115 protein-coding genes, 1 tRNA gene and 1 pseudogene (1 of these 117 only partly in view) are annotated in these 110,130 nt (G+C 66.4%); 61 read left to right on the top strand and 56 right to left on the bottom strand.

All coding sequences use genetic code 11. The annotated features are described in order from the left end of the window. Positions 1–152: 152 nt before the first annotated feature. Complete coding sequence (locus tag D3D02_RS04275) at positions 153–731, top strand: carboxymuconolactone decarboxylase family protein (protein WP_158599316.1); 579 nt, start codon at positions 153–155, stop codon at positions 729–731. 28 nt (positions 732–759) lie between these two features. Here D3D02_RS04275 and D3D02_RS04270 read toward each other — a convergent pair whose 3' ends face one another. The 3 genes from D3D02_RS04270 to D3D02_RS04260 form a co-directional block, all read right to left on the bottom strand. Further along, entirely contained in the window at positions 760–1,131 is a 372-nt protein-coding gene (locus tag D3D02_RS04270) for a hypothetical protein (RefSeq protein WP_121568735.1), read from the bottom strand. Positions 1,132–1,209: 78 nt separating this feature from the next. Then, positions 1,210–2,415 carry a homoserine O-acetyltransferase gene (gene metX, locus D3D02_RS04265; RefSeq protein WP_121568734.1) on the bottom strand — a complete coding sequence of 402 codons (1,206 nt, stop codon included), beginning with the start codon at positions 2,413–2,415 and terminating at the stop codon, positions 1,210–1,212. After that, a complete protein-coding gene (locus D3D02_RS04260) occupies positions 2,412–3,749 on the bottom strand; it encodes an O-acetylhomoserine aminocarboxypropyltransferase/cysteine synthase family protein (protein ID WP_121568733.1) in 1,338 nt (445 codons plus the stop codon). Before D3D02_RS04260 ends, metX begins: the two co-directional genes overlap by 4 nt. Positions 3,750–3,870: 121 nt before the next feature. Here D3D02_RS04260 and ligA point away from each other — a divergent pair, with 121 nt between their 5' ends. Then, on the top strand, positions 3,871–6,003 hold the full coding sequence (ligA, locus tag D3D02_RS04255) for an NAD-dependent DNA ligase LigA (RefSeq protein ID WP_121568732.1): 2,133 nt from the start codon (positions 3,871–3,873) through the stop codon (positions 6,001–6,003). A 34-nt stretch (positions 6,004–6,037) separates the two neighbouring features. Here the strand turns inward: ligA and D3D02_RS04250 are convergent, their stop codons facing one another. The 3 genes from D3D02_RS04250 to D3D02_RS04240 form a co-directional block, all read right to left on the bottom strand. Then, on the bottom strand, positions 6,038–6,955 hold the full coding sequence (locus D3D02_RS04250) for an ABC transporter permease (RefSeq protein WP_121568731.1): 918 nt from the start codon (positions 6,953–6,955) through the stop codon (positions 6,038–6,040). Beyond that, complete coding sequence (locus tag D3D02_RS04245; protein WP_121568730.1) at positions 6,952–7,944, bottom strand: ABC transporter ATP-binding protein; 993 nt, start codon at positions 7,942–7,944, stop codon at positions 6,952–6,954. The genes D3D02_RS04250 and D3D02_RS04245 overlap by 4 nt, the downstream gene beginning before the upstream one ends. A gap of 108 nt (positions 7,945–8,052) precedes the next feature. Beyond that, positions 8,053–8,343: a hypothetical protein gene (locus tag D3D02_RS04240; protein ID WP_121568729.1), complete on the bottom strand. Its 291-nt coding sequence runs from the start codon at positions 8,341–8,343 to the stop codon at positions 8,053–8,055. A gap of 98 nt (positions 8,344–8,441) precedes the next feature. Here D3D02_RS04240 and D3D02_RS04235 point away from each other — a divergent pair, with 98 nt between their 5' ends. The 4 genes from D3D02_RS04235 (at position 8,442) to D3D02_RS04220 (ending at position 12,634) form a co-directional block, all read left to right on the top strand. Next, entirely contained in the window at positions 8,442–8,837 is a 396-nt protein-coding gene (locus tag D3D02_RS04235) for a hypothetical protein (RefSeq protein WP_121568728.1), read from the top strand. A 70-nt stretch (positions 8,838–8,907) separates the two neighbouring features. Next, positions 8,908–10,641 carry an excinuclease ABC subunit C gene (locus tag D3D02_RS04230; protein WP_121568727.1) on the top strand — a complete coding sequence of 578 codons (1,734 nt, stop codon included), beginning with the start codon at positions 8,908–8,910 and terminating at the stop codon, positions 10,639–10,641. A 262-nt stretch (positions 10,642–10,903) separates the two neighbouring features. Then, positions 10,904–11,302: a CBS domain-containing protein gene (locus D3D02_RS04225; protein WP_121568726.1), complete on the top strand. Its 399-nt coding sequence runs from the start codon at positions 10,904–10,906 to the stop codon at positions 11,300–11,302. Positions 11,303–11,365: 63 nt separating this feature from the next. Next, positions 11,366–12,634 (top strand): hypothetical protein, encoded by a 1,269-nt coding sequence (locus D3D02_RS04220; RefSeq protein ID WP_121568725.1) that lies wholly within the window; start codon positions 11,366–11,368, stop codon positions 12,632–12,634. A gap of 59 nt (positions 12,635–12,693) precedes the next feature. Here the strand turns inward: D3D02_RS04220 and mdh are convergent, their stop codons facing one another. After that, on the bottom strand, positions 12,694–13,608 hold the full coding sequence (mdh, locus tag D3D02_RS04215) for a malate dehydrogenase (protein ID WP_121568724.1): 915 nt from the start codon (positions 13,606–13,608) through the stop codon (positions 12,694–12,696). Positions 13,609–13,852: 244 nt separating this feature from the next. Next, positions 13,853–13,926 (bottom strand) — tRNA-Arg (locus D3D02_RS04205). Positions 13,927–14,031: 105 nt separating this feature from the next. On the opposite strand from D3D02_RS04205, the gene D3D02_RS04200 reads away from it, so the two are divergent. Next, positions 14,032–14,676 carry an AAA family ATPase gene (locus D3D02_RS04200; protein ID WP_121568722.1) on the top strand — a complete coding sequence of 215 codons (645 nt, stop codon included), beginning with the start codon at positions 14,032–14,034 and terminating at the stop codon, positions 14,674–14,676. After that, entirely contained in the window at positions 14,673–15,092 is a 420-nt protein-coding gene (locus tag D3D02_RS04195) for an RNA-binding domain-containing protein (RefSeq protein ID WP_121568721.1), read from the top strand. Before D3D02_RS04200 ends, D3D02_RS04195 begins: the two co-directional genes overlap by 4 nt. A gap of 45 nt (positions 15,093–15,137) precedes the next feature. On the opposite strand, the gene D3D02_RS04190 is transcribed toward D3D02_RS04195, so the two are convergent. From D3D02_RS04190 to D3D02_RS04175, 4 genes are all read right to left on the bottom strand, one after another. Further along, positions 15,138–16,184, bottom strand: a complete 1,047-nt coding sequence (locus D3D02_RS04190; RefSeq protein WP_121568720.1) for a nucleoside recognition protein — start codon at positions 16,182–16,184, stop codon at positions 15,138–15,140. 76 nt (positions 16,185–16,260) lie between these two features. After that, complete coding sequence (locus D3D02_RS04185) at positions 16,261–16,818, bottom strand: magnesium transporter (RefSeq protein WP_121568719.1); 558 nt, start codon at positions 16,816–16,818, stop codon at positions 16,261–16,263. Further along, a complete protein-coding gene (locus D3D02_RS04180; protein WP_121568718.1) occupies positions 16,819–17,400 on the bottom strand; it encodes a magnesium transporter in 582 nt (193 codons plus the stop codon). It abuts the gene before it with no gap. 83 nt (positions 17,401–17,483) lie between these two features. Next, complete coding sequence (locus tag D3D02_RS04175) at positions 17,484–18,893, bottom strand: signal recognition particle protein Srp54 (RefSeq protein WP_121568717.1); 1,410 nt, start codon at positions 18,891–18,893, stop codon at positions 17,484–17,486. Positions 18,894–18,956: 63 nt separating this feature from the next. On the opposite strand from D3D02_RS04175, the gene D3D02_RS04170 reads away from it, so the two are divergent. Together D3D02_RS04170 and D3D02_RS04165 are read left to right on the top strand one after the other, a co-directional pair. Beyond that, positions 18,957–19,604 carry a LysE family translocator gene (locus D3D02_RS04170; RefSeq protein ID WP_121568716.1) on the top strand — a complete coding sequence of 216 codons (648 nt, stop codon included), beginning with the start codon at positions 18,957–18,959 and terminating at the stop codon, positions 19,602–19,604. 200 nt (positions 19,605–19,804) lie between these two features. Continuing rightward, a complete protein-coding gene (locus D3D02_RS04165) occupies positions 19,805–19,987 on the top strand; it encodes a hypothetical protein (protein WP_199723003.1) in 183 nt (60 codons plus the stop codon). Between the two features lie 43 nt (positions 19,988–20,030). Here D3D02_RS04165 and ftsY read toward each other — a convergent pair whose 3' ends face one another. The 6 genes from ftsY to D3D02_RS04135 all read right to left on the bottom strand — a co-directional run bounded on the left by ftsY (position 20,031) and on the right by D3D02_RS04135 (position 23,378). Continuing rightward, positions 20,031–21,365: a signal recognition particle-docking protein FtsY gene (gene ftsY / locus D3D02_RS04160; RefSeq protein WP_121568715.1), complete on the bottom strand. Its 1,335-nt coding sequence runs from the start codon at positions 21,363–21,365 to the stop codon at positions 20,031–20,033. A 91-nt stretch (positions 21,366–21,456) separates the two neighbouring features. Further along, the gene (pfdA, locus tag D3D02_RS04155; RefSeq protein WP_121568714.1) at positions 21,457–21,921 is read right to left on the bottom strand and encodes a prefoldin subunit alpha; all 465 of its coding nucleotides are present in this window, start codon (positions 21,919–21,921) and stop codon (positions 21,457–21,459) included. Then, complete coding sequence (rpl18a, locus tag D3D02_RS04150) at positions 21,918–22,103, bottom strand: 50S ribosomal protein L18Ae (protein WP_121568713.1); 186 nt, start codon at positions 22,101–22,103, stop codon at positions 21,918–21,920. The genes pfdA and rpl18a overlap by 4 nt, the downstream gene beginning before the upstream one ends. Before the next feature lie 174 nt (positions 22,104–22,277). Continuing rightward, a complete protein-coding gene (locus tag D3D02_RS04145) occupies positions 22,278–22,943 on the bottom strand; it encodes a translation initiation factor IF-6 (protein ID WP_121568712.1) in 666 nt (221 codons plus the stop codon). A 1-nt stretch (position 22,944) separates the two neighbouring features. After that, positions 22,945–23,223 (bottom strand): 50S ribosomal protein L31e, encoded by a 279-nt coding sequence (locus D3D02_RS04140; protein ID WP_121568711.1) that lies wholly within the window; start codon positions 23,221–23,223, stop codon positions 22,945–22,947. Positions 23,224–23,225: 2 nt separating this feature from the next. Next, positions 23,226–23,378, bottom strand: a complete 153-nt coding sequence (locus D3D02_RS04135) for a 50S ribosomal protein L39e (protein ID WP_049985609.1) — start codon at positions 23,376–23,378, stop codon at positions 23,226–23,228. 173 nt (positions 23,379–23,551) lie between these two features. Here D3D02_RS04135 and D3D02_RS04130 point away from each other — a divergent pair, with 173 nt between their 5' ends. After that, positions 23,552–24,487, top strand: coding sequence for a DMT family transporter (locus D3D02_RS04130; RefSeq protein ID WP_121568710.1), 936 nt, complete (start codon positions 23,552–23,554; stop codon positions 24,485–24,487). 57 nt (positions 24,488–24,544) lie between these two features. Here D3D02_RS04130 and thpR read toward each other — a convergent pair whose 3' ends face one another. After that, positions 24,545–25,105, bottom strand: a complete 561-nt coding sequence (gene thpR, locus D3D02_RS04125) for an RNA 2',3'-cyclic phosphodiesterase (RefSeq protein WP_121568709.1) — start codon at positions 25,103–25,105, stop codon at positions 24,545–24,547. A 164-nt stretch (positions 25,106–25,269) separates the two neighbouring features. On the opposite strand from thpR, the gene acs (D3D02_RS04120) reads away from it, so the two are divergent. From acs (D3D02_RS04120) to D3D02_RS04085, 8 genes are all read left to right on the top strand, one after another. Continuing rightward, positions 25,270–27,198, top strand: a complete 1,929-nt coding sequence (acs, locus tag D3D02_RS04120; RefSeq protein WP_121568708.1) for an acetate--CoA ligase — start codon at positions 25,270–25,272, stop codon at positions 27,196–27,198. A gap of 149 nt (positions 27,199–27,347) precedes the next feature. Next, positions 27,348–29,015: a bacterio-opsin activator domain-containing protein gene (locus tag D3D02_RS04115; RefSeq protein ID WP_121568707.1), complete on the top strand. Its 1,668-nt coding sequence runs from the start codon at positions 27,348–27,350 to the stop codon at positions 29,013–29,015. Positions 29,016–29,114: 99 nt separating this feature from the next. Then, complete coding sequence (acs, locus tag D3D02_RS04110; protein ID WP_121568706.1) at positions 29,115–31,109, top strand: acetate--CoA ligase; 1,995 nt, start codon at positions 29,115–29,117, stop codon at positions 31,107–31,109. 34 nt (positions 31,110–31,143) lie between these two features. After that, positions 31,144–31,602, top strand: a complete 459-nt coding sequence (locus D3D02_RS04105) for a DUF4212 domain-containing protein (protein ID WP_121568705.1) — start codon at positions 31,144–31,146, stop codon at positions 31,600–31,602. After that, entirely contained in the window at positions 31,599–33,251 is a 1,653-nt protein-coding gene (locus tag D3D02_RS04100; protein WP_121568704.1) for a VC_2705 family sodium/solute symporter, read from the top strand. The genes D3D02_RS04105 and D3D02_RS04100 overlap by 4 nt, the downstream gene beginning before the upstream one ends. Beyond that, a complete protein-coding gene (locus D3D02_RS04095; protein WP_121568703.1) occupies positions 33,251–33,712 on the top strand; it encodes a universal stress protein in 462 nt (153 codons plus the stop codon). Before D3D02_RS04100 ends, D3D02_RS04095 begins: the two co-directional genes overlap by 1 nt. A 139-nt stretch (positions 33,713–33,851) precedes the next feature. Further along, positions 33,852–34,604: a tetratricopeptide repeat protein gene (locus tag D3D02_RS04090; RefSeq protein WP_121568702.1), complete on the top strand. Its 753-nt coding sequence runs from the start codon at positions 33,852–33,854 to the stop codon at positions 34,602–34,604. Then, on the top strand, positions 34,604–34,903 hold the full coding sequence (locus tag D3D02_RS04085; protein WP_121568701.1) for a DUF424 domain-containing protein: 300 nt from the start codon (positions 34,604–34,606) through the stop codon (positions 34,901–34,903). The genes D3D02_RS04090 and D3D02_RS04085 overlap by 1 nt, the downstream gene beginning before the upstream one ends. A gap of 10 nt (positions 34,904–34,913) precedes the next feature. On the opposite strand, the gene D3D02_RS04080 is transcribed toward D3D02_RS04085, so the two are convergent. Continuing rightward, positions 34,914–37,016, bottom strand: a complete 2,103-nt coding sequence (locus tag D3D02_RS04080) for a PAS domain S-box protein (RefSeq protein WP_121568700.1) — start codon at positions 37,014–37,016, stop codon at positions 34,914–34,916. Positions 37,017–37,310: 294 nt separating this feature from the next. Here D3D02_RS04080 and D3D02_RS04075 point away from each other — a divergent pair, with 294 nt between their 5' ends. Next, a complete protein-coding gene (locus D3D02_RS04075) occupies positions 37,311–37,754 on the top strand; it encodes a universal stress protein (protein ID WP_121568699.1) in 444 nt (147 codons plus the stop codon). Positions 37,755–38,003: 249 nt separating this feature from the next. Here D3D02_RS04075 and D3D02_RS04070 read toward each other — a convergent pair whose 3' ends face one another. Continuing rightward, complete coding sequence (locus D3D02_RS04070) at positions 38,004–38,207, bottom strand: hypothetical protein (RefSeq protein ID WP_121568698.1); 204 nt, start codon at positions 38,205–38,207, stop codon at positions 38,004–38,006. A 356-nt stretch (positions 38,208–38,563) separates the two neighbouring features. Between D3D02_RS04070 and sufS the strand changes: the two genes are divergently transcribed. From sufS to sufU, 3 genes are all read left to right on the top strand, one after another. Beyond that, complete coding sequence (gene sufS, locus D3D02_RS04065; protein WP_121568697.1) at positions 38,564–39,841, top strand: bifunctional cysteine desulfurase/selenocysteine lyase SufS; 1,278 nt, start codon at positions 38,564–38,566, stop codon at positions 39,839–39,841. A gap of 126 nt (positions 39,842–39,967) precedes the next feature. Further along, the gene (locus D3D02_RS04060; protein WP_121568696.1) at positions 39,968–40,531 is read left to right on the top strand and encodes a mechanosensitive ion channel family protein; all 564 of its coding nucleotides are present in this window, start codon (positions 39,968–39,970) and stop codon (positions 40,529–40,531) included. 116 nt (positions 40,532–40,647) lie between these two features. Then, positions 40,648–41,070 carry a Fe-S cluster assembly sulfur transfer protein SufU gene (gene sufU, locus D3D02_RS04055; RefSeq protein WP_121568695.1) on the top strand — a complete coding sequence of 141 codons (423 nt, stop codon included), beginning with the start codon at positions 40,648–40,650 and terminating at the stop codon, positions 41,068–41,070. A 60-nt stretch (positions 41,071–41,130) separates the two neighbouring features. Here the strand turns inward: sufU and radA are convergent, their stop codons facing one another. From radA to htpX, 5 genes are all read right to left on the bottom strand, one after another. Then, on the bottom strand, positions 41,131–42,162 hold the full coding sequence (radA, locus tag D3D02_RS04050) for a DNA repair and recombination protein RadA (protein ID WP_121568694.1): 1,032 nt from the start codon (positions 42,160–42,162) through the stop codon (positions 41,131–41,133). Positions 42,163–42,318: 156 nt separating this feature from the next. Further along, on the bottom strand, positions 42,319–43,665 hold the full coding sequence (locus tag D3D02_RS04045) for a hypothetical protein (protein WP_147435570.1): 1,347 nt from the start codon (positions 43,663–43,665) through the stop codon (positions 42,319–42,321). Further along, positions 43,662–44,327, bottom strand: coding sequence for a hypothetical protein (locus tag D3D02_RS04040; RefSeq protein ID WP_147435569.1), 666 nt, complete (start codon positions 44,325–44,327; stop codon positions 43,662–43,664). The genes D3D02_RS04045 and D3D02_RS04040 overlap by 4 nt, the downstream gene beginning before the upstream one ends. Before the next feature lie 63 nt (positions 44,328–44,390). Continuing rightward, a complete protein-coding gene (locus D3D02_RS04035) occupies positions 44,391–45,005 on the bottom strand; it encodes a hypothetical protein (RefSeq protein ID WP_121568691.1) in 615 nt (204 codons plus the stop codon). 51 nt (positions 45,006–45,056) lie between these two features. Further along, entirely contained in the window at positions 45,057–45,929 is an 873-nt protein-coding gene (gene htpX / locus D3D02_RS04030; protein ID WP_121568690.1) for a zinc metalloprotease HtpX, read from the bottom strand. Between the two features lie 140 nt (positions 45,930–46,069). Here htpX and D3D02_RS04025 point away from each other — a divergent pair, with 140 nt between their 5' ends. Next, positions 46,070–47,194, top strand: a complete 1,125-nt coding sequence (locus tag D3D02_RS04025; RefSeq protein ID WP_199723010.1) for a 60S ribosomal export protein NMD3 — start codon at positions 46,070–46,072, stop codon at positions 47,192–47,194. 293 nt (positions 47,195–47,487) lie between these two features. On the opposite strand, the gene D3D02_RS04020 is transcribed toward D3D02_RS04025, so the two are convergent. Both D3D02_RS04020 and D3D02_RS04015 read right to left on the bottom strand, forming a co-directional pair. Further along, positions 47,488–47,649, bottom strand: coding sequence for a hypothetical protein (locus D3D02_RS04020; RefSeq protein WP_394337708.1), 162 nt, complete (start codon positions 47,647–47,649; stop codon positions 47,488–47,490). A 427-nt stretch (positions 47,650–48,076) separates the two neighbouring features. Next, positions 48,077–49,927 carry an ATP-dependent DNA helicase gene (locus D3D02_RS04015; protein ID WP_121568687.1) on the bottom strand — a complete coding sequence of 617 codons (1,851 nt, stop codon included), beginning with the start codon at positions 49,925–49,927 and terminating at the stop codon, positions 48,077–48,079. 217 nt (positions 49,928–50,144) lie between these two features. On the opposite strand from D3D02_RS04015, the gene D3D02_RS04010 reads away from it, so the two are divergent. Continuing rightward, positions 50,145–50,567: a CBS domain-containing protein gene (locus tag D3D02_RS04010; protein WP_121568686.1), complete on the top strand. Its 423-nt coding sequence runs from the start codon at positions 50,145–50,147 to the stop codon at positions 50,565–50,567. A 128-nt stretch (positions 50,568–50,695) separates the two neighbouring features. Here the strand turns inward: D3D02_RS04010 and D3D02_RS04005 are convergent, their stop codons facing one another. Then, entirely contained in the window at positions 50,696–50,899 is a 204-nt protein-coding gene (locus D3D02_RS04005) for a hypothetical protein (protein WP_121568685.1), read from the bottom strand. 145 nt (positions 50,900–51,044) lie between these two features. Here D3D02_RS04005 and D3D02_RS04000 point away from each other — a divergent pair, with 145 nt between their 5' ends. The 5 genes from D3D02_RS04000 (at position 51,045) to D3D02_RS03980 (ending at position 56,011) form a co-directional block, all read left to right on the top strand. Next, on the top strand, positions 51,045–52,481 hold the full coding sequence (locus tag D3D02_RS04000) for an APC family permease (RefSeq protein WP_121568684.1): 1,437 nt from the start codon (positions 51,045–51,047) through the stop codon (positions 52,479–52,481). Then, positions 52,482–53,318, top strand: coding sequence for a universal stress protein (locus D3D02_RS03995; RefSeq protein WP_121568683.1), 837 nt, complete (start codon positions 52,482–52,484; stop codon positions 53,316–53,318). 6 nt (positions 53,319–53,324) lie between these two features. Beyond that, positions 53,325–54,206 (top strand): YkgJ family cysteine cluster protein, encoded by an 882-nt coding sequence (locus tag D3D02_RS03990; protein ID WP_121568682.1) that lies wholly within the window; start codon positions 53,325–53,327, stop codon positions 54,204–54,206. Between the two features lie 72 nt (positions 54,207–54,278). Beyond that, on the top strand, positions 54,279–55,271 hold the full coding sequence (locus D3D02_RS03985) for an NAD(P)H-binding protein (RefSeq protein ID WP_121568681.1): 993 nt from the start codon (positions 54,279–54,281) through the stop codon (positions 55,269–55,271). Beyond that, positions 55,271–56,011 carry a hypothetical protein gene (locus tag D3D02_RS03980; RefSeq protein WP_121568680.1) on the top strand — a complete coding sequence of 247 codons (741 nt, stop codon included), beginning with the start codon at positions 55,271–55,273 and terminating at the stop codon, positions 56,009–56,011. The genes D3D02_RS03985 and D3D02_RS03980 overlap by 1 nt, the downstream gene beginning before the upstream one ends. A gap of 64 nt (positions 56,012–56,075) precedes the next feature. Here the strand turns inward: D3D02_RS03980 and D3D02_RS20830 are convergent, their stop codons facing one another. After that, complete coding sequence (locus D3D02_RS20830) at positions 56,076–56,249, bottom strand: DUF5786 family protein (RefSeq protein ID WP_199723002.1); 174 nt, start codon at positions 56,247–56,249, stop codon at positions 56,076–56,078. A 137-nt stretch (positions 56,250–56,386) separates the two neighbouring features. On the opposite strand from D3D02_RS20830, the gene D3D02_RS03975 reads away from it, so the two are divergent. Next, on the top strand, positions 56,387–57,376 hold the full coding sequence (locus D3D02_RS03975; protein WP_121568679.1) for a DUF5784 family protein: 990 nt from the start codon (positions 56,387–56,389) through the stop codon (positions 57,374–57,376). Positions 57,377–57,517: 141 nt separating this feature from the next. Here D3D02_RS03975 and D3D02_RS03970 read toward each other — a convergent pair whose 3' ends face one another. After that, positions 57,518–57,802: a DUF2795 domain-containing protein gene (locus D3D02_RS03970; RefSeq protein ID WP_121568678.1), complete on the bottom strand. Its 285-nt coding sequence runs from the start codon at positions 57,800–57,802 to the stop codon at positions 57,518–57,520. 186 nt (positions 57,803–57,988) lie between these two features. Between D3D02_RS03970 and D3D02_RS03965 the strand changes: the two genes are divergently transcribed. Together D3D02_RS03965 and D3D02_RS20825 are read left to right on the top strand one after the other, a co-directional pair. After that, complete coding sequence (locus D3D02_RS03965; protein ID WP_121568677.1) at positions 57,989–58,846, top strand: PHP domain-containing protein; 858 nt, start codon at positions 57,989–57,991, stop codon at positions 58,844–58,846. Positions 58,847–58,911: 65 nt separating this feature from the next. Continuing rightward, complete coding sequence (locus tag D3D02_RS20825; RefSeq protein ID WP_175454563.1) at positions 58,912–59,076, top strand: DUF6757 family protein; 165 nt, start codon at positions 58,912–58,914, stop codon at positions 59,074–59,076. Between the two features lie 289 nt (positions 59,077–59,365). Here the strand turns inward: D3D02_RS20825 and thsA are convergent, their stop codons facing one another. Continuing rightward, positions 59,366–61,015: a thermosome subunit alpha gene (gene thsA, locus D3D02_RS03960; RefSeq protein ID WP_121568676.1), complete on the bottom strand. Its 1,650-nt coding sequence runs from the start codon at positions 61,013–61,015 to the stop codon at positions 59,366–59,368. A gap of 202 nt (positions 61,016–61,217) precedes the next feature. Here thsA and D3D02_RS03955 point away from each other — a divergent pair, with 202 nt between their 5' ends. Beyond that, a complete protein-coding gene (locus D3D02_RS03955; protein WP_121568675.1) occupies positions 61,218–61,991 on the top strand; it encodes a DICT sensory domain-containing protein in 774 nt (257 codons plus the stop codon). A 224-nt stretch (positions 61,992–62,215) separates the two neighbouring features. Here D3D02_RS03955 and D3D02_RS03950 read toward each other — a convergent pair whose 3' ends face one another. Further along, the gene (locus tag D3D02_RS03950; RefSeq protein WP_121568674.1) at positions 62,216–62,758 is read right to left on the bottom strand and encodes a KH domain-containing protein; all 543 of its coding nucleotides are present in this window, start codon (positions 62,756–62,758) and stop codon (positions 62,216–62,218) included. Here D3D02_RS03950 and D3D02_RS21620 point away from each other — a divergent pair. Further along, positions 62,655–62,903: a hypothetical protein gene (locus tag D3D02_RS21620; protein ID WP_394337707.1), complete on the top strand. Its 249-nt coding sequence runs from the start codon at positions 62,655–62,657 to the stop codon at positions 62,901–62,903. The genes D3D02_RS03950 and D3D02_RS21620 overlap by 104 nt on opposite strands. A gap of 10 nt (positions 62,904–62,913) precedes the next feature. On the opposite strand, the gene rio1 is transcribed toward D3D02_RS21620, so the two are convergent. Then, positions 62,914–63,822: a serine/threonine-protein kinase Rio1 gene (rio1, locus tag D3D02_RS03945; protein ID WP_121568673.1), complete on the bottom strand. Its 909-nt coding sequence runs from the start codon at positions 63,820–63,822 to the stop codon at positions 62,914–62,916. 121 nt (positions 63,823–63,943) lie between these two features. After that, the gene (gene eif1A / locus D3D02_RS03940) at positions 63,944–64,234 is read right to left on the bottom strand and encodes a translation initiation factor eIF-1A (protein WP_049985645.1); all 291 of its coding nucleotides are present in this window, start codon (positions 64,232–64,234) and stop codon (positions 63,944–63,946) included. A 189-nt stretch (positions 64,235–64,423) separates the two neighbouring features. Between eif1A and D3D02_RS03935 the strand changes: the two genes are divergently transcribed. Further along, entirely contained in the window at positions 64,424–65,731 is a 1,308-nt protein-coding gene (locus tag D3D02_RS03935) for an amidohydrolase (RefSeq protein WP_121568672.1), read from the top strand. On the opposite strand, the gene D3D02_RS03930 is transcribed toward D3D02_RS03935, so the two are convergent. After that, on the bottom strand, positions 65,732–66,067 hold the full coding sequence (locus D3D02_RS03930; RefSeq protein ID WP_121568671.1) for a winged helix-turn-helix domain-containing protein: 336 nt from the start codon (positions 66,065–66,067) through the stop codon (positions 65,732–65,734). Positions 66,068–66,315: 248 nt separating this feature from the next. Between D3D02_RS03930 and D3D02_RS03925 the strand changes: the two genes are divergently transcribed. Next, on the top strand, positions 66,316–67,599 hold the full coding sequence (locus D3D02_RS03925; RefSeq protein ID WP_121568670.1) for an adenosylhomocysteinase: 1,284 nt from the start codon (positions 66,316–66,318) through the stop codon (positions 67,597–67,599). Between the two features lie 39 nt (positions 67,600–67,638). Here the strand turns inward: D3D02_RS03925 and D3D02_RS03920 are convergent, their stop codons facing one another. Then, the gene (locus D3D02_RS03920; RefSeq protein WP_121568669.1) at positions 67,639–68,064 is read right to left on the bottom strand and encodes a GtrA family protein; all 426 of its coding nucleotides are present in this window, start codon (positions 68,062–68,064) and stop codon (positions 67,639–67,641) included. Position 68,065: 1 nt separating this feature from the next. Next, positions 68,066–69,568: a sulfatase gene (locus D3D02_RS03915; RefSeq protein ID WP_121568668.1), complete on the bottom strand. Its 1,503-nt coding sequence runs from the start codon at positions 69,566–69,568 to the stop codon at positions 68,066–68,068. A 209-nt stretch (positions 69,569–69,777) separates the two neighbouring features. Between D3D02_RS03915 and hjc the strand changes: the two genes are divergently transcribed. After that, positions 69,778–70,251 (top strand): Holliday junction resolvase Hjc, encoded by a 474-nt coding sequence (hjc, locus tag D3D02_RS03910; protein WP_121568667.1) that lies wholly within the window; start codon positions 69,778–69,780, stop codon positions 70,249–70,251. 27 nt (positions 70,252–70,278) lie between these two features. On the opposite strand, the gene D3D02_RS20820 is transcribed toward hjc, so the two are convergent. Further along, positions 70,279–71,085, bottom strand: coding sequence for an SWIM zinc finger family protein (locus tag D3D02_RS20820; protein ID WP_199723001.1), 807 nt, complete (start codon positions 71,083–71,085; stop codon positions 70,279–70,281). A 139-nt stretch (positions 71,086–71,224) separates the two neighbouring features. On the opposite strand from D3D02_RS20820, the gene D3D02_RS03900 reads away from it, so the two are divergent. Then, complete coding sequence (locus tag D3D02_RS03900; RefSeq protein ID WP_121568666.1) at positions 71,225–71,419, top strand: hypothetical protein; 195 nt, start codon at positions 71,225–71,227, stop codon at positions 71,417–71,419. A gap of 156 nt (positions 71,420–71,575) precedes the next feature. Here the strand turns inward: D3D02_RS03900 and D3D02_RS03895 are convergent, their stop codons facing one another. Continuing rightward, positions 71,576–72,730: a DNA primase large subunit PriL gene (locus D3D02_RS03895; protein ID WP_121568823.1), complete on the bottom strand. Its 1,155-nt coding sequence runs from the start codon at positions 72,728–72,730 to the stop codon at positions 71,576–71,578. A 170-nt stretch (positions 72,731–72,900) separates the two neighbouring features. Between D3D02_RS03895 and D3D02_RS03890 the strand changes: the two genes are divergently transcribed. Then, positions 72,901–73,491 carry a hypothetical protein gene (locus tag D3D02_RS03890; protein WP_121568665.1) on the top strand — a complete coding sequence of 197 codons (591 nt, stop codon included), beginning with the start codon at positions 72,901–72,903 and terminating at the stop codon, positions 73,489–73,491. Between the two features lie 45 nt (positions 73,492–73,536). On the opposite strand, the gene D3D02_RS03885 is transcribed toward D3D02_RS03890, so the two are convergent. The 4 genes from D3D02_RS03885 to D3D02_RS03870 form a co-directional block, all read right to left on the bottom strand. Then, positions 73,537–74,280: a DNA polymerase sliding clamp gene (locus D3D02_RS03885; RefSeq protein ID WP_121568664.1), complete on the bottom strand. Its 744-nt coding sequence runs from the start codon at positions 74,278–74,280 to the stop codon at positions 73,537–73,539. A 131-nt stretch (positions 74,281–74,411) separates the two neighbouring features. Further along, positions 74,412–75,674, bottom strand: a complete 1,263-nt coding sequence (locus tag D3D02_RS03880) for a carboxypeptidase-like regulatory domain-containing protein (RefSeq protein WP_121568663.1) — start codon at positions 75,672–75,674, stop codon at positions 74,412–74,414. Continuing rightward, positions 75,674–78,118: a cytochrome c biogenesis protein CcsA gene (gene ccsA / locus D3D02_RS03875; RefSeq protein ID WP_121568662.1), complete on the bottom strand. Its 2,445-nt coding sequence runs from the start codon at positions 78,116–78,118 to the stop codon at positions 75,674–75,676. Before ccsA (D3D02_RS03875) ends, D3D02_RS03880 begins: the two co-directional genes overlap by 1 nt. Next, entirely contained in the window at positions 78,115–78,654 is a 540-nt protein-coding gene (locus D3D02_RS03870) for a thioredoxin family protein (RefSeq protein WP_199723000.1), read from the bottom strand. The genes ccsA (D3D02_RS03875) and D3D02_RS03870 overlap by 4 nt, the downstream gene beginning before the upstream one ends. A 241-nt stretch (positions 78,655–78,895) precedes the next feature. Here D3D02_RS03870 and D3D02_RS03865 point away from each other — a divergent pair, with 241 nt between their 5' ends. The 5 genes from D3D02_RS03865 to D3D02_RS03845 all read left to right on the top strand — a co-directional run bounded on the left by D3D02_RS03865 (position 78,896) and on the right by D3D02_RS03845 (position 82,686). Further along, positions 78,896–80,260, top strand: coding sequence for a c-type cytochrome (locus tag D3D02_RS03865; RefSeq protein ID WP_199722999.1), 1,365 nt, complete (start codon positions 78,896–78,898; stop codon positions 80,258–80,260). Positions 80,261–80,284: 24 nt separating this feature from the next. Beyond that, a complete protein-coding gene (locus tag D3D02_RS03860; protein ID WP_121568661.1) occupies positions 80,285–80,977 on the top strand; it encodes a cytochrome c biogenesis CcdA family protein in 693 nt (230 codons plus the stop codon). Between the two features lie 3 nt (positions 80,978–80,980). Next, entirely contained in the window at positions 80,981–81,754 is a 774-nt protein-coding gene (gene ccsA, locus D3D02_RS03855) for a cytochrome c biogenesis protein CcsA (RefSeq protein WP_121568660.1), read from the top strand. Between the two features lie 2 nt (positions 81,755–81,756). Further along, a complete protein-coding gene (locus tag D3D02_RS03850; RefSeq protein WP_121568659.1) occupies positions 81,757–81,876 on the top strand; it encodes a CcmD family protein in 120 nt (39 codons plus the stop codon). Positions 81,877–81,939: 63 nt separating this feature from the next. After that, a complete protein-coding gene (locus D3D02_RS03845; protein WP_121568658.1) occupies positions 81,940–82,686 on the top strand; it encodes a halocyanin domain-containing protein in 747 nt (248 codons plus the stop codon). A gap of 159 nt (positions 82,687–82,845) precedes the next feature. Here the strand turns inward: D3D02_RS03845 and D3D02_RS03840 are convergent, their stop codons facing one another. Genes D3D02_RS03840 through D3D02_RS03830 form a run of 3 tightly spaced genes read right to left on the bottom strand, consistent with a single transcriptional unit; the run spans position 82,846 to position 84,661 of the window. Further along, positions 82,846–83,520 carry a heme exporter protein CcmB gene (locus D3D02_RS03840; RefSeq protein ID WP_121568657.1) on the bottom strand — a complete coding sequence of 225 codons (675 nt, stop codon included), beginning with the start codon at positions 83,518–83,520 and terminating at the stop codon, positions 82,846–82,848. Next, positions 83,517–84,284: a heme ABC exporter ATP-binding protein CcmA gene (ccmA, locus tag D3D02_RS03835; protein ID WP_121568656.1), complete on the bottom strand. Its 768-nt coding sequence runs from the start codon at positions 84,282–84,284 to the stop codon at positions 83,517–83,519. Before ccmA ends, D3D02_RS03840 begins: the two co-directional genes overlap by 4 nt. Next, positions 84,281–84,661 (bottom strand): cytochrome c maturation protein CcmE, encoded by a 381-nt coding sequence (locus D3D02_RS03830; protein WP_121568655.1) that lies wholly within the window; start codon positions 84,659–84,661, stop codon positions 84,281–84,283. Before D3D02_RS03830 ends, ccmA begins: the two co-directional genes overlap by 4 nt. A gap of 308 nt (positions 84,662–84,969) precedes the next feature. On the opposite strand from D3D02_RS03830, the gene D3D02_RS03825 reads away from it, so the two are divergent. Beyond that, a complete protein-coding gene (locus tag D3D02_RS03825; RefSeq protein WP_121568654.1) occupies positions 84,970–85,743 on the top strand; it encodes a 23S rRNA (uridine(2552)-2'-O)-methyltransferase in 774 nt (257 codons plus the stop codon). Positions 85,744–85,796: 53 nt separating this feature from the next. Here D3D02_RS03825 and D3D02_RS03820 read toward each other — a convergent pair whose 3' ends face one another. From D3D02_RS03820 to D3D02_RS03810, 3 genes are all read right to left on the bottom strand, one after another. Next, positions 85,797–86,510: a queuosine precursor transporter gene (locus tag D3D02_RS03820; RefSeq protein WP_121568653.1), complete on the bottom strand. Its 714-nt coding sequence runs from the start codon at positions 86,508–86,510 to the stop codon at positions 85,797–85,799. Further along, positions 86,503–86,676, bottom strand: coding sequence for a ribbon-helix-helix domain-containing protein (locus tag D3D02_RS03815; RefSeq protein WP_121568652.1), 174 nt, complete (start codon positions 86,674–86,676; stop codon positions 86,503–86,505). Before D3D02_RS03815 ends, D3D02_RS03820 begins: the two co-directional genes overlap by 8 nt. A 103-nt stretch (positions 86,677–86,779) precedes the next feature. Then, positions 86,780–89,020, bottom strand: a complete 2,241-nt coding sequence (locus D3D02_RS03810) for a twin-arginine translocase subunit TatC (protein WP_121568651.1) — start codon at positions 89,018–89,020, stop codon at positions 86,780–86,782. Between the two features lie 163 nt (positions 89,021–89,183). Between D3D02_RS03810 and D3D02_RS03805 the strand changes: the two are divergent. Next, positions 89,184–90,698, top strand: a pseudogene (locus D3D02_RS03805) (twin-arginine translocase subunit TatC); the annotation flags it as partial. Positions 90,699–91,249: 551 nt separating this feature from the next. Here the strand turns inward: D3D02_RS03805 and larE are convergent. Then, positions 91,250–92,224 (bottom strand): ATP-dependent sacrificial sulfur transferase LarE, encoded by a 975-nt coding sequence (larE, locus tag D3D02_RS03800; protein ID WP_121568650.1) that lies wholly within the window; start codon positions 92,222–92,224, stop codon positions 91,250–91,252. 122 nt (positions 92,225–92,346) lie between these two features. Here larE and D3D02_RS03795 point away from each other — a divergent pair, with 122 nt between their 5' ends. From D3D02_RS03795 to rpiA, 4 genes are all read left to right on the top strand, one after another. After that, complete coding sequence (locus tag D3D02_RS03795) at positions 92,347–94,374, top strand: endonuclease MutS2 (RefSeq protein ID WP_121568649.1); 2,028 nt, start codon at positions 92,347–92,349, stop codon at positions 94,372–94,374. Between the two features lie 53 nt (positions 94,375–94,427). Then, the gene (locus tag D3D02_RS03790; RefSeq protein WP_121568648.1) at positions 94,428–94,727 is read left to right on the top strand and encodes a hypothetical protein; all 300 of its coding nucleotides are present in this window, start codon (positions 94,428–94,430) and stop codon (positions 94,725–94,727) included. Between the two features lie 159 nt (positions 94,728–94,886). After that, positions 94,887–96,011: an ORC1-type DNA replication protein gene (locus tag D3D02_RS03785; protein ID WP_121568647.1), complete on the top strand. Its 1,125-nt coding sequence runs from the start codon at positions 94,887–94,889 to the stop codon at positions 96,009–96,011. Positions 96,012–96,090: 79 nt separating this feature from the next. Next, a complete protein-coding gene (gene rpiA, locus D3D02_RS03780; protein WP_121568820.1) occupies positions 96,091–96,783 on the top strand; it encodes a ribose-5-phosphate isomerase RpiA in 693 nt (230 codons plus the stop codon). Between the two features lie 144 nt (positions 96,784–96,927). Here rpiA and D3D02_RS03775 read toward each other — a convergent pair whose 3' ends face one another. Then, the gene (locus D3D02_RS03775) at positions 96,928–97,095 is read right to left on the bottom strand and encodes a DUF1931 family protein (protein ID WP_121568646.1); all 168 of its coding nucleotides are present in this window, start codon (positions 97,093–97,095) and stop codon (positions 96,928–96,930) included. Between the two features lie 341 nt (positions 97,096–97,436). Between D3D02_RS03775 and larB the strand changes: the two genes are divergently transcribed. From larB to D3D02_RS03760, 3 genes are all read left to right on the top strand, one after another. Continuing rightward, a complete protein-coding gene (larB, locus tag D3D02_RS03770; protein WP_121568645.1) occupies positions 97,437–98,195 on the top strand; it encodes a nickel pincer cofactor biosynthesis protein LarB in 759 nt (252 codons plus the stop codon). 495 nt (positions 98,196–98,690) lie between these two features. Further along, positions 98,691–99,542 carry a 5'/3'-nucleotidase SurE gene (gene surE, locus D3D02_RS03765; protein WP_121568644.1) on the top strand — a complete coding sequence of 284 codons (852 nt, stop codon included), beginning with the start codon at positions 98,691–98,693 and terminating at the stop codon, positions 99,540–99,542. Between the two features lie 43 nt (positions 99,543–99,585). After that, entirely contained in the window at positions 99,586–99,837 is a 252-nt protein-coding gene (locus D3D02_RS03760) for a GIY-YIG nuclease family protein (protein ID WP_121568643.1), read from the top strand. Between the two features lie 44 nt (positions 99,838–99,881). Here D3D02_RS03760 and D3D02_RS03755 read toward each other — a convergent pair whose 3' ends face one another. Beyond that, a complete protein-coding gene (locus D3D02_RS03755; RefSeq protein ID WP_121568642.1) occupies positions 99,882–100,427 on the bottom strand; it encodes an NADPH-dependent FMN reductase in 546 nt (181 codons plus the stop codon). Positions 100,428–100,559: 132 nt separating this feature from the next. Between D3D02_RS03755 and D3D02_RS03750 the strand changes: the two genes are divergently transcribed. Next, positions 100,560–101,933: a phosphoglucomutase/phosphomannomutase family protein gene (locus tag D3D02_RS03750; RefSeq protein WP_121568641.1), complete on the top strand. Its 1,374-nt coding sequence runs from the start codon at positions 100,560–100,562 to the stop codon at positions 101,931–101,933. Here D3D02_RS03750 and D3D02_RS03745 read toward each other — a convergent pair. Together D3D02_RS03745 and D3D02_RS03740 are read right to left on the bottom strand one after the other, a co-directional pair. Further along, positions 101,926–102,555 (bottom strand): GNAT family N-acetyltransferase, encoded by a 630-nt coding sequence (locus D3D02_RS03745; protein WP_233560575.1) that lies wholly within the window; start codon positions 102,553–102,555, stop codon positions 101,926–101,928. The two genes, D3D02_RS03750 and D3D02_RS03745, sit on opposite strands and share 8 nt — an antisense overlap. A gap of 66 nt (positions 102,556–102,621) precedes the next feature. Then, positions 102,622–102,822: a ubiquitin-like small modifier protein 2 gene (locus D3D02_RS03740; RefSeq protein ID WP_121568640.1), complete on the bottom strand. Its 201-nt coding sequence runs from the start codon at positions 102,820–102,822 to the stop codon at positions 102,622–102,624. 125 nt (positions 102,823–102,947) lie between these two features. Between D3D02_RS03740 and D3D02_RS03735 the strand changes: the two genes are divergently transcribed. From D3D02_RS03735 to D3D02_RS03715, 5 genes are all read left to right on the top strand, one after another. After that, the gene (locus D3D02_RS03735; RefSeq protein WP_121568639.1) at positions 102,948–103,928 is read left to right on the top strand and encodes a replication factor C small subunit; all 981 of its coding nucleotides are present in this window, start codon (positions 102,948–102,950) and stop codon (positions 103,926–103,928) included. 103 nt (positions 103,929–104,031) lie between these two features. Then, complete coding sequence (gene alaS / locus D3D02_RS03730) at positions 104,032–106,800, top strand: alanine--tRNA ligase (protein WP_121568638.1); 2,769 nt, start codon at positions 104,032–104,034, stop codon at positions 106,798–106,800. 83 nt (positions 106,801–106,883) lie between these two features. Next, the gene (locus D3D02_RS03725) at positions 106,884–107,471 is read left to right on the top strand and encodes a hypothetical protein (RefSeq protein WP_121568637.1); all 588 of its coding nucleotides are present in this window, start codon (positions 106,884–106,886) and stop codon (positions 107,469–107,471) included. 89 nt (positions 107,472–107,560) lie between these two features. Next, entirely contained in the window at positions 107,561–108,331 is a 771-nt protein-coding gene (locus D3D02_RS03720; protein ID WP_121568636.1) for an alpha/beta fold hydrolase, read from the top strand. A 192-nt stretch (positions 108,332–108,523) separates the two neighbouring features. Further along, a complete protein-coding gene (locus D3D02_RS03715; RefSeq protein WP_121568818.1) occupies positions 108,524–109,237 on the top strand; it encodes a type 1 glutamine amidotransferase in 714 nt (237 codons plus the stop codon). Positions 109,238–109,242: 5 nt separating this feature from the next. Here the strand turns inward: D3D02_RS03715 and D3D02_RS03710 are convergent, their stop codons facing one another. Then, complete coding sequence (locus D3D02_RS03710) at positions 109,243–109,728, bottom strand: cupin domain-containing protein (RefSeq protein WP_121568635.1); 486 nt, start codon at positions 109,726–109,728, stop codon at positions 109,243–109,245. A 96-nt stretch (positions 109,729–109,824) separates the two neighbouring features. On the opposite strand from D3D02_RS03710, the gene D3D02_RS03705 reads away from it, so the two are divergent. After that, positions 109,825–110,130, top strand: the 5' portion of a protein-coding gene (locus tag D3D02_RS03705) for a ferredoxin family protein (protein ID WP_121568634.1). 15 nt of this gene lie beyond the right edge of the window; only the first 306 of its 321 coding nucleotides appear in the window; its start codon is at positions 109,825–109,827; its stop codon lies beyond the right edge, outside the window.

The following is a 110,130-nucleotide window of genomic DNA, read 5'->3' as shown; positions in this document are numbered from 1 at the left end:
ACTGACGATTGTGTGATATGGACCATTCTGGATAGCGCCCCGTCGCCGGCCAAGTTACGGAACAACGTCACCCTCGTGATCCGTCCCGTCACCCTATGGACGTCTGCGATCATCGAAACGGTATTGTAACGGTGCAGAATATGAGGTTAGAGATGACAGACGAGACCGAAGATACGCCGGGGAGATTTACGAAAAAGCGATTCACGCCGCGTTCTCTCCTGACTGGTACTGCAAAGTTCGTGCACAACCTCCCGGATCTGGTGCGCGCAAAACGAGCAGACAGAGTCAGCGACCAGTTCGCAGAGAAGATTATGCTCGCGGTCACCGCCGTCAACGAGTGCCAGTACTGCACTCGCTACCACACCGACCTCGCCCAGGAGACTGGCGTCGACCAGGCCACCATCGACCGAATCCTCGAAAACGACGTCGACGGGGCTGTAAACGACGAGGAACGGACCGCGCTCCTGTTCGCACAGGCGTACGCCGAGGCCGACGAGGATCCGAGTCCGGACGCCGTCGCCGAGTTACGCGAGACCTACGGACCCGAGACGGCCGCCGACGTGCTGGCGTTCGTTCGCGCGATCTACTTCGGCAATCTGCTCGGAAACTCCTACGACGCGCTCAAGTTCGGCGTCCGACGACGGACGCGTCGCGCTCGCCGCTGTCTCCGCCGCGGGGCCGAGAGCGCACAGCGTGCGGTCGAGCGCCTGCGAGAGCGCTGTCCGGTCTGAATCGCAGGGGCACCCGCTCCGGCTGGCCTCACGCCGCTGCGCCACTTCCGACCGACGACCCCGCGAGCAGGAGTACCAGCGCCACGAGGCCGACGCCGAGCACGCTCTGCGTCGAATTCGTCCCGACGGCGAGTAGGGCGACGGCAGCGACGAGGACGATTCCGCCGACGCTGACCGCGAGCGCACGGCCGCGATCGACGAGCACAGCGAGTCCGGCGAGGAGGAAGGCGACGCCGGCGGCTCCCCCGGCGACGACGACGTTCAGGATCGCGCCGCGAGCGAGCAGCGCGATGCCGGGCGCGCCCGCGGTTGGCACGAAGAAGCCGCCCAGGACGAGGACGCCGCCGACAACGGCGACGAGGAGGCCAGCGAGTCGTGCGAGGAGATCTGCCGGAGACATACCGTCGGACACAGCGCGCAGCGAAAAGTGCGTTCGGGTTCAGCGGGACCGTTCTTGACTCACTGGGGCGGCGCGGGCTCACCGACTAAACAGCGACGCGTGAACGGGCGCGAAGTCGCCGCCGGTGTTGGGTTCGGCTTCGACGGTGTCGTGGACGGAGCGCCCGTTGACGCCCTCCGCGAGGAAATCGCGGAGCGGCGGTCCGACCTTCTCGGGTTCGACGAGGAACGCGTCGTGGCCGTGGTCGGAGTCGATGACGTGGTGAGACACCGGCACGCCCGTCTCGCGGAACGCCTCGGCGACGGTCTCCGATTGCTCGGTGGTGAAGTGCCAATCGCCCGTGAACGAGAGCAACAGCGCCTCGCCCTCGAAGGCGGCGAGCGCGCGCGAGTCGTTCTCGTAGCCCTCCGAGAGGTCGTAGTCGTCCATCGCCCGCGTGAGATACAGATAGGAGTTGGCGTCGAAGCGGTCGACGAACTTCTCGGCCTGGTAGTCGAGGTAGGACTCCACGTCGCGGTAGGGGAAGAACGCCGCGGCGGGATCGGCGGGGAAGGAGTCCCGGCGCGCGTCGCGGCCGGCGGCGCGCCGCCCGAACTTCTGCTCCATCGACGACTTCGAGAGGTACATCACGTGGCCGATCTGACGGGCGAGCGCGAGCCCGTCGGTCGGCTGTTCGTCGTTTCCGTAGTAGTCGCCGCCGTTCCAGTGCGGATCGGTCGTGATCGCCCGGCGGGCGATGGCGTCGAGCGCGAGACACTGGGCGTCGAGGCGTGCCGCCGCGGCGACGGAAACGACGTACCGGGCGTCGTCGGGGTAGCGCTTCGCCCAGTCGAGGGCGTTCATCCCGCCGACGCTCCCGCCGACGACCGCGTGCAGGCGGCCGACGCCGAGCTCGTCGAGCAATAGGCGCTGCGAGCGCGTCCAGTCGCCGATCGTGACCGGCGGGAAGTCGGTGCCGTACACCTCGCCCTCGGGATCGGTCGACGCGGGGCCGGAGGTGCCGTAGCACGACCCGGGGATGTTCGCGGAGACGACGTAGTACTCGTTGGTGTCGATCGCTTTGCCGGGGCCGACGATGTCGTTCCACCACGCGCGGGCCTGGCCCGCGGTCTCGGAGCCGTAGCCGGCGACGTTCTGGCTGCCGGTGAGGGCGTGACAGACGAGCACCGCGTTGTCGCCGTCGAACTCGCCGTAGGTCTCGTAGGCGACTTCGAGGTTCTCGATCTCGTCGCCGGAGGCGAAGTCGAACCGCCCGAGGTCGACGGTTCCGCTGTCTGTTTTCATCGTGTTTCCTCCCCCTCGGAGTCCGAGGCCGAAACGCCTTGCGTTGCGGCGCGGATCGCCCGGTCCAGGTCGGCGATGACGTCGGCGGCGTCTTCGATGCCGACCGAGAGGCGGACCATCTCGGGGCTGAGCCCCGCGGCCTTCTGTTCCTCCTCGCTCAACTGCGCGTGCGTCGTCGAGGCCGGGTGGATCACGAGCGTCTTCGCGTCGCCGATGTTCGCGAGGAACGACGCGAGGTCGGCCTCCTCGCAGGTTCGCTTGGCCGCCTCGAAGCCGGCTTCGAGGCCGAAGGTGACCATTCCGCCGTACTCGAACTCGCCGTCGCCGTTCTCTGCGGACCCCAGATACCGGGTCGCGTTCTCGTGGGTCGGGTGGTCCTCGAACCCCGGATACGACACCCACGCGACGTCCTCGTGCTCCCGGAGGAAGGTCGCGACCTCGCGGGCGTTCTCGCAGTGGCGGGCCATCCGAAGCGGGAGCGTCTCCAGCCCCTGGATCGTCTGCCAGGCGTCGAACGGCGACTGCTGATTTCCGAGCGTGCGGAGCGCGCGCTGGCGGGTCGCGTTGGCGAACGCGGCCTCGCCGTAGCGCTCGACGAAGTCGATGCCGAACGCCGGGTTGGTGCCAGAGAGTTCGTCGTAGTCGGCGTGTTCCCACGGGAAAGTGCCGCCGTCGACGAGGACGCCGCCGACGGTCGTTCCGGAGCCGTGGAGCCACTTCGTCGTCGACTCCCAGACGATGTCGGCGCCGTGTTCGAGCGGCCGGCAGAGGTACGGCGTCGCGAAGGTGTTGTCGACGACGAGCGGCGCGGCCGCCTCGTGGGCAATGTCTGCGAGGCGCTCGAAGTCGGGCGTCTTCAGCGAGGGGTTCGCGATGGTCTCGACGTGGACGAACGCGGTGTCCTCGTCGATCCGGTCTGCGAAGGCGTCGTAGTCGAGGGTGTCCACGACCCGGATGTCGACGCCGCGGCGCGTCGCCATCTTCGTCAGGTAGGTCGCCGTCCCGCCGTACATATCCGCGCTCGCGACGACGTTGTCGCCGGCGTTGGCGAGCATACTGGTGATCGAATCGAGCGCAGCCATTCCCGAGGCGGTCGCGACCGCGGCGACGCCGCCTTCGAGGGCCGCGAGTCGCTCTTCGAGGATCCGCGTCGTCGGATTCGAGATCCGCGAGTAGACGTCGCCGTCGGCCGAAAGCGCGTAGAGGTCGGCGGCGTGGTCGGCGTCCTCGAAGGCGTAGGAGGTCGTCTGATAGAGCGGCGGTGCGCGAGCGCCCGTCGCCTCGTCCGGCTCCTGACCGGCGTGTAGACTCCGGGTGTGGAACCCATCGACCATACTATGTGTAGTATGCATATTCCTACACAAACTTATAACCAGCGGTTACGTGACACGGGTCCCAGTTGTGGGAGCGGTGCGACGAAGCACCTAACTCGGGGCCGTCCGATCCGTCGATACGATGAGCGACGAGGCGTCGTCGGAGGAGGCCAGCGGGGACAGTGCGGGAGAGGCGTTCGAGCCGGCGTACGCCGATCCGGAAAACCCGTACCTTCGCGATCCGGACACGGACTTCGCGCCGGCCGAGCAACTGACCCGCGAGGAGGCGCAGGCGGAGGCAGCGTTGCTGCGGGAGGCGATCCGCGAGCACGACCACCGCTACTACGTCGAGGCCGACCCACTCATCTCCGATCGCGCGTACGACGAGCTGTTCGCCCGGTTGCAGCGCCTCGAAGCCGAGTTCGACCTCGAACGCGGGACCAGTCCGACCCGCCGCGTCGGCGGCGAACCGCTCGACGAACTCGAAACCGTCGCGCACGCCGCGCCGATGCTCTCGATCGAGCAGTCGACGGCGGCCGAGGAGGTCCGCGAGTTCGATCGCCGCGTCCGCGACGCCGTCGGCGACGTCGACTACGCCTGTGAACCCAAGTTCGACGGCCTCTCGGTCGAAGTCGTCTACGAGGACGGCGAGTACGTCCGCGCGGCGACGCGGGGCGACGGTCGGCACGGCGACGACGTCACCCGACAGGTGCGGACGATCCGGTCGATCCCGCTCGAACTCGGCGGCGACGTGCCGGAGTTCCTCGCCGTTCGCGGCGAGGTGTTTATGCCGCGAGACGCGTTCCGCGAGCACAACCGCGAGCGCGTCGAGCGCGGCGACGACCCGTTCGCGAACCCCCGGAACGCCGCCGCCGGGACGCTCCGGCAACTCGACCCCGCGGTCGTCGCCGACCGGCCGCTCGATTGCTTCTTCTACGACGTGTTGGACGCCAGCGAGGTTCCGGACAGCCAGCGGGAGACGTTCGACGCCCTCCGCGAGTGGGGCTTCCACGTGAACGACCGCGTCGAGGCCGTCCCCTCGATCGACGAGGCGATCGACTACCGCGACGCCCTGCTCGACGCCCGCGAGGACCTGAACTACGAGATCGACGGCACCGTGATCAAAGTCGACGACCGCGAGGCCCGCGAGACGCTGGGGGCGACGAGCCGAGCCGTCCGGTGGGCCTTCGCCTACAAATTCCCGCCGCGCGCGGAGGTGACACACGTCACCGACATCGTCGTCCAGGTGGGCCGCACCGGTCGGCTCACGCCCGTCGCTCTCTTGGACCCGGTCGACGTCGGCGGCGTCACCGTCTCGCGAGCATCACTCCACAACCCCGACGAGATCGAACGCCTCGGCGTCGACGTCGGCGACGAGGTGCGCGTCCGCCGCGCGGGCGACGTCATCCCGGAAGTCGCGGAGGTGACCGAAAAGCGCGCTGCGGGAACCTACGACTTCCCCGAAACGTGCCCGGTCTGCGACAGCCCCGTCGAGCGCGACGGCCCGCTGGCGTTCTGTACCGGCGGTCTCACCTGCGACGCCCAGCTCGTGCGGACGATCGTCCACTACGGGAGCCGACAGGCGCTCGACATCGACGGCCTCGGCGAGGAGCGCGTCGAACAGCTCGTCGATACGGGCGTGCTGTCGACGCTACCGGACCTCTATCGGCTTTCCGTCGGCGATGTCGCCGATCTGGAGGGCTGGGGCGAGACGAGCGCGCAGAACCTCGTCGACGCCGTCGCGGCGACGACGTCGCCGCCGCTCTCGGACTTCCTCGTCGCGCTCGGGATCCCCGAAGTCGGCGAGAGCACGGCGCGAAACCTCGCCGCGACGTTCGGCGACCTCGACGCCGTGATGGACGCCTCCGAGGCGGATCTGCGAGCAGTCGACGACGTCGGTCCGACCGTCGCAGCGCGCATCCACGACTTCTTCGCGAACGAGCAGAACCGCGCGGTCGTCACGGGACTGCGCGAACTGGGCGTCGAGCCCGAATCCGTCGCGTCGACAGGTGGCGACGAACTCGACGGGCTGACGTTCGTGTTCACGGGCTCGCTCTCGGTGACGCGCGCGGACGCCCAAGAGGTCGTCGAGCGTCACGGCGGCACGGCCACCGGGAGCGTCTCCGGGAATACGGATTACCTCGTCGTCGGCGAGAACCCGGGCCAGACGAAGCGCGACGACGCCGCGGACAACGAGGTGCCGACGCTCGGCGAAGACGAGTTCGCGGCGCTCCTCGAAGAGCACGGGATCGAGTATCCGCCGGAAACTGAGTGACCGACCGATCTGGATCGACGTGACCGAGCAGCGGTCAGAGGTCCTCGCGCTCGAACGCCCAGTAGCCGACGGCAGCCGGCACAGCGATCCACGCGAGCAAGAGCAAAAAGAGGAACCAGTCTGTGAAGTAGAACGGCATCGACTCCTGCAGGGTCGATCCGAGGACCGCTCGCTCCCCGAACGTGGTGCTGAGGAGCCGCGCTCGCGCCGGCTCGTAGTACAGCCCGGCCGCGAGCGTCTCGTAGGCCTTCAGCGGGTTCACGTACTTCAGGAACACGCCGAGCTGGACGCGGGTGAGCGCTCCGACGCTCATCCCGACCTGCTCTCCGGCGTAGTTCAGGAGCTTCGGGATACCCTCCGCGATCGATCCCCAGAGGACCGCGAAGACGAAGTACAGCCCCATCGTCGCGAGCGTCGCCTCGCGGTTCGAGTCCGCGAGCGCGGAGAGACTCAGTCCGATCGAGACGAAAGCGACGCCGAGAATCGCCGTGAGCGCGACCTGCGGCACGAACGCGCCGAGCTGCAGTCGCGTCCCGGTCGCAACGAGGGCTACGAACGTCGCGAGGAACCCGACGAGCAGCGCGGCCACGACGACCGTCGACCGGCCGAGGAGCTTCCCGACGACGACGTCGAGACGCGAGTTCGGCAGCGACAGCAGGAGCTTGATCGATCCTGTCTCGCGTTCCTCGGTGATCGATCCGTACGACGTCGAGAGCGCGATGAAGCCGAGCACGAGCGCGAGTAGCGCCGGGAACGAGAAGCTGAACACGCCGAGGTTCGCGAAGAACCCGAAGAGGTTCGACACCTGTCGGTTCGCCGGCGGCAGCAGGACGCCGAAGAACAGTGCGCTGGCTCCGCCGAGGAACAGCGCGAAAAACAGCGTCGAGCCGTGGAGCCACCGCGAACGGATCGCGTCGCGGAACTCCTTGCGGGCGACGGCCTGCCAGCTCATTGTCGCACCTCCACGTCGTCGGCGGTCGACTCGGGCGATCCACTGTCAGCCGTCTCGATGGCGTCGGCCTCGGCAACGCCTCCGCCCTCGGTGTACGCGAGGAACAGGTCTTCGAGGGACGCCTCCTCGGTCGTGAAGTCGGTGACGGCGACGCCGCGGTCTTCCAGTTCCGTGACGACTCGGGTCTTTGCGTCGCTGTCGCAGGCGACCCGGAGTGCACCGTCGCCGTCGCGGTCGACGCTCTGGACCCCGTCGAGGTTGCCGACGGCGGCGAGGGTCTCGTCGCCGACCGGGTCGCCGACGGAGACAGAGAGCGTGGCGTCGGCGTCGGTTGCCTCTCGGAGGCCGTCGATGGAGTCGACGGCGACGAGTTCGCCGTCGCGGAGGATTCCGACCCGGTCGCAGACGGCCTCGACCTGTTCGAGGATGTGACTGGAGAAGAAGACGGTCGTGCCTCGTTCGGCCTCCTCGAGTACGATCTCGCGCATCTCCTTCGCGCCAGCCGGGTCGAGCCCCGAGGACGGCTCGTCGAGGACCAGGAGGTCGGGGTCGCCGACGAGCGCCATCGCGAGCGCGAGGCGCTGGCGCATCCCCTTCGAGTACCCACCGGCCTGTCTGTCCGCAGCGTCGGCGAGCCCGACGCGCTCTAATACGGCGTCGGGGTCGTCGTCGACCTCCTTGGAGTCGATCGCGAATTCGACGTGGGCACGGCCGGTCAGCCGATCGTAGACGTCGAATCCCTCCGGGAGGACGCCGGTTCGCTCGCGGACGGCGACGCTCTCCGCGCGGGCGTCGTGACCGAGTACGGTCACAGCCCCCGCGGTGGGGCGGACGAAATCGAGGAGGACGTTGATCGTCGTCGACTTCCCCGCGCCGTTCGGGCCGAGAAAGCCGAACACCTCCCCCTCCTCGACAGTCAACGAGAGGTCCGAGACGGCGGTGACGTCCTCGAACCGCTTTGTCACCCCGTCGAGTTCGATGGCGGCCATAGGCGAGGGTTGTCAGGTCCGTGCATAAAGCGTTTGGTGGCAGAATCAGCTCTGAGATTCGTTCAGGACGAGGCTCGCCGCGTCTGCGTCGCGTTCTCCTCGGATGAACTACACTTCGTCGTCGGGCTCGTACTGTTCACGCATCCGTTCGACTTCCGCAGCGTAGCGCTCTCGGACTTCGTCGTCGACCGGTTCGAGGTCGTCACGGTCGACGTCCACGGCGGCCGTCGTCCCGACCCCGCGCTGTCGCATAATCGTCGTCGACACCTGCTTTCGACGGAGCTGTGACCCGTCGGGCGTCGCGTACACCATATCGACGAGTCCGCGGTCGGTGTACGTCCGTTCGACGAGCCAGCAGCGAACCGTGTCGTCGTCGGTGGAATCGTCGCCGTCGTCCATACTCCGAGGATCGGCGAGGAGCGGTTTGTAGCTACCGTCTCGGTGGCTCGACGGCTGCGCGGTCAACTTTCTTACTGTCGTTCGGCGTATCTCCCACTATGCCCTCCACACGACCCGCCGCCGTTTATCGGTGGCTCACCGCACAGCGACAGCTCACGATATTCACCGCCATCGCGCTCGCGCTCCCCACGGCCTACGCGTTCCAGTCGCGCGTCGGAACGGATACAGGCGGCTTCCTGCTCCTGTTGCTCCTCGGTGTCGGCGTGCCGACGGCGTACGACGAGTACTGGCCGCCCTACGATCGGGCGTGGCAGGCGATCCTCTGGACCGTCCTCGTGGGAGCGGTGGCAGCAGCAGAGTTCACGGCGTTCTATCTCATCGGCACGGACGTCCTGGGGCTCGCTCCTCGTTCGAGCACCGCCGGCGCGTTCCTCCTCACGGGTCTCCAGAATCTCGCGTTCCTCACTGTCCGCCGCCGAGCGGCGCAATCGTAACTCCCCTCGGTCACATCGCCACCCGCGGATCACGTCACTCTCAAGCCCGTTCGCCCGCTACACCGACTCGATGGAGCGCAGCGAACTTCGCGACCGCGCCGCGGAGTTACCGACCGACCCCGGCGTCTATCAGTTTCTCGACGGCGAGGACGTCCTCTACGTCGGCAAGGCCGTCGACGTCCGAGATCGCGTCCGCTCGTACGCCGATCCGCGCGGCGAGCGCATCCGGCAGATGGTCGAGCGCGCTCGGTCTATCGACGTCGCCGTCACCGACACCGAGACGCAGGCGCTGCTTCTCGAAGCGAATCTGATAAAGCGGCATCAGCCGCGGTACAACGTCCGGTTGAAGGACGACAAGTCCTATCCATTGGTCCAGCTCACCGACCATCCAATCTCACGGATCGAGGTCACGAGAGATCCCGACCCCGGTGCGACCGTTTTCGGCCCGTTCACCGACAAAGGCCGAGTCGAGACCGTGGTGAAAGCGCTCAGAGAGACTTACGGCCTCCGTGGCTGCTCGGATCACAAGTACGCGAACCGCGACCGCCCGTGTCTGGACTACGAGATGGGCCTGTGTAGCGCGCCCTGTACCGACGAGATCGACGCCGACGCCTACCGGGAGGACGCCGCGTCGGTGGTCCGCTTCTTCGAGGGCGAGACCGGCGTCCTCGCCGATCCACTCCGGCGTGCGATGGAACACGCGGCGGAGGCCGAACAGTTCGAGCGCGCGGCGAACCTCCGCGACCGACTCGATGCGGTCGAATCGTTCCACGGCGCGGGCGAGGAGGCCGTCTCAGCGCAGTCCGACGAACGAGCGGTCGACGTTCTCGGCGTGTCGGTCGAAGGCGACACCGCAACCGTCGCACGACTCCACAGCGAACGCGGCCAGCTAGTCGACCGCTCGCGGCACCGCCTCGACGCGCCCGAGGGCGGCGAGCGGGCCGCCGCCGTCCTCACGGCGTTCCTCACGCAGTACTACGCCGAGCGCGATTTCCCAGATGCGATCCTCTGCTCGGAGCGTCCGGACGACGGCGACGTGACGGCGTGGCTCAACGCCGAGGGCGTCGACGTCCGCGTGCCTGGCGCGGGACGCGAGGCGAAGCTCGTCGACCTCGCGCTCAAGAACGCCCGGAGCGGGCCGGACCGCGGCGACGAACTCGGGGCACTCGCGAACGCGCTTGGGCTGTCGACCGTCGACCGGATCGAGGCGTTCGACGTGAGCCACGCCGGCGGGAAAGCCGTCGTCGGCAGCGACGTCTGTTTCGTCGACGGCTCCGCCGAGAAGTCTGACTACCGGCGGAAGCGACTCCCCGACGGCAACGACGACTACGCGAGTATGCGCGCACTCGTCCGCTGGCGGGCCGACCGGGCGGTCGAGGGACGAGACGATCGACCCGATCCCGACCTCCTGTTGATCGACGGCGGCGACGGCCAACTCGGGGCCGCGCAGGCCGCACTCTCCGAGACCGGCTGGGACGTGCCAGTCGTCGCGCTCGCGAAGGAAGACGAACTCGTCGTCACCCCTGATCGGGTTTACGACTGGGCGGACGACGACCCCGCGTTGCACGTCCTCCAGCGCGTCCGCGACGAGGCGCACCGCTTCGCGGTCCAGTACCACCAGACGCTCCGCGACGACGTCCGGACGGTGCTCGAAGACGTCCCGGGCGTCGGCGCCGAGACGCGGCGGGCGCTCCTCAGGCGGTTCGGGAGCGTCGAGAACGTCCGGGCGGCGTCGACTGCGGATCTGATCGACGTCCCGGGCGTCGGCGAGAAGACGGCGCAGTCGATACGCGAACGGCTGTGACGCGCCTGTGAGGTCCTGCGACCGCACGAATATGGCCTGCTGGGGCGAACAGTCGGCACACGTCCCTGCTCCCGCGCCGACGTGCCGAGCGATCGCTGCCCGGCGCGGGACCTCGGTCAGGTCACGCCGGGGCTGGCCCTGGCATCGGATATAAACGCTCGGTCGGAGACCGATCGCGCCTCCGCTCTGCAATGCAGTTCGCAGTGTAGTTTGGTACCACTAGGCAGAATCCTTAATAGTCCTTCCTGCACCAGGTCGAGGTATGGACGACATCTTCGTCGCACGGGTAATGTCCTCACCAGTACACACCGTCTCGCCGGACACGCTCGTCGAGGAGGCCGCACAGAAGATGCTGGACGCAGAGATCGGCTCCGTCGTCGTCGTCGACGACGGCCAACTCGTCGGGATCTTGACCAACACCGACTTCGTGAAGATCGTCGCCGAGCGGAAGCCGAAGGACCAGACGCCCGTCTCCGCGTACATGTCCGACGCCGACGTCACGACGACGGCGCAGGTCCCGATCGCCGACGTCGCCGACTCGATGATCGAACACGGCATCCACCACGTGCCCGTCGTCGACGCCGACGACGCGGTCATCGGGATGGTCACGACGACCGACCTGGCGTCGTACATCTCGCATCTCGAAGCCGCGAAGGCGTAGCCGGACCGAACGACTGTCGCGCCGACGAAAAGACGTATTAGCGTCACTTTCGAAGCGCGTGGCGTGACTGGTCCCTCCCTCTCACGCCGTTCCCTCCTCCGCGGTGGCGCCGCCGCGGGCCTCGCCGCGCTCGCTGGCTGCGGCGCCGTGGCCGCCGCGGGGCCGTGGGCCGTCCCCGTGCCCGACGGGGGCTCTCACCAGGACGTCGCCGTCGTGCGCCCGCCACACCGGGATCTCGCGATCGAGCACCTCCGCGACCTCCTCGAGCGTGCCGAACCGATCGTCGAACGCGCGCGCTCGGCTGGCGTCTTCGAGGGCGAACGGTTTCTCGGCTACGAAGGCAGCGTCGCGTCCGCGCGAGCGTTCGTCGACGGCTCGCACGCGGCCTCGTTCGATACGATCAGTGAAGCCCGGTACCACGTCCGGTACGTCGCCGAGACGTTCGGCGTTGCCGCCGCCGGTCTCGACGACGTGTCTATCGGGCCGTCCGGTGCGGCACAGACTGGCCCGGCCGCGGGCATCGATGACCTTCGCGGGACGCTCAGTTACGAGAGCGACGCGCCCGCGGAGACGATGGTCTGGATCGACCTCGTGGAGTCGTGGCTCCACGCGGCGATGATCGCCGGCAAGAACGCCGAAGTCGACCGCGAAGAACTCGCAGAGAAGCCCGAACGCGTCCGCAAGAAGGCGCTGGCTCGGGCCGTCCGAAACCACGAGCGGTCCGTCCGGTTTCTGAGCGACGCCCGCCAGTTCTATCGGACGTTCCGCGCTCGGCAGTCCGCTCCCGCGCCGATCGGACTCACAGCGGCCCGCGAGACGTACCGCGAGCGTGCGCAGGCGTCGTCGCACGACAACGAGTGGTACCACGAGCGCCACACCGACGAGGAGACGCCGCGCGACACCGCGTGGAATCGACTCTTGACGCTCCATCCGGGTGAAAACAGCCTCGACGACGCCGAGTGGGCGCGTCGAGACGGGCTCTCCGGGTTCGAAACGGTCCAACTCGCGGAAGCGGCCGTCGAATTCCAGGGCTTTTCGACCGGTCGTGACGCCGTCGAGCAGCTGCACGGTCGCCAGTCGGTTCCGAAGCGACTGCTGCTCGACGCGAAACGGCGGGCCGTCGACGGCGCGTATCGCATTGCCGCCGCAGGCGACGCCTTCGAGAAGTGGCTCCTCCGTCGGGCGGCGATGTATCTCTCGAAGGGCGACGACTTCCTCACCGACGGCGAGATCCTCGACAACTATCCGCGAGCGCACGCGCTGGCCTGCTACGGGGTTGCGGTCGGCGTCGTGGACGCGATTCCGTCGGTCGCGAGCGTCGTGACGGACTGAGGCGCGTCCGAACGGCGAAAAAGCAGGTGCAGGGAAGGTACCGGCTGCTCCGTTCGAGTCTACGCGATCTTCTCGTACTGCTCTGCGAGTTTGTCCGCGGCGTCGTCCATCAGGTCCGCCTCGTAGTCGTCGAGCTCCCACTCGACGACCTCCTCGACGCCGTCGGAGCCGAGTTTGACGGGGACGCCGAAGGCGGTGTCTTCGTAGCCGAATTCGCCGTCGAGCGCGATCGAACCCGGGAGAACCGCGCCGGTGTCGCGGAGGATGGCCTCGACCATATGTGCGACGCCGGTCGCGGGGCCCCACTGGGTCGCGCCCTTCCGTTCGATAACGTCCATCGCGGACTCCTGAAGGTCGCCGAGGATCTCCTCGCGCTCGTCGGCGGAGAACTCGGGGTCCATACCGTCGACGCGGACCTTCGAGAAGACGGGGACCTGCGCGTCGCCGTGTTCGCCGAGGATGGTCGCCTCGACGTTCCTCACGGGCACGTCGAAGCGCTGGCTGAGCACGTAGCGGAAGCGCGCGGAGTCGAGGCGGCCGCCGAAGCCGATCACCTTGTGGCGGTCGCGGTCGCCGGACTCGTAGAGGTGGCGGTTCAGCAGGTCGACCGGATTCGAGGTCGTTACGGACACGAAGTCGTCGTTGTGCTCGGCGAGCGAGGAGCCGATATCGGCCATAATCGGCGCGTTGTCGCCCGCGAGGTCGATTCGCGTCTGTCCGGGCTGGCGGGGGATCCCGGCGGTGATGACGACGACGTCCGAGCCCGCGGTGTCCTCGTAGGTGCCCTGTACGACTTCGGTGTTCGAGTCGTAAGCGATCCCGTGGTTCGTGTCCGCGGCCTGTCCGACCGTCTCGTCTTCCTTGTCGGGGATGTCGACGAAGACGAGTTCGTCTACGACGTCACGAAGCGCGAGGTTGTACCCGGCGGCGGCACCGACCGTACCGGCGGCACCGACTACACTGACTTTCGTCATATCAGCCGAAACAGGGTTCGGAATTCGATTAAACGCTTCGGCTTCGCGGGTCGTCGGATCGCGGTGAAACAGGTGGACGTGAACTGAACTCAATTACAGTCCGGACGGATCTTGAGCGCTGTGCCGACGTCGCGTGACTGTCTGATGAGGCTCGACTCACGGCGGTACCGACAGTCATCGGCTTTCGTGGTTCGAATCCCTTGCGGTACGGTTCGACACGCCTCGCTTCGCTCGGCGGTCGCAACGAGCGCGACGGGATTCGAACCCGCGACCATCGGATTAGAAGTCCGACGCTCTGTCCAACTGAGCTACGCGCCCTCGTGGGTAGGCACTCGGTGGGCAGTAAAAAGGGATGTGGCTTTCGTCGCCGGCGCGCCCGCGCGAGCGGAACTCGTAAGGTCGGGTGCCGTGAATCGACGCGTAATGAAGGTCATCGGTACCGTCGGACTGCCCGGAAGCGGCAAGGGCGAGGCCGCCGCGGTCGCCCGCGAGGCTGACGTTCCGGTCGTCACGATGGGCGACGTCATCCGCGAGGCCTGCCGCGAGCGCGGCTTCGACCCCGCAGAGCACCACGGCGAGATGGCGCGAACGCTCCGCGAGGAGGACGGCCCCGCGGCGATCGCCGAACGCTCGCTGCCACTGATCGAAGCCGAACTGGAAACCCACGACACCGTCCTCGTCGACGGCCTGCGCTCGGAGGTCGAACTCGATCGCTTCCGCGAGGCGTTCGGCGAGGAGTTCCTGCTCGTGAGCATCGAAGCACCGTTCGAGACCCGCGCCGAGCGACTGCTCGACCGCGCTCGCGACGACTCCGACATCGACAGAGAGGCGCTCCGCGACCGCGAGGAGCGCGAACTCGGATTCGGGATGGGCGAGGTGATGGACCGCGCCGACGTCGTCGTCGAGAATACCGATACCCTCGACGCGTTCCGCGAGCGCATCCGCGCGATCCTCGACCGCGACCTCGCGAGCGTCGACGACGACGAGTCCGTCCAGGTCGCGTCCGACGTCCTCGACCCGTCGGCATCGGACCCGACACCTGAAGCGAACGCGGGTGATCACCGATGATCTACCGCGTGAAGGCCCGGATCGTCGCGCCGGTCCGCGATACGGAAGTGACCGCCCGCGTCGAAGACGCTGTCCGGAATCTCTTCCCGAACGTCGAGTTCGAGCACGAAACGGGCGAAATAGTCGGTGAGACGCACTCGCTGGAGCGATTCTCCGAGCGACTCCACGAACAGGAGATCCTCGACACGGCCCGCCGAGAGTTCTTCAAGCGAGCGGACGAGGACGGCTTCTCCTTCGCGCTGAAGAAGCAGGCGGCGTTCAAAGGCGTGATCAACTTCGCCGTCGGCAACCCCGACGAACTCGGCGACATCCAGGTCCACGTCACCGTACACGAACCCGACGTCGAGGCGTACATCGACCACGTCGCGCCGCCGACCGAGGACGGCCGTCCGGTCGACGTCGACGACCGCGACTGAACTGCGGCCCCAGGCCGTCCGTGCGGACCGCGTCGACTCGGACGCTCAGACCGGCGCGAGCAGTATCGCCAACGCGGCGGCGATGAAGACGATTTTCAGCGCCGTGTTGACGGCGATGACTTTCGATCCGAAGCGCGGTCCCCAGATCCCGTACTGGAACGGGATCGAGCGCTTGAACGTCGAAACCGCGAAGGAGATGATCCCGCCCAGGAGCATCGTCGCCACCGCGGTCCGCGGCGTGAACGTCGACCCCACCATCGGCGCGATCGTCGCGGCTCCGGTCGTCGTGTCGAACGCGAAGACGCCAACCACCAGCAGCGACGCCGCCGGCAGTCCGAGCAGCGACGTCAGTGGCTCTGCGACGCTCGTGATCGACTGGACGTCCTGCGTCTGCACGAGCAACGTCACGAGTACGTAGACGATCGCGAGCCGCGGGACGATCCGCCGAATTTTCGGCCAGGTCTTCCCGGCCGCGGTGTGGAGTACGTCGGGGACCGACTCCGACTCCGACTCGTCGTCGGCGTGGTCTGCCGTCGCTGCGTGCCCGCCGTCGCCCACTGGGCTCTCTGCGCCGCCGTCGGTCGTCGCCGAGTCGTCCTGTCGATCCACCTCTGTCCCTCCCCGCGGGAGCAATACCGCGCCGGCGAGGACGCCGGCGATCGTAATCCCGAGCGCGATCGCGGCGCGGGAACCGACGTAGAGCACTCCGACTTCGAGACCGAGAATCGGGATCAACACCGGCGCGTAGAAGGTGAAGATGTGCTGGACGAAGCCGAAGAACGTGTTCATCGTGACCGCGATGAGCGTCTCGGCGTCGTCGAGCCGTCCCGACTCGCGGAAGTCCGCGAGCATTCCATAGCCCGCCGTCGTCGAGGCGGCGGTCGTGACGATCGCAGTTCCGACCTCGTCTGGGAGGTTCGCGGGTCGCGTGAGGTACTTCGAGAACGTGGCGATCTTCTCGACGAGGCCGAAGCCGACGGCGACGTTGGCGAGAAAGACGCCGCCGGCGATGAAGACCGCGATGCGGGCGACTCGCGGCGCTACCTCGACGAGCACGGGCCAGACGGTGTCGACGGCCGCTCCCGGTTGCACGTCTCACCCTCGGAACCCGGCGGACTAATCGGCGTCGGTTCACGGAGTCGGGATGGCGGAGCAGCGCCGGCCCCGCTCACAGGAGCAACTGCACGGTCGCGAAGAGGACCACCACCCCGAGGACGTCACAGGTGTTGGTCACGATCGGAATCACGACGTCGTCGGGATCCAGTCGGAAGCGGTAGGCCACGTAAGTCACGGCGACCGTCACCGCGATCGCGAGAACCGCCAGCGCGATGCCGGACGCGAGCGAAATCGCGACGACAGTCTGTGGTTCCAACTGCGCGCCGCTCACGAGCGCTGTGAGCCCCCACGCGCCGACGCCGACAATCGGGAAGATCGAGACCGCGAGCGCGAACGTCGCGAGCGCGTTTCCGGCGAGGTTCTCGTCGCGGGGGTCGAACGAGAGCGTTCCGAGGTGGAACGCCGTCGAGAGCCGGGCGGCGAGGATGCTTCCGAGGTTTCCGGCCGTCCCGATCGTCACGGGAACGAGCGCGAGCAGTGTCGGATACTGGAGCAACTGGGTCTCGAAGCGGCCGAGCACGAGGCCGCTCCCGACCTCGACGAGCGTCAGGACGAGCAGGATCGGCAGCATCGCCCGCGTGATCGCCCGAACGGTCCACTCGGTCGACACTTAGATCACCTCTGCGAGCGCGAGGACGATCCTGACCGCCGCGAGCAGGAAGAACACGCCGAAGACGTCGCCGGTCGTCGTCACGAGCGGTCCGACGAGCGTGTCGGGGTCGCGACCGCGTCGGTAGCCGGCGAACACCGCGGTGACGACGACCGCAGAGAGCGCGACGCCGGAGAGCAGCCCCGCGAGCAGCGCGATCGCGACCAGTACGGGGAGCGGCGCGACCGAGCTCCCGAGCAGCGAGAGAATCGTGTAGACGGCGACGGCGGCGAACGCCGACGCCAGGAGGCCGTTCGCGAGCGCGGCTGCCACTGCCGACCGGAGCCGTTCGTCGCCGCCGCGAACTCGCGGCTCGACGAGCCCCTGGTGGAGCGCGGTCGAGATCCGTGCTCCGAGCGAGCCGTAGACGTTGCCGCGGGTCGCAAGTAGTGCAGGCACGAGCACGAGGAGTCCCGAGACGTCGCGCAGTTCTGCGCGCATCCCGCTGAGTACGACGCCGGCGATGAGGCCGCCGACGAGGCTCGCGGCGAGCGCCGGGAGCGCCTCGCGGTAAGCCTCGCGTGCGGCGTCCCGGACGGTCATACGGGAGTCGAGAACGCGGGGGGTAAAAAATCGGGCGTGTCCTGGATGCGGACGCCGCCACAGCCGTTACGTTCGAGTTGGAGTTAGCCGAACGGGCCGAGACCGCCGCCACCGCCGCCGCCGAGGCCGCCCATTCCGCCGCCTCCGCCCTGATTCTGGAGCTTCTTCATCATCCGCTGCATATCGCCGTCGCCCATCCCCTGGAACTGCTGGATGGTCTGCTCCATCATCTTGTGCTGTTCGAGGAGTTCCTGGACCGTTTCTTCGTCCTTCCCGGAGCCGCGGGCGATCCGGCGGACGCGGGAGGCACCGATCGAACGCGGATTCTCCAGTTCGTTCTCGGTCATCGAGTCCATGATGACGTCGAACGAGTGCATCCGGTCCTGGGTGACGTCCATCGCGTCGTCGGGTAGTTGATCCTTGAAACCGCCGCCGAGGCCCGGGATCATATCGAGGACCTGATCGAGCGGGCCCATCCGGTTCATCGCCTCCATCTGCTTTTGCATATCCTTGAGGGTGAACGAGCCCTCCATGATGTCCTCGGGGTCCCAGTCGTCGTCCTCCTCCTGGGTCTCGGCCATCGCGCGCTCGACGCGCTCGGAGAGCTGTTTCAGGTCGCCCATCCCGAGCAGCCGGGAGATGAAGCCGTTGGGCTCGAAGCGCTCGATGTCCTGGACGGTCTCGCCCGTCCCGAGGAAGGCGATCGAGGAGCCGGTCTCGTTGACGGCCGTCAGCGCGCCGCCACCTTTCGCCGTCCCGTCGAGTTTGGTGACGACGACGCCGCCGATGCCGATGGCGTCGTCGAACTCACGGGCCTGCTCTTTCGCACCCTGCCCGATCGCAGCGTCCAGCACCAGGAGCGAGCGGTCCGGTTCGACGACGTCTTCGATCTCCTCGATCTCGGCGATGAGGTCGTCCTCGAGCGCGTGTCGCCCGGCGGTGTCGACGATGTGAACGTCGGCGTCCGCGGTCGCTTCGAGGCCCTCGCGGGCGATCTTGACGGGGTCGGACTCGTCGGGGTCGCCGTAGAACGACACCTCGGCGCGCTCGCACATCTGCTTGGCCTGGTCGTACGCGCCGGGGCGGAAGGTGTCCGTCTGGATGACGGCGGGACGGAGTCCCTTCTTCGAGAACCACCACGCCATCTTCGCGGCGCTCGTGGTCTTCCCCGACCCCTGGAGGCCAGCGAGGAGAATCGTCTGCGACTCCAGCGGTAGCTCGGTGGATTCGCCGACGAGGTCGACGAGTTCCTCGTAGACGATCTTGAGGACGTGGTCCCGCGCGGAGGTGCCGGCGGGCGGTTCTTCTTCTGTCGCGCGTTCTTCGATGGACGAGGAGAGGTCCATCACGAGGCTGACGTCGACGTCTGCAGAGAGCAGCGAGCGCTGGATCTCCTTGACGATCTCCTCGACGTCCTCCTCGTCGAGGCGGGATTTCCCCTGCAGCTTATCCAGACTGCTGCGGAGGGAACTCCCGAGATTGTCGAGTACCATTACCACCTCCTACGCCGCCACGCGGGTAAAGGCTTTTTCTGCGCCGCGGACGACGCTGCGGTGATGGCGGTCCTTCCCGACCTCTCGACGTATCTCGCGTTCTATGCGGCCGCAGTCGCGCTCATTCTCACGCCGGGGCCGGACACGATGTACGTCCTCACGCGGGGGATCCAGAGCCGCGACGCCGGCGTGCGCTCTGCGCTCGGGATCGCGACGGGCGTGCTCGTTCACACTGCCGCGGCGTCGCTCGGCCTCGCCGCCCTCCTCCGCGCCGCGCCCGCGGCCTATCAGGTCGTGAAATACGCCGGCGCGGCGTATCTGCTCTACCTCGGCGTACAGGCGATCCGCAACGACGAGTTCGGGTCTTCGACGGGGTCCGACTCGGGAACGGAGACGGACGGAGACACAGCGGCCGCAACCGCGACCGGAAGCTTCCGCCGGGGCGTTCTCGTCAACGCGCTCAACCCGAAAGTCGCGCTGTTCTTCCTCGCCTTCCTCCCCGGTTTCGCCGGGTCAGGACCGGACGCCGCGCCGCGGATGCTCCTCCTCGGGGCGACGTACGCCGCCTTGACGGCGGTGTACCTCGGCGGTATCGGCGTCGCGTCCGGGCGGGTCGGGCGGGCGCTGTCCTCCTCGGCGACGACCTCCCGGCTGAGTTGGCTCGGCGGCGGCGCGATGATCTCGCTCGGGCTGGCGCTGGCGATCGAATAGCTCTCCCGAGCATATCTCAGCCCCGTTCGCACGGTGTTCGCCTCACGACGGCACACACTCCGATGAGGTGGGTCCCAAAAACATCATATATATTTATTATATTTTCGAACGTACTAGAGGCGATTATGACAGAATCGATAAGGCTCAACAGAATCGGTACGGTCTTTTCCGGGCTCTCGTTCCCCGTGTCTCCGTCCCGTGTGACCAGCGAGTACGGAGATCTGACGGTCCGACTGGCCGACGGTTCGGTCACCGTGGGCGAGGTGATCCAGCAGTCTGACAGCGATCGCTTCACTTCGAGCGACGACCTCGAACTGGAGTTTCTAAACCTTCTGCCCAGATCGGCAGTCGGCGAACCGTTCCAGTCCGACGGCGACGCGTAGGCGGCGGAGTTACCGAAAAGCGGCTACGGCTATCGAAGAACGGCTACGGTTCCTCGCCCACCAGGCGTTCGACCATCCGCTCGGGGTCGAACCGCTCGATGTCGTCGTAGCCCTGTCCGACGCCGAGGAACAGGATCGGCTTGCCCGTGACGTACGCGATGGAGATGGCCGCGCCGCCGTTGGAGTCGGCGTCGGCCTTCGTGAGGATCGCGCCGTCGATCTCGGCGGCGTCGTTGAACGTCTTCGCGCGCTCGACGGCGTCTTGGCCGGCGACCGCCTCGTCGACGAACAGCGTCATATCGGGGTCGACGACGCGGTCGATCTTCTCCAGTTGGGACATCAGGTCGTTCGAGGTGTGGAGCCGACCCGCGGTGTCGCCGAGGACGACGTCGATGTCGTGCGCCTCGGCGTACTCGACGGCGTCGTAGAGCACGGCGGCGGGGTCGCCACCCTGCTCGTGAGCGATGAGTTTCGTGTCGAGGTTGTCCGCGTGCTTTTGGATCTGCTCGTTCGCGCCGGCGCGGTAGGTGTCGCCGTTCGCGAGGACGACCGAGAGCCCGCGGTTCTCGAAGTAGCGGGCCAACTTCGCGATGCTCGTCGTCTTCCCGACGCCGTTGACGCCGGTGAAGACGATCGTGACCGGCTTCTCCGCGGACTCGACGCGCGCGTCGAAGTCGAACTGCCCCACGCTGATGACTTCGTAGAGCGCGTCGTGGAGCGCGGTCTCGACGAGTTCGCCCGTGGTTTCGACCTGCGCGCGCGTCTCGCCGATCATCTTCTCGCGGACGGTGTCGAGGATCTCCTCGGCGACGTTCATCTCGACGTCGCTTTCGAGGAGCGCCATTTCGAGCTCCCAGAGGGGGTCTTCGAGGTCTTCTTCCTCGATGATGACCTTCCCCGTGGCGAACGCTGCGGCGCGCTTGAGCCGACCGGGGCCGGAGTCGTCGTCCCCGTCTTCGTCCTGCAGCGCGGCTGCGGCCTCCTCGGAGGCGAGCGAGGCGGGCTGTTCGTCCGCACCGTCTGCCTCGGCCGCTGCGGTCTCACCACTGCTTTCCGCTGCGGCTTCCTCGCCGGTGTCCGCCGCGGTCTCGGCCGCCGCGTGGTCTCTCTCAGCGGTCGCAGCTTCCGCGCTCTCGTCGCCGGCTTCGGCTGTCTCCGCGGCGACGGTGTCTGGTTCGGTGCTCTCGTCACCTTCCGGCGTCGTTGCGGTCTCCCCTTCGGCGGGTGCTTCCGTTTCGACTCCGCCGCCGGCGCCGGTGTCCGCCGTTTCGGCCTCGGATTCGTCGAGGTCAGCCGCTGATTCCTCTGCTTTCTCTTCGGCCGTCTCCTCGACGTCTTCGCGGAAACTGTTGAGCTTCTTTTTCAGTCCGTCGAACATAGTTGTCTGCCGCTGTTACGTGGTCGTCTACCGTCTGGGTGCCGCTTCTACGGTGGCGCACCCGTAAATCGAAATCGAGTCCGCGGTTGCGTTATTCGCCGTCGTCTTCCTGCATCTGCTGCATCTGCTGCATCTGCTGTTGCTGCATCTGCTGTTGCATCTGCTGGGCCTGCTGTTCGAGCTCGGAGCTCTCGTCTTCGAGTTCGTCGATGTCCTCTCGGACCTCGTCGATGCGGTCGTCGAGAGCGTCCTGCTTCGTCTGCAGCGCGCTGACGGCGTCGTCTGCGGGCTGCTCGGCCGCGAAGTCGCCGCCGAGGTCGACGATGACTTCGTCGATGTTCTGGATCTCCGCGCGGAGGTACGCGCCGCCGCCGAGGGGAACCTGCACGGTCGATCCCGTCTCGAGGGTCTCGATCGCTTCGATCGCTTCGTCGATCTCCGTCTGCTCGGACTGGAGGTCGTCGATCTCGGATTCCAGCGTCTCGATTTCCTCGTCGATCGCCTGCAGTTCCTGGGAGAGCTGCTGGAGTTGCTGCTGACCGCCGCCGCCCATCATGCTGCGGCCTCCGTTGCGACCTCGTCGATCTCGATCTGCGTCCGCTTCAGACCGTGCTGACTCCCGACGTTCGCGTAGACGCGCTCGCGAGCGACGTTCTCGTTCGGAGCCTCGACGACTGTGTTGAACTCGCTGAATCCGTCGCGGCTCTGGAACCGGCCGCTCACTGCGAACTTACTCATACCGTTCGATTCCCGAGCGAGCGGGAAGTATCTTCCTACTCGGACTCCCGAAAACGGGCGCGAGTCGCGCCGTGAGAGCGGCTCTCAGAAACGCCATTCGGAGCAAAAGTCGGAGGCGGCGATCGTACTGGACGCTCCTTTGCAGACGGTGATACCGACGGGGAGAACGCGAGGTTACTCGAGGTAGCCGAGGGCGTCCTCGATCCGGCTCAGTTCCGGGCCGGTGGTGTCCTCGCCGGCGACGTAGCTCGCCTCGTTGGCGACGAGCCCGGAGCCGACGAGCGGTGCGCCGTAGTTGACGGTCCCGATGTCCGCGCGAACGTCGAGGTGCGCTTCGAGCGCTTCGAGTTCGGGCTCGCGGGACTTCGGGTGACACAGCGCGCCCTCGTTGGTCGCGACGGCGGCCGTCCCGACGGTCTGGACGTCCGCGAGGTCGCCGCGCTCGGCGGGGACGCCGAGCGCCGCTTCGACGGCGTCGACGGCCTCCTCGGAGAGGTCGGGGTGGACGTACGCCCCGTAGTCGTTCGCGAGAACGACGTTCCCGGCGGCGTTGATGTGTCCGGGAAGTTCTGCGACGGGGACGCCCGCGGCGGATTCGATGGCCTCCTTCTCGCGCTCGGTCGCCTGGCTCGTCACCAGGATTCCGTTCTCGTTGCCGGTCGCGAGCGCGCCGACGGTTCCGGAGCCGCCGACGGTCGTCGTCACGGCCGGAACGTCGAGTTCGTCGGCCATCGCGTCGACGACGTCGTCTTCGGCGTCCGAGCGAACGATGAGTACGTCGTCCGTCGCACGGGCGAACACGCCGACGTAGGGCGACCCGGCGAAGGAGGCGCGGAGCACGTTATTCTGCCGGCTCCGCTTCGACGATGGACTCGCCGTCCTCGTCGAATCGGGCGGCGCGGACGCGGAGCTTGCTCGGGGGCTTCTGCTTGCCGCGTGCCCACACCGTCTCGTTGAGCGAGGGGTCCAGACGGACGTCGTCTTCCTCGACCGAGAAGTGCTTCGCGAGGTGCTCTCGGATCAGAGACATCGCTCGACCCGCGCGCTCGTGGGCGGGGACGACGCTGACGTCTCGGAGCGGTACCGTGATGACGCGCTCTTCGAAGTCGCTGGCGCTCATTCTTACTCGTCCGTGTCACTCCGCCGCCAGTTGCGACGCTTGGGGTTTCGCGTGACTTCCATGTCCGTCTTCATCATCACCCAGGCCGGAACGCGCGTGTTCTGGCGTTCCAGTTTGGCCAGACGCTTCTTCTTGGCCTTCGACTTCTTGCTCATAGTGCTCGTCTGTTTCCCCGGATCGCATAAAATCTTGTTCCTTCGACGCCGCTCGCGTGCGAGCGCCTCACAGCCCCGAACGATGCTGTTTCACTCCGGTCTGCCCCGTGCCGAGGTGTCGCTGCCGCGCCGTTTCGAGATATTCAACACCGCCGGTGTCGTCTCTCACGTCAATGCGTAATCTGACTGCCTTCGTCTTCCTGCTCGCGGCCGCCATCTGGGGCACCGCGTTTATGGTGACGAAGGCCGGCCTCGCGTGGATCCCGCCCGCTCTCTTTGCTGCGCTTCGCTTCGACCTGGCTGCGATCGTGCTCTTCGCGCTCGCGACGTGGCGCGGCGATCGGATCCGTCCCCACGGTGCGGAGTGGCGGCCGATTCTGACCGGCGGCGTTCTCCTCATCGGAATCCACCACGCGTTCTTGTTCTCCGGACAGGTGTACGTCACGAGCGCCGTCGCGGCCGTCCTGCTCGGTCTCATCCCCGTCATCACGCCGACGCTGACGCGACTGTCGTCGACGCGAGAGCGACTCACGCCGATCGGCGTTGTCGGGGTCGCGCTCGGCTTCGTCGGCGTCGTCACCATCGCGAATCCGGATCCGGCCAACCTCGTCGGTGCGGACCTCCTCGGAGTGGCGCTCGTGCTCGGTTCGGCGGTCACCTTCGCCGTCGGCGCGGTGCTCACGCACGACGCCGCCGACACGATGCCGATGCTGGCCGAACAGGCGTGGATGATGTTCGTCGGCGCGGTCGTCCTCCACGTCACGAGCGTCGCGCTGCCGTGGGAGTCGGCGGCTGACGTCGTCTGGTCGCTCGAAGCGGTCGTCTCGCTCGGCTACCTCGCCGTCGTCGCGGGCGCGGGCGGATTCGGCCTGTACTTCTGGCTGCTTCGTCGCGTCGGCCCCGTGGAGGTCAGTCTCTTAGAGTACGTCATCCCGATCTTCGCCGCCATCTCGGGGTGGGTCGCGCTCGAGGAGCGACTCGCACCGACGACCGTGCTGGGCTTTGCGATCATCTTCGTCGGGTTCGTACTCGTCAAGCGGACGACGATCCGGAACGAACTCCGGCGGTGGCGAGACGGATCGACGCCGCAGGCGCAGCAGGCCGATTGAGCGCCGGTGATCGCCCAGCCCAGCAGCCGGTGATCGCTCGGCTGCACAACGTCTCTCTCACAACGGGAATGCTGCGACCGTCTCGTACACCGGACCGTCGGAGCGCAGCGTGCTCTTTTTCAATCTGAGCTCGTCGACGCGGAACGAGCCGATGTCCGGGTCTGTCTCGCGGACGACCCGCTGCACGAGGTCTTTCCCGCGCGCGTCGTCCATCCGCGCGATGGTGATGTGCGGCGTGAAGTCGTGATCGTCGCCCTCGAACCCGAGGTCGGCCAGTTCGCGCTCGACGGCGCTCTGGAGACGTCTCGTCTCCGCACCGCCGACACCCTCGCGGACGCCCGCCCAGACCACGCTGATGTAACTCTGTGACGGAAAGACGCCGAAGCCGCCGACCTGAAACTCGAAGGGGTCGACGTCGGCGTCGGCGACCGCGCGCTCCAGTGCCGATTCGATCTCCTCGAGACGATCTGCATCCGTCTCGCCGAGGAACTGGAGCGTCAGGTGGGCCTGCTCGGGGTCGACGAAGCGGAGCCCCTCGGCGTCTGCGAACCGTTCTTGGGCGTCCGCGACAGCCGCCGCGAGCCGATCGGGAAGGTCGATGCTGACGAAGAGGCGCATACCACGGCGTACGCGCTCGGCGATGAAAACGCTCCGCCCGCGAGTGAGATCACGGTGCGTTCCCCCGATTTTTTGTTCAGATAGCGGACCGGGCCGCGAATTTCGCCCGCTTCGACCGCCGCGAGCGGGAAACTTATGCCCGTACCGCCATCGAGAGAGACACGATGACAGGCGAGGGCTCGGGACGGACCCGAACCGACCGGACGGCACACGACCCACCGGAGTGGTTCCGCCAGCAGGCAGTCCTCTCTGATCCCGATATCTACGAGACCTTCGCCGACGAGTGGCCCGACTGCTGGCGTCGGGCGGGCGAGTTACTCGACTGGGACGACCCCCCCGAGGAAGTCTTCCGCGGCGGGGAGACGCCCCCGTTCGAGTGGTTCCCCGGCGGGACGCTCAACGCCTCGGTCAACTGCGTCGACCGCCACCTCCCCGAGCGCAAGAACCAGCGCGCGCTCGTCTGGGAGGGCCACCTCGGCGACTCCCGGAGTTACACCTACCTCGAACTCCACCGCGAGGTCAACGCCGCGGCGGCGGCCCTGCGCGAACTGGGCGTCGAGGCCGACGACGTCGTGACGCTGTATCTGCCGATGGTCCCCGAGCTTCCGGTGACGATGCTCGCGTGTGCGCGCCTCGGCGCGATTCACAACGTCGTCTTCGCGGGCTTTTCGGCCGACGCGCTCGCCGAGCGGATGGCCCGCTCGGACTCTGCGTACCTCCTCACCTGCGACGGCTACTACCGCCGCGGCGACGCCATCGCGCAGAAGAACAAAGCCGACAACGCCCGCCTCGCGCTCGATCACGACGTCGATGTCGTAGTCCTCGATCACCTCGGCCAGGGCGTGCATCTCGGCCCGGGCTATCACGACTACGGTGAGCTGATCGACGCCCACCGTGGCGACGACGTCGAGCCAGTTCCGCGGGCGGCCTCGGACCCGCTCTTTCAGATCTACACGTCGGGGACGACCGGCGAACCGCGCGGCGTCACGCACACGACCGGCGGCTATCTCGCGCACGTCGCCTGGACTGCGCGCTCCGTGCTCGACATCCGGCCGGAGGACACCCACTGGTGTTCGGCCGACATCGGCTGGATCACGGGCCACTCCTACATCGTCTACGGGCCGCTCGCGCTCGGCACCACGACGATGCTGTACGGCGGCACCGCCGACCACCCGGAGAAGGACCGCCTCTGGGAACTGGTCGACCGCCACGCAGTCGACGTGTTCTACACCGCGCCGACGGCGATTCGCGCGTTTATGAAGTGGGGCGCGGAGTATCCCGACCGCCACGACCTCTCCAGTCTCAGGCTTCTCGGCAGCGTGGGCGAGCCCATCGACGAACCCACCTGGCGCTGGTACCACGAGCACATCGGCGGCGGCGAGTGCCCCGTCGTCGACACCTGGTGGCAGACCGAGACCGGCGCGATCCTCGTCTCGACGCTCCCTGGCGTCGACGCGATGAAACCCGGCGCGGCGGGCAAACCTCTCCCCGGCATCGACGCGGCGGTCGTCGACGGCCGCGGCGAACCAGTCGAACCCGACGAGTCGGGCGAACTCGCGATCACTCGCCCCTGGCCGGGGATGCCGCGCGCCCTCGCGACCGGCACTGACTGGGGGGCACACGACGGCGGCCCCTGGCGTTACTACCCGGAAGACGGCGCTCGCCAGGACGCGGACGGGTACATCACGTTCCTGGGACGCATCGACGAGGCGGTCAACGTCGCCGGCCGCCGGTTCAGCACGATGGAACTGGAGTCGACAATCGTCAGCGTCGCGGGCGTCGCCGAGGCAGCCGTCGTCGGGGCCGACCACGACACCACCGGGACGGCGATCTACGCCTACGTCGCGCCCGAACGCGACGCCGCCGAGTCCGACCTGCGCGGGCGGATCCGGGCGGCGGTCGAGGACGCCATCGGCGGCGTCGCCACCCCCGAGGAGATCGTCTTCACGCCGGATCTCCCCAAGACCCGTTCCGGAAAGGTGATGCGCCGACTCCTGCGGGCGGTCGCGAACGACGAGACGCTCGGTGACACCTCCGCGCTTCGCAACCCCGAGATTCTCGGTGAGATCCGGTCCCGAACGCGGGAGCGATGACGCTTCGCCTATTCAGATAAAAACGAAACCGCTGCTTCGGCGCTATCTGCTGACTAGGGACAGCGAGACCGCTTCCCTTCACGAGTTCCGAGATACTGCCCGGAAAATCCACATCTTTATTTCGCTTTCTTTGAATACGTCGAAACAGAATGTCGCCCCTCGACGCCCGCGAGTACGAGCGCCTCCGTCGGGCCACCCGAACACATCGTGAGGATCTCGTGCTTCGGCTCGGTGGCGAGGTCGGTCTCCGTCCGGCGGAGATGGTCCGGGTCCGCCTGGGCGACGTCGAATCGCAGGACGGCCACCACTTCCTCGCGGTGCGGAACGGGGACGCAATCACACGCGAGGCGTACCTCCCGACGGACGTCGAGCACGATCTCCGCAAGTACGCTGGCAGCGTCGGCGTCGGCGACGACGACCCCTTACTGACGGTCTCGCCGCGGCGACTCCAGATGCTCGTCGGCGAGGTCTCCGCGCGCGTCGAAGGTGTCGACGCCTCCTCGCGGGATCTCCGCTGGCACTTCGCGGCCGACCTGCTCGACGCCGGCGTTCCACCGCACGTCGTCTGCGCGATCGGGGGCTGGGACCGCTTGGACAGCCTCGAACCGCTGCTCACCGACCCCGACCGCGAGGACGTCGCGGCCGCGCTGGCCGACGAAGACGGGTCCGACGTCTCGGCGGAACTCCGCCAGGACGTCGAACTCGCGGCCGACCTCGGAACCGCACTGGTCGGCGCCGCGACGGGGAGCGAAGTCGCCCAGACGGCGTGTGAGCGTCTGGCGGCGGCCGACGGCGTCCGATTCGCGTGGCTCGCCGAACGGACGGGAAACGGGTTCACGTTTCGCGGAGCCGGCGGCATCGACGAGGCCGCTGTCGAGCACGCACTCGACGAGCACGAAGCGGCCGCCATCGACGCCGTCGAGACGTCGACAGTCGGGGTCGAACAGACCGCTGACGGGCCGCTCGCACTCGTTCCAGTCGTGCGCGAGGGGGCCGCGGCGGGCGTGCTCGCGGCCGGGACCACCGACGCGGTGCGCGAGGACCGTCGGGACGCGCTGGCGGTCCTCGGAACTCAGGTCGGCCACGCCCTCGCGGCCGTCGAGCGAAAGCGCCTCCTGCTCGCAGACACCGTCGTCGAACTCGATTTCCGGTGTCCGACCGAGTCGTCGTTCGTCGCCGACCTCTCGGGGGGGCTCGAGTGCCACGTGGAACTCTCCGGGATGGTCCCCGTCGGCGGCGGGTCGCTCCTGTACTACCTCGTCGTCGAGGGCGCGGGCGCGGATCCGGTGCTCTCGCACGCTTCGGCGGCCGACGCCGTCGCCGACGCCCGTCTCATCGAGGACTACGGCGACGGAGCCTCTGTCGAGGTCGTCGTGGACGCCTCACCCGCTCTCGCGGCCGTCGAGAGCGGGGCTCGCGTTCGATCGTTGCGGGCCGATGGCGGCGATGCGACGGTCACGGTCGAACTGCCCGGCGAGGCCGACGTCCGCGCGGTCGTCGACGCCGTCACCGACGCGCATCCCTCGGTGTCGCTGGCGGCGAAACACCAGGCCGATCGCTCTGTCGAAACCGACCAGGGATTCCGCGAACGCCTGGCTGATCGGCTCTCTGATCGCCAGGCGACGGTTCTCCGGGCGGCGTACCACAGCGGCTACTTCGAGTGGCCTCGCGGCTCGACCGCCGAGGAACTGGCTGATTCGCTCGACGTCTCCTCACCGACGCTTCACAACCACCTCAGAAAGGCCCAGCAGAAGCTTTTGACGGCCTTCTTCGACGAGACGCCAGCCTCGCCGTCGACCGCCGATCGTCGCCGCTGAGTGACGTGTATTCGTGGCAGCAGACTGACTCTAACAGTAATAATTGGTATAATTAGAGCCTCCGCTTATGTAGGGGTGACCGATTGTGAGTGATAGACTATGGGAAATGATGACGTAGAACTCGAAGCGCGGCTGGCCGAACAGGACGTCTTCGAGCCACCGGCGGAGTTCACCGGTCAGGCCAACGTCTCCGACGAGGGCATCTACGAGGAGTTCGAGGAGAACTGGCCCGAGTGCTGGGAAACTGCGGCGGATCTGCTCGAGTGGGAGACCGAGTACGACACCGTCTTAGACGATTCGAATCCGCCGTTCTACGAGTGGTTCACCGGCGGCGAACTCAACGCCTCGGCGAACTGCCTCGATCGGCATCTCGCAGACCGCGGTGACGAGGCCGCCATCGAGTGGGTCGGCGAACCCGTCGACGAGGAGAATCGTACCTACACCTACGAGGAACTCCACCGGGAGGTCAACGAGTTCGCGGCTTCCCTCCGCGACCTCGGCGTCGGCGAGGACGACGTCGTCACGATGTATATGCCGATGGTGCCGGAGCTGCCGATCGCGATGCTGGCGTGTGCGCGGATCGGCGCGCCGCACTCGGTCGTCTTCGCCGGCTTCTCGGCGGACGCGCTCGCAACCCGGATGAACGCTGCGGACTCGGAGTATCTCGTCACCTGCGACGGCTACTACCGCCGCGGCGACCCCCTCGACCACCTCCAGAAAGCCAATCAGGGCCTCGGTTCGGTCGAACATCCGGTCTCGGACGTCGTGGTCGTCGACCGTCTCGGCCCGAACGGCGACGGCTTCGGCCACGACCTCGCCGACAACCAGCACGACTACGACGACCTCGTCGCCGCCCACGAGGGGGCAGCGGTCGATCCCGTCGCCCGCGACGCCGAGGATATGCTGTTCCTGATGTACACCTCGGGAACGACGGGCCAGCCGAAAGGCGTCAAGCACACGACCGGCGGTTACCTCGCGTGGTCGGCCTGGACCTCGCAGGCCGTCCTCGACATCGAACCGGATGACACCTACTTCTGCTCGGCCGACATCGGCTGGATCACGGGCCACTCCTACATCGTCTACGGGCCGCTCGCGCTCGGTACCACGACGATGATGTACGAGGGGACGCCGGACCACCCCGAGCGCGACCGTCTGTGGCAGATCATCGAGGACTACGAGGCGACGCAACTGTACACTGCGCCGACGGCGATTCGCGCGTTTATGAAGTGGGGCACGGAGTACCCCGACCGCCACGACCTGTCGAGTCTGCGTCTCCTGGGGACGGTCGGCGAGCCGATCAACCCCCGCGCCTGGAAGTGGTACTACCAGCACATCGGCGACGGCGAGTGCCCCGTCGTCGACACGTGGTGGCAGACCGAAACCGGCGGGATGATGGTCACGACCCTGCCCGGCATCAAGGATATGAAACCCGGTTCTGCGGGGCCGCCGCTGCCGGGCCTCGACGTACAGATCGTCGATACCAACGGCGACGAGATCGACGCGGGCCGCGCGGGCTACCTGACGGTGCAGAAACCGTGGCCCGGGATGCTTCGGACCCTGTATAAGAACGACGAGCGATACATCGAGGAGTACTGGGCAGAGTACTCCGACACTGACAGCGACGACCCCGACGACTGGGTGTACTTCCCGGAGGACGGCGCGAAGATCGACGATGACGGCTACATCACCGTACTGGGCCGCGTCGACGACGTGATCAACGTCTCCGGGCATCGACTCGGAACGATGGAGATCGAGTCCGCCATCGTCGGTGTCGAGGGCGTCGCCGAAGCCGCGGTCGTCGGCGGCGACCACGAGGTGAAAGGCGAGGCCGTCTACGCCTACGTCATCACCGAGGAGAGCCACGAAGGCGATGCGGACCTGCGCGAGCGGATCATCGCGGGCGTCGAAGACGCAATCGGACCGATCGCGCGCCCCGAAGAAGTGATTTTCACGCCCGAACTCCCGAAGACTCGCTCGGGGAAGATTATGCGGCGACTGCTGGAAGACATCGCCAACGGTGAGGAACTCGGCGACACCTCGACCCTTCGGAACCCCGAGATCGTCGAGGAGATTCGCGCGAGCGTCCAGGACTGAGCACGATGAGCCACGCTATATTTCGAAGCCACCTATGATAGACAATTCCGGACACGAACAGGACGAGACCCGATCCGACGACGCGGACGGACGCATCGCAACCGACGGCGGGGTCGACACCGACGCCGACGTCGACTATCTGGAGGCCGAAGTCAATCTCCTGAAGCCGAGCACGCCCTTTATGCGCGACCACCTCAAGCAGGTCTGGGCGGGCTTTATCGCCTGGGTGATCCTCACCTGGGGGCCGGTGACGGCGACGTATCTGGCGCCCGAGGTGATGACGCAGCCGATTCCGGTCCTCAACTTCCCGGCGCACTACTTCTCGGTGGCGTTCCTCGCGCCGACGAGTTCGCTGGTGCTGGCGTACCTCTACTCCCGGAGCCGGGACAAACTCGACGAGAAGTACGGTATCGACCACTCCACCGCGGCGGTCGAGTCACAGGACGACGTCGACGCCGACGCGGCGGCGACCGACGGAGGTGAATCCCGATGAGTTCGCTTCTGGGACTCGCGCTGCAGTCGGGCGATCTGCTCCCCGAGGCGCTCGACATCTCGTTCAAGCCGATTCCGGCCGTGATGGTCGTCGCGATGCTTGCGCTGTTCCTCGTGGTCGGCTACCTGTTCAAGGTCGCCGACACCGAGGGGATGTGGGTCGCCGGCCGCTCGATCGGGAACATCGAGAACGGGATGGCGATCGGCGCGAACTGGATGTCTGCGGCGTCGTTCCTCGGCTTGGCCGGGTTGGTGGCGCTGTCGGGCTTCTACGGCCTCGCGTTCATCATCGGCTGGACGGCCGGCTACTTCGTGCTCCTCATCTTCCTCGCGGCGCAGATGCGTCGCTTCGGGAAGTACACCGCGCCCGACTTCGTCGGCGACCGCTTCAACTCCGACACCGCACGCGCCCTCGGCGCGGCGACGACGATCCTCATCGGCTTCGTCTACTCGGTCGGTCAGGCGCGCGGGATGGGTCTCGTCGGCCTCTACGTCTTCGGGACCGACTACGTGACGATGGTCGTCGTGATGATGGGCATCACGGTCGCGTACCTGACCCTCTCGGGGATGATGGGCGCGACGAAGAATATGGCCGTCCAGTACGTCATCCTCATCGTCGCGTTCCTCGTGGCGGTCTACGTCGTCGGCATCGTCAACGGCTACTCGACGTTCCTGCCGCAGATCGAGTACGGGGCGCTCATCAACGACCTCAACACCGAGTTCTCCGAACCCTTCGTGAACGCCTCGTTCTTCCTGTGGATCGCGACCGCGTTCTCGCTGGTCTTCGGGACCTGCGGCTTGCCACACGTCCTCGTGCGCTTCTACACGGTCGAAAACGAGCGGACCGCTCGCCACTCCACCGTCTGGGGACTGTTCTTCATTATGCTGCTGTACTGGGGCGCGCCGGCGCTTGCGGCCTTCGGCGTCGACCTCTACGACGCCTCCCAGTACGGCCCGACGTACGCCGCTTCGGGCGGAATGTCCGGCGGCGAGGGTGACCTCATCGTCGTGCTCGCGGCGCAGCTCTCGAACCTCCCGACCTGGTTCGTCGGCCTCGTCGCCGCCGGCGGCATCGCCGCCGCGATCGCGACGACCGCCGGACTGTTCATCACGGCGTCCTCTGCGGTTTCACACGACATCTACACCAACATCATCAACCCCGACGCGACCCAGCGCGAGCAGGTGCTGGTCGGCCGCGGCACGATCGTGCTCCTCGGTATCATCGTCACGATCACGGCGCTTGACCCGCCGGCGCTCATCGGACAGCTCGTCGCGCTGGCGTTCTCGCTGGCGGCGATCGTTCTCTTCCCGATGTTCTTCCTCGGGCTCTGGTGGGAGAACACCAACCGCGCGGGCGCGCTCGCCGGGATGAGCTTCGGCCTACTGCTGTGGATCGCGGCCGTCGTCAACGACCTCATCCTCCCCTTCAGCCAGGCCTTCGGCGACGTCGTCCCCGCGATCGGCGCGGCGCTGGTCGGCACGCCGCTGGTCTTCGCGATCACGATCGTGGTCTCGCTCCTCACCGAGGAGCCGCCGGAGTCCACGAAGCGGCTGGTCCGGCAGTGTCACAGCCCGAAACCGATGTCTCGCACCGAGAGCGCAGAAGACGTTGCGGCGACCGACGGGGGCCAGACCCCCGCTGATGACTGATGTACGACAACATTCTCGTTCCGACCGACGGAAGCGACACCGCCGAGGTCGCGGTCGCCCACGCGATCGACCTCGCTGAGAAGTACGACGCCACGGTGCACGCGCTCTACGTCATCGACGTCGACGCCACGAGCTACTCGCTGGGGACCGAACAGGTCGACCGGCTCCGACAGGGCCACCTCGACGAGATGCCGGAAGTGAAAGCGAGCGCCGACGCCGCGACCGGCCACGTCGCTGAGGCGGCCGCCGAACGCGGGATCTCCGTCGAGGAACACGTCCGGGCCGGGCAGCCCGCGCGGGCGATCCGAAAGTTCGTCGACGAGAACGAGATCGGCCTCGTCGTGATGGGATCACACGGCCGTTCGGGTCTCTCGCGGGCGCTGCTCGGCAGCGTCGCCGAGAAGGTCCTGCGTGAGACGCAGGTCCCCGTGTTAGTCGTCGACGAGCACGGCGAGGACTGAGCGGTAGCCTCACGCGCGACGTCGTTCTTCCTCGTTCGTCCACCTACTGTTCGTCCGCTCGCTGATTCTGTGTGCATACCGTTCCCCACCGCAACCCCGTGACGCAGTCCTTAACCGTCCTGACCGCAAATTAGGCGGTATGACAAACGGCGAGCGAGACGACCACGAGTTCTCCTCGGGCCAGGGGTTCGACGAGGACTACGAGGAGTTCACCCTCGACCCGCCGGAGCTGAAGGTCGATCCGACGAAGGTCGATCCCGTGGACAGCCGCGTCGTCACGGACGAACTCGACCGGCGAAACATCGCCTCCGATCAGGTCGACGTCGAACAGCTCGTCGACGTCGGGCTCTCGTATATGCAGATCAACCGCTTCGAGGAGGCGACCGAGACGTTCGAGCGCGCGGCGCGCTTCGGCGACGAGGACTCTCTCGAAGCCCAGGAGGCGTGGGTGAACAAGGGCGCAGCGCACGCCGAACTGGAGGAGTGGGACGAGGCGATCGGCTCCTACCGCGAGGCGCTCCGCATCGACGACGACTCCGAACACGCGGCCTCCGCCGAGACGAACCTCGCGTACGCGCTCTGGAACGCCGGCGAGATCGAAGAGGCACTGCGCCACGCCGAGCGCGCGGTCGAGATCGACCCGCGCTTCCCGCAGGCGTGGTACAACCGCGGCTTCTTCCTCCGCGAACGCGGCCTGAACGAGGAGGCCGTCAACGCCTTCGACAACGCGATCCGACTGGGAATGCGCACTGCCGACGTGCTCGAAGAGAAGGCGGCCGCGCTCGAAGAACTCGGGCAGGACGAAGAGGCCGAACAGGCCCAACAGCAGGCCGACGAACTGCGGCAGGAACGCGAACAAGAGATGCTGCAACAGCAACAACAGAACCGGTGATGCTCCTTCGCGAACGACAGACACCGGAAGGACTGCTCGTCTCCGTCTGCGACCCGGAGTGTCTGGGCGAGACCTACACCGAAGGCGACATTTCTCTGGAGGTAACGGAGGCGTTCTACGGCGGCGACGAGGCCGCCGAGGCCGACGAAGCCACTGTCGTCGATAGTCTCACGCGGGCCAGCGTGGCCAACATCGTCGGCGAGCGCGCGGTCTCCGTCGCTGTCGAGGCCGGCATCGTCGACGAGGAGCGCGTACTCGACGTCGACGGGACGCTTCACGCGCAACTCCTCTGGATGTGACGCGGCGCGGCTAATCCGCCGCTCCCGGCCGGGGGAACGCTATCGTGACGACGCTGCCTCTCGGCTCGTTCTCGTCGAAGCGGAGTGTTCCGTCGGCGCGTCCGACGATGAGTTTCACGAGCCACAGTCCGAGGCCGCTGCCGTGGAGCAGTGGTTCGATCTCCGACTCGCCGGTCAGGACCGCGCGCTCCATCTCCGGAATGCCCGGGCCGTCGTCGGCCACTTGCACCTGAACCGCGTCCGGGAGGTTCCGGACCCGGACCTCGATAGCCGGCCGCTCCCGATCGGAGTGGGTCACTGCGTTCTGTAATAGCTCCTTGAGCGCACGCCCCACCGCGCCGACGACGACCGCCACGCGCTGTTCTGGTAACTCGGTCGTGATAGTTGCCGCCGGATGCGACTTCCGCACCGACGACGTGATCTGCTGTGCCACTGTGGCGAGGTCGACCGCTTCCATCGCGGGCGGGTCCGAAAGCACCTTGGTGATCGCCCGTTCTTTCGACGCCATCTGTGTCAACTGATCGCTGTTCGCGCGGATCTTGGCCGCCGCCTCTTGGATAAAGGAATCTGTCGTCCGATCCTGGATCGACTCGGCGTACCCGCCGACGATGTTCATTTTGTTGTTGAGGTTGTGTCTGAGGACCCGATCGAGCACCTGTAACTGCTGTTCTCGCTCTTTCAGTTCGCTTATGTCCCGGATCAACGCGACGACGCCGATGACTGTTCCGTCGTCGTCTTCGAGCGGGAAGACGACGCTCCGAACCGGGCGTCGTTCTCCGTTGGAAGTCGTCTGATGCTCGAATTCGACTCGCTCGCCGGCGAGCGCTCGCTCCATCTGCGGGACGATTTCCGTCGCTACGGACTCCTCGAGCGCCTCCGAGAGCGGCGTTCCGCGTGCGTCGCCGTCGAGGCCGTGAAACGATCGAAACCCGCTGTTCGCGAAGAGGACTCGGTGGTCCGTGTCGACGGCGACGATCCAGTCCGTCGAACTCTCGACCGCGTATTCGTACTGCTTGAGCTTTCGGCGCCGCTCCTTGCGCTCGGTGATGTCGCGCATCGTCGCCACGATACCGACGACCTCGCCGTAGTCGGACCTGAGCGGATAATACCGGATGTCGAAGTGGTGGTCGTCGCCGTCGGGGTCCTGGCGGACCATCTCGTACTGGTGCGTCGTACCCTCGAATACGGCGTCGAGTCGCGGTTCGATCTCCGCGAACTGTTCGGGTCCGAGAACTTCTTTCAGCGTGGTGGTGCCGATATCGTCGTCGCTGAGGCCGTGAAACTCGCGGTAGCGCTTGTTCGCGAAGAGGAGTCGGTGGTCTGTGTCCGCCGCGGCCAGGAGGTCCGTCGCCTGTTCGACGGCGCGCTCGTACTGTTTGAGCGTCCGCTCTCGCTCCTTGCGTTCGGTGATGTCACGCTGATTGACGATGATCCCCCCGACGTTGGGGTCGGCGAGGCGGTTCGTCCCGTAGCTTTCGATCCAGACCCACTCCCCGTCGGCGTCCCGTATCCGGAACTCGGCGCGTGGCCCTCTTCCCGTCGTCGTCAGTACCCTCTCGAGTTGATCGGCAACGCGTTCGCGGTCCCGCGGATGAATGTACTCGAGCGGATTTTCACCGATCAGTTCGTCCTGGCTGTATCCGAGAATGTCTTCCACTGCCGGGCTGTTGTACTGGATCCGCCCGTGCTCGTCGAGGAGGGTGATGAGATCAGAAGACTGCTCGGTGAACGCTTTGAACCGTTCGAGCTCCCGTTCGTACCGCTTCTTCTCGCTGACGTCTTGGACGTACGCGACGAACCGGTCGTCGCCGAGCGACATCGTATCGAGGAGGACGTCGATCCGCCGCCCGTCCGCGTGCACCAACTGATGCTCGCCCCGGGCGCGTCCCGTTTCTTTGACCTTCGCGAGCGACGACGGGATCGCGGCCCCTTCGGGAAGGTCAGTAACGTCTTCGATCGATAGTGAGAGCAGTTCTTCCCGTTCGCGTCCCACCATCTCGCAGGCTACCGGGTTGGCGTCGACGAACTCACCGGCGGCGTCGGTCACGAACACCCCGATCGGGGACTCCTCGAAGTAGGCTCGGTACGGCTCTCCCTCCCCGTCGGTGTTCATATCCCGTCTTTCATCTGTGCGTATAAATTAAATTGGCCCTGTCCCTCATACTGTCGGACAGAACTGTGTGAAACGTATCGGCACCCCGTGGGTGACAACATCATTCACGAACGTCTGTCCGACAGTATCAGAGAATTACAGGTTCGCCCGATGGTGTGACCGAATGCAAGCCCTCCCGAAGTCGCCTTCGACGTATCGACACGTCTTGTCGTAGCATCCTTGTCGTGGGAGATTGGTCCCAGATCGTGATAGCCGAAGTATCAATTAATTAACCGTGATACCGTATCGGTTCGTATGAGCGAAACAACAGAAACCGAGGTTCACGACATTCTCGTCCCGACCGACGGGAGCAAGGCGGCGATGAAGGCCGCGAGGCAAGCGATCGACCTGGCGAAGAAGAACGACGCCACGGTCCACACGATGTACGTGATGGATATGGGTGACGCCGACTTCGTGGCGGTTCCGAGCGACATCGCGCAAACGCGGAAGCGACTGGAAAAGAAGGGACGAGGCTTCACGGACGACATCTCGGAGCTGGCCGCCGAGGCGGGCGTCGACTGCGTCACCGTCGTGAAGTCGGGCATCCCGGAGGACGAGATCATCGAGTACGCCGAAGACGAGGGCGTCGACCTCATCGTCATCGGAAAGCGCGGTCGCTCGGACCCGGACAAGCCCCTCGTCGGGTCGACGACGAACCGCGTTCTCGGCCGGACGGAGGTCCCCGTCCGCGTCGTCTAACCGAGCCGCGGGCAGCGAGCCGTCGACTCATCTATAGTAGCGTTTGCAAGTCTTCACGCACCGAATCGCACGCAGTCGTGCGATTGGCTGTGTACTCAGTTGCAAACGCTACTATACTTAAACGCACAGAACCGCTAATCGCGTTCTCGACGGGGCCATCAGATGGGGTGCTCGCACACTCGCGACGGCTGTAAGCCGGCGTACGACCCCGGTGGGTGGACGTTCACGCTGGGTGGCCCCGACTCGGAGTCACTGGAGATAACCGAGGTCGCTGAGCCGTTCTTCGAGGTCGCCGTCGCTCTCGGCAGCCTCTTGCAGCTGATCGATGTCGTTCTTGTACACGTCGAGCAACTGTAGCGCCGTTCGGAGCTTGTAGTGCACTTCGGTGTCGTCAGTGTTCTCCAACGCTCCGCGGAGAAGCGTCCGGACGGTCTCGATCGTCTCGTCGGTCATCGTGCAGAACCGACGAACACACGATAATAAGTATTATCTTTTTGAGCTATTCTCCCGATGTCTAGACGCCCACGCACCGCAGTTTCTGAATATCCGACAGAGCAGAACGTAAACACCCATTTTGTGGTCGAACGTTTATTCTAGTACACGTCCGAAACGGACTCTTCTGCCGCATCGTCCGCAACGATAGTTGCGTTTGAGAGTCTTCACGCACCGAATCGCACGCGGTCGTGCGATTGGCTGTGTACTCAGTTGCAAACGCTACTATAGCGGAGCGAATCGTCTCCGAACGCATCTCGTGGCACCGACCGCCCGGACCGAAGCCGTGTTAGTGCTGGGACGCTAACGGGTCTTCAATGGGAACGCAGGAAACGTATCCAGTCGACGTCGCGTCGATTCGCGAGGACTTCCCCATCCTCGACCGGAAGGTCGGCGGCGACATCGAGACGCCGGGTGAGGGTCCAGACGACACCCGTCCGCTCGTCTACCTCGACAACGCGGCGACGAGTCAGACGCCGAAATCCGTCGTCGAGAGTATCGTCGATTACTACTACGGCTACAACTCGAACGTCCACCGCGGGATTCACCACCTGAGTCAGGAGGCCTCGGTGGCCTACGAGAACGCCCACGACCGCGTCGCGGAGTTCATCGGCGCCGCGGGACGAGAAGAGATCGTCTTCACGAAGAACACCACCGAATCGATGAACCTCGTCGCCTACGCGTGGGGACTCGCCGAACTCGGGCCGGGCGACACGATCGTCCTGACCGAGATGGAACATCACGCCTCGCTCGTCACCTGGCAACAGATCGCCAAGAAGACGGGCGCGAGCGTCGAGTACATCCGCGTCGACGACGCCGGCCGATTGGATATGGACCACGCGGCCGAACTGATCGACGACTCGACCGCGATGGTCTCCGTCGTGCACGTCTCGAACACGCTCGGGACGGTCACGCCGGTCGCCGAACTGGCCGATCTGGCCCACGACCACGGCGGGTACATCTTCGTCGACGGCGCGCAGTCCGTCCCGACGCGACCCGTCGACGTCGGAGATATCGACGCCGACTTCTTCGCCTTCTCGGGGCACAAGATGCTCGGGCCGACAGGGATCGGCGTCCTCTACGGGAAAGAACACATCCTCGAAGAGATGCAGCCGTACCTCTACGGCGGCGAGATGATCCGAAGCGTCACTTACGAGGACTCGACGTGGGAGGACCTCCCCTGGAAGTTCGAGGCGGGGACACCCGTCATCGCCCAGGGTATCGGCCTCCACGCCGCGATCGACTACCTCGACGACATCGGAATGGAACGCGTCCAGGCCCACGAGGAACTGCTCGCGGAGTACGCCTACGACGAACTGTCGGCGTTCGACGACGTCGAGATTTACGGCCCGCCGGGCGACGAGCGCGGCGGTCTCGTCGCGTTCAACCTCGAGAACGTCCACGCACACGACCTCTCCAGCATCCTCAACGACCACGGCGTCGCGATCCGCGCCGGCGACCACTGCACGCAGCCGCTGCACGACAAACTCGGCGTTCCGGCCTCGACTCGCGCGTCCTTCTACATCTACAACACGAAAGAGGAGATCGACGCGCTCGTCGACGCCGTCGACGACGCCCGACAGCTCTTCGCCTGACGTCGCGTTTCGTCTGCGCTCTCCCCGCTCGCTTCTCCCGGGCTCCGTATTCCGCTCGAACTCGCTGTCTCAGCTCGAATCTACCCCTCCAGAAACACTTTGTGACTGAGTCGCAATGCACCGGCACTGATGTCCACCGTCGCCCGATTCCTCGTCGACACGATCCGGCAGACGCTCTTCGAGTTCGCCGACGGACTTCGGCAGGCCGCGCCGAAGGTCCTGACGGGGCTCGTGTTCCTCGCAATCGCGTACGTCGGGATCCGGGTGCTCACCGGCGTCCTCCGCCGCACGCTCGACGCCGTCTATCCGGACGACCAGCGCCTCGTCGTCGACCTCGGCGTGACCGTCGTGAGTGTGTTCCTGTGGTTCGGAGCGGCGTTGACGCTGCTGAAAATCTTCGGGATGGGCGAGATCGCCGCGAGTCTCGGCACTGCCGCCGGCTTCGTCGCACTTGGCGTCTCCTACGCGCTCTCGAATATGATCGCCGACACCGTCGCCGGCGTCTATCTCCTCAGAGATCCGGACTTCACCCCCGGCGACGAGGTGCAGTCAGACCCCGTCACGGGGACGGTGGAAGCCATCGAACTGCGGAAGACCCGGTTCCGGAACGACGACGGCGACACCGTCGTCGTGGCGAACCGCGACGTCGAAAAGAAGTGGACGCGCCGCACCGCTTCTGCGGACGAGTGATACCCAGGCGACCACGAGGACCGTGGGACACGAATATTGCGACGGCAGCGACGGGCGGCGAGACATTCGTCCCCGGCGGAACCCTTTTGCGCTGCACTGCCCTACTGCCGCCAACAATGGGAATGGGCTCGGATATGTATCGGCAGCAGATTCTGGATCACTACAAGAACCCCCGGAACAAGGGCGAGATGTCCGATCCGGACTTCTCTCACACCGGAGAGAACCCCTCCTGCGGCGATACGATCACGATGAACGTCAGGCTCGAAGACGACGGCGAGACCATCGAGTACGTGTCGTTCACCGGGAACGGCTGTGCGATCAGCCAGGCCTCCGCGAGTATGCTCTCGGAGAAGCTCCGCGGGATGACGCTCGAAGAACTCGAAGCGATGGGCACCGACGACGTCACCGAAATGCTCGGCGTCGACATCTCGCCGATGCGGATCAAGTGCGCCGTCCTCGCGCGACAGGTGGCCCAAGACGGGGCTGCCATCCACGAAGGCGACGTCGACATCGAGGAGACGACGACCGAGGACGACTAACCTCCGTTTTGCTGACTCGGGTGCGCTTCGCGCACCGCTTCGTTGCAACACTGGGTCGTTTTATTCGGGCTTGAGACCGCCGTCTTGGACGCGCATCACGGCCTCGCCGTCGGCGAGGTTCGGCGCGTCGACGAGGCGGACGATACGCTTGTCGCCCTTCGATTTCCGGAGGTAGATACGGAACGTCGAGGTGTGGCCGAGGATGTTGCCACCGATCGGCTGGGTCGGGTCGCCGAAGTACGAGTCGGGGTTCGAGGCGACCTGGTTCGTCACCAGCACGGACGTGTTGTAGAGGTCGCCGATGCGCATCAGGTCGTGCAGGTGCTTGTTGAGTTTCTGCTGTCGCTCGGCGAGTTCGCCACGACCGACGTACTCCGCGCGGAAGTGCGCGGTGAGCGAGTCGACACAGAGCAGGCGGACGGGGAACTCCGCCTCCTCGTTGTCGCGGGCGAGCTCCTTGGCTTTCTCCGCCAGGAGGATCTGGTGGTTGGAGTTGAACGCCTTCGCGACGTGGATGTGATCGAGGAAGCTATCGAGCAGGTCCGCCATCGTCTCGTCGTCGCCGGGCGAGCCCTCGATCTCGCGCCGTTCGAGGAGGTCGGCGATGATCTCGTCGTCGAGGCCACGAACCATATCGTCGATCCGCTCGGGACGGAACGTGTCCTCGGAGTCGATGAAGATGCACGATCCGCCGAGACCGCCGTGCTCGGGCGGCAGTTGGACGTTGACGGCCATCTGGTGGGTCACCTGCGATTTCCCGGCCCCGAACTCGCCGTACACCTCTGTGATGGACTGCGTCTCGATCCCTCCGCCGAGCAGGTCGTCGACCTCGGGGATCCCCCACGAGAGCTTCCCGATCTGCTCGCGCCGTTCGAGCACGGCCGCTCCCGTCTCGAAGCCGCCGATGTCGGCGGCCTCGCGGGCCGCGTTGATGATGTCGGCCGCGGTCGACTCGCCCACGTCGGCCGTGTTCGACATCTCGCCCGGACTCGCGACGGCGATCGCCTGATAGCTCTCGAATCCCGCTTCAGTCAGTTTGTCTGCCGTCGCCGGCCCCACTCCAGGAAGGCTCTCGAGATCGTCTTCTGGCATCGTATCCGGTTCTGGGTCCCACTTGCACATAAACCCTCGTTAACACCAAAGTGAAAGTAAAAACGCAATACTGCGGCGACCCCTAGTGCTCGCGTGGGAGAGGATTCATACCGGAAGAACAGCGCTCGTGACGATTTCGGCTGTGTCGTCGCCCGCCTACGACTCCCGAAGCACAGTCGCCACGTCGGCGCTCGCCGACGGCAGCGCGCGGCAGAGCTCGGCGACGACGACGTAGTCGACGGCGTCGTACGTCACCGACTCCGCAGAGACCGATCCAGAGAGATCCGCGAACCGCCTGTCGGTCCAGCGGATCTCGTTGGCGAACCGCGGCAGTGTGGCGCGCACGAGCAACTGTCCCTGCTCGGCCTCGCGTGCCCCCTCGATGGCCGCGACGGCGTCCGAGCGAAGCGCCGTCACGTCTTCTGCGTCGTCGATCGCGACGTCGTCGCCGTTCTCGATCCGCTCGCGGAGGGACTGGTACGCCTCTAGGTGCGCGAGCGCCCGCGACGCGAGCAGGAGTTCGGTCGCGAGCCGCGGGCCGTCGTCACTGCCGCCCATATCGTCGACACGTCTTCGCGCGTCCCGAGCGAGTTCCGCGAGCGCCCGGATGCCCGCCGTCTCGTCGACGTCGCGGTCGACGAACTCGGTCGGGTCGTCGAGGTCTTCGCGCGGGAGCGACTCGGCCTCCCGCTGGAGACGTTCTCGAAGTTCCTGCCGTGCACGCTCGAAGCGGGGCTCCTGATCCACTTGTTCTCCGAGCCCGCCCCGGAACCGATCGAAGAAGTACGACGCTACCGCGACGCTGACGCGGGCGTATTCGAGGTCGGACGCCATCTCGCCGAGTTCGAGTGACTGTCCGCTAGCGCTCGAGAACTCCTCCGGATGTATCGTCAGCCAGCGCCGGGATCCGCGGATCTCGCCTTCGACTTCGGCGTGGACGACTGCGGCGCGAACCGGGTCGTCGCCGACGTAGGACCACCCGGACACGAACGCGTCGAGGCCGTCTTCGATCTGCGGTACCTCCGCTTCGAGATCCGACCGGGTCAGCTCGGACTCGATGGCGCGCCAGGCGGCCTGGAGTTGGCGGCTGGTCGCTCGCGCGTGGGTCGTGTGCTCGAGGCGGGAGTACGGCGTCTGCGCGTCGTCGGCTTGCTGGAGCGACTCTCTCGCGTGGTCGTAGTCGTCGTTGAGACGCTCTCGGATCACGCCGTTCGGAATCTCCTCTTCGTCGAACGGCGCGGGGACCGCGCCGAGCTTCGACTGCGCCGCTGTGCGATGTTGTTCGATGAAGGACGCCTCGATGTCGACGGGGAACGTCTCGGGAACTGTCGGCGGCTCCTCGTCGGCAATCGCGCTGAGGGCGTCGCCGTCGAGCATCTGCCGGCTGTCGCCGATGATCGGAACCCGGTCCGTACACCCGGCGAGAAGCGCGAGACCAGTAGCGCTCGAGGCTGCGAGAAAGCGCCGCCGACCGAGGTGGCGCCCGCGTGAGGAACGAGTCATCGTTTCACCTCCCCGCTCGTGGGCGTCCGACAGGGGCCGCTCCCGCTTCCCGAACTGTAGCTGTTCACCTGCTCTGGGTCCAATGCGACTGGAATCCGGATCAGGTAGGTCACGACGTCTCGGGCGTCGGCTTCGCAGGCCACGTCGGCGTCGCGGAGAATCCGCGCGTAGTCGGTCTCTATTTCGTGCTCGGTCCAGCGGACCCAACAGAGCCGCCGCTCGTAACACTCGCCGATCGCGTGTCGTTCGACGTACACCGACTGCTCCTCGAATTCTGTCTCCTCGAGGAGCGCTTTCGCTTCGTCGGCGCCGTCGACGTCGGCGAACGAGAGCGACGCTGCGGTTTCGGCGTCGCCGACGAGGGTGTGCCGCCAGTCGTCGATGGGCGTCTCGGTCTGGTCGCCCGACGCCGAATCGGCGCCCGTCTGTGTCTCGGACTCCGACTCGGTGAACACGATCGGCTTCTGCTCCGTGTTCCGAAGTTTCACTGCGGTCGGGTCGAGCAGCGCATCTGCGGGCGGTTCGGCGCCGGGGCCGCTGACGCTGCTTGAGCCGGACGCACCGGAGTGACCCCCGCATCCGGCGAGGGAACCGGCTCCGAGGAGGGCAGCCGTCGATCGAAGGAGGCGTCGCCTGGTCGGCGAACTCGTACTGGAGGGCATCGCGGTAGTACTACAAGAGACGGCGTCAAATAGCCCCGGGGAACCCCGCGGGCGGGGGCATCGTCACTCCCAGGGGTGGCCGCCGTCGCGGTCGGGCCACATCGGATACCAGTAGGACTCGTCGCCTTCGATCTCCAGTTCGCCGTCGAGGACCGAGTCCAGTTTGAACTCCAGGCGTTGCTCGCGTTCTTTCCCGCGCCGAGGGGCGAAGGGGTAGTACGACCCCCGCCGGAACGAGTAGATCCAGTAGGCGCGCTCGCCGCTCCCGTCGTCGCGCTCGAAGCCGAAGACGGCGGCGAGGAGCCGCGAGCCGTAGCCGCGTTCGACGAACTCGTCGGCGGCGAAGTGGACGCTCGTCACGAGGTCTTCGGGGTCGTCGTCGCGGAGGACGACCCACTCCCAGCCGTGGCTGTCCTCGCGGACCTCGAAGGTCGTCCCGGTCTCTTCCTCGCCCGCGCGGAGGATCGCCTCGACCTCGTCGACCGCCGCCTCGAAGTCCGTGCTGTCGACGCCGGAGAAACAGAGGGCGGCGGCGCCGACCGATCGGAAGCCGAGATCGGCCTCCATCGTCACGTAGGCGGTGCTCATCCCGAAGAGGTCCTCGGGATCGGCGTCGCGGGTCGCGTCCGCCTCGGCGTTCGTCCCGAGCACCGTGCGGATCGTATCGAACAGACCCATCAGCTGCCGCCTCCGTTCTCAGCCGCGCTCCCGTTCTCTGTCCGGATCATCTCACCGCGTCTCCAGTTCGCGTTCGAGGTCGCGGAGGCGGTCGACGCGCTTCTCCGTCGCGGGGTGGGTGCTGAACAGTTTGCCGATGACGTCGCTCTTCAGCGGGACGATGAAGAACGCGTTCATCTCCGATTGCTCGCGGAGGTCCTCCTTCGGGACCTTGTCCATCCGGCCGTCGATCTTCAGCAGCGCCGACGCGAGCGCCGAGGGCTTCCCGGTGATGAGCGCCCCGCCGCGGTCGGCGGCGAACTCGCGGTAGCGCGAGAGCGCGCGGATCAGGACGAACGAGACGATCCAGACGACGAGCGACGCGACGATGGCGACGAGGAAGCCGCCGCCCCCGCCCTGGCGGTCCCGGCCGCCGCCGAACCAAAAGCCCATCCGGACGATCATGAACGCGACCGTCGAGAGGAACGACGCGATGGTCATCACCATCACGTCACGGTTCTTCACGTGCGCGAGTTCGTGCGCGATCACGCCCTCCAGTTCGTCGCGGTCGAGCGTCCGGAGGAGTCCGGTCGTCACGCACACGGTCGATTTCTTCTGCGAGCGACCGGCGGCGAAGGCGTTCGGGACGCGCGAGTCGGCGACGGCGACTGCGGGTTTCGGGAGGTCCGCCTGTTGGCTGAGGCGTGAGATCGTCGCGTGCAGTTCCGGGTACTCCTCTTCTGAGACGTTCTTCGCGCCCATACTGTAGAGTGCGAGCTTGTCGCTGAAGAAGAACTGCGCGAGGACGAACGCGCCCATCAACGGGAGATAGAAGAACGAGTCCGTCCACCACAGCGCACCCACGAAGACGAGGTAGAGGGCGAAGAGCAGGAACATCGTCAGGACCATACGGCCCCGGAGTCCCCAGTCGGGTTTCCAGTCCATACCCCGACTATGCCTTCAGCGTAATAAACGGTGTTGGGGGCTGGGTGGGTCCGACGCCCAGTGCGGTCGCCTCTCGCCGTCTCGCGTCTTCGAACGCTCGCCTATTCGTCGCGCTTAACCGCCTCCGTCGTCTACGGTGGCTGATGAGTTCGGGAGACTTCTGCCCGCGGTGTGGGGACCCGGTATCGGAGCGATCAGAACCCCTGCCCGGGGAACCCCGAGAGCGCGACGCCGTCCTCTGTGACGACTGTTACTTCGAGGACTTCGACCTCGTCGACGCCCCCGAGCGGATCGAGGTCCGCGTCTGCTCGCAGTGCGGCGCAGTCTACGAGGGGAACCGCTGGGTCGACGTCGGCGCGCGCGATTACACCGACGTGGCCGTCGAACAGGTCTCGGAGGCGCTCGGCGTCCACCTGAAGGCCGAAGACGTCCGCTGGGGCGTCGAACCCGAGCAGGTCGACGAGAACACGATCCGGATGCACTGCACCTTCAGCGGCATCGTCCGCGGCACCTACCGCGAGGAGAGCGTGACCGTGCCGGTCCTCATCTCCCGACAGACGTGTGACCGCTGCGGGCGGATCGCCGGCGGCTACTACGCCAGCATCGTACAGGTCAGAGCCGACGACCGGACGCCCACTGCCGAGGAGGAGGCACGGGCGGTCGAGATCGCCGAGTCGTACGTCCAAGAGCGCGAGGACACCGGCGACCGAAACGCGTTCATCTCGGAGACGAAAGAGACCGACGACGGCACCGACATCAAGATATCGACGAATCAGTTGGGCGGCGGCGTCGCAAAGCGGATCGTCAGAGAACTCGGCGGGCACGTCAAGGAGTACCCGACGCTCGTGACGGAGGACAGCGACGGCAACGAGGTCTACCGGGTGACCTACGCGGTCCGCCTTCCGAAGTTCACGCCCGGCGACGTCCTCGACCCAAAAGACGACGACGGGCCGGTGCTGGTCCGGAGCGTCCGCGGGAATCTCAAGGGCGTTCGACTCACGACCGGCGACCAGTACGAGGCCTCCTTCGAGGAGGGCGAGACGCCCGACGCGCGGCAACTCGGGACCGTCGACGACGCGGACGAGACGACCGTCGTCGCCGTCGAGGACGAGTACGCGATTCAGGTGCTCGATCCCGACACCTACGAGTCGAAGACGATTGCCCGGCCGTCGTACGTCGACGCCGACGCGGATGCCGTGCCGGTACTGAAAAGCCGCGCCGGACTGCACGTGCTCCCCGAGGACGCGGTCGACGGCGACGAATAACGTCGGTAGCGGCGACGCGGACGGTGGCGACGACAAATTCTGATACTGTCGGACAGACGTTCGTGAATGATGTTGGTACCTACGGGGCGCCGATGATTTTCACATCGTTCTGTCCGACAGTATGAACGGCGACGATACCGAGCGCCGGCGAAAATACCGACACTTCCGAGCGACTACGGAACCACGGAGAGTTCTGAGTGACTACGACCAGGCCGACGGACCACGAGCAGGCCGACGTGCTGGAGACGGTGCTGCGGCTCTCACTCTCGCTAGATCAGTAGAAACCCGTTATGCTAGTCTGCGCTCGCAGACGCGTCCGCTGCTCCGGGCCGCGCCTGATTCTCCCGCACCGAGATACCGTGCCGCACGAGTGCCGTCTCGAACGCGTCCTTCGAGCGGCCCGCCCGCGACGCCGCCTGCGACAGTGTCAGTGTTCCGTTCCGGTACAGGGTCATCGCCGTGTTCAGCCCGTGGGTATACATTGCCGGACAATTATCACCACGTCACTGGGGGTGTTAAGTATTCTGTGAGATACTGTCTCAAACAATCACGGAAACGTGTTAATACAAAACAAATGTACTCCTCATCACCATATCTGAGTTTTATCTTAAACCCAAATTAACGTTCATTACGTATTCGTTTCGGTATCGCGTGGATTCTCTGTGTAGTCACACAATGTGCCGCGCCGATCTCCGCTCTCGATGTATCCTGCCGCCGAGGCGAGCGGTCGGACAGCGAAAGAATTGAATTAGATGCGAGCGTACTTCCACTATGGATCGACAGCAAGTGCTCGCGCTCATTCTCGTTCTCTTGATGGTCGGGTCGTCGTTCGCCTACGGGGCGTCCTTACTCCTCTAACGACCGTCAGACCCACGCTGCCGACTACGTATCGCCCCACACGTCCGACAGCGGGTGGTCCGACTGCCCGTCGTCAGACTCGGATGTGCCCCGGTTCCTCCCCGAACGCGCGGGTCCGCTCGACTGATTCGACCCGTTCGACGAGGAGCGACTCTCGGTGCGGGTCGCCGTCCGATCGCGCGCCGACGACCGATGCCCGCTCGACGTTCGCCGAGACCCTGACTGTCCGCCCGCCGCCACCTGATCGAACTCGGGGAGCTCCGGCGCCGACAACCGATTCACCTGGTCGCGGAACCACGAGGGCATATCGCTTCGCGTGCGCTCGAACAGGTCCAGTAGCGACGAATCCGCGAGGTACGTCGCGCCGTAGTCGTCGGGGGCGCGAACGACCCGCCCACAGGCCTGAATGACCGTTCGGAGTGCCGCCCGGCGGTACCACGACCACTGGCCGTCGTCGAGGCGGCGGGCGACGCGGGAGTCGTTCGTGTTGAGATACGGGGCCTTACAGACGACTTGCCAGCGGCACAGATCCCCGGAGAGATCGAGCGCCTCCTCCATCTTCACCGAGAGGAAGACGTCGGGGTCGTCGGTCGCCTTCCACGACTCTAAGGCGGCGTCGCGGTTCTCGCGGTCGTGCGCCCGAACGCGACCCCCGAGACCGAGCTGTGCGAGTCGGCGTCGGAGCTCCGACTGGATCGCATACGAGTGACAGTGCACGAGTCCCTTCTCGTCCCGGTGCTTCGCCATAATCCGCACGAGCGTCCGCGCCACTTTCGGAAGCGTCTCGTCACGCCGGTCGTAGGTCATCTTCCCCTGCGTGACGTCGTACAGCGGCCGGTTCTCCACCGGGAACGTATGCTCGACGTCGACGAGCGCGACGTTCGAGGGATCGAGGCCGACCCCCCGACAGAACGCCGCCTTGTTCAGGATCGTCGCCGAGAGGAGCGCGAACTTGTTACCCCGCTCCCAGACCGTGTGGTGCAGATACCGCGCGGGATCGAGCGGCTTGATCGTGACCGGACTCCCCTCGCCGTCGGGCTGGTCGACAACCCACGTCGTCGGGCTCTCGGGATTTCGGTAGTCGTCGACGAACCAGGTGAGCTCCGATCGGAGCTCCTGGAGGCGGTCGCGCCGCGCCGCTTCGTCCGGCGTCAACTCGGGCTTCCGCAGCAACTCGTCTTTCGCGCGCTCGCAGACGCCCGCGAGCGTCTCAGCGAACCGCACGGTCCGCTCGACGGGGTCGCCGGCGGCCGTGACGTCGGGAATCCCGACGTCGTCCCAGACGGGAACGGTCCGGGGGTTCAGATCCACCGTCGCGTACATCTCCGCCCACTCGGCGAGTCCGTGCGCCTCGTCGATCACGACGACGTCGCGCTTGCGGAACACGTCCGAGCCCGCGGTCTGCATGAAGTACGCCAGCGTCATCGCCGCGATGCGACGGTTCGAGGCGATCGCCCGATCGGAGAAGTACGGACAGCGGTGCCGGACCGAGCAGTCGAAGCCCGCCTGTCGGACGCAGGGCGCGCGGTCCACCGGCGTGTCGGTCTCGCCGTTCAGAATACAGGTGTAGTTCGACTTGCCTCTGATCACGTTCAGGTCGTCTAAGAGGGGATCCTCGGCGACGTCGTCGAGTTGAGAGACCTGCGGCGTCGTGTAGTAGGCGTCAGTCGCCGCCGCGGGCGCGACTTCGTCGGTCGTCGCCGCCGCGCCCGCGATCGATCGCGCGAGGAGGGACTTGCCGCTGCCGGTCGGCGCGCGGACGAGGACGACGTCGTTGCCGGCCGCGAACGCGTCTCGGATGTCCGAGAGCGCCTGCTCTTGCGCGCCGCGGAAACTCGGGGCCGGAAACGACGGGGGGATCCGATCGGGGTCCACACCCGACCCTGTGCCGCTCTCGGATAAAAACCTTCAGACGGGACCCGGCACAGCAGCACTTGTATCGTAGACGCCGTCCCGCACCGTGTCTGCTGTTCTGCACGCCCACACCTCACCTCAGCAGTATTGCACGAATAACACAATAATTTTCACTATTTGAGAATGACAGGTCCTCCTTTTCTGCCTCCCACGTCGTGTATACGATGGTGTTCGACCGATGACCGTCTCCGACATAATGCGCCACGAAGTCGTAACCGCCTCCCTCGAAACACCCGTCCACGAAGTGGCGACCACGATGCGCGATGAGAACGTCGGCAGCGTCGTCGTCGTCGAGCGCGACGAGCCCGTCGGTCTCATCACCGACCGCGACATCGCGATCCGAATCGCGGCCGACCAGCTCGATGCCGAGGAGATGGACGCCGAGCGGATGATGAGCACGGACCCGGTGACCGTTCAGGCGGACACTGGTCTGTTCGAGCTTTCGACGCGACTGTGCAACGAGGGCGTCCGACGGATGCCCGTCGTCGACGAGGACGGTGCCCTCGCCGGCATCGTCACTCTCGACGACCTCGCGGTCCTCCTGACCGGTGAACTCGGGAACCTCGCCGGCGTCATCGACGCGGAATCGCCGCCGTACTGATAGAGGGTATCGCAACCGTTCAGAGAGTCTCGCCGGACCATACGGGGAGATGTCTATGAGGACGTACGATACCCTATGGACGGACGAACTCCCCCGTTCTGCCGACCCGGCCGGCAAGGAGCCGTTTTTCAGAGGGATTCGACGTCCTCGCTCGTCACGACACGGTCGTCAGGCAGGCGCGCGATGCAGTCGTGACACAGGAAGTACTCGCCGCCGTCGTCGAGTTCGAGGGTCATCCCGCCCGTCGACTCGGTCTCGAACGACCAGAAGTCGCCGATTCCGCCGGCGATCCGCACCGACCGGCCGCACGCGTCGCAAGGCTCGCTCGTCATAGGGGAGCGACGTGGCCGACGGCTATACGTCCTGCGGCGAGCGTGGCGTCGGGCCGACGCTCGCCGCGTGCTGTCTCCGGATTACAGTTACTAATGTGATACATCCGAGGCTTCTACTGTTCATCCGTCGAACAGTTGGTGTGACATGAGCGATTACGACGGTGCGTCGGCCACCGGCAGCGACACCCACGCCGGCGATACACCACCGGTGATAACGCCGCCAGCCGACGACGAGGAGGCGACTGTCACCGAAGCGGGGACAGAACTGGAGCGCACAATCGGGCTCTCGGGAGGGATCTCGATCGGGGTGGGAACGATGATCGGCGCGGGCATCTTCGTCTTCCCCGGACTCGCCGCTGGCGGGGCCGGACCGGCCGCAGCGGCCTCTTTCGGTATCGGCGCGATCATCGCGCTGTTCGTCGCGCTCCCGACGTCCGAACTGGCGACGGCGATGCCGAAATCCGGCGGCGGCTACTACTTCATCTCCCGGGCGCTCGGCGCGCTCCCCGGCGCTGTCGTCGGTCTCAGCATCTGGCTCGGACTCGTCTTCGCGACGGCGTTCTACCTCGTCGGTTTCGGGAGCTACGCCGCGGCGGTCCTCGCAGAGGCCGGCGTCGCCGTCGGCAACGTCCCGATCGTCATCCCGTTCGCGCTCCTGTTCGGCGTATTCCTGACCGCGCTGAACCTCTTTGGAACGGAGAACGCTGCTGCGCTGCAGAACTACGTCGTCGGGCTGCTGCTGACGATCCTGGTGTTCTTTCTGGGGTACGGTGGGCTGGACTCACTCGGCGTGTTCGGGCGCGCGAGCACGCCGGAGACGTTCGCGCCGTTCGGGCCGCTGCCGGTGTTCACGACGGCGGCGCTCGTGTTCACCTCGTATCTCGGGTTCGCGCAGGTGGCCACCGTCGCCGGCGACATCAAGCGTCCAGGCCGGAATCTCCCGCTGGCGATGGTCGCGTCGGTGGTGATCGTCGGCATCCTCTACGTCGCGACGATCTTCGTCGCCACCAGCGCGTTCGGGAGCGAGACGCTCGCCTCGTTCGGCGAGACCGCCATCGTCGAGGTCGCGCGCAGTTTCGTCGGCACGGGCGGTGCGATCGCGATTCTCCTCGCGGGACTGCTCGCGACGATTTCGAGCGCGAACGCCTCGATCCTCTCGACGTCGCGGGCGGTGTTCGCGGTGAGCAAAGACGAGATCATCCCCCGGTTCGCGAGTCGGATGAATCTCCGCTACGGGACGCCACACGTCGCGCTGACGATGGCCGGCGGACCGGTACTCGTACTGGTCGCATTCGGCGAGGTGGAGGTGCTCGCCGAGGTCGCCTCGTTCCTCCACCTCGTGATGTACTGCCTGATGTGCGTCGCGCTCATCGTGATGCGCCGCGACGAGCCCGAGTGGTACGACCCGGCGTTCCGCGTGCCCGCCCACCGCGTCGTCGCGGGACTCGGCGCCGTCGCGAGCGCGGGGCTGATCCTGTTTATGCAGCCGACCTCACAGATCGTCGGCGTCGCGATTATGCTCGCATCCGCCGGGTGGTACAAGTACTACGCCAGCGACGTCCAACTCAAGGGGGTGCTGTAGATGTGGGGTGATCTTCCGGGTGAGAACCCGATCGACGCCGACCTCGCGATCCGCGAGCCGCCGGTGATCCTCCTCCCGGTCGAGGTGCTGGAGGGACAGACGATCCCGAATACGGTCGTCGAGTTCCTCGCGCCGGCGGACGTGATCGTCCTCGGCTACCACGTCTTGCCGGAGCAGACGCCGACCGAGCAGGCGAGTATGCAGTTCGAAGACCGGGCGCAAGAGGCCGTCGACGACATCGCGCAGTCGTTCATCGACGCCGGCGGCGACCCGGAGACGCGCGTCGTGTTCACCCACGACCGCGAGCAGACGATCGACCGGATCGCGGCCGAACTGGGCGCGACAGCGATCCTCCTGCCGAATCCGACCGGCGAAATCTCGGAGGTGCTCGTGCCGATCCGCGGCGCGATCGACGGCGGCCGGCTCGCGGATCTCGTCGCGACGCTGCTCGCCGGCGGTACGGGCCACGTGACGCTCTGGGGAATCGCCGCCGGCGAGGGCTCGGAGTTCGACGCCGAGAGCGCGGTCGATCGTGCGGCCGAGCGACTCCGCGGACGGGGCCTCCCGGCCGAGCAGATCACCACGGAGACGACGACCGCGATGCTGCAAATTCACGACATCGTCGACCGCTCGGACGAGGCCGATATCATCGTGATGGGCGAGGGCCGCGAGTCGCTGCTCGCCGTGCTGCTCGGTGAGGACGCCGAGCGCGTCGCCGAGGGGGCGGTCGCGCCCGTGCTCGTCGTCCGCGACCGCGACCCGGACGCAGAGGTCGCGGACGCAGACGAAAACACTGCAGACGCTGACTCGCACCCAGACGCTGACGACCGGGAGTGATCGACGATGGAACTGAACTGTGAGAACTGCGCCGGCTGCTGTCTCGACTGGCGACCCATCGCCGACTCGCCGTCCGATCACGAGCGCCGCGGTCCCGGCGAACCGCTCGACGACGCGTACAACCTCGTGCCCCTGACGCGCGACGAGGTCGCACGGTTCGTCGAGCGGGGACTCGGCGACGTCCTGACACCGCGGCTCTGGCGCGTCGACGAGGAGACGCCCGGTATCGTCGTCGACGGCGTTCGGCTCGCCGCGATCGACGGACGACCGGCGTTCTTCGTCGGCCTGCGGAAACCACCGAAGCCCGTCGCCCCGTTCGGAACCGAACCGCGGTGGCTGTCCGCCTGTGCGTTCTTAGACCCCGAGACGCTCCAGTGTCGAATCCACGAGGGCGACCTCTACCCCGAGGAGTGTTCGGCGTATCCGAGTCACAACCTCGACCTCGGCGTCGAGACCGAGTGCGAACGCGTCGAAGCCGAGCACGACGGGAAACGACTGCTCGACGACGCCCCTGGTGAGTACAGCGGCCTGCTGCTCGGGCCGCAGGCGATCGGTGCGAAGGTGTTCGGCTACCCCGACCCCGACGACCTCGACGGCGTCGTCGACCGGATGCAGCGGGGCGAACTCACCGACACGGACCGCGCGGCGTTCGTCGGGGCCGCCGCGGGATCGCATCCCGGGTCGCTCTCCGTCGACGACGGGCGCGCCGCGGCCGCGACCGCGGACGTACTCGACGCCGACTCGTGGGCCGGACAAGCGATTCGCGAGTGGACGGAGGCCGCCGGTGCCCCCGGTGAGCGGGCGAGTGACCCGCCGTCCGGCGACGACGTCGAGGTGTCACGCGGCGCGCCGCAGACGCCGGGCTGGGACGCGATCGACGACGCGTAGCCGTCTCCTGCTTTCCGCTGCCGACCGACGACCGGCGAGAACTGTTAACAAGCTACGGATCCATTCACCGGTATGAGAGTTCTCGTAACGGGTGCGACCGGGTTCGTCGGTGGCCGTCTCGTTCCCGCCCTTCTCGACGCCGGTCACGACGTGACGGTACTCGTTCGGGACGCGTCGCGGTACGACGCGCCGCCGGAGGTCCGCGTCGTCGAGGGCGACCTCTTGGAGCCCGGAAGCTTCGAGTCGGCGCTCGACGTCGACGCCGCCTACTACCTCGTCCACTCGATGCGTTCGGGCGCCGACTTCGAGGAACGCGACCGGCAGGCCGCGCGGAGTTTCGCCGACGCCGCCTCCGAACACGGCGTCGAGCGCGTTGTCTACCTCGGCGGCCTCGGCGAGGAACGGGACCGACTCTCCGAGCACCTCCGCTCGCGCCGGGAAGTCGAGAACATCCTCGGCGAGGGCGAGTACGCGCTGACGACGCTGCGGGCCGCGATCCTGATCGGCGCGGGCTCTGCGAGCTTCGATATGATCAAACAGTTGGCCTCGCGCCTTCCGGTGATGGTGACGCCGCGCTGGGTCGAGACGAAGTGTCAACCAATCTTCGTCGACGACGCCATCGCGTACCTCGTGGGCGTTCTCGACGTGCCCGAGACGGCGGGCGAAACCTACGAGATCGGCGGCCCGGACGTGCTGACCTACCGGGAGATCCTGATCCGGGTTGGTCGTCAGCGCGGGCGCGCCCCCACGATCGTTCCGGTGCCGATCCTCTCCCCGAAACTCTCCTCGCTGTGGATCGGGCTGGTCACGGACGTTCCGGCCCCGGTCGCCCGTCCCCTGATCGAGGGGCTGAAGAACCCCGTCGTCGTGCGCGATCACCGGATCGAGTCGCTCGTCGACGTCGATCTGACGCCCTTCGACGAAGCCATCAGGAAAGCGCTTCAGGCCGAGGCGACGACCCGTGAGGGACGTGGCGGCGCGGCGGTCGCCGGAGACGAGGGCGAAACGCCGACGGCCGACGGCGGGACCGTCTCCGAACCCACCGTCCGGCCGCTCGATCGGTGATGGCCCGGCCGAATCCGCGCTACGAGAGCGGCGTCGAGCGGTACGGCGACACCTGGGTCTACGAGAGCATCGTCGGTGCCGTCCCCGGGATCGACCTCTCGGACCTGCAAGCCATCGCGATCCAGTTGGCGATCTTTCAGACCGGCGTGCTCGCCCTCGCGTGGTACTACGACCTCTGGACGGCCGTCCTGCCGGGAACGGTCGCCGTCGCCGTCGCTGCGGTCGGCAGCGGCGTGATGCGGCAGTTCGGGCGACGGACGCGCCGCCTCGACCTCCCGGAACCGTATCGTCGTCTGCTGTTCGGGTCGAGCATCGAGGTCGTACTCGGGATTCTCGCGTTCGTCGCACTCGTGACGCATCTGTTCGTCTTCGACCCGCGGACCGCCGATCCGACGCTCTTCGAGTGGCTGTTCGGTCCCGACCCGCCGATCCCGGTCGTGTATCTCACGCTCTTGATCCTCTGGGACCTCTGTTACCGCATCGGCACCTCGTGGTGGGCCGCCGTCGTCGCGCTGTGGCGCTCGTGGCGCTACTCGTTCGACGCCGAGACGGCGCACCGACTCCGCCGTCTCGACGCGCTCAACGTCGTCTTCGGCCTGACGCAACTCGCGATGGTCCCGTTCGTCCTCGATAGGCCGGTGTTGCTACTGGCCGTCGGCGGCCACATCGTCGCAGTCACTGTCGTCTCTCTAGCGGCGATGGCGACGCTTCGCGTGACGGCCGCTCCGCTCGAAGGGTAAGGTCGGCTCCGCTCGGCAGAACGGAGGAGTGGCGTCGGCGACGCTCACCCCGCGTCGCCCGGCCTCACTCACCCTGCAACTGTTTGAACTGGTCGAGGAGCGCTTCTGTCGAGTCGCCGGAGTCGTACTCTACGGACCCTCGATACACTGTCCGGTCGTCGGAGAAGTCCGTATCGACTGCACCGTTCTTCCGCTCACGACGCTCGTGTTCGTCGTCGTCGTATGCGCCCATCGACATGGTACATCATACCGTGAGAGTGTCACCCACATATATGTATCGCCGTCTGGGGGTTTCTCCTCGTGATTTCGACACCGTGACAACTCTCGACCGCTCCGAGGCGACAGTATAAACCGATTGAACCGCTACTGTACAGTGTGGCACGCCCACTACGCTTTCGACACGCCCCCAGCCGCTGGACGGAGGGCCGGGTGGTCGGACAAATCTATCGCGATCTAGATCGGAATCTCGGTGCGACCCGTCGCAGTCCGTGGTTCAAACAGCCCGCCCGATATTCGGGCGAGCGATTCGAGATGGACAACGGCGACATCGCGCTGTTTCTGTGGAACGACGACGAGGCCTACTGGCTCGGGAACACCGAGACGCCGGAGGCGCTCTGGCGCACGGACAAGTACAGTTTCGAGGCGATCCCCGACGACGTCTCGCGGTGGGCCACGCGAGAGCTCACCGCACAACTGCACGAGGAGAGCCCGTGGCTCGAACCGTACCCGCACCTCTCGTGGTTCTTCCTGCCGGTCTTCCTCTCGAAAGACGGCCGCGAGACGACCCGCGAGTTCTTCGACGATCACGCCGCTGGCTTCCCCGACGTCACCCGCGAGGAGGCCCTCGAATTCTACGAGTCGTTCCTCCGCACGCGCGTCTTAGACGACTGGCGGGAGGTGATGGCCGGCAAACTCGGTACCTCCGAGTACCTCGACCTCACGCGGATGACCGCCGCAATGGGAGAGTTCAACGCCGGCCATCTGCTCGTCGACGACGGCTACGACATCGAACCGGAGATCGAAGTATCGACGGGACACGCCATCGACTACCGGGCCGAAAGCGACGACGAGTCCGTCCTCGTCGAAGTGACGCGGCCGACGCCGACGGGACAGCGTCGCGCGGGCACGCCGATCGCGGCCGTCCGCGACACGGCAGCGACGAAGTCCGATGGGCAACTGGAAAAACACGGCGGCGGCGTCGTCCTCTTCGTCGACTGCTCGTCGTTTCCCGACGACGAGTGGCAGTCGATACTCGCCGAGCAGCCGGACGTGCACCACCGGCCGGCCGTGGTCTTCCGACTCAGGCCGTCCGGTCGCGTCGAAGGCTACACGAAGGGGAACGTCCCGCTCGACGTGCCTGTGTGAACCGCCTCGGGGTCAAGTGGTTCGAGAGTCTCCGATTCTCGTCATCACGGAAATCGAATATTTCCGTATGACCCCGAGGCACTCGGCCTGCTCAGCCTGTAGAATACCTCAAAAAGCCGTCTGTCGCGCTACGTCTCTATCTCAGAAGGACACCTGTTGCGGACCTTCCTCGCCTGTCGCGTAGGCGTCTCGATCGCTGTAGTACCGGCGACCGATGGCCTCGTGACCGAGGCCACAGAGGAGCGCCGAGTGGGCGTCGTCGGCGCTGGTGTAGGTCTCAGAGCCCGCACGAGCGAGTACGTCTCCGAGGCGCGCGGTCCCGTTGGGGAGTTCGATAGTCTGGTCGCCGTACGCCTCGATGAGGTCCTCGGTCGTGGCCGGGAACTCGTGACCGCCGATGAGATCGCCGGTGCGGTTCAAGCGCATTACACTCCACTCTGAGTGCTGGGTATTCTTAATGGTTTTCTATGATGGAGTATGAGGTCTCTAAATTCCTTAATCATCTTTAATCGTGGATGGCTCTCACGGGAACACTTGTCACGGATGGTTTTATCACGAGTACATTTTACACGGGGCGCAAGGGCTTTGAAACGGCACCGCCGACTCTCCGACGTGACACGGGAACGCGACGACGCGACCTCGGCGGTCGACGATAGCGACGCGGCGGCCGACAGTTCACCGGCGGCGGACCTCCACGTTCACACCACTGCGTCCGACGGAGTCCTGACGGTTCCCGAACTCCCGGCGGTCGCCCGCGACGGCGGCGTCGACGTCGTCGCCGTGACGGACCACGACCGGATCCACCCGGAACTCGACGCGCCGGTGACGACGCGCGACGGCGTCACCATCGTTCGCGGGATCGAACTCCGCGTCGACGCCGGCGACCAGCGGCTCGACCTCCTGGGGTACGGCGTCGGGGCCACCGAGTCGATCCTATCGCTGACCAGACGCATCCAGGAGAACCGGAAGCGCCGCGGCGCGGAGATCGTCGCGCGCGTCGAGGAACGTCTCGGCGTCGACCTCGACGTGGAACTACGCGACGGCATCGGGCGGCCGAACATCGCCCGCGCGATCGACGAGAGCGACGCTCCCTACGACTACGACGGCGCGTTCGAACACCTGATCGGCAACGGCGGTCCCTGCTACGTCGAGCGATACGTTCCCTCCTTCTCGGCGGGGGTCGACGCCCTGCGAGATTCCTGTGCGGTCGTCGGACTCGCACACCCGTTCCGCTATCCCGACCCCGAGAGCGCCTTAGCGCGCGCCCGCGAACTCGACGCCGTCGAGCGCTACTACCCGTACGGCGGCGCGAGCGCCGACCGCGAAGACGGTGCGCTCGTCGACGAGGTCGCTCAGGATGCAGCGCTTCTACGACTCGGTGGCTCGGACGCCCACGACCGTACGCTGGGCGTGACCGGACCGCCACGGTCGGCGTTCGAGCCGTTCGCCGCCCGTCTGTCGGGCGTCTGACGCCGTTCTCGGTGTAGATAGCCGGGAGCATAGAGTTAAACCCCGAGCGGCACCAAAGAGGGTGTATGAAGTGCCACTACTGCGACCGGGACGCCGCGTACGCCGCGGAGAAGGACGGAATCAAGGTCGGGCTCTGTGAGCGGCACTTCCGGACGCAGGTCGAAGCGTTAGCCGACTCCGAAGAACTGGCCGCCATCCGCGAACAGATCGACATCGACCGGACCGAGTGAGGACCGACGCGGTCCGTCACGCCCTCCGAATTTCTATTCGCTGTCCGCACTCCGGACACTCGTCGTCGACGATCGTCACCTGCGCGTCACACACTGGACACGCCGCTCTGTAGCAGGCCGGATCGCCCATCGGCCGATCAATCACGCCCGACCGACAAAGCCTTTCTGCGCCGCTATCGCAGCGTCGCTCGTCGGGTCGTCGAAAAGAAAATCAGTGCCTGCGGACGTTCGGCGCGCGGTTCGGGCAGGGGGTCGTGGGTGTGGTGTAGGCGTTTTCCTGAGAGGACGCTTACATTGCGCCGCCCATACCGCCCATGCCGCCCATACCGCCCATACCGCCGGCGCCGCCGGGTGCGCCGCCTTCGTCGCCGCCGTCGTCGCTGCTGCCGCCCTTGAGGTCGCCAGCGGCGATGACGTCGTCGATGCGGAGGATCATCACGGCCGCCTCGGTGGCGGACTCGATGGCCTGCGTCTTGACGCGGAGAGGTTCGACGACGCCGTCGTCCTCCATGTTGACGATGTCACCGGTGTAGGCGTCGAGACCGGCAGCGAAGTCGCCGTCGGAGTGCTCCTTGCGGAGGTTGACGAGCGACTCGATGGGGTCGAGACCGGCGTTCTCAGCGAGGGTGCGCGGGATGACGTCCAGCGCTTCGGTGAAGGCCTCGATCGCGAGCTGCTCGCGGCCGCCGACGGAGCTGGCGAACTCGGCGAGCTCCATCGAGAGCTCGGTCTCGGAGGCGCCGCCGCCGGGCAGAACCTGCCCGTCTTCGAGCGTCGTCTTCACGACGCCGAGGGAGTCCTCGATCGCGCGTTCGAGTTCGTCGACGACGTGCTCGGTGCCGCCGCGGAGGATGAGCGTGACGGACTTGGCGTCCTCGACGTCCTCGACGAAGATGCGCTCGTCGCCGCCGATGTCCTTCTGGGCGACGGAGCCGGCGAAGCCGAGGTCGTCGGCTTCGATGTCGTCGAGCGAGCCGACGACGTTGCCGCCGGTCGCGCGGGCCAGCCGCTTCAGGTCGGAGGACTTCGCGCGGCGGACCGCGAGGATGCCCTCCTTCGCGAGGTAGTGCTGGGCCATGTCGTCGATGCCGTCGCCGACGAAGACCACGTCAGCGCCGACGTCGACGAGCTGATCGACCATCTCTTTCAGCTGTTCTTCTTCCTGGTCGAGGAACTGCTGAAGCTGGTCGGGGTCGGTGACGTTGACTTCGGCGTCGATCTCGGTCTCGCGAACTTCGAGGGCACCGTCGAACAGCGCGACGTCGGCGTCCTCGACGCCGTACGGCATATTCTCGTGGACGCGCTCTTTGTCCACGATGACGCCCTCGACGAGCTCGGAGTTGTCGATCGAGCCGCCGACGACCTTCTCGACGGAGACGTTGTCCGTGTCGATGCTCTCTTCGTCGGCGACCGCGAGCACGGCGTCGACGACGAGTTCGGCCAGCAGGTCCTTCGAGGATTCGGCGCCCTTGCCGGTCATCGCCGTCTCGGCGATCTTGACGAGGGTGTCGCGGTCCTCCTCGGAGACCTCGATGGCGTTCTCCTCGAGGATCTCCTTGGCCTTCTCTGCGGCCTGGCGGTACCCCTGTGCGATGGTGGTAGCGTGGACGTCCTGCTCGATGAGCTCCTCGGCCTGATCGAGGAGTTCACCAGCGACGACGACAGCCGTCGTGGTCCCGTCGCCGACCTCGTCTTCCTGGGTCTCGGAGACCTCGACGATCATATTCGCCGCGGGGTGGTCGATGTCCATCTCCTTGAGGATCGTTACGCCGTCGTTCGTGACGACGACAGATCCGCCGGAGTCGACGAGCATCTTGTCCATCCCTTTCGGACCCAGCGTGGTCCGGACGGACTCGGCGACCGCCTTCCCCGCCGAGATGTTCATCGACTGCGCGTCCTTCCCCTGTGTGCGCTGGGAGTCTTCGCCCAGGATGATCATGGGCTGACCCTGCTGCATTCGCTGAGACATAATCAACCGTTGATTGTTTGTGATTCTATAAAAAAGTAACGCTACCGGCTCCAGAAACCCGACTGCGGACGACGAAAGCCGTGGTAAAAGTTGACATAATGATGTTTTATATTCTCACTTCGGTCACGCTTATGCAAAGCCCTATTATCCGAACTCGCCTTACGAACGTTCGATGACGCTCCGGGAGTTCATCGACGAATTTGCGGACGACGGCCACACCGCGTCCCTCTCTATAGTCAACAGCGACCAGCCGCCGATGGTCGCACAAATGCTGGAGTCGCTCTTCGATGAGCAGTCCGTTTCCGTCTCGGAGGTCAGCCGCGTTCTGTCCGATTCGAACGTCGTCCAGTTGCGCCGCGACGGCAGCGTCGTCGCCGAATCGGCGTTCAGCGACGTTCGCGACTCGATTCTTGCGGTCAACTCGGACATCTACATCACGGGTACGCGTCCGCTCTCGGAAGTCGAGACTCCCGAAGTCGTCCGCAACCTGGAAGGCACCCGCTTCCGCGTCCGCGGCTACCCGGCCGGTACGAAAGGCAAACTGCTCCTCATCGAAATCTCCCGGTACATCGAGGCGATGGCGCTGCAGCACGGGGCCGGCGAACTTCACACTGGCTTTCAGCGGCTCTCGCGAATCACCGACGAGCGTGGCACCGCACGAGCGTACGAACAGCTATCGCAGACCGACCTCGACCTGCACGTCTACGGCATCGGCGATCCGCGCCCGTTCGATACGTGGTCTGTGGCCGTCCACAACGACGACGTCCCGGAGATCCGAAACGGCTGGTTCGTCGTCTTCGCACCGCCGCCGGATAGCGAGGCCGAGGGCGCTGCGCTCGTCGCCATCACCGAAGACGACGAGGAGTGGGACGGCGTCTGGGTACTCGACGCCGACGCCGCGCGGCAAGTCGCGTCGTATCTCTGCGACGAACACGGGGCGGCGTAGCACCGACCTTCTGCGCGGCTATTCCTGTGATACCACGAGGTATACTGCCGCTTGCCGTTCCGCCGTCGTAGACGCGGCCGCGCCGCTGGATCGAATCGCCTGATAGTGGAAGAACGAGTGCCTCGGCGATCCAGCGGCCGAGTTATACTGTCGGACAGCAGTCCGTGAATCGTTTTGGCCCCTGCGGGGTGCCGATACGCTTCACACAGCTCTGTCCGACAGTATTAGCCCGACTGTCGGACGTCGAAGCCCTGCGTCAGTTCGTTGTGCTTCCGTTCGAGGAACGAGTAGACCGCACCGTGGGGAGCCCCGTCGAGGATCATCCCGACGGCCCGGCGGACAGCGTCGACTTCTTCGGGCTGACCGATGACGCCCAGGGTCGTCCCCTTGATGACGACTTCGGCACCGGTGAGTTCCTCCATCAGTTCCCGCGTCCGTCCGTTCTCGCCGATGAGACGGCCTTTCTGTCGCTGGAGGTCGTTCTTGTTTCGCGTGTGCGATTCGAGGTCGACGAGTTCGAACGTCCGGAGTTCGTCGTCGAGGATCGACAGCGCCGCCTCGGGCGTGAATCCGCGCCCGATCGCCCGAACCACGTCGGGGGCGAGCATTCCGCTCACGGGATCGCCGACGTCGTCGATGGCGACCGCCCCGCTCTCGGAGTCGATGTCGAGACGTACTTCGGCCCGGCGTTCGATCTCGCGCATCGTCTCACCACCCTCGCCGATGAGGACGCCGATGCGGTCCTGCGGGACCTTTACGTGTTTCATACACCTCGCTACCCGGCGGAACGGTTTAAGAGTTTGTTCGAGAATGTACCGTGGTCACACGCCCTATAGTGGCGTTTGCAAGTTCTCACCTAACCGCACGCGGTCGTGCGATCGGCTGTGCAATCGGTTGCAAACGCCACTGTAGCAGCCACAATTTATGCGTCGGCGTCGTCCGCGTCCTCGGGCGTCCCGGCCGGTTCCGGTTCGACTTCGGTGACGAAGTCGTAGAGGTCCGTCCCGCTCACGTCGAGTCCCTGTCGACTGAAGAACGCGGCCACGTTGCGGCAGTCGCGGCGGAGGAACTCGTCGGCGTTCGGGTGATGAATCGTCACCGCCTGTCCGAGGTCGATCACGACGAGTTCGCCGTCGTGGATGATCATATTGTACTCCGAGAGGTCGCCGTGGACGAGCCCCGCGGAGTAGAGCCGCCGCATATACTCACGCACGACTTCGTAGGCCGTCTCGGGGTTCTCGACGTCGACTTCGGCCAGTCGCCGGGCGCGGTCTTCGACGAGCCCGACGAGTTCCATCACGAGGACGTTGCGCTCGACGGCGATCGGTTCGGGGACGCGAACGCCCGCTTCTCGCGCCCGTTTGAGGTTCGCGAACTCCTTGCGGGTCCACGCGAGCACGATCTGCTTTTTGTCGTTTCCGAGGCCCTCGAATCGGGGGTCGCCCTCCAGATACTCGCGCATCTGCCGGAAGTTCGAGGCGTTGATGCGGTAGATCTTGACGGCGACGTCGCGCTCCTCGCCGTCTTTGCTCCCGAGCGCCTCGTAGACGTTCGCCTCCTTGCCGGTCGAGATCGGTCCGCCGAAGGCGTCGACGTAGCCGTCCTGGACGAGTTTGTAGATCGCCGCGAACGTGGCGTCGTCGAAGACCGACTGCTCGACTTTGAACTGATCGGCGTCCTTCAGGCGCTTGCGGAACTCGTCGAACTCGCGGTCCCGACGCCGGGCGATCCGGTCGGCCTCGGTGTCGGTGACGTCGATCTCTTCCCACTCGTCGCCCACACCCTCGGCCTCCTCGGGCTCCAGAAACCCGTACTCGTCTGGATCACTCATTGGTGTGGGTCGGCAGTTCGGTCTGAGTCGCTGTACGAAAAGACGGCGTCGGCGTCGGTCCCGGCCACGGACTCCACTCCGTCGAGAACGTCCCCGCGTCGGGCCCACGCCGACACTCGGATCACTGGATGTGTCCTTCCTCGCGGAGCTGGTCGGCCTCGGACTTCTCGTAGCGCCAGGTGATGTCCCCTTTCTCGTCCTGCCAGTCCCACGGTTCGACGAGGACGACGTCGTCCTCGCGGATCCAGATGCGCTTTTGCATCCGGCCGGGGATTCGTGCGGTGCGCTCGACGCCGTCGGCACACCGGACCTTCACGCGGTTCGCCCCGAGCATATTCGTGACGACGGCGAACACCTCGTCGTCGTCGGGCATCCGGAGGTCACGTCGCCCCCCGTTCTCGTCGTCGCTCATACGCGGGCGTTCGTCGCGCCCCGGTTTAAGTTCTGCGAGAGGCGTCGTCACCGACGCTCCAGAACGATTTCGTCCGTGCGCTCCTGGCCAGTCGTGTCCCCGAACGGGCTCAGGCGACGGCTGACCAGCCGTTTCCCCGAACGAAACCCAGACGACAGTGTCATACGCGCGCCGTCGGTACCGGCGTGTATGGCTTCCGATACGCTCCTCGTCGCCGGCGGCCGGGTGCTCCGCCCCGACGGCGACGTCGTGGACGCAGACGTGCTGATCGACCGCGCGGCCGGCCGGATCGAGGCTGTCGGCTCGGATCTGGCGACCGAACACGACGCCGACGAGATGCTCGACGCCTCGGGCGGACTCGTGATGCCCGGATTAGTCAACGCACACACTCACGTCGCGATGACGCTTCTCCGGGGCTACGCCGACGACAAGCCGCTCGACGCGTGGCTCCGCGAGGACATTTGGCCTGCTGAGGCAGCGCTCACTGCCGAGGACGTCCGCGCCGGCACCGAACTCGGTCTCGTCGAGATGATCCGCTCGGGGACGACGACGTTCGCGGATATGTACTTCCACGTCCCCGAGATCGTCGAGGCCGTCGACGAGGCGGGAATGCGCGCCCGCGTCGGTCACGGCGTCGTCACCGTCGGGAAGGACGAGGCGGAGGCCCGCGCAGACGTCCAGGAGAGCCTCGACGTCGCTCGCGAGTACGACGGCGCCGCCGACGGCCGGATCCGAACGGCCGTGATGCCGCACTCGCTGACGACCGTCGACGAGGACCTCCTCCGTGAGGCCGTCACCGACGCGCACGACGCCGGAATCCCGATCCACACGCACGCCAACGAGACTCGGGACGAAGTCGAGCCGATCGTCGCCGAGCGCGACGAGCGTCCACTCGCGTACGCCGACGACGTCGGCCTCCTCTCGGAGTCGGACTTCCTCGCACACGGCGTCCACGTCGACGAGAGCGAGATCGACCTGCTGGCCGAGCGCGGCACGGCGGTCGTCCACTGCCCGGCGTCGAATATGAAACTCGCCTCCGGGATCGCGCCGGTGCAGAAACTGCTCGACGCGGGCGTGACGGTCGGTCTCGGCACCGACGGCGCCGCCTCGAACAACGACCTCGACCTCTTCGACGAACTCCGCGACGCCGCGATGATCGGCAAACTCGGGGCCGACGACGCCTCGGCCGTCCCCGCGGAAGCGGCCGTGCAGATGGCGACGCAGGGCGGCGCCGAGGCGCTTTCGCTCCCTGGTGGCCGCGTGGAGGCCGGCGCCGCCGCGGATCTCGCGATCGTCGACCTCGACGCGCCGCACCTCGCGCCCGCGCACGATCTCGTGAGCCATCTGGCGTACGCCGTTCGCGGCTCGGACGTCCGCCATACGGTCTGTGACGGACAGATTCTGATGCAGGATCGCGAACTCACGACCCTCGACGAAAAGCAGGTCGTCGAGACGGCGCGACGACGCGCGGTCGACCTCGTCGCGCGCGCGGAGTGATCACTCGGCGACGACGTCGACGCCATCGTCCGTGACCGAGACGGTCAGCGATTCGATCGATCGCTCGTAGACGCTCGCGTGCCGCCCGTTCTCGACGTCTACGCGGACGGTTTCTTCCAGTAACCCCGCGTCGACGAGTTTACTGGTCTCCCGATACACCGTCGACAGCGGTACGCCGGACCGATCGCTGAGTTCGCAGGCCGTGGCTGGCCGCCCTGCCGCTCGGAGGAGCGCGACGCCGGTATCGCTCGCCAAAAGCGTGAGCGCCTTTGACCGCGGTAGCGTGGTTTCAGCGCCGCCCTCGCCACGACGCTGCTCACCATCAGGTGCAGACATCTACAACGACTATTGTGGGCCACGAGTCTTGAAAGATTCTGCCGCGCGCTGTCGAATCGACTGCTGATATCGTCGCATTTGCAAGTCTTCACGCACCCGAGCAGACACTGTCGTGCGCTCGGGTGCGCAATCAGGTGCAAATGCGACTGTAGGTCAGATTTTGGCCGGCGCTCGTCGTGGCCGACCGCTTCCACGCAACAAAATAGGGGTTCGGTAGCGTTTTGCCGCACCTGACCGAACGCCGGGGTATGAGTACGTACCCGCCTATCGGAGAGCAACTCGACGACTTCGAGTCCGCTCGCGAAGAGGGCCGTCGGAAGATGGACTGGGCGCTCCAGCATATGCCTATTCTCCGGGAACTGCGCGAGCAGTTCCGAGAGTCGAAACCGCTCGCCGGGCAGACGATCGGGATGGCGATGCACGTCGAGGCCAAAACCGCGAACCTCGTCGAACTCCTCGCGCTCGGCGGCGCCGAGGTCGCCATCACCGGCTGTAATCCCCTCTCGACGCACGACGACGTGAGCGCGGCGCTCGACGCCAACGACGACATCACCTCCTACGCCAAGCGCGGCGTCGGCGAGGACGACTACTACGCCGCCATCGAGTCGGTCGTCGACCACGAGCCGACGATCACCGTCGACGACGGGATGGATATGGTCTACGCCATCCACGAGGACTACCCCGAACTCATCGACACCATCGTCGGCGGGGCCGAGGAGACGACGACCGGCGTCCACCGACTGCGCGCGATGGACGACGACGGCGAACTCCGCTACCCGGTCTTCGCCGTCAACGACACGCCGATGAAGCGCCTCTTCGACAACGTCCACGGCACCGGCGAGTCCTCGCTCGCGACGATCGCGATGACGACGAACCTCTCCTACGCCGGCAAGAACGTCGTCGTCGCCGGCTACGGCTACTGCGGGAAGGGCGTCGCGAAGAAGGCCGCCGGCCAGAACGCGAACGTCATCGTCACCGAGGTCGAACCGCGCCGCGCGCTGGAAGCGCATATGGAAGGCTACGACGTGATGCCGATGAACGAGGCCGCCGAGATCGGCGACGTCTTCGTCACGACGACCGGCAACCGCGACGTCATCACCCGCGAAGACTTCGAGGTGATGGACGACGGCGTCCTGCTCGCGAACGCCGGCCACTTCGACGTCGAGATCGACCTCGACGCGCTCTCGGCCCTCGCTGTCGACGAGTACGAGGCTCGCGACGGCGTCCGCGCCTACGAGATGGCCGACGGTCGTCGTCTCAACGTCATCGCCGAGGGCCGCCTCGTCAACCTCGCCTCGCCGATCGCGCTCGGCCATCCCGTGGAGGTGATGGACCAGTCGTTCGGTATTCAGGCGGTCTGCGTCCGCGAACTCGTCGAACACGGCGAGGAGTACGACGCCGGCGTCCACGACGTCCCCGACGACCTCGACCGGGAGGTCGCAGAGATCAAACTCGACGCCGAGGGCGTCGACATCGACTCGCTGACGGAGACGCAGGCGGAGTATATGGATAGCTGGAGTCACGGTACATAGCCGTCTCGCCGACCTCGCGGGCGGCCCTGCCCTCGACCGCTACTGCCCCCACGTCCACTTCGCGTCGAGAACGTAGCGATAGATCCCGCTCATCAGGATCGCGGCGCCGTTCGCGACCAGATACGGGACGGCTCGCCACTCGACGAGCAGATACAGCACCGCGAGTTGGATCGGAATCGCCGTCCCGCGGACGACGTTCGTCTTGAGGAGTCCGAACAGATACTCCGCAGTCCCGGTGTTCTGTGTCGCCTGAAACGTCCAGGCGTTGTTGAGGACGTACGAGAGCACGATCGTGATCTCGATCGCGATCACCGCGCCGACGAGGTAGTACAGGCCGACCGTGTCGACGAACAGCCACAGCAGCAGCATCTGAATCCCGGCGGTGACGGCTCCGACGATGACGAACCGCCGGAGCTGCAGCGCGAGCGGACCGCTATGGAGATTGCGTAAGAAGCTCCGGATCATCTTACCGGTAGCCGAGCGCCTCCAATCGGGCTTCGAGATTCTCGTCGACCGCGTCGGTCTCTTCGCCGGTTGCGTTCGCCTCGCCCTCGCGGAGCAGTTCGACGTGGGCGTCGACGAGCGGTCGGAAGCGGTCGACGACGCGCCGTGCCTCGCTCCCGTCGACAGCGTCCTCGTCACCCGCGTCCCCCCCATCCTCATTCTCTGCATCGCCATCGACATCGGTGCCGGCCGCGAGGTCCGTCTGCTGATCGGGATCGTCGGGGCGGTAGTACAGTTCGTGGGTGTCCGCGTCGACGTTTCGGATGTAGGTCCAGTCCCGGTCGCGGACGCTCACCAGCAGATTGCCGTCCGCCAGCGATCGCGGGATCGGCTGGGCCGTCACCTCCTCGTCGCGAACGGTGACCGAGACGACCGGCTCGTCTGCCGGCGGGTCGCCGTCGAGCACAGACGAGGTGAGCGACGTGCCGCTCCAGCTGTCGGGGGCGTCGACGTCTAACAACGCCGTCACGGTCGGCGGGATGGCGTCGAGACCGACCTGACGGTCGATCCGTCGCCCCTCTGCGCCCGGCACGTCGACGATGAGCGGGACGTTGATCAGTTCGTCGTACAGTTTCGGGTAGTGCGCGAGGTGGCCGTGTTCCTGGAACTCCTCGCCGTGGTCGCCCGCGACGATGATCGCCGTCTCGTCGTCGAGGCCGTTCGCGGCGAGTTCGTCCAGCAGTCGCCCGACGCTGGCGTCGACCTGCCGCGCGGCCGCCTGATAGAGCGTCCGCAGTTCGTCGAGGGTTCGTTCCCCGACCTCCCAGCCGAGGCCGGTCCGCGTGTGTGCGTGTAGCATTCGGTGGGTGCCGAGCAGGCCCGAGGAGACCTCTCGGATGTACCGCGGCGCCGGGACGTACGGCGTGTGGGTGTCCATATAGTGAATCCAGAGGAAGAACGGCTCGGAGGCGTCTTCGAGAAAGTCGCTCGCGGCGTGTTCGACGTCGAACATCCGCGAGGTGTCGAGGAAGGGGCGGTCGTCGACGTTGCCGGCGAGTCGCGACTTGATCCGTCTGATCGGTGAGGCGGCGAACTGGAGCCACGCCTCGACCGTCGGATGTGTGGCGAGATACCGACTGTAGAGGCTGGACCCGACGCTCGCGACGAACGGCTCGAACTCGTCGAAGCCGTCGTCGTAGCCCCAAAACGACGTGAGAAAGCCGTTGGCGGCGTTGAAGCCGCCGGTCGCGACACCCGAATCAGACAGCGCCCGTGCGAGCGTCGGCACGTCTTCGACGCCGATATCGCCCGAATCGGCGAACACCGGACGAGACGCCAGAATCGACGGAAAGGAGAACGGCGTCCAGTTCCCGGTCGCGAAAGCCCGTTCGAAGACCGTGCCGCGTTCGGCGATGCCGTCGATTACGGGCGTGTGTCGGCTCGAATCGTACGTTCCGAGAGCGTCCGCTCGGAGCGAATCGACGGTGACGAGTACGACGTTCGAGACCGAAGTGTCTGCGTCCATATGTGAGTCGGTGATGGTACTCCGACGGCTCGATCGCCCGCCGGCGGATACGCGTATTAGTGGATTGATGGTATGTTAAACATATATACCCGCGGATTTCTCGCGGCGGTGCTCGAAGGAGTCGCCCGTATCTCGGACTTCCCCGACGAAACCGCAGCGGGGCGGTCCGGTGTCGTCCGGTTTAAGACCCTCTCTCCCCGAGTGAGCGTATGTCTTCGAACCGGAAGGGCGACCGCCGCGAACGCGAACTCGTCAACCGTCTCGACGAGGCCGGCTTCGCGGTGATGCGCGCCCCCGCCTCGGGATCGGCGACCGACCGGGAACTCCCGGACGTACTCGCCGGCGACGGCGACGTCTTCTACGCCATCGAGGCCAAATCCAGTTCCGGCCGTCCGATCTACCTCTCAGGCGAGGAGGTCGAAGCCCTCATCTACTTCGCCCAAAACTTCGGTGCGAAAGCGCGGATCGGCGTTCGATTCGACCGCGAATCGTGGTACTTCTTCCACCCCGGTGATCTCCACGTGACCGACGGCGGCAACTACCGCGTCAAGAAAGAGACCGCGCTCGCAGCGGGCGAATCGTTCGAGTCGTTCGTCGGCGGTCCCGCGCAGGCACGACTGACCGACGTCGACGAATCGACAGCGGACGCGACGACGGACGGCGGCGACAGCGACGACGCCTGAGAGCGCGATAAGCGCCCCAGCGACGCTTCACGCCCGCTGTGTCTCGGCTCCAGTCGTCCCCGACGTTCGCCCGGAGTACGGGCCTGCGTCCGCTTCCCCCGACTCACCACCCTCCTCGTCGCCTGCCCGGAGTTCGACGCGCGTGAGTCGCGAGGCCGGAAACAGGTACCGTCGGCTGTCTCTGAGCGCGTCGACCCACGTTCCGAAGTCGTCGACGGCGTCGCCCGCCGGCAGCGACTCGACGTACACGACCGCGAACACCGGTTCGTGGTCACCGTACGCCGCGTTCGTCTCGTAGTCCGCGACGAGGCGACCTTCCTCGGTCCGGACTTCGTCGGCGCGGTCGCCGCGCCGGTCGACGACGACGAGCAGTGCGCCGGTCTCGCGGTCGCGGACGAGGTCGCCGGGTTCGTGGTCGTGGCGGTCACACAGCGCAGGGCCGTCCTGGTCGACCGGCGCGAACGTCAGGCCGCCGCAGACGGCACAGACGCGCTCGCGTTCGTCGGGGGCCGGAACGAGGCCCGACTCGATTTCGATTGCGACGCGCCGGATGTGTTTGCAGTGCGCCCCGCGGATGGCGCTGTCCGGGCACGTGCAGGTCTCGCGTTCGGCGTCGACGACGTACGTGCCGCCCTCGCTCTCGACGACGTAGCGCCCGTCGCGGAGGGGACGCACGGTCATCGGTTCGGCGCGGGCCCGGTAGGCACGGCCCTCGTACCCCTCCGCGGGAAACGTTCGCTGTCGGCGGACGCGGGGCTGTCGGAGGTTGGGACGTCCGGTCCTCGTGTCCGCTGGGGGTGCTTCTGACGCGGGTGTGTTTCGTGTGTGCGTCATCTCTGATGCTCCCGAGAGATCTGCTCTCTCGCTAGTTGCACGTACGTTCCGGACGAACCTAAACCTTCGTTTCAAGTGGAAATCCCCGCTGGAGAGCCGCATCGAAGCCCTTTTAGAACGGCCACCGGAAGGCGGACGTATGGATATCGATGCGGAGATGCGCCGGAAGATCGTCGTCTCTATCGTCTCTGTCGGCGCTTTCTTCGCCCTCTTCGTCGGGATCGGCGTCACGTACGGCCCCGACCTCGGCGACACGGGCGGACTCGCTCTCGTCGGCGCGATCGCGCTGTTCGTCCTCGTGATGGCCGGTGTCGGCGTGTATCTGCAGGACTGATACTGTCGGACAGCAGTCCGTGGGTCGTGTTGGTACCCACGGGGTGCCGATGATTTTCACATCGTTCTGTTCGACAGTATGACTCGCCGGTAGCATTCCCTTACCGACTCACCGGCGACGACGGGTCGTCACACGCAGCACACGACGGCTGTTCTGTTACTCACCGGTCGTGGTTTCTCGCCAGTCGCGAACGTCGCCAGCGTCCCGTACCGCGTCCGTGTAGTACGACAGTGGATGTGAAATCGTCTCACAGCGCTCGTCGGGGTCGACGCAGTCGCCGTAGGACTGCATCGTCGCACACGACGGCGGGGGATACTGTGTCCCGTCGGCGTTCGCCAGGTACTCGACGCGCGTCTCGATGCGCTCTGCCGTGTCGCCGTCGACGTCGAGAAGCGTCGTCACGTCGGCGGCGTCCATCCCGAACGCGACGAGGAACGAGACGAGCGAGAACTCCGCGTGCTCGGGGAGTGCCTCGTCGCCGCGGGCACGGCGGACCAGCGCTTTCATACACGGTGGGAACAGCGCGGGGACGACGGCGTCGACCGTCGTTCGCCCCGCGTCGTGGTCGTTCAGCAGGGAACGGAGGTCGGCGACGGCCGCCGAGACCGCCTCCGCGATCGCGTCACCGCCGTCGGTGCCGCGCACCTCGAACGGGAGTCCGGTCGCGACGCGGCGCTCGACGGCCGCTTCGAGTATCCGAGACAGTTCCTCGGCCGCGACGCGGACCTCGCCGACGGCGACCTCGCGGTTGACGAGCCGCCACCGACTGCCCCACTCGGCGTCCGCGAGGTCGAGGTACGATCCCAGTTCGATCCAGTAGTGCGACGGGGCCCGGCCGCCGGCGCTTGCCCCACCGCCTCGGCGGGCACCGGGGCGGGCCGCGCTTCCAGGCCCGCCCGCCTGCTCGGGGCGCACGGCGTCTGCGAGACCGAACTCTCGGAGCACCTCCTCCAGCGACGCGCGGGTGCGGCCACCGCTCTGGAGGTCGTCGTCGGACGCGAAGTCCGTTTGAAACCGCTCGCGCGCGGTCGCCGCCTCGGCTTTGGCATACTTCTCGACGGCTGCGGGCGTCTCGATCAGCGAGACGAGGATCCGCGCGATCGGATACGAGAGTAGTTCCTCTCTGGTGTCCCACCGACGCGGGTCCTCGGCGGCGACGCTGCCCTCCATCAGGGCGCGCTCGACCCGCTCTTTGCCCCGCTCGACGGCGGGTGCGTCCTCGGCGATGAGCGCCGCCGGCGAGATTTCGGCCTCGCGGACGGCTTCGCGGGCCCCCTCGAAGAAGGGATAGCGCGCGTAGAGCGGGTCCATCGGCATCGCACGAGCGTTGCGCCCGCCGCCGAATAAACACGACGATCGGTGAAGACCCGATCTGGCAGAACCGACGATCGACCGCGTCGACGACTGACGGCGCGTCCCGCAAGCCACGGTCGGCGATCCACACCGTATCATCTAAGACGACACGTGCCCACTCTCTCTCCGTGCCGCAGTTCGACTACCCGTGTCCCGACTGCCGGGCCACGAACAGCCTTCACGACGCCGACTGTGAGTTCGAGGGAACGCCCTGGCCGGACGTCGAGAAGGCCTACATCGACATCGTCTCGCGTCTCACGGCCGCGCCGACCGAGGAAGCTGACTTGTACGACGCGGTCGACGGCGAGTGGGACGGCCTCCACCGCGCCGCGCTCGAACGCCTGAAGCGCGACGAGCGCGTCACGGAGGGTAACGACGTCCTGCGACTCCTCACCGCCGCGGAGTTCCGCGAGCAGGTGTCCGAGCCGACGCGCGAGCCGATGCGGACGCTCTACCGCCACGGGAGCGTTCCCGGCTGTCACGACAACGCCGTGTTCGCGATGATCGCGTGGTACGAGATGGTCGGGCTCTCGTGGTCGGAGACCCGCGAGAACGTCGTCGAGTGGCTGCGAGAGAGCGGTGCGTGGGCTCGCGGGGGATTCGAGGAACCCTCGCCCGAAGCGTTGGTCGACTCCAAGCGCCACGTCTACGAGGCGGGGTACGGCTGGAAGGAGAAGGCCCAGGCGGCAAAGCGCGTCATCGATCGCCACCGCGGGTGATTTTCCGCTCGTTCGACGGCCTCGTTTGGCCGCGGCTCCGCGTCTTCAGTCGCTCTGGATGCGCGGCGCGAGCATATACGTGACGTTGCCCTGTCCTTCGGCGACCGCGTAGTGGATCTTCACCGGGAACTCCTCGCCGAGTTCGACGGTGACCTCCGCGTCCTTCGGGATCGCCTTGTTCATATCCTTCAGGTAGTCCAGCGAGAACAGCGAGTCGGCCGAGCCGGCCGTGAGCGCGATGAGGTCTCCGGTGTCGAGTTCGAAGTCGACGTCGTCGGTGTCGCCCTCGGCTTCGATGTGGAACGCCTCGTCGGTCGCGTCGACGCGGAGCCGCACGTGATCGGAGACCATATCGGCGGCCTTGATCCCGCGGTCGAGCTGTGCGCCCTCGAGTACGATCTCCGCGGCGAGATCCAGATCGGGGATGTCGGGCTCCTGGCGGATCGAGTCGGGGTCGATGAGCGCGAGCGTCGAGGAGAGGCCGTCCATCCGAATGTTGAGCTTCCGGGTCTCCTCGTCGAGTTCGAGTTCGACGAGCTGATCGCCGCTCGCCATCCCGACGAAGTCTTCGAGCTTCGCGAGGTTGACGCCGATGACGCCTCCGTCGGCCTCGTAGGACTCGAAAGCGGCGGCGTCGAGCGAGAGATCCACCATTCCGACGTTCGCGGGATCGACGGCGCGAATCGACAACTCGTCTTCGTTCAGCCGGATCTTGCACTCGTCCACCAACACGCTCACCGAGTCGAGCGCATCCTGGAGCGTAGACGCGCTCACGATGGCCTTGAACATATGAGCGGGGCTACGACAGCGGGCTTAAAAATACTCCTGATTTTTGTTCGCGCGCGCGATGACGAATAGGCGCCGTTAGAGTCGGCGTCGGTCGTTGTTCGGCTCAGATCCGGCGTATCGGAAGCGACCTCTCACTCCTCGCCGGACACCGACAGCCCGGCGTCGGCGACGCGGTACGCGCCGAGTCCGACGAGCACCGACCCGAAGATCCCGCCGAGGATCGGCACGCCGGGGAACGACGGGATCGATCCGCTCTCCGATGAGGACGTCTCGACCGCCGAGGACGACGCGTCGGCGCTGGATCCGGAGTCGGACGTTGCGCCCGCTCCCGCCGCCGACGCCTCCATCTGCGCTCCCGAGACGTCGACGCTGATCGTCTCACCCGCGTCGAGCGACCCGGTCGTCGTGAGCAGCGAAATCGGCGAGGAGCCGACCCGGAGGTTCTCCGAGTGGCTCACCTTCGAGGTGTTGTAGCCCTGCAGGACGACCGCGAGCGACGACGTGTTGCGGACGACCTGCTTTTCGAACTGCCGTCCGGTGAGGTCGTAGGCCGCGCCGATCTGTGTGGTGCCGTTCGCCGGCACGCTGACGTTCAACTGGACGCCGGTATCGGTGCGTCTGTACTGCGCCTGCTCGCCGCCGACCATCGCGGCGTACGGCGACGCGTCGGCCGGGAGCCCGATGGTCACCGTGCCGACGAACGGCCGGTCGGTCGGATTCTCGAAGGCGACCGTCTCCACGACGCTCGGGTTCGTCGAGGCGTTCTGCGCCGGGAGCATCTGCACGACGTGGCCCGTCGGCGAGCGGTTCGCGACGTTCAATATCGAGGTGTCGCTCGTCGGCGGCTGCGCCGTGATCGTCACGCTGTCGGTCGTCGATGGGCCGACCGTGCGTCGGTACTCGGCATCGCCGACGGCCGCCCGAATCTCGTAGGTCTCGTCCGATTCGAGCGGTCCGAACGCGAACGAACCGGTCGCGTTCGTCCGGTAGGTGTCGACGACGAACTCGTCTCCGTCGACGACTTCGATGACCGCTCCCTCGGTACCGCTTCCGTCAGGATTGCGGATCGTTCCAGACACGCGCTCTGTGAGGTCCATCGACACCTGCGTCTGATTCTGCAGTATCTCGTAGTGCGTCGCGCCGCCGTAGCTGACGCGAACGGCGTAACTCGGCGCGTCCGGTGCGTCGACGCTGAACGACGAGCCCTCGATGGTCGTCGTGACCGAGCCGTCGGCGCGTTGTTGCTGCTGCGTGAGCGGGACGACTTCGACGCGAGCGCCGTCCGTACTTCCGTCCTCGGCGGTGACCGTTCCGCTGACCGTCGTCGTCGCGGAGGCCACGGGAACGAACGCCAGACAACTGACGACGACGAGGAGCGCGATGAGACGCCGCATCAGTCGCTCACCTCCTGGACGGCACCGGCGTCACTGCTCGTCTGCTGCGTCGCTCGCCGATCGTTCGTTCCTGCGCTCGCACTCGTCCGCACGCCGTGTCGCGGATCGAAGAACAACACGAGTAGCATTCCGACGAGCAGCGCGAGGATGCTCACGCGCATCAGCGTGACGAACGGCACGCGCTTGACCGAGATCGAGGCGGTTCCGTCGCTGACGCCCGCGATGACGTAGGTGTCGACGAGCGGCCCGCGGTCGATCAGCACGTCTCTGACCTGGAGGCCACCCTGCTGCGGGTACTCGCGCTGTCCGGCGACGCCGGAGACGACGATGCCGTCCTCGTCGTAGACGGCGAGTGAGACGCCGTTGGCGACGACGCGCGTCGGGACGACCGACTCCGGCGGGTCGTCGGCCGGACCGATCGTCTGCGGGCCGGCGAGGACGATCGCGTCGGCGGTCGGGACGAACTCCCACATCACTTGGCCGCGCGCGACGACCTCCTGGCCGGTTTCGATGCCGACGGACCCGTTCCCGGCGACGCCAACCCAGACCTGGGAGTTGTCGAGTTGCATCACCGTCGCCTGTGGTCCCTCACGTATCGCCGTCACCGTCCCGTGGACGGCCTGTACCGAGGTGTTCAACGACTGCCCGCGGGTGAGGACCTGCGAGGACGACAGCGCGTACGTCTCGGGTTCGGGGTTGTTGGGGAACTCGTTCTGCTCGTAGCCCAGCACGCGGACGTCGTAGGGGGAGTCCCCGACGTCGCGCTGGGAAGTGTCGACCGCACCGCTGGCGACGCCCGTGGCCATCACCGATGCCTGACCGGCGAACAGGTACATAAACGGCAGCGAGAGCACGAGAAGCGCGGCGCCGACGTGAATGAGCGTGATCCCGCTTTCTTTCAGTTTCGCGTCTCGGCTCGTCGTCGCCGCGATCCGACTGCCCGTTCGCTTCACGGTCCCGAAGATCGCGTACGCCACCGGCGGCAGCACCGACAGCGCGCTCGCGTTGCCGACGAGCTGGTAGACGAAGGCGTCGCTCGGGCGAACGGACGCCAGCCGCCAGGTCTCGGAGGGCGCGACGGCGGCCCCGACGACCGTCGCGAGGCCGAACACGCCGAGGCTGATGAGACTCCGGCGCAGGCCGTCCCGCTCGTAGTCCATATAGAAGCCCAAGAGGAGAAGCACCGCGAGCACGAGCGGGAAACTCCAGAGGTTGTAGTAGCGCGACTCGACGGACACTTCGAGCCCGGTCATCGCGCTCCGCAGGACGGGGAAGGAGAGTCCCCACAACGAGACGAACGTGAGGAGGCCGAACAGCAGGACGGCGAGGTGCAGCAGATTCGAGCGGTTGATCCAGCCAGCGAGGCCGGATTCGCCCGCCGCCGCGTCGGCGTCGTCGGAGTCGTCGTTCTGCAACAGCCAGTAGGCGAACGGAGCGACCACGCCCAGTAGGGTCGTGATGCCCATCAGTACGAGGAAGGACGCTCCGATGCCGCCGTCGGCGAAGGAGTGGATGCTCCTGAAGACGCCGCTCCGAACGACCGAGGTCGTGTACACGGCGAGCGCGAAGACGCTCGCAGTCATCGCCGGCGCGAGGATCCGATAGCGGCCGCCGGGCCGGTAGTTCGTGACGGCGTGTAGCGTCGCGGTCAGGAACAGCCACGGGACCAAGATCGCCGTCTCGACGGGGTCCCACGCCCAGATGCCGCCCCAGCCGAGGACCGTGTACGACCAGAGGCCGCCGAGCGCGACGGCGGCGGTGAGGAAGAGCCAGCTAAGCCGGAGCCAGCGCGTGACGCTCCCGATCCACGCCGAAAAGAGGCCGTCGTCGCCGCGGAACAGCGCGATGAAGTGCGCCGCTCCGATGGCGAACGGCATCGTCAGCAAGGCGTAGGAGACGAACATCACCGGCGGGTGGATCGCCATATACGGATCGACGAGGAGCGGGTTCAGTCCCTGCCCGCTCGTCGGTACGAACCCGGGCGGCGCGTTGGGGAACTCCGTCCGCACCGAGGCGAACGGGCTCTGCAGCAGCAGCATCGCCGTGAAGTAGGTCACGAGGCCGACGGTGAACGCGTGGATGAGTTTCCCGCGTCGGGTCGGGAACCCGCGTGAGAGGCCTGCGACCAGCGCGACGACGGCGACGATCGCCGCCCACAGGAGCACCGATCCCTCGTTGGCAGCGTACACGCCGGTCACCCGGTAGAGAAGCGAGAGATACGAGGCCGTGTTCTCCCACACGTACGCGTTCGTGTAGTCCTGGCTGATGAACTGGTACGTGAGGTGTGCGAGTGCGGCGACTAGAAGCACCGCCGTCCCCGCGGTCAGTTTCGGGACGTACGAGAGGTACGCGTCGTCGTCACGGAGGTACGACCGCCCGAGAACCGCCGTCCCCGACAGTCCCGAGAGGAACGCCAGCGCGAGCAGGATCGTTCCGGGATTCATACTGCGGCCCCCGTCAGTCGGCCTGCTGTATTACCCGCGCTCTGGGACGTGCCGTTCTCCGTCTGTCCGGCCTGGTAGCGCTGCTTGGCCGTCTCCAGATACGAGAGGAAGTCGTCTTTCGCCGCGTATCCAGGGATGCGGGTGAGTACCTCGCCCTCAGGCGTCACGACGACGTGCTGGGGCGGGTAGTTGATGTTGTACCGCTGTTGTAGCCGGGTCGCGCTCTCGGAGTCGCTGTCGAGGTTCACTGCGACTTTGGTGAACTCGTCGAGTTCCGATTGCACTGCCGGGTCGCTGTAGACGTTCCGGTTGTAGTCCTCGCAGTAGGTACACCAGGTCGTCCAGTAGTAGATCACGACCGGTTCGTCTTCCGCGGCGGCCGTCTCCACCGCGCTCGAATAGTTCGTCTGCCATTTGACCTCGCCGTGGTACGAGTAGCCTTCATCGGACAGGACCGGAGCTGCGTTCATAGAGAAGTACCCGATCCCGAGCAAGAGGGCGAAGAAGGCGATCGTCATCGCCTTTCGTGGGTTCATCGGTGTAGCCGCTTGTAGATTCCCGCAGTAAAATGTACCGTCGTAGACTTCTCTAGTCTAGCTGGGAAGTGGCAATACTCCACACGATTATGTATTCTCGGTAACTCGTTTTTCGCCGAGAGCCGGCGAGAAGTTGTGCAGAAGGGAATATTTATTACTCGGCTATATTCATACGCAGATACCGTCGTAACTGAGGAATATACGAAATGATTGTAGAAAGTACGGTCACGGTGACCGAGCGATGAGTCAAGGAGATTCCACCCTCCTGCTCAAACCCGTCCTCCTCGTCTTCGGGACGGTTCTCGCGGCAATCCTCGTCGTGTTCGCCGTCAACGGCGCTATCGCCTTTATGGGCGGCCCGTCGGACGCGCCGGCGGCCGCCAGCGGTGGCGGCGGCGAGGTGCGAGAACTCCCCGGGACGTGGAACGGGAGTAAGTGGTACAGCGAGGAGCTTCGCGAACAGGAGTTCCAGTACAAGAACGCAACGGCGGGCGAAGAAGTGAACTTCGTCCCCAAGGAGATGAACAACTCGACGCTTCCGGAGAACGAAAACCGGCGTGAACTCATCCGTGAGGGTCGTGCCATCTTCGCGAACACGTCGAACGAGATGCCCGAACACGTCGGGAACGACCTCTCCTGTGCGAACTGTCACGGCGGAGGCGACCTCCCGACGACGACCGGAATGGTCGGGCAGGACATCGATATGATTCCGCTCGTCGGGACCGCGGCCGGCTACCCCGAATGGACCGGCCGAACCCAGCGGATGCGAGATATGCGGCAGCGCATTATGGGCTGCTTCCTCCGCAGTATGAACTCGCCGGGCTCCGAAGAGGGCGTCCCGGCCTACGACAGCCGTGAGATCCAGGCGATGGAGTCCTACATGGTCTGGCTCAACAAGGGGACGCCGAGCGAAACCGTCCCGTACTGGCGGCACATCGAGAAGCCCGAGGGCGACGAGAAGGTGCCCGTTCCCGAGGTCAACCCGGTCCGTGGGGCCGAGCTGTATCTCGAGAACTGCGCATCCTGTCACGGTGCTGACGGACAGGGCATCGAAGGTCAGTACCCGCCGCTGTGGGGTGAAGACTCCTTCAACGACGGTGCCGGAATGGGTCGTATCTACACCTCCGCAGGGTTCATCCGCGAATCGATGCCCTACGGCGCTGGCCACACGTTCTCCAACTGGGAGGACGTACAGGACGTCGCTGGATACATGAACGCGCACAAACGGCCGCACCTCCCGCGACAGCCCAAAGACTGGGCGGTCGCCGGTGCGCCCGACGAAGCGGTCTACTACAACCGCACGCAGCAGCGCTTCGGCTACGACATGAATCCGATGACGAAGAAGCTCATGCTCGCGGGGATTCCGGTCGACGACACCCCGCTCGAGGAGAGTATGATTCCGGACAACGTCGAGCGGTACGAACAGCCGCTCAAGAACGAGTCGGTCGACGGCTCGTGGGAGACGACGTGGATCCGGACCTACGAGGACGTCGGTAACTCGACGGCCGACAACTCCACAGAGCAGTCGTCGATGTCGGCGCAAGACGCGGTCACGACCGCCTTCGAGGGCGAATCGTCCGCAGCGGCCGGCGAGACAGCGAGCTAACGGATTCATCACGACTAGCATCGAATGATGGACAATCCGACGACCGCCGCGGTGTTTTTCGCGGGGGTTTTGACCATCCTGACGCCGTGCTGTCTCCCGATGATACCCGTGTTAGTCGTCGGAGCGAACGGACACGTGCTGCGACCGATCGTCATCGTGATCGGGAGCACACTGACGTTCACCGCACTCGGGGTCGCGACCGGGATGATCGGTTCGGTCACCCCCGACTCCGTCCGCGCGCCGTTCGCGGTGCTGATGCTCGGTTTCGGGATCGTGATGGCCGACGACGACGTGAACGACCTGTACTCGCGGTACGCCTCACGGCTCGCGGGACGGGCGTCACAGCTCACGGGCCGGGTCGACGAGCGCGAGCACCCGCTCGCGAACGCCTTCCTCGTCGGATTGCTGCTGGGCGTCATCTGGCTCCCCTGCGTCGGCCCGGTGCTCGGCGGCGTCTTAGCGTACGTCGGGACGACCTCGGACGTGGTCGGCAGCGCCCGTCTCCTGGCGATCTACGGGACGGGCTTTTCGGTCCCGCTTCTCGGGGTCGCCTACGTCGGGCAGGCCGGGAGCCGACGGCTCCTCGATTCGGTCACGAACGGTGAATCGACCGAGCTGTTCCGGACAGCGACCGGATACGCGCTCATCGCGCTCGGAATCGCTGTCCTCTTTGGGCTCGACAAACTTGCTCTTGCATCGGTAACGAACTGGCTATAACGTATGATCGGTAGTTCATCCACGGACGGCGACGGCACGCGCAACCGCACGAGCATTCGGTTCGCCCGTATCTTGGGCACCGTCACGGCGTTTCTCCACCGCCTGACGCGGAGCCGGCTCGTCTCGTGGGGGGCGTTCGGATTCGGCCTCCTGTCGATGGTGCTGGTCTTCGGCTACGCCTCGGATACGATGTACGGCATCGAACACGGGGCGAATCTACTCGCGTACTGGCACATCTCGCTCGCGTGGGTCGCCGCGGCCGCGCTCGGCTCGACGTTCATCGGGAGCGCGCTGTATCTGCGCTACCGCGGGCCCTTCTGGAGCCGGCTGGCCCACAGTTCCGGCGAACTCGGATTCCTCTTCGCGACGCTGACGCTGTTGCTCGGTAGCGCGTGGGGGCGAGTCATCTGGAACTCCTGGTGGGAGTGGACCGACGTCAGGCTCGTGACGTTCCTGATCGTGTGGTTCATTTACGCCGGCTATCTGGTCGTTCACTCGGCCACGGAGGACCAGACGGGCGATCGATACGCGGCCGTCTACGGGGTCGTCGGATTCGTGACGGTCCCGCTGTCGTACGCGTCGACGCGGCTGTGGACGCCGACGTTCCACGAGACGACGATCGGTAACAGCGGCGTCAGCGCGAACATCGATCCACTCACCCTCGTCGTGACGCTCGTCGCGGCGACGTTCCTGTATCTCTATCTCCTCGGGATCCGGATCCACCTTCACGAACTCGAACAGCAAGTACGCAGACTGCACTCAGCACGGAGGCGATAACGATGGAACCACTACTCTTGGCCGGATACACCGCGCTCTTCGTCGCGTTCTTCGGATACGTGACGTACTTGCAGCGTCGGATGTCGCGGCTGGAACGACGACTCGAAGACGCACAGACGTAACGACGCGTAGTATTGGACAGCAAACCAGAACGCACACAAAACCTCAACAACGATTCAACGACAATGGACGACACGACTGACACATCGACTGATCGACGAGCGTTCCTGCGCCGCACGGCGACGGGCGTCGGCGCAGCAGCGACCTTCGCACTCTCGGCGGACACCGCGGCCGCCCAGTCGGAACCGGACTACGGCGGCTGGTTCGACGGTGTGGGTAACTTCGAGGGCACGTACGACTTCACCGGCCAGTCCGAAGTGACGATTTCGGTCGGCTCTGAGGCAAACGGCGGCTACTACGGCTTCAACCCCGCGGCGATCCGCGTCGACCCCGGCACGACCGTCATCTGGCAGTGGACCGGGAAAGGCAACAGCCACAACGTCATCGCCGAGGACGGGACCTTCGAGAGCGAGATGTACTCCGCTGCCGGCGAGACGTTCGAGTACACCTTCGAGAGCGAAGGGATGTACAAGTACTTCTGTCAGCCCCACCGCGCGCTCGGAATGCTCGGCGCGGTCGTCGTCGGCGGCAGCGGCGGGATGGACTCGAGTCAGGTCTCTCAGCCGCTGCTCGAATCCGGCGGCGACGGTGGCGGTGGCGGCGGTAGCGGCGGCGAAAGCGGTGGCAGTGGCGGCGGCGAAAGCGGCGGCGAAGGCAGCGGTCTCTCCGGCGCCTCCGGGCCGATCTCCTTCGAGGGTGCGACGTTCGTCACGACGCTCGTGCTCGGCCTGCTCTCGCCGATCTTCTTCGCTGTCTTCCTGCTGCTCAAGCAGGGCGACGAAAGCGGTGGCCCGCCGGCGAACACTAACTGAGGAGTCGCGTCCCTGGCGACCCTTTTTGTACTGCCGACGCGACCGTAGCCGGCGGTTCTGAACCGTCGAAACCGTAGAGGCTATCCTAACACGTCGACTGAAAGCCGTTCACGACACTCTTGAGAACCTGCGACGGCGTTTCGTCGAGTCGCCGCTCTCTCACTCCTCGACGACGTACTCGAACGTCGCGATGCCGGCGAGCAGCACGATGCCGGTGTACAGCGTGAGGAGGCGGAGCCAACCACCGAGGGGCGCGCCGCTTTCGAGCGCGGTCGTGAGTTCGACCCCCGCGAGCAAGAGCGGGACGACGAGCGGCACCAGGAGGACGGGTAAGGCGAGTTCGTCCAGCCCCGAGCGGAACGTCAGGATCGAGACCACGACGCCGATGGCGGAGAAACCGACGGCCGACACGAGGAGGACGCCGACGATCGCGGCCGCGGTCGACATCGGGGGACTGTAGCCGAGGAAGACCGACGTCGCGCCCAGCGTCAGCAGACTCACCGCGAAGATGAACACTGTGGTGCTGAGGACCTTCCCGAGGTAGATCGCCGAGCGGTCGATCGGTGCGATGAGCAGGCCGTCGAGCGCGCCGTTCCGATCTTCCAGTTCGATCGTCTTCGTGACGCCGAACGTACCGGCAAACACGAACGCGACCCACAGCGCGCCGCGTCCGAGCAGCGCGGCGCTCTGGAGCGTCTGGACGAAACTGAACGCGAACGTGAGTACGACGAGCAGTGCGAAGACCGCAACCGTAGTCGTCACCTGCTTCGTCCGGCGCTCGATCTGGAGGTCCTTCTTCAGCACCCGGTAGATCGCGCCGAGGAACGAACTCATCGCACTGGTTCGCTCGTCTCTGGTTCGTCGACACCGATCGCCTGCCGATACGTCGATTCGAACGACGCCGCGCCCGATTCGTCGAGGTCGACGTCGGCTTCGATCCGTCCGCGGTCGACGACGAGCGCACGCGAGCACCGCTCGACGCCTCGTTCGAGGTCGTGCGTCGTCAACACCACCGTCCGGTCGTCGAAGCCGTCGAGGACGGTTTCGAGGTCGGCGACCGACCGCTGATCGAGTCCGGTGTATGGCTCGTCGAGGAGCAACACCTCGGGGTCGTGCAACAGCGCCCGCGCGAGTGAGAGCCGCTTGCGGAGGCCGTGGGAGAACTCGCCCGGGCGGTCGCTACCGCGGTGACTCAGGCCGACGGTTTCGAGCACGGATTCACACCGCGCCGCCGGGTCGTCGACGCCGTGGAGGCCGGCGTGAAACCGGAGGTTCTCCCGTGCGGTGAGTTCGTCGTACACCATCGTCTCGTGGGTGACGACACCAACAGTTCGATAGGTGGTGTAATCGTCCGGTGCTAACGCGACGCCGTCGACCGAGACCGTCCCCTCGGTCGGTCGCGTGAGTCCGGCGAGCATTCGGAGGAGCGTCGTCTTCCCGGCTCCGTTCGGGCCGAACAACCCGAGCGTCGATCCGCGTTCGACCGTGAACGATAGCCGTTCGACGGCCGTGAAGTGTCCGTAGGATTTCGTCACGTCCGTGACCTCGATTGCAGGCGGGACCGCGTCAGCTTTGGCCGGAGCGTCTCCCGACCTCATCGAGCGCTTTCGGGCCGTTCTTCGCCCTCGTGTGCACGGACCGAGAGCTTGTTCGCGACGAGTTCGCCGCCGTCGTATCGCCCTTTCGCGACGACGACACGGCCGTCCTGAAGCGTATCGGGAACAGTCCCTTCGTAGACGACCGGGACGGTGTGGTTACCGTCCGTGACTGCGAAGGTGATCGTCTGGCCCTCGGCGTCGAGGTCCGTCGCGACTCCTTCCAGATTCACCCAGTCGTCCTGATACGTTCCCTCGCTCTCGGAGATCTGCGTCGGCGAAACGAACGCGGCCGAGGCGTTCATACTCGTCACGCCGAGCGTGGCGAGTAGCACGAGGATCCCGACCGTCGTGACGAGGAGTTTGTTCTTCCGGCGCACTACCGGAGGGTGTGGCTGGGTACTCTTGATTGTACCGAATCACCACGACTTGGGCCGCTTCTGCCCACGCCTCCCTCCTCGCGAGACACCCTCGATAGTAGTTCCGCGGTCGTCTGTGGCCCCTGCCGCGTCGACGTCGCCGCCTCGAGTATTCGTGGGTGTGTTGGCGTGCCAACTCGTCAGTGTCAGTTTCTCGGGCCTCGCTCCGACGAACCTTTCCCCGCTGACCGTCTCTTAGGTCGTATGCAACCGACGCGTTCGCCCCGCGACGATCGGGCGAGAGTATCTCACGGAGGTGGGTGGTACCGATGACTGGGAAAGACCACTACTACAACAAGGCAAAGCAGGAGGGCTACCGCGCCCGCTCGGCGTACAAACTGAAGCAACTCGACGAGGAGGCGGGCCTGTTCGGTCCCGGAAACACCGTCGTCGACCTCGGTGCGGCACCCGGCGGGTGGCTCCAAGTCGCTGCCGAGGCCGTCGGCGACCGCGGCACCGTCGTCGGCGTCGACTTCCAGCGCATCCGCGACCTCGATCACGACAACGTCGAGACGGTCCGCGGCGATATGACCGACGAGGAGACGAAAGACGAACTCCGCGAGCGGATCGGCGACGATGGCGCAGACGTCGTCATCTCCGATATGGCGCCGAATATGACCGGCGAGTACTCGGTCGATCACGCGCGTTCGGTCCACCTCGCACGGCAGGCGTTCGAGGTCGCACTCGACCTGCTGCCCGCCGGCGGCGACTTCGCCGCGAAGGTGTTCGACGGTCAAGACCTCGCCGACCTGCGCGCGGAGATCGACGAGGAGTTCGAGTACGTTCGCTCGATCCGCCCGGACGCCTCTCGGGACTCCTCGTCGGAACTGTATCTCGTCGGCAAACATCGGATCACCGCGCCCGTCGAAGAAGGCGAAGAACTGGACGTCGTCGTCGACGACGTCGGCAGCGAGGGCGACGGCGTCGTCAAGATCGACGGCTACACGCTCTTCGTCGCCGGCACAGAGACGGGCGATGCGGTTCGCGTTCGGGTCACGGATCTAAAGCCGAACTTCGGCTTCGCCGAAGTCGTCGACGAATAGCGTCGTCGACCGCTTTTGCGGAACCGTGCCGGCGTTCGGGAGTCGGGAGCCGATTACTCGGCGGCCCAGGCCTCGTCCTGCGTGTCGATGTTCGACCCGCCGAAGAAGCCGACCACGGCGTAGACGAACGGCGTGTCGACGAGTGCGATGAGCAGCTTCAACAGGTACTGGCCGACGATCAGCGAGAGGATCACCGGAATCTCGAACTGGGTGCCGAAGCCGAGGACCTGCGGCGCGACGTAGAACGCGATCGCGACGAACAGCACCGTGTCGATGGCCTGGCTGGTCGCCGTCGAGGCGATGTTCCGAAGCCAGAGCATCGACTCGCCGGTGGCCTCGCGGATGCGATGGAAGACGAGGACGTCCCAGTTCTGGCTGACGAGGTACGCCAGCAGGCTCCCGAGGACGATGTTCGTCCCGGGGGCGAGCACCGCGCGATACTGCGCGGCCGACTCCGGATTCACCGCTGGTGCGAGGATCGTGCTCCAGACGAGTCCGAGGAGAATGAAGTTCATCGCGAAGCCGACGTTGACCATCACCTGCGCCGCGTGGCGGCCGTACAGTTCGGAGTAACAGTCCGACGCGAAGAACGTCAGCGCGTACGCCAGCGCTGCGCCGGGCAGGATGATGCTCGCGCCCGTCACGGGCAGTTCGACCGGGAGCCCGAACGCGAGCAATTTCGAGGCGGTCAACTGCGCCGTCGCCAGCGCCGTCACGAACAGCGCGACGAGCGCGATCCGCCCGGTCTGTGCGCGCGTCTCACTCATCGTCGATCCGTCCGTGCCGTGCGTCGATCTCGTCTAATCTATCCAGCGTCTTGCGGATCGACGCGCGAACCGCGTCGCTCCGGTTGACGAACTTCCCGTCGTCGCCGACGTGTTCGTCGAGGTCCGCGAGCAGTTCGTCGGGGATCTCTACGCTTATCTTGGCCATATCTCGGGATTCTCTCGCGAATATTTAGGGCGTTCGCTATCGACTCCGCCGATCACGAAATCCGCTGTGGGTCGCCAGTCAGCGCCGAGTGTGCCGGTTCGAGTTAGATCTCGGCGCTGCGGGACGGCGCGAGATCACGCCGTCCGCCGAGCGTGATCACGAACAGGACGCCCAGTCCGATTCCGTACGCGACCATCAGCGGGATGGTCACGAGGAACATCGTGAGCACGTCCGCGGGGGTGAAAAGCGCCGCGACGGCGAGGATGCCGACGGTCACCTCGCGCCAGCGCCCCCGCATCGTCTCGTAACCGACGCCTGCGCTGTTGAGCAGGATCATCAGGATCGGGACGTCTGCGAGGAGGCCGATGCCGGCGGTCGTGAAGAAGATGAGCCAGAAGAAGTTGGTGATGCGGTAGGCGATCACCATATTCGCCTGGACCGCGTCGTTGACCAACCAGGAGATGACCGAGGGCGCGATCGTCGTGTACCCGAGGACGAAGCCGCCGATCAGCCCCGCCGTGAGCGCGCCCGTCCACACGAAGATCGCACGACGGCGCTGCCTGACGATGTTGCGCTCTCTGAGCGCCGGCCACGCGTAGTACGCGAGCAGCGGGGCCGTCACGAGCGCGGCGACGATCGTCGAGAACTTCACCTCGAACACGAGCGCCTCCATCGGGTGCAGCGCGACGACGTTGAGCACTTCTTCGGGCCGGACCTGCGCGGGCAGGCGGCGCAGGAAATCCTCGTAGACGCGCTTGATCCCGCCGGTGTAGAGCCAGCCGAACGTGACCGCCAGCACGGTCATAAACACCCCGACGATGCGGAACGCGTTCGAGGTGACGGAGTCGAGGATGAACGCGAGGTCGGTGTAGTACCCCTCGAAGTCGTCGTCTTCGGCGTCGCTCTCGTCTGCCTCCGCCTCCGACTCTGTGGCGTCCTCCTCGTCGCCGCCGGTGAACTCCTCGAAGAAGGCGCTGCCGGCGCGGGTGGCCCGGTCACTGATCGAGGAACCGCCGCTCTTCGCGGCTTCCCCCGACGCTGCTGCTGCGTCGCCGTCGGCCGCCTCGGCGTCCGCGTCCCCGTCCGCACCACCGTCCTGGTCGAAGCGGTCGACGATGGCCCGCGCTTTCGCCTTGTCGCCGGCGTCGAGCGCGTCGCCCGCGGCCGCCATCGCCTCGTCTTCGTCCATCGCGGCGAACACTTCCGGTGGGGCCGAGCGGACGCCCTGAACGTCGAGGTCGGCGAGGTCGATGGCGGTCGGATCGCCGATGCCGGCCTCTACGACCGCGAGGTCGTCGATGTCCTGATAGACGAAGTAGCCGACGGCGACGGCGGCAGCCAGAACCGCCGCGACGAGTACGTAGAGCCCGAGCAGCGCCGTCGACTCCGGCGCGAAGACGACGTAGTCGCTCCCGATAACGTCGAGTCCCTGATTGAGATAGCCGACGCCCCCGCGCTCGAAGAAGGCGTAGACGAGGAGTCCGCCGACGACGCCGACACCCGCGATCGAGTTCCAGTGGGCGCTGACCGTCCCCGCGACGTCCATCTGCTCGCTGCCGCGGCGAGCGGTGGTGACGATCTTCGCGAGATAGAGGCTGACGGCGTAGAGCGTCAGGACGGGGATCGCCCACATAATCTGCGTGAACGGGTCCGGCGGCGTGAACATCGCGCCGGCGGCGAAGACACCGACGGCGGCGTGGCGCCACTTGTCGCGGAAGGTCTCGTAGGGAACGATCTCGGCGTACGAGAGCCCGGTCATCGCGAGCGGGAGTTGACTCGCGAGACCGAACGAGACGGTGAGCAGGAAGATGAACTGCGCCCACTTGACGATGGAATACGTCGGCGTGAACCCGGCGGCGATGGCGTTCTGTGCGAGGAAGGCGAACGTGAACGGGAAGAAGACGTAGTAGCCGTAGGCCACGCCGAGCACGAACAGGCCGACCATCCCGGAGAGAATGAGCACGAGCTGCCAGACGGGGACCGGCGAGGAGGGCCAGAACCCGCGCACTTTCAGCGCGTCTCTGGCGAAGTAGACGAATACGGGTGCGGCGAGGATGACCCCGACGGCGAGACCGATCTTCGCCTGCAAGAGGATGACGTCGAACGGCGTCTGTGCGATGATCGAGACCTCGCCGCTCACCTGTGCGGACATCTGGGCTCTCGTGACCCGTTTGAAGAAGTCCCACACGAAGAGCCGGAGCGCGTAGAACGTGCCGAGAAAGCCGATCAGGAAGAAGATGAAGACTTTCTGGAGGTCCTTCTGCGCGGCTCGAAGCATCGCGCCGGCGGTCTCCCGCCCGGCGTCGAGTGTCTCTCTCGTGTCGTCGTCGAGCGCGCTAGACATACGTGAAGTGAGCCCGCTCGCAGTTATCAATCTTTTCGACCGCCGCGCCGGCGCGTCCGGGCCGCGGCGGCCGGCCGTCGCCGTCTTACTGGTGGACGGAGGCCGCACGGCAACGCGCCGATGCGGAAAGGCCTATAAGATCCGGGCGGCGAAACTCTGGTGAATGGCCGACGATTCGGAGCACGCGGACCAGACGCCCGATGCCGACGCATCTACGGCCGATGCAGACTCGTCAGACGCTGCCGCGGATTCATCTCGCGCCGACTCGTCCCCGGACGACGCGGCGCAGTCCGACACCGACGGAGCGCCGTCTGCGGCCGACGACGTGCCCGAATCGTCTGCTCACGACTCAGCCTCGGACGCAGAATCAGGCGACGACTCCGAAACCGCGTCCGACGACGACTCCGAACCGGGACCTGGTGCGTCCACCGACGCCGATAGCGATTCTGACTCGTCTCCTGACGCCGATAGCGACGCCGACTCGTCCATCGATGCCGAATCACCCGCCGAAGTCGATGCGGCGGCGACGGTCGACGAACTGACGGCCGACGATGATGCCGGTGACTCCGAAGACGGCGAGTCCGAAGACGGCGATTTGAACGATTCGCCCACCGGTGACGGAGACTCCGACGACACGGCGCCGGCTGACGACGCCAACTCCGAAACGCCTGACCCCGACTCCGCGACGTCGGACCCTGACGTCGACGCGGATACGACCGACTCGGACGCCGATACTGATGATCCGGCCCCTGCGACCTTCGATCCCGACGCCGCTGCCCCCGAAGCGGCCGTCGGCGACGACCCGGCCGTCGCCGACACGGACGGCGGCGCCCCGGCGAACGCAGAGGCCGGTCCCGGCCCCGGGGCCGCAGAGATCTCAGAGCCCGGCGTCGACGAGGGATTCGTCTCCGAAGGCCCCGAGAGCGACGAGGAGATGCCGCTTGCGGCTCACATCGAGGAGATGATCCGCCGACTGGCGGTCGTCCTCGGGATCGGCGGCATCGTCACGCTCCTGCTGTATCCCGGTGCCGACCTCGTCAACTCCGCGTTCGGTCTGAACCTCGTCAGTTCCACCGAGGTCATCGACTTCCTCTGGAACAAGCACATCCCCGGCGCGCCGGAGATGGTCGACCGCCGACCGCGCGTGTACGGCCCGCTCGAACTCCTCTTGACCGAACTGAAGGTCGCCGCGCTCGGTGGCCTCGTGGTCGGCTTACCGGCGTTCGTCTACGAGACGTATCTGTTTATGCGACCGGGACTGTACCCCAAAGAACGGCGCTACTACCTCGCTGCGGTCCCGACGAGCCTGATTCTCGCATTCGTCGGCATCTCCTTCGCGCACTTCCTCGTCCTCCCCGCGATCTTCGCGTACTTCACCTCTTATACCACCGGGACGGCGCTCGTGGCGTTCGGCCTCAAGGAGACGTTCAACCTCATCCTCATCCTGATGGGGTACAACGCCATCATCTTCCAGATCCCGCTGTTCGTGATGCTGGCGATTATGATGAACCTCGTCACGCGGCGGTGGCTCGAAGACCGCCGCCTCCTCTTTTGGGGGACGTTCCTCGGCCTCGCGTTCCTCGTCAGCCCCGACCCGACCGGGATGGCCCCGATCATCATCGGCGCGACGATGATCACGCTGTTCGAGGGGACGCTGTTCGTGCTGCGGTGGACCGGGAGAGGGTCGCTGGCTCCCACCGCGGAGGGACTGGCGGCCCGCCGCCCCTATGCTGCCGTGCTCGCAGCCCTCGTCGGGTACCTTCTCAGTTCCCTGCCGGCTCCGACGGGCTATTACGACCTTCTTCCCTCGGTGGCCGTCGAGACGCTCACGGCCAACGGCCTCGCGGTCTACACGCCTTTGATCATCGCGGGCGTCCTCGTCGGGGTGTTCGAACTCGTGTCGCTCCTCCTGCGCCGCTACGGCCGCTCGCGGCGGATGCTGCGGGCCCGTCTCGCGGTCGACACTGCCCGCCGTCCGGTGTGGCTGCTCGCCGTCGTCGTGGGGTATCTCGGTAGCCCCGATCCGGCCTTCCTCCAGTGGGTCACTGAGCTGAATCTTCGCCCGGCGCTGGCCGGCGGGATCGCGGTCGGGTTGGTGCTCGGCTACGAGGTGCTTCGTCTGCTGCTTGCGGCCCGCGAAGATCGTGCGGCCTGAGCTCTTGGATCTCCGTGCCCTTCCGGACGGATAGAATCAGGGCCACAACGCTCCGACTACCGGCTGCCGCGACTTCACTCGCTGGCGGTCGGGTACTCGGCCGCGAACACGTCTTCGACGAGCGGTTCGTCGTCCGACTCGTCGCCGTCGGCGTCGCCCTGCTCGTCCTCGCCCGCTGGACTGACGCTGCCGGTCTGATACCCGTGGAGATCGAGCGTCACGTGCTCGAAGCCGAGATCCGTGAGGTGCTCGCGCGCGGCGACGACGAAGTCGTGATTGAGCGCCGCCTCCAGTTCGTCGGCGGCGATCTCGATCCGCGCGAGACCGTCGTGGTCGCGGACGCGGAACTGCGAGAAGCCCCACTCCCGGAGCACGCGCTCGGCCTTCTCGACGCGCGTGAGTCGCTCGGTCGTCACTTCGAGCCCCGTGGGAATCCGCGAGGAGAGACACGCCATCGAGGGCTTGTCCGCGACCGAGAGTCCGCACTCCTCGGCGATCGCGCGGACTTCGTCTTTCTCGATGCCGGCTTCCAGGAGCGGTGAGCGGACGTCGAGTTCGTCGACGGCGCGAAGTCCCGGTCGGTGCCCCTCGCCGGGATCGGAAGCGTTGGTCCCGTCACAGACCGTCCCGATCCCGAGGTCGCGGGCCGCCTCGTACATCCGGCCCAGTCGCATCGTCCGGCAGTGATAACACCGGTCGCCGTCGTTGACGACGAAGTCGGGGTTGTCGAGTTCGGAGAACTCGACGATCTCGTGGCGGATGCCGATCTCGTCGGCGACGCGGCGGGCGTCGTCGAGTTCGGCCGCTGGGAGAGTCTCCGACTTGGCGGTACACGCCACCGCGTCGTCGCCGAGCGCGTCGTGCGCCAAGGTGGCGACCACCGCGGAGTCGACGCCGCCGGAGAACGCGATCAGGACGCCGTCGCGTTCGCCGAGCGACTCGCGGACCGCCGCTGCTTTCTCCGTCACCGACTGTGCGTCGGCGTCCTCGCTCCCAGTCGTCTTGACAGCGGCGTCGACGTCGGCGTCCGCACCCGTCTCGGTTCGCATACCCGCACTACCGGGTGCAGTCTCAAAAGCACGTTGTCGTAGACGCCGCGGCGGATCGGGCCGTGTCATCTGAGCCGCACACCCGTAACGTTTTGTCCGATCGCGAGCGAAGGCATCCTCGAATGGAGTTCGAGGCCATCCCGGGGGTCGGCGAGAAGACGGCAGCGGCGCTGTCGGAACTCGACGACGCCGAACGGGCACTCAGCGAGGGCGACGTGGCGACGCTGGCTCGCGCACCAGGGCTCTCGGAAGGACGGGCGGCCGCCGTCGCCCGCGGGGCGATCCGCCGCCGACACGACGACGACGGCGGCTTTCTTGCGACCGATCGGGCCCGAGAGATCTACGACGACGTCCTCGGCCTCCTCCGTGAGCGGACCGTCACCGACTACGCCGCAAAGCGCGTCGCGACGCTCTACCCGACGCAGTCGGCCTCGCGGATCGCGGAGGTCCGGGCGTTCGTCGACCGTGCGACCGAGCGCGATCCCGACCCCGCGGCTCTCGACGCGCTCGACGGCGTCGAACCGCTCGCACCGCCGTCGCCTCGTCGCGTCCGCGATCGCTGTCTCGCCACGGCCGACGCCGAGCGCTTCGCGGCGGCCGAGGGGGCGTTTCCGGAACTCTCTGTCGAAGTCGTCGAGGACACCCGCGGACTCGCCGAACTCGCCCGTTCGTACTCGACTGTCGTGGCCCTCGACGAGCAGTTCGCCGGCGTCGACGTCGAGGGCGACGTCCGCGTGCGTCCCGACGCGCTCGACCACCCCGACGAGATCGTCCCCGAGCGCGTTCTGGCGTTCTTCGCGGAGAACCGCTCGCGGATCCTCGCGGCCGCGGAAGTGCACGAGGCGGCCGGTATGGACGCACCGTGCGATCTCGACGCCCTCCGCGACGCGCTCGCTCGGCTCGACGACGACGGGACGATCGTCGGCGACGCGGAACTGGATCGCCTCACCACCGCGGTCGACGACCTCGATGCCACGGTCGCCACCGCCGAGTCCGTCGCCAACGACCGCCTCCGCGACGCGATCCGCGAGCGTGACGTCACCATCGAGGGAACGGACTTCCTCTCGCTGGTCGAACAGGGTGCGCGCGTCGATTCACTCTTGGATCGCGAACTCGACGACGAGTACGACGACGCCGTCGCGGCCGCGCGTGAGCACCTCGTCGACGCGCTCGACCTCCGTCCCGAAGAGGCGGACTTCGCCGAGCGGGCCTTCCCGAACGACCCCGCGTTTCCCGTCGAACACGAGTCGTCGGTCGTCTCGCGGCTCCGCACGGAACTCAAAGCGGGCCGCGACCGCCGGGCCGCCCGCCTCAAGCGCGAACTCGCGGCGGATCTCTCGGCGCTTCGCGACCCCGTCGAGGCGCTCGTCCGCGACGCGCTCGAAGTCGACGTCGAATATGCCGTCGCCCGATTCGCTGACGATTTCGACTGCACGCTCCCCGAGTTCGTGGACGGACTGGACACCGACCCGAGCGGAACCGGGCGAGAAGGCGGGACTGCGAGCGACGCCCACGGCTTCGTCGTCGAGGGTGGCCGCTCGCCGCTCTTGGACGTCGCCTTCGCCGAGGTCGACCCCGTCGATTACGGCGTCTCGGGGGCGACGTTGCTGTCGGGCGTCAACTCCGGCGGGAAGACGTCGACGCTCGACCTCGTTGCGCTCGTCGTCGTTCTCGCGCAGATGGGGCTGCCCGTCCCCGCCGAGCGCGTCGAACTCGAACGCTTCTCGGAGCTGCACTACTACGCGAAGACGCAGGGGACGCTCGACGCTGGGGCGTTCGAGAGCACGCTGCGGGACTTCCGAAGCCTGGCCGACGGCGCGACGAACCGGCTCGTCCTCGTCGACGAACTGGAGAGCATCACCGAACCCGGCGCGTCCGCGAAGATCGTCGCCGGCATCCTGGAGGCGCTCGACGAACAGGCCGCGACGGCCGTCTTCGTCTCCCACCTGGCGGGCGAGATCCGCGACGCCGCGGACTTCGACGTCGCCGTCGACGGCATCCAGGCGCTGGGCCTCGAAGACGGCGAACTCGTGGTGGACCGATCGCCGGTCAAAGACCACCTCGCGCGCTCGACGCCCGAACTCATCGTCGAGAAACTGGCCGACGGCGACGAATCGGGCTTCTACGACCGATTGCTGCGGAAGTTCTGATTCGACCCACTTCCGAGCGGAGATTTTTCATTCAGTTCGGCGAACGAACACGTATGGCCCCCGAAACGTCCGCCGACGAGGAGAGCCGTGACGCGCCGCTCGCGCCCGACAGCGACGCCACCTACGATCTCGTCTATCGCGCCACCCGCGACGCGATCTGGGACGTACTGGGGGCGGCGATGCTCATCCTGTTTTACCTCGCACTCGCGGCGATCAGCCTCTCGATCGCCTTTGCAGGCATCGGCCCGTACCTCCGCGGCTCGGCGTCGCACACCGCGCTCGCCGTCGGTCTCGTCGCACTCGCTGTTGGCTTCGTCGCCGTCTACCGCGTGTTCCGGCTCGTCACCGAGTGAGCAGGTCCTTTCGGTCGGCGGCACTATCGTAGCGTTTGCACCGTTTTGACGCGCCCGATCGCACGACAGCGAACCGACCGGCTGTGCGATCAGTTGCAAACGCTACGACATCCGTCGCCTGGGGAACCGTTAAGTAGACTCCTCGACGTGGTTGAATCGATGAGGGACGACCCCGACGAGGGGATGCTGTCGTGGGACGAGTCCGTCTTCCGCGACGAACACGTCTTCGAGATCGACTACGTCCCCGAGACGTTCGAGCACCGCGAGAGTCAACTGGAGAGTCTGAAGTACGCACTCAGACCCGCCGTCCGTGGCTCGCGCCCCCTGAACACGATGGTCCGCGGGCCGCCGGGAACGGGCAAGACGACCGCGGTGCAGAAACTCTTCGGCGAACTCGGCGCGCAGGGCGGCGTCGAGACCGTTCGTGTCAACTGTCAGGTCGACTCGACGCGCTATGCCGTCTTCTCGCGTATCTTCGAGCACATCTTCGAGTACGAACCGCCCTCTTCGGGCATCTCGTTCAAGAAACTGTTCGGACAGATCACCGACCGACTGGTCGAAGAAGACGAGGTGCTCGCAGTCGCCCTCGACGACGTGAACTATCTGTTCTACGAGAACGAGGCCTCCGATACGCTCTACTCGCTCCTCCGGGCGCACGAGGCGCATTCGGGTGCCAGAATCGGCGTCGTCGTCATCTCCTCGGACCTCTCGCTCGACGTGATCGACGAACTCGACGGGCGGGTCCAGAGCGTCTTCCGGCCCGAGGAGGTGTACTTCCCCGTCTACGACGTCGACGAGATCGTCGACATCCTCCGCGAGCGCGCCCGTCGCGGTTTCCACGAAGGCGTCGTGGGCGCGCCCGAACTCGACCGCGTCGCCGAACTCACCGCCGAGAGCGGCGATCTCCGAGTCGGGATCGACCTCCTGCGCCGCGCCGGACTCCACGCGGAGATGCGCGCCAGTCGCACCGTCGCCGTCGAGGACGTCGAGGCCGCCTACGAGAAGTCGAAGTACGTCCACCTCTCGCGGAGTCTCCGCGGTCTCTCGGATCGCGAGCGCGACCTCGTCCGCGTCGTCGCCGAACACGACGGCGGTCAGGCCGGAGAGGTGTACGAAGCCTTCCGCGAGGAGACCGGCCTCGGCTACACCCGCTACTCCGAGATCGTCAACAAACTGGACCGCCTCGGGGTCGTCGACGCCGACTACGCCGACATCGACGGTCGCGGCCGATCGCGGTCGCTGTCGTTGGCGTACGACGCCGACGCCGTCGTAGAGCGACTGTAGGGCCGGCACCAGCGCCGCTGTCGAATGCCACCGACTGCGGAGCGGAAGCTTTGTGCCGCGCGTCGCCGAGACGACGCGTATGAAGACGACCGGCGGAACCGACGACCAGAAGCGACGCGCGGGTGAACGCGCGGCCGAACTCGTCTCCGACGGCGACGTCGTCGGCCTCGGCACCGGCAGCACGGCCGCGCACGCGATCCGCGCGATCGGCCGGGCGGTCGCGGACGGTCTCGACGTCCGCGGCGTCCCGACATCGTTCGACTCCCGTGCGCTCGCCCGCGAAGCGGGGATTCCGCTCCGCTCGCTCGATGAGATCGACGGCGTCGACGTCGCGATCGACGGCGCGGACCAACTCGATCGAAACCTGGCGGCGATCAAAGGCGGCGGCGCGGCCCACGCCCGCGAGAAAGTCGTCGACGCGGCGGCGGACCGCTTCGTCGTCGTCGCCGATCCCACGAAAGTCGTCGAGACGCTCTCGCGCTCGGTGCCGGTCGAAGTGCTCCCAGACGCCCGGGCGGCCGTCGAACGCGACGTCGCGGATCTCGGCGGGGACGCGGCGCTCCGTCGGGCCGAGCGCAAGGACGGACCGGTCGTCACCGACAACGGGAATCTGGTTCTCGACTGCGAGTTCGGCACGGTCGACGATCCCGACGGACTCGCACGGGACCTCTCCCGGCTCCCGGGCGTCGTCGAACACGGGCTCTTCGTGGATCTCGTCGACGAGGCGTACGTGGGGACAGACGACGGCGTCGACGTCCGTACTCGGGAGTAGCCGGGTTCGTTACCGTGTATTGACCGCTGTTCGAGCAGTCGGCGGCGCTATCGCCGGTCGCTGTCGGTATCGGGGCCGCTACGATCGGCGGCGCTATCGCTGGTCGGCGTCGTGGCCACAAAAAATCGGGATCGAATCGCCGGTTTACAGGTCGCGGGGCTGGACCGTCTTGCGGTCGTTCTCTTCCGCGCGACGGGCGGCGTCTTCGAGCAGTTCGTTCACTTCTGCGTCGAGTGCATCGTAGAAGTCAGAAGCGACGTTCTTGTCCTGGAGCGCTTCCTTGACGGCTGCCTTGACAATGAGGTCTGCCATACACGTCCTCCTATATCGGCACTATATAAAAATATTTTCCAAAACGCCGGCGTCTCCGTCCATACGGGTCGTCTATGGGGTTTCCTATGGGAATGATTTATATACTCGGGGGGCACATTAACCCTTCCTTTCGATATTGGGCGATACGGGCCACAAGCGGGCCCACATCGGGTGACCGACCGCTCGATTCGGTCGTCGCCGAGTCGCCCGCAGTGAGACGCGCTGGGACTGTCGGACGTCTGTAGCGAAGTTCGTCACTCTGGCGATGGCTATCCTGAAAACAGCTCTATCCGACAGTACGAAACGACAGGTACGTGACGCTCACTCCCGGAGTGGTTCGTATGCGCGAAGTACTGGAAGCCGTCGCGGCGGGCGACCTCTCGCCGACGGAGGCCGAGGCGCAGTTGGCGGGGTACGTCACCACCGATGCGGGTCGATTCGACGCCGCTCGTGAGCAGCGACGCGGCGCGCCCGAGGGCATCCTCGCCGAGGGGAAGACACCGGCGGAGGTTGCCGTGCTCGCGGCTGCCGCCCTCGATTCGACCGGCCGGGCGCTCATCACGCGTGTCTCCGAGGACCACGTCGTCGCCGTCGCCGAGGAGGTCGACGCTTCGATCGACCTGTCGCACGACGAGCGCGCGCGAACGCTGGTCGCACAACGGTCCGACTTCGACCCGCCGACGCTCGATGCGACGGTCGGGCTCGTCACCGGCGGGACGGCGGACGCGGCGGTGGCCGGCGAAGCGGCGACCGTCCTCGACGCGATGGGAGCAACCGTCGAACGCGTCGACGACGTCGGCGTGGCGCACCTCGGCCGTATCCTCGATCACCTCGACGTGCTCCGCGCGGCCGACGTCCTCGTCGTCGCCGCCGGACGCGAAGGCGCGCTTCCGACCGTCGTGGCTGGCCTCGTCGACACGCCGGTTATCGGACTCCCCGTCTCGACCGGCTACGGCCACGGCGGCGACGGGGGCGCGGCGCTCTCGGGGATGTTGCAGTCCTGTACGGTCCTCTCGGTCGTGAACGTCGATGCTGGCTTCGTCGCCGGGACGCAGGCGGGCCTCGTCGCTCGCGCCGTCAGTGACGCCCGCTCGCAGTGAAGTCCAGTACGGCGAGGTCTTCGACCGCGAGCCCGCTTCCGACCTGTGTCACAAACCCCCAAACAAACGGTCGATTTTGTGGCCCATTTCTGGACGTTCTGCACTCTCGCGCGCGTGCGCGGGAAGCCATATATGCCGTGCGCTCGTAGCGCAGATACCGGCAATGGTGGCTGCCGGACACACGCATGCCAAGTTGTGACCACTGCGGGTCACACGTCTCCGATCGCTTCGCACGCGTGTTCGCCGACGAGTACGGGCGACTCCTCGCCTGTCCAAACTGCTCGGCGAACGCGGGTATCGCGGAGGTCGCGCGACGTCGAACCCGCACAGCGTGACCACTGAAGCGGAAATAGACCACCACGCGAAGCCGTACTCCGTATCTATCGGACGGCTGAACCCCCGTCCGATCACAATTCCTACGTCCCCGAGAGCGACAGCGTTCGCTCGACAGCGGGACCGGAAGGGCTACTTGGCTCTCCACGAACGTTCTCTGCAATGAGTGAGGGCCCCCAGATCCTGTTGACGAACGACGACGGCATCGACGCGCCGGGCATCGCCACGCTCCGAACCGAACTCACCGCCCTCGGCGACGTCACCGTCGTCGCGCCGGACGGCAATCAGAGCGGTGTCGGACGGACGCGGAGCCACACCGCCGTCATCCGCGATCACCCGTGGGGCTACGCGCTCTCGGGTACGCCGGCAGACTGCGTCGCCTACGGCCTTCGCGGCCTGGAGACGGACTTCGACGTCGTCGTCTCCGGCGTCAATAACGGGCCGAACGCCGGCAACTACGTCGTCGGCCGCTCCGGGACGGTCGGCGCGGGTATCGAAGCGGCGTTCCTCGGCACCCCCGCGCTCGCCATCTCGGCGTATCACTCGACGGACTTCTTCCTCTCGCCGCCCGAGGAGTACGACTTCGCGCGCCCGGCACGGATCGCGCGGCGACTCGTCGCCCGAGCGCTCGAATCCGGCGTCTACGACGACGTCGACCTGCTGAACGTCAACGCCCCGGTGGACGCCTCCTCGCCGCCGGTCATCCTCACTGAGCCGCACCACGACTACGAGCAGGAGGTCGAACCGGCCGACCCGGTGGACGTCGACGACCACGAGGGCCAACTGACCGAGGACGAACGCCTCGTCCGTCTCCACGACCGGACGTGGCCCGGCGTCGTCGGCTGGGAGAGCCCGTTCCCGCCGACCGACGAGCACCGACAGCGCTACCCCGTCGGCAGCGATCGCCGGGCACTCGTCGACGCCTCGGTCAGCGTCTCGCCGCTCGCGGTGAGTCACGCCTCGCCCGACAGCGCCGCGCTCGCGGACGTCGTCGAGACGATCGACGTCGAGTGACCTCGCACCCGCCGCTCTCGCCACCCAACGTGTGCTGTCGACGATGACTGACGACCACTACGTCTACGTCTTGGAGTGTGCCGACGGCTCGCTGTACACGGGCTACACGACCGACGTCGAGCGCCGCGTCGCCGAACACGACGCCGGCGAGGGCGCGAAGTACACGCGAGGACGGACGCCGGTCGACCTCGTCCACGTCGAGTCCTTCGCCTCGAAGTCGGCCGCGATGTCTCGCGAGTACGAGATCAAACAGCTCTCTCGCGCCCAGAAGGAGCGGCTGGTCGGGCTGGACTAATCGACACGTCGGGGTGGCTGAATCGGCGACGACGCTAGGTCGGACTACTCCGAGACGGCCTCGGGATGGAGTCGCCGCGCCTCGGCGACGACGGCCACGCCCAGTTCTTCCAGTCGGCGAGCGACGTCGACGTCGGTGAGCGTGTCGCCGTCGTACTTCTCGGAGGCGCGTCGGATCCCCACCTGTTCGGGCACCGTGTGACCGTAGACGCCGCGGATCGTGCTCCGCATATGTTCGAGCGTCGCGCCGTAGGAGCCGCCACCCGCGGTCGCGACGAGGCCGACGGCGGTGTCCCGGTACTCGTCTTTCGAACAGTAATCGTGGAAGTTGCGGAACGCCGACGAGTACGACCCGTGATAGACGGGTGAGCCGACGACGACGGCCTCGGCGTCGCGGACGATTCGCGTCAGGCGCGCGGAGTCGCCCTGCTCGTCGACGTCGGGATGATACAGCGGAAGGTCGACCGCCCCGAGGTCGAGCAGTTCCGTCTCTACGCCCTCCTGGCGGGCGGCTTCGAGCACCAATTCGAGCGACTTTCTGGTGTAACTCATCCTGCGCCGACTGCCGCAGACTGCGACGACCGAGATCATTGTACTCACTCCGGGACCGAGGGCGAAAAGCGCGGCGGGTGTCAGATGCGAGCCCGTCCGTCGGTCGGCCGTTCCGTCGTCCAAGTGGCCGCTTCGCCGCACCTTTTTGGTCGCTGACGAGGACGGACCGATATGGACGCGATCTCCTTCGGCACGGACGGGTGGCGCGCGACCCTCGACACGTTCACCGACGAGCGCGTGCGGATCGTCGGGCAGGCGGTCGCAGACTACCTCTCGGACGAGGGCTACGACGACCCCGTCTTCGTGGGCTACGACGCCAGAGCGACCTCGAAGGGGTTCGCCGATTCGCTCGCGGCGGTGTTGGCGGGTAACGGCTTCGACGTGCTCTTGCCGGAGCGCGACCGGCCGACGCCGCTCGTCGCCTACGCGATCGTCGACCGCGGGCTCTCGGGCGCGCTGATGGTGACGGCGTCGCACAATCCGCCGGAGTACAACGGCGTGAAGTTCATCCCCGACGACGGCGCGCCCGCGCTCCCCGAGGTGACCGACGCGGTCGCCGCGCGCCTCGCCGAACCGGACCTCCTCCCGGAATCCGAACACGGCACGATCGAGACGGTCGACGTCGTGACGCCGCACGCCGAGCACGCCCGCGAACTCGTCGACGCCGACCTCTCGGGGCTCACGGTCGTCCACGACGCGATGCACGGGTCGGGCCGCGGCGTCACCGACGAACTCCTCCGGTCGGCCGGAGCCGAGGTCGTCAGCATCCGCGACGAACGTGATCCCGACTTCGGCGGGACGCCGCCGGAACCGAGCGCGGAGAATCTCGAACCGCTCGTCGAGGCGGTCGACGCCCACGACGCGGACCTCGGCATCGCGAACGACGGCGACGCCGACCGCGTCGCGTTCGTGACGCCCGAGCGCGGCCACCTCGACGAGAACCTCTTTTACGCCGCCGCCTACGACTACCTCCTCGAATCCGACGCCGGCCCGGCGATCCGGACCGTCTCGACGACGTTCCTGATCGACCGGATCGCCGAGGCGCACGGCCAGGACGTGTTCGAGACCGCCGTCGGCTTCAAGTGGGTCGCGCAGGCGATGGCCGAGCACGACGCCCTCATCGGCGGTGAGGAGTCCGGCGGCTTCTCGATCCGCGGGCACATCCGCGAGAAAGACGGCGTCTTGATGAGCCTGCTCGGGGCCGCCGCCGCGAGCGAGGAGGCGATGGACGCCCGCGTCGACCGCCTGCTCACAGCCCACGGCGACATCGTCGCGGACAAGATCAGCCTCGACTGTCCCGACGCCGAGAAGCAGCGCGTCATCGACGACCTCGACGACGCCCTGCCCGAGCGGGTCGCCGACCGCGACATCGCCGACGTCGTGACGCTCGACGGCTTCAAACTCCTCCTGGAGGACGGGTCGTGGCTCCTCGTTCGGCCGTCCGGAACCGAGCCGAAGATGCGAATCTACGCCGAAGCGCAGAGCCGAGACCGCGCCGACGCGTTGCTGTCGGCGGGTCGGGAACTCGTCGCGCCGCTCATCTGAGCACGCCGCAGAGGCGGTCGTCGCGGCGGTCCTCCGCTCGGTCTGTCTCCTCGTCGTCGGTTCCCGCATCGGCCTCTCCGTCACTTCTTCCCGATTCGATTTCTCCGTCACTTCCCCCGCCGTCGACGATCTCGAACCCGATCGCGTCGTAAAACGGACGCACCTGCTCGTGGAAGCGTGCGACGAGCGGTCCGTCTGCTCGCTCGGCGGCGGCGTCGACGAGGTGGCTCCCGATCCCACGACCGCGGCGCGACCGGTGGACGGCGATCTGTTCGATCTCGGTCGGATCGGGGTCGTCCGCAGCGAGTGCTCGACTACACTTGCCTGCATCGTCTGCACTATCGACGCGAGCGAGCACGCAGACGCCGACGACCCGGTCGTCCGGTGCGTCAGCCCCGTCGTTCTCGGCGGTGTCGCCACTGTCGTCGACCCGGTCTGTGTCGGACGCTTCGGTCCGCTCTCGACCCTCTGCCCCGTGTTCGGTCACAGTGGCGACGAGGACGTCGCCCGCGGCGATTCGACGGCGCACCCGCTCGGGATCGATTTCGAGCATCGCGGCGTCGAGCAGGCGGACGACGTCGTCGGCGTCCGCCGGCGTCGCCTCGCGGACGGCGTGTGTCACGTCGGGGAATAGGCGGCGGGGGTTAAGATTACGTTCGAACGACGCGAGCATCCGGCTCTGGCCGGTTCACCCGCCTTTGATCAGTCGTAAGACCCGCACGTGGGCGGATTCGACCGGTTGGTCCTCCGGGACGGGTGTGCCGTCGACGATGACAGAGACCTCGTGGGGCGAGTAGCCGACCGCCCGGACGACGTCGGCGTACGTTTCGTCGTCGTCGACGTCGACTGCTTGCTCGCCCTCGCCGACGACTTCGACTGTCACGCGCATACGTCCCGTTCGGCGCTCGCGGGCTTGCCGGTTTCGTTCCGCGCGGTCGAAGTGCCCGGTGATGGACCGGGTGGACCGCGACGGAACGCGGGTGGTTTATGGGTCGGCGGATCCCTCTCACGCGTATGAGTGAGGCCGACTCGTCCGAGGACGTTCCGGCGGGGCGTGAGATCTGGATCGAAAAGTACCGGCCCGAGACTCTCGAGGATATTTACGGCCAAGAGGAGATCGTCGAACGGCTGCAGTCTTACGTCGCGCAGGACGATCTGCCACACCTGCTCTTTGCGGGTCCTGCGGGCATCGGCAAGACCACCTCGGCCACCGCAATCGCCCGCGCGATCTACGGCGACGACTGGCGGAACAACTTCCTCGAACTGAACGCCTCCGACGAGCGCGGGATCGACGTCGTCAGAGACCGCATCAAGAACTTCGCGCGGTCCTCCTTCGGCGGCTACGACTACCGGATTATCTTCCTCGACGAGGCCGACTCGCTGACAGACGACGCTCAGTCGGCCCTGCGCCGGACGATGGAGCAGTTCTCCGACAACACGCGCTTTATCCTCTCGTGTAACTACTCCTCGAAGATCATCGACCCGATCCAGTCGCGGTGTGCCGTCTTCCGGTTCTCGCCGCTCTCTGACGACGCCATCCGGCAGCAGGTCGAAGACATCGCCGAGACCGAGGGTATCGAGGTGACCGAGGACGGCCTCGACGCGCTCGTGTACGCTGCGGGCGGCGACATGCGCCGCGCGATCAACTCCCTGCAGGCGGCGGCGACGACGGGCGAGGTGGTCGACGAGGAGGCCGTCTATCTGATCACCTCGACCGCGCGTCCGGAGGACATCGAGGAGATGGTACAGGCCGCTATCGACGGCGACTTCGCGACCGCGCGCGGCCGCCTGGAGACGCTGCTCGTCGACACCGGGATGGCCGGCGGCGACATCATCGACCAGCTCCACCGCTCGGCGTGGGACTTCGACCTCGACGAGCGGACGACGATCCGCCTGATGGAACGGATCGGCGAGGCCGACTACCGAATCACTGCGGGCGCGAACGAACGGGTCCAACTGGAAGCGCTCTTGGCGTCGCTGGCGGCCGAAGAGTAGCCGCCTCGATTCCGCAGTTTTTCACCCGAAACCCCCCGTAGCCGTCCGCTCTGTCTCCTGCACCCGGAACTGTTTTACCCGGTCGTGGGTCAACTGACGGGTAATGAGTGAACTCGAAGCGGAGTATCGCCTCGATTACTTCGAGGAGGAGGGCTTCCACCGGAAGCAGTGTCCGGTGACGGGCGTCCACTTCTGGACGCGCGACCCCGACCGCGAGACGTGCGGTGAGCCGCCCGCGGACGACTACTCCTTCATCGACACCCCCGGCTTCGACGAGGAGTACTCCCTCGAAGAGATGCGCGAGAAGTTCCTCTCGTTCTTCGAGGAGCACGGCCACGAGCGTATCGAGCCGTACCCGGTTGCAGCCAACCGCTGGCGCGACGACGTGCTGCTCACCCAGGCGTCGATCTACGACTTCCAGCCGCTCGTCACGAGCGGGCAGACGCCGCCACCGGCGAACCCGCTGTGTATCTCCCAGCCCTGCATCCGGATGCAGGACATCGACAACGTCGGCAAGACGGGGCGTCACACGATGGCGTTCGAGATGATGGCCCACCACGCCTTCAACGCCCGCGAGGAGGCCGGCGACGAGTACGCCTACTCCGGCGAGGTCTACTGGAAGGACGAGACCGTCGAACTCTGTGACCAGTTCTTCGAGCACATGGGCGCCGACCTCGAAGAGATCACCTACATCGAGGACCCGTGGGTCGGCGGCGGCAACGCCGGACCGGCGTTCGAGGTCCTCTACCGCGGCGCGGAACTGGCCACGCTCGTCTTTATGTCGATGGAACAGGACGACGATGGCGAATACGAGATGAAAGACGGCAACCGGTACTCGCCGATGGACACCTACATCGTCGACACCGGCTACGGCCTCGAACGCTGGACGTGGGTCTCACAGGGGACGCCGACGGTCTACGAGGCCGTCTACCCCGACACCATCGACTTCCTCAAGGAGAACGCCGGGGTCTCGCTGACCGACGAGGAGGAGGAACTCGTCCATCGGGCGGCGAAGCTCTCGGGCTATCTCGACATCGACGAGGTCGACGACCTGACTGCGGCGCGCGCCGACGTCGCCGACGAACTCGACGTCGACGCCGACGAACTGACCGAACTGCTCGAACCGCTGGAGACGATCTACGCGATCGCCGACCACTGCCGGACGCTGGCGTATATGTTCGGCGACGAGATCGTCCCCTCGAACGTCGGGACGGGCTATCTCGCCCGGATGGTCCTCCGTCGGACGAAGCGCCTCGTCGACGACGTCGGCGTCGACGCGCCGCTCGACGAACTCGTCGATATGCAGGCCGAACGCCTCGGCTATGAGAACCGCGACACGGTCCGCGACATCGTCCGCACCGAGGAACGGAAGTACCGCGAGACGCTCGAACGCGGCCGTCGCAAGGTCGAGACGCTGGCGGCGGAGTACGCCGAGAAGGACGAGGCGATCCCCGTCGGAGAACTCATCGAACTGTACGACTCCCACGGGATCCAACCCGAGATGGTCGAGGAGATCGCGGCCGACCACGGCGCGTCCGTCGACGTCCCCGACGACTTCTACTCGCTGGTCGCCGACCGCCACGAGGGCGAGGGCGCGTCCCGTGCGGCCGCCGAACGCAGCGATCGCCTCGCGGACCTCCCCGAGACGGAGAAACTCTACTACGACGATCAAGAGCGCACGGAGTTCGAGGCGGTCGTCCTCGACGTCATCGAGCGCGAGGAGGGCTACGACGTCGTCCTCGATCAGACGATGTTCTACCCCGAAGGCGGCGGTCAGCCTGCCGACCACGGGACGATCTCGACCGACGACACCACCGTGCAGGTGACGGACGTGCAGATCCGCGACGGCGTCGTCCTCCACCGGGCCGACGGCAACCCCGGCAAAGGCGAGTTCGTCCGCGGACAACTCGACGTCGAACGTCGCCGTCGGTTGATGCGGCACCACACCGCGACGCACGTCATCGGGTACGCTGCCCGACAGGTGCTCGGCGAACACGTCCGACAGGCCGGCGCACAGAAGGGAACCGACCGCGCCCGGCTCGACGTCGCCCACTACGAGCGGATCACCCGCGAGGAGGTAAAGCAGATCGAGGCGGTCGCCAACGACGTCGTGATGCGAAATCTCTCGGTGAAACAGGACTGGCCCGACCGCCACGAGGCCGAAGAGGAGTACGGCTTCGACCTCTATCAGGGCGGGATCCCGCCGGGACAGAACATCCGCACGATCACCGTCGGCGACGACGTGCAGGCCTGTGGTGGGACGCACGTCGGCCGGACCGGCGACATCGGCGCGATCAAGATCCTCACCACCGAACCGGTTCAGGACGGCGTCGAACGCATCGTCTTCGCTGCCGGCGACGCCGCGATCGACGCCACTCAGCGCACCGAAGACGCGCTTTACGAGGCCGCCGACGTGCTGGACGTGACGCCCGAAGACGTCCCCGAGACGGCCGAGCGCTTCTTCACCGAGTGGAAGGAGCGCGGCAAGACGATCGACCGCCTGAAGACCGAACTCGCGGAGGCGCGCGCCGCCGCGGACGAGGGCGAGATCGAGATCGACGAGACGCCCGCCGTCGTCCAGCGCCTCGACGGCGACGCCGACGAACTGCGCGCGACGGCGAACGCCCTCGTCGAGGAGGGGAAGATCGCCGTGCTCGGCTCCGGGGCTGGCGGTAGCGCCCAGTTCGTCGTCGGCGTTCCGGACGACGTCGGCATCAACGCCGGGGAAGTCGTCGGCCGACTCGCGGCCGAAGTCGGCGGTGGCGGCGGCGGTCCGCCGGACTTCGCGCAGGGCGGCGGCCCGGACGTCGACGCCCTCGACGACGTGCTCGAACAGGCCCCCGAAATCCTCCGCGCCGTGCAGCGCGCGTAACTCGATCTCCGTTCGCTGCGAGACTTCCGGCAACGCCCTCGTTCGACGGAAGAGTTATCGACATATGTCGGCTAAGTAACATTGTGTCCTCGATAGAGGGTGCTGTATCCCAGATCGACGCCGCCCAAGCGGTCTTAGTACTGCGACCGCAGACGGCCGCCAGCGAGGACCCCACCTGCAAGCGCGCGCTCGTCGACGACCCCAGCGAGGTCGAACTCCTCGGTGTCTCGTTCTCCCAGCGACCCGCCCAGTGGTACGACGAGTGGTATGATGCGCTCGGCGCGGACCCAACCGCGGCCACGGTGATCACGACGCCCGAATTGGGTGACGACGATCTCGGCGATCGCGACCTCGGCGTCGAGACGGTTGCGACCCCGTCGAATCTCACCGGCGTCGGTGTCAAAACGACTCCATATCTGAACGAGTGGTCCAACGCCGTCGTGGCTGTCGAGTCGCTGACGGTACTCCTCCAGTATACGAGCCCACAGGTCGTCTACCGGTTCCTCCACGTGCTCACGACGCGGATACAGACGACCGGTTCGGCCGGACAGTTCTATCTCGACCCGACGATTCAGGACGACCAGACCGTCGACCTGCTCACAACGCTCTTCGACGTCGTCGTCGAGTGCGACGGCGGCGAGGACGACTGGACCGTTCGTCGCCGCGAGTAGCGACGCTGGGCAGACCATCGATCGCCCAGATCGCGGACCCGGCCGCACTGCTCCGAGACGCATAAACCGCGCCTCGCCGATTCTCGGGTATGCCCACGACCTCGAACGGCGGCGTCGACCTGTACTACGAGACGGCTGGCACGGGCGACACCGTCGCGTTCGTCGGCGACATCGGCTACGGCGCGTGGCAGTGGGGCTGGCAACACGCGGCCGTCGCCGGTCCCTACGAGAGCCTCGTCGCGGACCTCCGCGGTGCCGGCCGCTCGGCTGCCCCGTCTGGTCCGTACACCGTCGAAGATCTCAGCGACGACCTCACGACGATCCTCTCGGACGCAGGCGTCCGCTCCGCGCACGTGGTCGGTGCGGGCCTCGGCGGGATGGTCGCGCTTCACACGGCTCTGGACACCTCGCGCGTAGACAGCCTCACTCTCGTCGGCACCGCCGCTCGCGGCGACGGCCTCGATCTCGAACCGCTGTGGGGCGCACCCGACGACGAGGCCGACCTCGAACGCTCGCTCGCCGCCGGGCTCTCCGAGCAGTTCGTCGACGCCCACCCCGACGCCGTCGAGCAGATGGTCGGCTGGCGCGCCGCGGAAGACGCGAGTCGCCGCGCCTGGGAGGCACAGGCGGCCGCCGTCGCCGACTTCGACGTCTCGGAGCAGCTCTACGAGATCACCGTCCCGTCGCTCGTCGTCCACGGGAGCGCGGACGCGACCTGGCCGTCCGCCCGGGCCGAAGCGCTCGCGACGGGGCTCCCGCGCGGTTCGTACCGCGAGATCGACGGGGCGGGGCACCTCGTTCACGTGGAGGCGTCTCGCCGCGTCAACGACGACCTCCTCGGCTTCCTCGCCGACATCTGATACTGTCGGACAGAACGATGTGAAGCGTATCGGCACCCCAAGGGGGCCAAAACGAGTCACGGACTTCTGTCCGACAGTATGAGCCGCTCTTTCGCCGCTGCAAGGTTTTCCACAGCGACTCGCCGTCCGCGAGACCGGCAGGACCCACCACGGGCGCAAGGCCTTTTTCGCCCCGTTGCCTTCGAGATGACGATGAGAGAGGGGAGCGACCGACTTCGATTTGCCCTGCTGGACGCGTCCCACGGCGACGAGCACACGCCGCGGAACTTCCGCCGCGAACTCGATGCCGACCTCGTCGAGTTCGACGTGACGCAACACGAGCGGCCGGCGCACTTCGGCTTCGACGCCGTCGTCGTCACCGGGTCGCGCTCGTCGGTCTACTGGGACCGCGACTGGATCCGGCCGCTGATCGAGTACGTCGCGGCCGCCGACGAGCACAGCGTTCCGATCCTCGGCGTCTGTTACGGCCACCAGGTCCTCGCGTCGGCGCTGGGCGGCCGCGTCGAGGATATGGGCGAGTACGAGATCGGCTACCGCGAGATCCGACAGACGAGCGACGACGATCTGTTCGAGAGCGTCCCCGAGTCGTTCACCGCGTTCACGTCCCACTCGGACGCCGTCACGGAACTCCCGCCGGGTGCGGACCTGCTCGCCGAGAACGACTACGGAGTGCACGCCTTCCGGCGCGGCGACGCCTGGGGCGTCCAGTTCCATCCGGAGTACGACCCCGAGACGGCGACCGCCATCACGAAAGAGAAGGACCTCTCCGAAGAGCGCCTGCAGGCGGTTTTGGACGGCATCACCGCCGAGAACTACGACGCGGCCTGCCAGACGAAGCGGCTCTTCGAGAACTTCACCGCGTACGTCCGTCGCGCGCGCCGGACCCGCGAACCGGCGACGCAGTAACCAGACTAGGATTCGCCCTCCCAGTAGTCGACGTCGTCCTCGCGGCGGAAGTACCCCGAGACGACGCGCTCGTCTTTGTCGCCGCCGGGCGGCGCGCCGGCGTACACGCCGATCTTCCCCGAGTCTGGATAGACCGTCACGTCCGGATCCTGCATCGTCGACACCGCGAGAAAGCGGAGCGGCTCCGTCCCGTCGTTGTAGAAGCGGTGCGCGCCGTCGGGGTCGGCCGGGAACGCGCAGTAGTCTCCCGACTCGACGCGCGTCTCTCCGTCGGGCGTCCTGAGCAGCCCGGTCCCCGACAACACGTACACGGCCTCCGCGTTCCCGGTGTGGAAGTGATACGGCCACGAGGCGGCCTCCGGCGGGAGTTCGTAGAGACTCGCCCCGATGTCGTCGACGTCGGTTTCGGCGCCGAGGGTCTTCCGCCGGAAGTGCGTCTCCCCGCGCTCGACGTCGGTCCACTCGAGTTCACGTTCGTTGACGTGTCTCATAGCGGGACTCGTGCGGCGTGGATCTTAATATCCAGGTTCGACCCCGCTGTCGGCTTACCGACGGTGTTTTTGCTCTCTCGCAAGTAGGCAACCCTAATGGGAATCGATCCGAACTTCGACAGCAACCGCGAGAAGGTCGGCGAGGAGAACGGCGTCGACGTGTGGGGACCGGTCGATCCGCCGGAGAAACTGGGGATCCACGGGATGCACGTCGCGGTCGATTACGACCTCTGTGTCGCCGACGGCGCGTGTCTGGAGAACTGTCCGGTCGACGTGTTCACGTGGGTCGATACGCCCGGCCACCCCGAGTCCGAGCAGAAAGTCGAACCGACGCGCGAGGATCAGTGCATCGACTGTATGCTCTGTGTCGACATCTGCCCGGTCGACGCCATCGACGTCGAC

Origin of the sequence: Halobellus sp. Atlit-38R, from assembly GCF_003665925.1 — an archaeon.
Taxonomy (GTDB): Archaea; Halobacteriota; Halobacteria; order Halobacteriales; family Haloferacaceae; genus Haloquadratum; species Haloquadratum inordinatus.
Note: the sequence above shows the minus strand (reverse complement) of the source record. Positions and strands in the feature narration are given on the sequence as shown.

Excerpts from the sequence above, each read along its gene's own strand:
- D3D02_RS04275 (WP_158599316.1), top strand. The coding sequence starts at position 153 with ATGACAGACGAGACCGAAGATACGCCGGGGAGATTTACGAAAAAGCGA.
- D3D02_RS04270 (WP_121568735.1), bottom strand. The coding sequence starts at position 1,131 with ATGTCTCCGGCAGATCTCCTCGCACGACTCGCTGGCCTCCTCGTCGCC.
- metX (WP_121568734.1), bottom strand. The coding sequence starts at position 2,415 with ATGAAAACAGACAGCGGAACCGTCGACCTCGGGCGGTTCGACTTCGCC.
- D3D02_RS04260 (WP_121568733.1), bottom strand. The coding sequence starts at position 3,749 with ATGGTCGATGGGTTCCACACCCGGAGTCTACACGCCGGTCAGGAGCCG.
- ligA (WP_121568732.1), top strand. The coding sequence starts at position 3,871 with ATGAGCGACGAGGCGTCGTCGGAGGAGGCCAGCGGGGACAGTGCGGGA.
- D3D02_RS04250 (WP_121568731.1), bottom strand. The coding sequence starts at position 6,955 with ATGAGCTGGCAGGCCGTCGCCCGCAAGGAGTTCCGCGACGCGATCCGT.
- D3D02_RS04245 (WP_121568730.1), bottom strand. The coding sequence starts at position 7,944 with ATGGCCGCCATCGAACTCGACGGGGTGACAAAGCGGTTCGAGGACGTC.
- D3D02_RS04240 (WP_121568729.1), bottom strand. The coding sequence starts at position 8,343 with ATGGACGACGGCGACGATTCCACCGACGACGACACGGTTCGCTGCTGG.
- D3D02_RS04235 (WP_121568728.1), top strand. The coding sequence starts at position 8,442 with ATGCCCTCCACACGACCCGCCGCCGTTTATCGGTGGCTCACCGCACAG.
- D3D02_RS04230 (WP_121568727.1), top strand. The coding sequence starts at position 8,908 with ATGGAGCGCAGCGAACTTCGCGACCGCGCCGCGGAGTTACCGACCGAC.
- D3D02_RS04225 (WP_121568726.1), top strand. The coding sequence starts at position 10,904 with ATGGACGACATCTTCGTCGCACGGGTAATGTCCTCACCAGTACACACC.
- mdh (WP_121568724.1), bottom strand. The coding sequence starts at position 13,608 with ATGACGAAAGTCAGTGTAGTCGGTGCCGCCGGTACGGTCGGTGCCGCC.
- D3D02_RS04200 (WP_121568722.1), top strand. The coding sequence starts at position 14,032 with ATGAAGGTCATCGGTACCGTCGGACTGCCCGGAAGCGGCAAGGGCGAG.
- D3D02_RS04195 (WP_121568721.1), top strand. The coding sequence starts at position 14,673 with ATGATCTACCGCGTGAAGGCCCGGATCGTCGCGCCGGTCCGCGATACG.
- D3D02_RS04180 (WP_121568718.1), bottom strand. The coding sequence starts at position 17,400 with ATGACCGTCCGGGACGCCGCACGCGAGGCTTACCGCGAGGCGCTCCCG.
- D3D02_RS04175 (WP_121568717.1), bottom strand. The coding sequence starts at position 18,893 with ATGGTACTCGACAATCTCGGGAGTTCCCTCCGCAGCAGTCTGGATAAG.
- D3D02_RS04170 (WP_121568716.1), top strand. The coding sequence starts at position 18,957 with ATGGCGGTCCTTCCCGACCTCTCGACGTATCTCGCGTTCTATGCGGCC.
- ftsY (WP_121568715.1), bottom strand. The coding sequence starts at position 21,365 with ATGTTCGACGGACTGAAAAAGAAGCTCAACAGTTTCCGCGAAGACGTC.
- pfdA (WP_121568714.1), bottom strand. The coding sequence starts at position 21,921 with ATGATGGGCGGCGGCGGTCAGCAGCAACTCCAGCAGCTCTCCCAGGAA.
- rpl18a (WP_121568713.1), bottom strand. The coding sequence starts at position 22,103 with ATGAGTAAGTTCGCAGTGAGCGGCCGGTTCCAGAGCCGCGACGGATTC.
- D3D02_RS04140 (WP_121568711.1), bottom strand. The coding sequence starts at position 23,223 with ATGAGCGCCAGCGACTTCGAAGAGCGCGTCATCACGGTACCGCTCCGA.
- D3D02_RS04135 (WP_049985609.1), bottom strand. The coding sequence starts at position 23,378 with ATGAGCAAGAAGTCGAAGGCCAAGAAGAAGCGTCTGGCCAAACTGGAA.
- D3D02_RS04130 (WP_121568710.1), top strand. The coding sequence starts at position 23,552 with ATGCGTAATCTGACTGCCTTCGTCTTCCTGCTCGCGGCCGCCATCTGG.
- thpR (WP_121568709.1), bottom strand. The coding sequence starts at position 25,105 with ATGCGCCTCTTCGTCAGCATCGACCTTCCCGATCGGCTCGCGGCGGCT.
- acs (WP_121568708.1), top strand. The coding sequence starts at position 25,270 with ATGACAGGCGAGGGCTCGGGACGGACCCGAACCGACCGGACGGCACAC.
- D3D02_RS04115 (WP_121568707.1), top strand. The coding sequence starts at position 27,348 with ATGTCGCCCCTCGACGCCCGCGAGTACGAGCGCCTCCGTCGGGCCACC.
- acs (WP_121568706.1), top strand. The coding sequence starts at position 29,115 with ATGGGAAATGATGACGTAGAACTCGAAGCGCGGCTGGCCGAACAGGAC.
- D3D02_RS04105 (WP_121568705.1), top strand. The coding sequence starts at position 31,144 with ATGATAGACAATTCCGGACACGAACAGGACGAGACCCGATCCGACGAC.
- D3D02_RS04100 (WP_121568704.1), top strand. The coding sequence starts at position 31,599 with ATGAGTTCGCTTCTGGGACTCGCGCTGCAGTCGGGCGATCTGCTCCCC.
- D3D02_RS04095 (WP_121568703.1), top strand. The coding sequence starts at position 33,251 with ATGTACGACAACATTCTCGTTCCGACCGACGGAAGCGACACCGCCGAG.
- D3D02_RS04090 (WP_121568702.1), top strand. The coding sequence starts at position 33,852 with ATGACAAACGGCGAGCGAGACGACCACGAGTTCTCCTCGGGCCAGGGG.
- D3D02_RS04085 (WP_121568701.1), top strand. The coding sequence starts at position 34,604 with ATGCTCCTTCGCGAACGACAGACACCGGAAGGACTGCTCGTCTCCGTC.
- D3D02_RS04080 (WP_121568700.1), bottom strand. The coding sequence starts at position 37,016 with ATGAACACCGACGGGGAGGGAGAGCCGTACCGAGCCTACTTCGAGGAG.
- D3D02_RS04075 (WP_121568699.1), top strand. The coding sequence starts at position 37,311 with ATGAGCGAAACAACAGAAACCGAGGTTCACGACATTCTCGTCCCGACC.
- D3D02_RS04070 (WP_121568698.1), bottom strand. The coding sequence starts at position 38,207 with ATGACCGACGAGACGATCGAGACCGTCCGGACGCTTCTCCGCGGAGCG.
- sufS (WP_121568697.1), top strand. The coding sequence starts at position 38,564 with ATGGGAACGCAGGAAACGTATCCAGTCGACGTCGCGTCGATTCGCGAG.
- sufU (WP_121568695.1), top strand. The coding sequence starts at position 40,648 with ATGGGAATGGGCTCGGATATGTATCGGCAGCAGATTCTGGATCACTAC.
- radA (WP_121568694.1), bottom strand. The coding sequence starts at position 42,162 with ATGCCAGAAGACGATCTCGAGAGCCTTCCTGGAGTGGGGCCGGCGACG.
- D3D02_RS04045 (WP_147435570.1), bottom strand. The coding sequence starts at position 43,665 with ATGACTCGTTCCTCACGCGGGCGCCACCTCGGTCGGCGGCGCTTTCTC.
- D3D02_RS04040 (WP_147435569.1), bottom strand. The coding sequence starts at position 44,327 with ATGCCCTCCAGTACGAGTTCGCCGACCAGGCGACGCCTCCTTCGATCG.
- D3D02_RS04035 (WP_121568691.1), bottom strand. The coding sequence starts at position 45,005 with ATGGGTCTGTTCGATACGATCCGCACGGTGCTCGGGACGAACGCCGAG.
- htpX (WP_121568690.1), bottom strand. The coding sequence starts at position 45,929 with ATGGACTGGAAACCCGACTGGGGACTCCGGGGCCGTATGGTCCTGACG.
- D3D02_RS04020 (WP_394337708.1), bottom strand. The coding sequence starts at position 47,649 with ATGACCCTGTACCGGAACGGAACACTGACACTGTCGCAGGCGGCGTCG.
- D3D02_RS04010 (WP_121568686.1), top strand. The coding sequence starts at position 50,145 with ATGACCGTCTCCGACATAATGCGCCACGAAGTCGTAACCGCCTCCCTC.
- D3D02_RS04005 (WP_121568685.1), bottom strand. The coding sequence starts at position 50,899 with ATGACGAGCGAGCCTTGCGACGCGTGCGGCCGGTCGGTGCGGATCGCC.
- D3D02_RS04000 (WP_121568684.1), top strand. The coding sequence starts at position 51,045 with ATGAGCGATTACGACGGTGCGTCGGCCACCGGCAGCGACACCCACGCC.
- D3D02_RS03995 (WP_121568683.1), top strand. The coding sequence starts at position 52,482 with ATGTGGGGTGATCTTCCGGGTGAGAACCCGATCGACGCCGACCTCGCG.
- D3D02_RS03990 (WP_121568682.1), top strand. The coding sequence starts at position 53,325 with ATGGAACTGAACTGTGAGAACTGCGCCGGCTGCTGTCTCGACTGGCGA.
- D3D02_RS03985 (WP_121568681.1), top strand. The coding sequence starts at position 54,279 with ATGAGAGTTCTCGTAACGGGTGCGACCGGGTTCGTCGGTGGCCGTCTC.
- D3D02_RS03980 (WP_121568680.1), top strand. The coding sequence starts at position 55,271 with ATGGCCCGGCCGAATCCGCGCTACGAGAGCGGCGTCGAGCGGTACGGC.
- D3D02_RS20830 (WP_199723002.1), bottom strand. The coding sequence starts at position 56,249 with ATGTCGATGGGCGCATACGACGACGACGAACACGAGCGTCGTGAGCGG.
- D3D02_RS03970 (WP_121568678.1), bottom strand. The coding sequence starts at position 57,802 with ATGCGCTTGAACCGCACCGGCGATCTCATCGGCGGTCACGAGTTCCCG.
- D3D02_RS20825 (WP_175454563.1), top strand. The coding sequence starts at position 58,912 with ATGAAGTGCCACTACTGCGACCGGGACGCCGCGTACGCCGCGGAGAAG.
- thsA (WP_121568676.1), bottom strand. The coding sequence starts at position 61,015 with ATGATCATCCTGGGCGAAGACTCCCAGCGCACACAGGGGAAGGACGCG.
- D3D02_RS03955 (WP_121568675.1), top strand. The coding sequence starts at position 61,218 with ATGACGCTCCGGGAGTTCATCGACGAATTTGCGGACGACGGCCACACC.
- D3D02_RS21620 (WP_394337707.1), top strand. The coding sequence starts at position 62,655 with ATGTCGAGACGTACTTCGGCCCGGCGTTCGATCTCGCGCATCGTCTCA.
- D3D02_RS03950 (WP_121568674.1), bottom strand. The coding sequence starts at position 62,758 with ATGAAACACGTAAAGGTCCCGCAGGACCGCATCGGCGTCCTCATCGGC.
- rio1 (WP_121568673.1), bottom strand. The coding sequence starts at position 63,822 with ATGAGTGATCCAGACGAGTACGGGTTTCTGGAGCCCGAGGAGGCCGAG.
- eif1A (WP_049985645.1), bottom strand. The coding sequence starts at position 64,234 with ATGAGCGACGACGAGAACGGGGGGCGACGTGACCTCCGGATGCCCGAC.
- D3D02_RS03935 (WP_121568672.1), top strand. The coding sequence starts at position 64,424 with ATGGCTTCCGATACGCTCCTCGTCGCCGGCGGCCGGGTGCTCCGCCCC.
- D3D02_RS03930 (WP_121568671.1), bottom strand. The coding sequence starts at position 66,067 with ATGTCTGCACCTGATGGTGAGCAGCGTCGTGGCGAGGGCGGCGCTGAA.
- D3D02_RS03925 (WP_121568670.1), top strand. The coding sequence starts at position 66,316 with ATGAGTACGTACCCGCCTATCGGAGAGCAACTCGACGACTTCGAGTCC.
- D3D02_RS03920 (WP_121568669.1), bottom strand. The coding sequence starts at position 68,064 with ATGATCCGGAGCTTCTTACGCAATCTCCATAGCGGTCCGCTCGCGCTG.
- D3D02_RS03915 (WP_121568668.1), bottom strand. The coding sequence starts at position 69,568 with ATGGACGCAGACACTTCGGTCTCGAACGTCGTACTCGTCACCGTCGAT.
- hjc (WP_121568667.1), top strand. The coding sequence starts at position 69,778 with ATGTCTTCGAACCGGAAGGGCGACCGCCGCGAACGCGAACTCGTCAAC.
- D3D02_RS20820 (WP_199723001.1), bottom strand. The coding sequence starts at position 71,085 with ATGACGCACACACGAAACACACCCGCGTCAGAAGCACCCCCAGCGGAC.
- D3D02_RS03900 (WP_121568666.1), top strand. The coding sequence starts at position 71,225 with ATGGATATCGATGCGGAGATGCGCCGGAAGATCGTCGTCTCTATCGTC.
- D3D02_RS03895 (WP_121568823.1), bottom strand. The coding sequence starts at position 72,730 with ATGGACCCGCTCTACGCGCGCTATCCCTTCTTCGAGGGGGCCCGCGAA.
- D3D02_RS03885 (WP_121568664.1), bottom strand. The coding sequence starts at position 74,280 with ATGTTCAAGGCCATCGTGAGCGCGTCTACGCTCCAGGATGCGCTCGAC.
- D3D02_RS03880 (WP_121568663.1), bottom strand. The coding sequence starts at position 75,674 with ATGCGGCGTCTCATCGCGCTCCTCGTCGTCGTCAGTTGTCTGGCGTTC.
- ccsA (WP_121568662.1), bottom strand. The coding sequence starts at position 78,118 with ATGAATCCCGGAACGATCCTGCTCGCGCTGGCGTTCCTCTCGGGACTG.
- D3D02_RS03870 (WP_199723000.1), bottom strand. The coding sequence starts at position 78,654 with ATGAACCCACGAAAGGCGATGACGATCGCCTTCTTCGCCCTCTTGCTC.
- D3D02_RS03865 (WP_199722999.1), top strand. The coding sequence starts at position 78,896 with ATGAGTCAAGGAGATTCCACCCTCCTGCTCAAACCCGTCCTCCTCGTC.
- D3D02_RS03860 (WP_121568661.1), top strand. The coding sequence starts at position 80,285 with ATGATGGACAATCCGACGACCGCCGCGGTGTTTTTCGCGGGGGTTTTG.
- ccsA (WP_121568660.1), top strand. The coding sequence starts at position 80,981 with ATGATCGGTAGTTCATCCACGGACGGCGACGGCACGCGCAACCGCACG.
- D3D02_RS03850 (WP_121568659.1), top strand. The coding sequence starts at position 81,757 with ATGGAACCACTACTCTTGGCCGGATACACCGCGCTCTTCGTCGCGTTC.
- D3D02_RS03845 (WP_121568658.1), top strand. The coding sequence starts at position 81,940 with ATGGACGACACGACTGACACATCGACTGATCGACGAGCGTTCCTGCGC.
- D3D02_RS03840 (WP_121568657.1), bottom strand. The coding sequence starts at position 83,520 with ATGAGTTCGTTCCTCGGCGCGATCTACCGGGTGCTGAAGAAGGACCTC.
- ccmA (WP_121568656.1), bottom strand. The coding sequence starts at position 84,284 with ATGAGGTCGGGAGACGCTCCGGCCAAAGCTGACGCGGTCCCGCCTGCA.
- D3D02_RS03825 (WP_121568654.1), top strand. The coding sequence starts at position 84,970 with ATGACTGGGAAAGACCACTACTACAACAAGGCAAAGCAGGAGGGCTAC.
- D3D02_RS03820 (WP_121568653.1), bottom strand. The coding sequence starts at position 86,510 with ATGAGTGAGACGCGCGCACAGACCGGGCGGATCGCGCTCGTCGCGCTG.
- D3D02_RS03815 (WP_121568652.1), bottom strand. The coding sequence starts at position 86,676 with ATGGCCAAGATAAGCGTAGAGATCCCCGACGAACTGCTCGCGGACCTC.
- D3D02_RS03810 (WP_121568651.1), bottom strand. The coding sequence starts at position 89,020 with ATGTCTAGCGCGCTCGACGACGACACGAGAGAGACACTCGACGCCGGG.
- larE (WP_121568650.1), bottom strand. The coding sequence starts at position 92,224 with ATGCGAACCGAGACGGGTGCGGACGCCGACGTCGACGCCGCTGTCAAG.
- D3D02_RS03795 (WP_121568649.1), top strand. The coding sequence starts at position 92,347 with ATGGAGTTCGAGGCCATCCCGGGGGTCGGCGAGAAGACGGCAGCGGCG.
- D3D02_RS03790 (WP_121568648.1), top strand. The coding sequence starts at position 94,428 with ATGGCCCCCGAAACGTCCGCCGACGAGGAGAGCCGTGACGCGCCGCTC.
- D3D02_RS03785 (WP_121568647.1), top strand. The coding sequence starts at position 94,887 with ATGAGGGACGACCCCGACGAGGGGATGCTGTCGTGGGACGAGTCCGTC.
- rpiA (WP_121568820.1), top strand. The coding sequence starts at position 96,091 with ATGAAGACGACCGGCGGAACCGACGACCAGAAGCGACGCGCGGGTGAA.
- D3D02_RS03775 (WP_121568646.1), bottom strand. The coding sequence starts at position 97,095 with ATGGCAGACCTCATTGTCAAGGCAGCCGTCAAGGAAGCGCTCCAGGAC.
- larB (WP_121568645.1), top strand. The coding sequence starts at position 97,437 with ATGCGCGAAGTACTGGAAGCCGTCGCGGCGGGCGACCTCTCGCCGACG.
- surE (WP_121568644.1), top strand. The coding sequence starts at position 98,691 with ATGAGTGAGGGCCCCCAGATCCTGTTGACGAACGACGACGGCATCGAC.
- D3D02_RS03760 (WP_121568643.1), top strand. The coding sequence starts at position 99,586 with ATGACTGACGACCACTACGTCTACGTCTTGGAGTGTGCCGACGGCTCG.
- D3D02_RS03755 (WP_121568642.1), bottom strand. The coding sequence starts at position 100,427 with ATGATCTCGGTCGTCGCAGTCTGCGGCAGTCGGCGCAGGATGAGTTAC.
- D3D02_RS03750 (WP_121568641.1), top strand. The coding sequence starts at position 100,560 with ATGGACGCGATCTCCTTCGGCACGGACGGGTGGCGCGCGACCCTCGAC.
- D3D02_RS03740 (WP_121568640.1), bottom strand. The coding sequence starts at position 102,822 with ATGCGCGTGACAGTCGAAGTCGTCGGCGAGGGCGAGCAAGCAGTCGAC.
- D3D02_RS03735 (WP_121568639.1), top strand. The coding sequence starts at position 102,948 with ATGAGTGAGGCCGACTCGTCCGAGGACGTTCCGGCGGGGCGTGAGATC.
- alaS (WP_121568638.1), top strand. The coding sequence starts at position 104,032 with ATGAGTGAACTCGAAGCGGAGTATCGCCTCGATTACTTCGAGGAGGAG.
- D3D02_RS03720 (WP_121568636.1), top strand. The coding sequence starts at position 107,561 with ATGCCCACGACCTCGAACGGCGGCGTCGACCTGTACTACGAGACGGCT.
- D3D02_RS03715 (WP_121568818.1), top strand. The coding sequence starts at position 108,524 with ATGAGAGAGGGGAGCGACCGACTTCGATTTGCCCTGCTGGACGCGTCC.
- D3D02_RS03710 (WP_121568635.1), bottom strand. The coding sequence starts at position 109,728 with ATGAGACACGTCAACGAACGTGAACTCGAGTGGACCGACGTCGAGCGC.